The sequence below is a fragment of the Shewanella sp. SM21 genome (genome assembly GCF_025654335.1).
Classification (GTDB): domain Bacteria; phylum Pseudomonadota; class Gammaproteobacteria; order Enterobacterales; family Shewanellaceae; genus Shewanella; species Shewanella oncorhynchi.
Genome location: NZ_JAKKRL010000016.1, coordinates 1 through 115008, shown reverse-complemented (window position 1 = coordinate 115008; position 115008 = coordinate 1). Strand labels below are relative to the sequence as shown.

Here is a 115008-nt window from a genome sequence, read left to right as displayed (position 1 = left end):
CTGTTATTCCAAGGCGCCGCTATAAGAATACACCTCAAGAAAGAGTCGATTGGTGCTTATATCGGTATCGACATTTAGTGGAGAATGCTTTTGGAAGAATTAAGCACTATCGAGCAATATCAACAAGATATGACAAGCTAGCAAGAAATTACGCCAGTATGGTGTCACTGGCGTTTATGTTAATGTGGCTGCCGATGTATTGCTGAACAACATTTGTACAGCAAAGATCAACAGACCCTAGTCAAAGTCATTTTTTATGTTGGAGTGCACAAACTCTGTACATCTGATTTGATTGCGTTATAGTTTGCGCTGTTAGGCTATGGGCTTAACTTTCATTAAGCAGTGAGGCATAAAATGACTAAGCAAAAACCGCAAAATATGCCCTTAGAACACGAAAGTGGTCGAGGCACCATTACCGACAACGCACTTAAAGCGTTAGTGACGAGTCCCTTGTTTAGGACCCGCACCGAGAAAGCGAAAAAGGGCAAAGGGTCATACGACCGTAAGGCACAAAACCGAAAGGGGCATCAGCACAAGGGCGATGCCCCTTTTGACTTTCTAGGTCTGCGCTTTTTTTAATCTGCTTTAGTTCGCTGCTTTAGTCTGCTGTGTTAGTGCCTCGTTAATTCTGCCAATTCATGCTCCTCCACCTGCCTTTACGCCAATCTTTACGCTTAAATCAGCCTTATTATTGATACTCCTTGTTGGAGGTTAATTGTACTTTCGCCCTGAGCGAGTATGGTGAACGCTTAGAGCGTTTTAGCGAAGGAGATGCACATGGCACAGCAATATCGAGTTGAACACGACACTATGGGTAAGGTGAAAGTCCCCGCCGATTGTTATTGGGGCGCACAAACCGAGCGTTCGCGGCAGCACTTTCGTATTGGTGCTGAGGCATCTATGCCTGTCGAAGTGATCCACGCTTTTGGCTATTTAAAGAAAGCCGCCGCTATCACCAATCAACAACTTGGCGTCTTGCACCAAGATAAAGCTCAACTGATTGCCCAAGTGTGCGATGAGCTGATTGCAGGCGAACTTGATGCGCAATTTCCTTTAGTGATTTGGCAAACGGGCTCGGGCACGCAAACCAATATGAACGTCAATGAGGTGATTGCCTATCGCGGCCATGTGCTCTCGGGTGGTCAACTTATCGATGCGGTTAAATGCTTGCACCCCAATGATGATGTTAACCGCTCGCAATCCTCCAACGATACTTTTCCCACCGCCATGCACATTGCCGCTTATCGCCAAGCGGTTGAGCTCGTTTTGCCCTGCATGAGGTTATTGCAGCAGAGCTTGCAGGATAAGGCCGATGAGTTTGTGCACCTAGTCAAAATCGGTCGCACACATTTTATGGATGCAACACCGTTAACGTTAGGCCAAGAGTTTTCGGGTTATGCCGCGCAGTTAAGTCATGCCATCGAAGGCATTGAGCATAGTCTCAAGCGGGTGGCCGAGTTAGCTTTAGGTGCGACCGCCGTCGGCACTGGGCTGAATACACACAAGGATTACGCCGTTAAGGTGGCGGACAATATCGCAAAACTCACGGGTTTGCCCTTTGTGACGGCGCCGAATAAGTTTGCTGCCCTTGCTGCCCACGATGAATTAGTCGCCCTATCGGCGGCCTATAAAGTGGCGGCGGTTAGTTTAATGAAGATCGCAAATGATATTAGGATGTTAGGTTCTGGCCCGCGCTGCGGCATTGGTGAGTTATTACTGCCTGAAAATGAACCCGGTTCGTCGATCATGCCGGGAAAAGTGAACCCTACTCAGGTCGAGGCTATGACTATGGTGTGCGCGCAAATCATGGGTAATGATGTCGCCGTTGGGATTGGCGGCAGCAATGGTCAGTTTGAGCTCAATGTGTTTAAGCCGATGATTATCGCCAATGTGCTGCAATCTGGGCGCTTATTGGGGGATGCTTGCCAATCGTTTCGCGATCATTGCGTGGTCGGCATAGTGGCGAACGAGCCACAAATCGCGCTGCATGTGGAAAATTCACTCATGTTAGTGACGGCGCTGAATCAACATATCGGTTATGAAAAGGCCGCTAAGATAGCCAAAAAAGCCCATAGCGAGCATAAGACACTGTGCCAAGCGGCATTAGAACTTGAGTTTGTCACGGCAGAAGAATTCGAGCTTTGGGTCGATGCCAATAAGATGTTGGGACCCGATGCTTAATGCTTAATTCAAAACGTCTCATCCTAGCTGCTGATAAATCAGCGAAATTGAGGCAGGCAATGAATCAAGATAGTGAGCCAATATAATGAAAAAGAAACAGTGTGATGAGATAGTGAGGCCAAACAGTGGAGTAAGGATGGTGAAGCATTCGCAGTGTTAATGCTTACGAAATGATAAAAACAAAAAGCGAACCAGAGGTTCGCTTTTTGAGTCATAGCCTGTCCTATATCAGAACGGCTTAGTCTTGGGTGTCAGCGTCGACTATTTCGGCCCACAGATCGTGTTCGTCTGAATGGGTGATGCGGGCACGAACCAACATACCTGGCTCAAGTTCAGTTTCACCATTGATAAACACCATGCCGTCGATTTCTGGTGCATCGGCGAAGCTGCGGCCAATGGCGCCTTCTTCGTCGACATCGTCAATCAGAATATCTAAAGTACGGCCAACGAAACGGGCCAAACGCTCGGCGCTGATCTCGGCTTGGAGTTCCATAAATCTGTGGTATCTGTCTTCTTTCACTTCTTCGCTGATAAGCTCGGCGATAGTGTTGGCGACAGCGCCATCGACTTCAGAATACTTAAAGCAACCTACGCGGTCGAGACGAGCTTCTTTCAAGAAATCGAGCAGGATTTGGAAATCCTCTTCGGTTTCACCTGGGAAGCCGACGATGAAGGTTGAGCGGATCACCAGATCTGGGCAGATTTCACGCCAGCGTTGAATCGCTTCTAACTGACGGTCAACACGGCCTGGACGCTTCATCATCTTGAGGATGCGCGGGCTTGCATGCTGCATTGGAATATCCAAATACGGCAGAATCAAACCTTCGGCCATCAAGGGGATCAAATCGTCAACCCATGGGTAGGGATAGATATAATGCAGACGCACCCAAGCGCCCATTTTACCCAGTTGGCGCGCTAGGCTAGTAATGTCTTGCTTGACTGGCATACCGTTCCAAAAATCGGTACGACCGCCTTTGTCTTTGCCGTAGGCCGAGGTGTCTTGGCTCACAACTAGAATTTCTTGTACGCCTGATTCCACTAAACGCTTAGCTTCATCTAAGATGCTGCCCGCTGGGCGGCTGTCGAGATCGCCACGTAGCGAAGGGATGATGCAGAAAGTACAACGGTTGTCGCAACCTTCTGAAATCTTTAAATAAGCGTAATGCTTAGGCGTTAACTTAACCCCAGTTTGTGGGATTAATGAGGTGAAAGGGTTGTGCTCTGGCTTAGGCACGTATTTGTGAACATGCTTCAACACCGCTTCGTAGCTGTGTGGGCCAGTGATTTCTAACACATCAGGGTGCACTTCGCGGATTTGGTTTTCTTTAGCGCCAAGGCAGCCAGTGACGATCACTTTGCCGTTTTCTTCTAAGGCTTCACGCACAGCATCCAGAGACTCTTCCACCGCAGCATCGATAAAGCCGCAGGTATTGACGATAACTAAGTCGGCATTGTCGTAGCTGTTAGTGACTTCGTAGCCGTCGATGCGTAACTGAGTCAGAATACGCTCTGAATCCACGAGGTTTTTTGGGCAGCCCAAAGACACGAAACCGATGCGATTCCCAGTGGTAACAGCATTAGTGCTTGCTGCTTCTAATGTTTTGACTGGGATATCAAGCGTGGTCGTTTGCTTGGGTTTAAAAGTTTCAACTGTCATGGTTTCTCGCTGAGGTATAAGCCGCCTTAAAAAAGTTGGCGGATTATACCTGAAGTGATTAAAAGGTACAGTAGCTTTGGCTGAAAAGTGTACAACTGGGGCGCTGAATATGCCAGTTAACCCTAAGGCCTATTTTGGGTGTGGATATAGGAAGATAAGCCAAAGATCCAAGGTCGAACTTATCTGGATAAAAAGCGCTAAACATTTTTCAGAAAAATTAACCCTTTTTAAAATTGGCCGCGTTTATAGGGGCAAGAGACAATTTCTTGATGCTGTTACATATTGGCACAAGTATTGGCACTTTTTACTGATAGCCTAAGCGCTAAATAAGCGACACAGTCGTTTTAGCCGTCTCGTTTTGAATATGCGTTCTATTTGAAGTGGTTTAGGTATAAGCACATTATTTTGGAGTAAGTTATGAAAAAATCTCTTTTAGCGGTATTGGTGGCGGGTGGTCTTTTTTCTAGCGTGTTTATGGCGCCAGCAGTGCTCGCCGCTGAGGTCGATTTCCCGCATATTGAAACCATGGGTGTGAGTCAAATCCAAGTCGAGCCCGATATGGCGGATGTGAATGTGGAAGTGGCCGTGACCGAAAAAACCGCTAAAGCCGCCAAGGATAATTCCGATGCCGCCGTGGCTAAGTTTATCGCCCGTCTCACCGCAGCGGGTGTGACTAAAGATCAGATCCAGAGCGCGAATTTAAATCTTCAACCGCAATACGTCTATGTGCAGGATAAAGCGCCAGAGCTGACGGGTTATACTGCCAGTCGCCAAATTACCGTGACGGTAACAGACTTAAGCCGCTTGAATGCTATTTTAGATTCTGCCTTAGAAGAGGGCATGAATCGGGTCAATAACATCGCCCTTAAGTCGAGCAAAGAAGCTGAATACGTCGCCAAAGCACGTCAAGCCGCGATTGTGGATGCCAAACAAAAAGCCGAATCTTTGGCTAAAGGCTTTGGTGAAAATCTCGGTAAGATTTGGCAGATCCGTTATTACGATCAACGCCCTGTGCAACCGGTCATGTTACGCATGAGCGCTAAAGCCGATGCCATGGGCGCCGCCGAGAGCTATCAGTACGGCCAAGTGAGCATAGAAGATAGAGTTGAAGTGGTTTATAAACTGAAGTAAATCAGTCTGAGGTATATGGTGATGGATGAAGCTCCTATTGGGATTCATCCATTTTTTTATGCCGTTTACAATCGTTTTATATTTTTGGAAATAGCATTCTTCACTCTAATATGTGATGGATTTTATTAGGATGATGAACAGTAAAAACTGGCAAATTTAAGTATTTATCCTCACACTAGTAAGGTTAATGTTTAGGAGGCCGTTTATGGATTTTCCCGCTCGAATAAAGCAACAAACTTGCATGGATTGCTTAAGTGGTAAGTCATTAGGATTTGAAATTCGAATGGCATTTCAACCTATTATCCATTGGCCTAGTCGTGAGATTAGCGGTTATGAAGCCCTGGTCAGAGGCCCTGATGGTGAAGGGGCTGCGTGGGTGTTTGAGCGGATTAATGAAAATAATAAATACTATTTTGATCAGGCTTGCCGTGTTAAAGCGATAGAAACCGCTTCAAAGCTGGGACTCGATAAGATGCTCAGTATCAACTTTTTACCTAATGCCGTATATAATCCTGAGACCTGTATCCGCGCGACGATTGAAGCCGCCGACATGTATGGGTTTGATATTCACAAAATTATGTTCGAAGTGACTGAGGGCGAGCAAATTGTCGATCGGGCAAAATTAGTCCGTATCTTCGAGAGCTATGCTAAGCGTGGTTTTATCACGGCAATCGATGATTTTGGCAGTGGTTTTGCTGATTTAAGCTGGCTCGAAGCCCTGCGCCCTCAAGTATTAAAACTTGATATGACCTTGATCCGTGATATCGATCTTGATAGAGAAAAGCAGTTAGCCGTGGATGAAATACTGCGTATTTGTTTAGAGCTTAATACAAGAGTTTTGGCCGAAGGCATTGAGACTGAAGCCGAACTTAATTATCTCGCTGGAATAGGGATTGAGTATTTTCAGGGGTATTATTTTGCCAAACCACAACTCGAATATTTAAGTTCCTATGAAGAGCTGAGCTTTCACGCCCCAAAGTAAATGGTGAGGTGGATTGATATCGTTGCACGATTAGAGTGATAACACGTGCTAAGACTCGATGGATAATTCGTTGTTTCTGATATCGGCTAACTGATATATCATGCGCCACCTAAAATTGCCCTTGTTACCTATTCGCTACTATGTCTTCCAACGCGCTCTATACCGATTTATCCGGTTATTACGATTTAATGTGTTCCGATATCAACTACCATCAACAGAGCGCGAGTATCCATCGTCTGCATCAGTTCCTCGGTAATAATGGTAAGCAACATCTTGATTTAGCCTGTGGCACCGGTCCGCATGTGCGGCATTTTATCGACCTTGGTTATCAGTGCAGTGGCCTAGATATCAATCAGCCTATGCTAGACATGGCCATGCGTCGTTGTCCAGAAGCTCAGTTTAACCTCCAAGATATGACGGCTTTTTATTTAGAAGAGCGCGTCGATTTGATTACCTGTTTTTTATACTCCATCCATTACAGTGCTTGCATCGAACGCCTTAAAAGCTGTATCGCCAGTGTGCATAGCGCACTTAATGACGGTGGGCTATTTTGTTTTAATACTGTCGATAAGCACAGAATCGATAACACAAGTTCGGTTAAGCATTTTGCTGAGTTTGATGGTAGCCATTTCGCCTTCGAATCCGGCTGGCATTACAGTGGGCAAGGTGAGAAACAGTCATTAAAGTTGAGTATTGCCAAAAGCAGTCAGCCGTTTGCTGAGGTCTCGCCTTTACCTGTCTCTGATATGAAAGGCTTAGGCTCGCTGGAAGCTGGGTTACACGCCGCAGGTTTGCAAGAAGTGGGTTTACAAGAAGTCCACAGTATTGAGCAATGGCAAGACCAACATGCTATGGTCGCTACCAGCTTCACTGAGCTGCAGGAACTGTTAGCACCTTATTTTGAAGTGCATGTTTTCGAACACGATTATGAAAGAATTGTCCCGTGGGATTTAGCATCAGGTAATGCGCTGTTTGTTTGTGTGAAGATTTGACCTTCTGTTGAAGTTTGATAACAGAAGGTCTGCTCATAATGTCAGTGTGACTTGTTAAATCTCGCTTCTCTTTCAGTCTGTTTTTATTTAAAGCCAAATTAAAGTTGTAGGCTTCACTCTTGATTTTTCATCAAGAGTCGACCAAAGGGGAAAGTACCAGTTCCCCTTTTGGATATTCCTTGCCAAATAACGTCCATGCTTAATAATCAGTTCGTCATCCATGACTCTTATTCATAACGCTGCGGCACAGTATTCCTGTTAAAGCTTGCTTTAATAAACTTGCTTTAATAAATAAGTCGCACAATAGAAATGATAATGAAATTAATTAAATGTAATGATTTTGTATGTTTATTTTGTTGCCTATGAAATAGTTACAATTTCACAGGCAATAAATACATTAAGACAGAATTAGCACGGCTTTAGTGTAAGTATGAAAAAAGTTTCATGTGTTTTATAAAAATAGTTAACTCGAATTTAAAATATTAAAATAAATCTATGGTATTGATAAGTAAGGTTATTGTTTTAATTGTGTATTGATCTGAGTGTGGTTTTGCGAGGTTGGCATTATTTTTGTAGTGTCCTTAGTGTATTTAAATAATTAACTAGGAGTACTTTATGAAAAACCCCATTCTTACTTTAGCTGCCATTATTTCTTTAGCCTCTTTTAGTGCATATTCTCATGCAGATAACATGAGCAACAGTGATGCCGCAGAAAACGGAATCTATGTCGGCGCTAACTACGGTTATTTAAAAGTCGATGGCGATGATGATTTTGATGATAATAGTGATGTAATGCAGGGCCTTGTTGGTTATAAGTTCAATAAATACCTTGCTCTTGAAGGTAGTTATATTAACTTTGGTGATTATGGTAATGGTTTAGCAAATGCCGAAACCGATGGTTATACGGCAGCCCTTAAAGTCATGCTTCCCATTGCAGACCGAGTTGAGCTATATGCTAAAGGTGGTCAGTTATGGTATTCGACAGATTATGACGTCGTCGGTTTTTCTGGCAATGACGATGGTGAAGGTGTATTCGCCGGCGCCGGTGTGGCATTTAAAGTCACAGATCGATTTTTAATTAATGCTGAGTACACTTGGTATGATGCAGATATTAATGTCGATAGCGTCGCCAATGGCGGAAAAACAGATACAGACTTTAATCAAGCCAGTATTGGTGTTGAATATCGCTTCTAATTAGTAATCTCATCAACAAATCATAATTATTAAGGCGTGATACTTTAAGTGTCACGCCTTTTTTACTTTATCTTGATGGTAGATGTTATTGGATTTAATAAGAAGTATTGGCAGCCATTTATAAACAACAATATAATTCACTTTCCATTTTTTGCCTACAATTTGTTATGGCGAAAATTGCTTGAACGAGTACCATTAAAAATGATGGGGCGATATATGGGACAAAAGTCAAACTAATTCATTAAAAAAGGCGTTTTTAAACATGCAAACCCCACCGATTTTAGGCATGGGAGGATTGCCTATCGTCATTAGGACGATGACAATCAGTACATTTATATCGAAAGCCTTGTTCTAAAAGAGCAGAAATCTGGTATCGTCTTACTATGGTCAAATACAGATAATTCATGGTGATAGTCTCTTATATCTATGGTTAACATAAGTATGCTTTTGAGTAAACTATGGTTGAAAATAGAACTGATAGATTGAGATTTGCACTCTTGGGCGTTAATCTTGCTTCTATTCTCCGATTAGAGTATCGCACTTCGGAGTTGAATTTTAGTTATCTTAATTATGGTATAGCAAAATGAGTAAAAAAATATTTACAGGGAAAGTAACAGGTCATTATAAAAATGGTCAACTAAGGATTGAGGAAAATTATGAAGATGGAAAGTTAGATGGTATTCGTAATAGTTATTATGAAAACGGTCTGCTAGAAAAAGAAGAAAATTATAAAGATGGAGTGTTAGATGGTATTTGTAATAGTTATTATAAAGACGGTCAGTTAGAAAAAGAGGGAACTTATAGAAAAGGCAATAGAGAAGGCATTTATAAGCATTATTGGTCTAATGGAAAACTAATGGAGGAAAAGTTTTATGTAAATGGGAAAGAAGATGGTATTTGTAAAAGCTATTATAGAAACGGTCAGTTAGAGTCGGAATTGACTTATGAAAATGGGACTTTAGAAGGTGTTTGGAAATATTATAATGAAAATGGTCAAGTAACAGTGCAAATTTTTAAAAATGGGAAAGAAGACGGTTTTTATCGAACTTATCATTGTAATGGTGAACTAGAGAATGAAGCGTTGTATATAAATGGAAAATTAGAAGGTGTTTGGAGGTGTTATAATGAAAATGGTAGATTAACAGTGGAAAAAAACTATGTTAATGGTATTAGAAATGGTCTGTTTAAATATTATAATGAATACGGTAAATTAGAGGCGGAAGGCGTTTATAAAAATGATCAATTAGATGGTCTTTATAAAGCCTATGATGAGGAAGGAATATTGCAAGCTGAGGAATATTATAAAAATGGAGAGCGAGAGGGGCTTTTTAAGAGTTATCATAAAAATGGTATAATAGAAGTAGAAGGAACTTATGAAAATGGTAAGAAAGAAGGTATTTGGAAAAGCTATAATGAAGATAGTCATTTAATTCAAGAAACGACTTATAATAATGATTAGTTAGATGGAATCTTTAAAAAAATTGCAGCAATTGACAATTAGTGTTGGAAGAAATAAATCTTGTCCTCCATTTGTAGCGAAGATATAAATCAGGCAGATATAAATCAGGCCACCCAATATAAAACAAGAACATAATGTACTTTCAGTTAGCATCCAAGTGACTAAAAGTCACTTAGCGGCTAAAAAGCTTGCGAGGTATTGCTCCAGAGGATGAGGACTAACTCAATTAGCCTATTTTGCTGAAAAACTTAGATTTTTAGTAAAAAATACCTAAGCCATTCTCTTGTTGGCTGTTGTGAAAGGCATGGTTAATGATGCAGGATTGAAATCAGCCAGCGTTGAGGTGCTGACAGCATTTGGCAAAGTGCCGTCGTCGCTTTTCTAAGTGTTCGCAGTAATCAGTCAGTTCTTGCAAGGTTCCCACAGGGCCATGAAATAGCTTACCAAACTCGGTGGTAAGCTTAAGCCAATTGTCATGGTGGATATTTAATCTTGTCAGTAACTTGGCGCTATTTTCAGTGATTGCACCTAGTTTATCATTTCGAATAATTCGACCGGTATCATCCACCAATTGAAGGTAATCTATTAATGAAAACGTAATGCCAATGGGTTGGTTATCGCGTTCATTGCCGATAAAAGGCAATAGATTTTTGGGCTGCTCATCTTTCAATGCCGCCTGAATTCGAAGCTGAATACTGGCATGAGCTGATCGCTCCAGTGTATCGGCCATTTGGGCTCTGATGGGATTCAAATCCACATAAGTCATACAGGCTAAAACGGCAGCTTCATCAAGTAGAGCTTGATTCTCTATAAAAGAAATAGGTAAATCGACCTTCCCAAAAACGCCCAGTACAGTTATCTTCTTGATTTGCTTGTCTTGCTATCGGCTCGTTTAAGCAACGCATGAACCAACTGATATCACATAAGCGGCTGCGATAAATGGCGATTGAATGCCTTAATCTGTTGACCTCGTCCGCTTCAACCAACCCACCTTTGGCGAATTTTTGCGTTAATTCATCGCCTTTAAATAGCTTATGCCATTGCTCAAGCACCTCCCTGTCGCTCCTGCGGTTTGCTGTCTCTACATCAATGCGTAAAACCACATGTAGATGATTGGACATCACCGCAAAGGCCGCCACATCTATTGCAAAAACGGCTTCGAGTTCAAACAATAGCGACTCTACCCAAGCGCGGCGATGGTCATGGTTTTTACCTGAGTAACGATCATCGCCACACAAAAAAGCACGTCGAACGACACGACTGCAACAGTGATAAAAAGGGGTGTCTTCAAGACTAATCTGAGTTCTGCGAGGGCGCGGCCTACAAACCTCCTTGTTTAATGCTTAACCAAAGCATATTCGGAGGTTAACTACCTCGCCATTAACGATGGATGTCCATTTAGTATTTTGGATGTCCATTTAGTATTTCCATTTAGTATTCTTTAGTATTCTCATGCACAAGTCAGAGGGTATGAACAAGCGGATATTGAACATTACAAAACGTTAGATACTTCTCAGCGTGGAGTCTACACAGAAGACGGTAAATTTAATGCTGGAGCAGGCAACCGTGCTCGCTCTTACGACCCCAGCAGATTGAGTGATCCTAATGATAAGAGTGCCAAAGCGTTTGATGAAAACTATAGAAATAGAATGTCAACACATTCATCTTCGAAGAAAAAATGCTAACTTCGTGGGGGCGTATGAAAAAGATTGATGTAGGTACTTGTTTTTACATTCCGCTTGAAAGCGGTGAGTTTGGTTTCGGATACATTGTTTATGATGATCGGTTTCTCGTTGCGAATATATTTGATTTTAAATCAATAGGTTGTAAGGAAGTTGCCTCTGCTTTTGATCGGCCACTTTTGATTGAAGGGTGGCTAATTGATGTGGTTGTTTTCGCTAAAATAAAAAATGCAATGTACCCAAAGTGGGAGTTACTACGTAAAGTTATATATGACAACCCTAAGTTCCCTGTAAACCCTATAGTAATATATGGGCTGCCAAGCAGGCTCAAATGCCTAAATTATGTAACTGGCGACACGTTTGACGCTGCGGATAATGATATAAATATTTATCCTAGATTTATCACGAGGCATAGTGACTATTACTCTGCTTTCGTGAGGTTAAAGTATTCTGGTGTTCAGTTTGATAATCTGCGGTTTGATGAAAAGCTTGATTGCTATATACCAGTTCTCAATGGTCTGTAATTTTTTACTATTAGCAGAGGTTGTATCAATACTACATAGTTAGACATGTTGGCTGTACAGATCTAGTTATCACCTTACACCGAAACAATTTAACGAGCCGCCCATTGTTAAATTTGTAAAGTGTATGCTTGTGAAAAGGCATACAGATTACTGAAGAGTTGGTTGAATTAAGCATTGGCATGTAAGTTACCGTTGACGGCATGGATGCCGTCGTCGAGCCCTCATGGATGAGTTTATGGCGTGTCACTGGAATGACAATGCTTAATTATCAGCGGTGTATTGGTTAAGTTTGTGAATGACTTAAACAAAAAGGCGCCTAAGCGCCTTTTCTACTATTCAGTTATGGGTAAACCACCCAAAACCTCAGATTTGATTACAACTTTCTATTACACAATCAGATCATACTCATCTTTGAGTATCTTAATAATATCTGCCTTTGGATTGGCTGGCAGCGGAATTGCCGCGCCAGTCACTTTCTCGGCAACGCCGGTGTAAGTGCGTGACACTTGCATCATGGCCTCAAGTGGGAGGTCATTGTCGCGGGCGAGGGCTTCACGCTCTGGCATTCTGTCTTTGTTGAGCAGCACATCAGGATCAGGGAAATGATTTAGCAGGAATTGGCGGAAACCCTCTTTGGAGTTTTCCAAAATCTTGCCATCGCGGTAGGCTGCGCCGTCCCAAATACGTGATGAGTCTGGAGTGCCGACTTCATCCATGTAAATCAGTTTTGAATTGCCATCTTTATCGGTGACATAGCCAAACTCAAATTTAGTGTCGACAAACACTTGATCAATGTCGGCCAGTGCTTTTGAAATCACTTTAAAGCCATCTTTTAACAGCTTCTCGTACAGGTCGATATCTTCTAACTTTTCAAAGCCAAAGGCTTGGTAGTTGGCTTGGATATCGCTGCGGCTGATGTTCACGTCATCTTGAGCGGGCACGCCTGGGATGCCGGTTAAAATACCCTTAGTCGATGGGGTGATTAACAGCTCAGGGAGCTTTTGATCTTTCTCTAAGCCTTCTGGCAATGTGATGCCACAGAATACTCGCTCACCCTTAGAGTAAGCGCGCCACATTGAGCCTGTGATGTACTGGCGGCAAATGGCTTCGACTTTAATGGGGCGGGCTTTTTGGACTATCCATACGAACGGGTGTGGAATATCTAAAATATGGCTGTCGGCTAAACCGTTTTCGGCAAATAGCTTAAACCAATGATTAGAGATGGCATTTAATGCCGCGCCTTTACCGGGAATGCCTTTGAGGCCGCCTTCACCGTGGAAGATGCAGTCGAAGGCCGAGATACGGTCGCTGATCACCATGATGGCGAGCGGGGTATCTTCGGGGACGTTATAACCCTTGGTTTTGATTAAACGGCGGCTGTCGGCATCGGTTAGCCAGTAAACGCTGCGAACCTTGCCGCTGTGGACTGGGCTGTCGGTGCGGATTGGCAAATCGTTATTTACGGCTAATACGGAATCAGCAAGACTCATGACGAGTATTCCTTAGGATAGAGAGTGTAGGGATAAGGTTTTTATAAGTGTCGGTTTGCAGATGGACTATGGCGTTAGCAACAGCCAGATTCATTGCAACCGCTTTATTATTCGCGCTTGGCTTAGGGCGTAAAGCGTTCAGCCAGTTTGCGGGATTTGATGTTAAATCTTGAACAGCAAAAATTGTATTTTCGGGCGGTGTTTGAATTGTGTTGGGTGGAGATAATGCAAGGGAGGGAACAAACGCAGGGCAAGGTTGGCACCACAGTGAAAGTGGTCTGCGAAAGCGGGCTGGGCCCGTGCCATTTTGCTCGAAAATGCTAACCATTAATCCGAGAGAACCTTGTTCTAGACTGCCGCGAAAAAGTGGCGACATTCTACCTTTTTTGACAAAATTTGCCACGGCTATTTGCATCGCTCTTTGCACAGATCTTTACACAGCCCTTTACACTGCTCTTTATATAGTTCTGTGGCTTGAATCTAGCGGGCATAAGGATTTGCAAGGGAATCACGCGCTAACACTCAGTGCTGAGCATGATGGAGGGTTGGTGTTCTGCGGACGAGCTAATATTGAAGGGCTGTATTTTAGCGCGCTGATGTGCGAGCTTATAACGTAGCTGCAGCCGACAAGACCATCAAGCCAAATATCCAATGGAGGGAATATGAGCACAAGTCAGCATGTACATAATGATAATCAACGAGAGCTAGTATTAGAGCGGATTATCGATGCGCCGCCAGAAAAGCTGTTCCGCGCGTGGACCGAGCCAGAACTCCTCAAAATTTGGTTTACGCCAAGGCCGTGGACTGTGGCTAGCGCGAGCTTAGATGTGCGTGCCGGTGGTTCAAATGTGATCGTGATGCGTAGCCCTGAGGGACAGGATTTCCCGAATCGTGGCGTGTATCTCGAGGTGGTTGAGAATGAGCGCATTGTATTTACCGATGCCTTTACTGAGGCTTGGGTGCCGTCCGATAAAGCCTTTATGACGGCAACTATTACTTTTGAACCTGTGGACGGCAAGACCAAGTACACTGCGCGGGTGCTGCATTGGAATAGCGAAGATAGGCAGAATCATGAGGATATGGGGTTTCATCAGGGTTGGTCTAAGGCGACCGATCAGCTTGAGGAACTCGTCGCGAGCATTTAGCCGGTGAGTCTCAAGCCTCGTATCAGAGAGTCAATAATAAGCAGTATCTAGCCCAATTGCCCTGCATATTTTATTGCTGGGGATTGGGCAGGATTAGAGGTGTTATGTCGTCACAGAAAGAAGTGCCTGTACTTAAACAATCAGTGCTTGCGCCATCCCAACTCGCGCAAAGCGCGGCTTTGCAGGGCAATAGTTTTTTATCAAAACAGTTCAATGGCTTGTCGGAATTAGCCCAAGATCTACAGGGCATCGAGTTCGAGGATTGTTGCTTTCAAGATTGCCATTTTAGCGAGAGCACTTTCCGTAAATGCAAGTTTATCGATTGCCGCTTTGTGCGTTGCAACTTAAGTTTAGTGAAAGTGCCCCAGTGTCAGTTCAGCGGGGTGGAGTTTGAAGAATGTAAGTTAGTCGGTATCGATTGGACCCGCGCCGCGTGGTCGCGTTTATCCTTTGCCGCGCCCTTTTCCTTTAAGCAATGCATCCTAAATGACTGCTCATTTTTAGGCTTGTCCCTCGATGAAATCATCATCGAAGAGTGCAAGGCCCACGATGTCGATTTTCGCGAGGGCAGTTTTAATCAAGCCAATTTCACCTACACGGATTTTAGTCATAGTCTGTTTGGCCGAACTCAATTATTGGAGGCGGATTTCAGCGAGGCATCCAATTACGATATCGACATTTTTAACAATAAAATCAAAGGCGCTAAGTTTAGCCGCGATGAAGCGATTCGGCTGCTCAACTGCCTCGATATAGAATTAATGGATTAAGGATTGTGGTAGGTTTTTACTCAGCTTTTTCACTCAGCATAGTGATGATCATCCCACGAGTGTTATCGCAATTTACTGAAATATCTGTTTGTTTTTGAAGCCGCCATTTGTCCCATCTGGCGGCTTTTTCTGTCCGTTTTTTAAGACCTATTGATCTTATTCACGTATTTCAAGGTCAGTCTTAGGTTTTAGTTGCGATAGATCACACCGAGCTTCCCCATGTGGTTTACCACAATATCCGCCTACCTCTTTCGGGATAACAATCTCTGTGGATGAGCAGTGTATTCAGCGGATGCTGGTATTTTGAAGATATGGCGGCGCTGTTTTTACGCTTTTATAACTAAAAAAGTAATCAAATCAGTGAGCAAATCTCTGCTCGATGGCGCCATAAATGGCGACTGACGGGTGGGATGAGCGTGATGGAGGTAACCATGATTGAGCTTAATAGGCGAACCTTTTTAAAGGGAGCAGGAGCGAGCAGCGCCACGTGTGCGCTGGCCAGTCTGCTGCCGGGCAGCTTAGCGGCATTAGAGAATAAGCAGCTAAAGGGCATGGGCAAAGACATTGCCAGTATTTGTGAAATGTGTTCGACTCGCTGCCCGATTTCGGCGCGGGTGATTGAAGGCAAAAACGTCTTCATTAGTGGCAATAAGGCCGCTAAATCCTTTGGCGGTAAAGTGTGTGCCCGTGGCGGCGCAGGCCATAGTTTATTGTACGATCCACAGCGTATCGTTAAACCGTTAAAGCGGGTCGGTGAGCGCGGCGAAGGCAAATGGGCTGAGATCAGTTGGGATGAGGCTTATAAATTAATCGCTGAAAACCTCAATAAAATCAAAAAAGAACATGGCCCAGAAGCCGTGGCATTCTCGTCAAAATCTGGCTCACAAGAAAAGCATTTGTTTCACCTTGCGACCGCCTTTGGTAGTCCAAATACCTTTACCCACGCGTCGACTTGCCCAGGTGGTTATGAAATTGCCGCTAAGGCTATTTTTGGCACTAAGGTCAAACGTGATTTAAGTAATTCTAAATACATCATTAACTTCGGCCATAACCTGTACGAAGGCATCAATATGTCCGAAACCCGCGGCATGATGGCGGCGCAAATGGATAAAGGTGCCAAGCTGGTGGTGTTCGAGCCAAGATTCTCCATTGTGGCCGACAAGGCCGATGAATGGTATGCCATTCGCCCCGGTACCGACGTGGCCGTCGCCTTGGCGTTATGCCATGTATTGATTGAAGATAATCTTTACGACAAGGCATTTGTCGCGCGTTATGTGGAAGGTTTCGAAGCCTTTGCCGCCGAAGTGAAAGCCTATACCCCTGAATGGGCTGAAACCATCTCCGATGTGCCTGCCAAAGACATCCGTCGTATCGCCCACGAATATGCCGCTAAAGCACCCCATGCTGTGGTCGATTTTGGTCACAGAGCCACCTTTACCACCGAAGAGTTTGAGATGCGCCGCGCCCTTTACGCCGCTAACGTCTTGATTGGTAACATCGAGCGTAAGGGCGGGATTTATATCGGCCAGAAACCCGGTGATTACAACAAGCTTGCCGGTGAAGCGGTTGCGCCCGTATTGGCAAAACCTGGCGTGAAAGACATGCCAAAACCAGCAGCGAAACGTATCGATCAGGTGGAAGAACAGTACGCCATGATGTGGACATCGGGCGGCGTTTACCAAACTATTCTCGATGCCACCTTAAGCGCTGTTCCTTACCAGTTACACGGCTGGGTGATGTCACGCACTAACCCAATGCAAACCATGACAGACAGAGCGCGCGTTGTTGAAGCGATGAAAAAGCTCGACTTTATCGCCGTGTGTGATGTGTATATCAGCGAAACCGCCGCCTATGCGGACGTGATTTTACCTGAGTCAACTTATCTTGAACGTGATGAAGAAATTGCTGATAAGTCAGGTAAAAATCCGGCCTATTATGTGCGCCAACGGGTCGTTGAAACCTTAGGTGATACTAAGCCTTCTTGGCAGATCTTTAAGGATGTGGGTGTGGCTATGGGCCTTGGCGAGTTCTATCCATGGGAAAACATGGAAACCCTGCAAATGCTGCAGGTGAACCGCGACACTGACCTGCTGCGCCGGATCAAAGACGAAGGTTTTGTGAGCTTCGGTAAGCCAATTATGTTGTGCGAGCCTAAGATGGTTGCCGAGTTTATTAAGGCATACCCCAATGCGCGACCTGCCGATGAAGACGGCACTTACGCCAGCGCACTGACCTTTAAAACCCCGAGTGGCAAGATTGAACTCACTTCCGCGAAAGTCGAAGCCATGGCACCGGGCCGTGGGGTGATCAAGTTCCGCGAAGTGAATCTTAAAAAAGCAGATGAGCTGTACTTTATCCAAGGCAAAGTGGCGGTGCACACCAATGGCGCCACCCACAATGTGCCTATGCTCGCTAACCTGATGTCGGATAACGCTGTGTGGGTTCACCCCGTTACTGCGGGCAAGTTAGGGATCAGCAATGGCGACCCAATCCGCCTAACCAGCAGTGTTGGCACAGAAGAAGGCCATGCCTTAGTCACGCCGGGTATTCGCCAAGATACTGTGTTTGCTTACATGGGCTTTGGTTCTAAAAACAAAGAGTTGGTCAGAGCAACGGGCAAAGGTATCCACTGCGGTAACTTACTGCCGCACGTTACTGCTCCTGTGTGTGGCATGACAGTGCACACCACGGGCGTCACGCTGGCAAAGCGCTAATCGGAGGCTTAAATGAATAAACGATATGTAATGGTGCACGACGAGAATAAGTGCATCGGCTGCCAAGCTTGTAACGTGGCGTGTCGCAGTGAAAATGGCGTACCCGAAGGCGTAACTCGTCTGCAAGTGCGTGTGGAAGGCCCCTTTGGTGAGATGCCCAATCTGCATTTCAAATATCACAGGGTATCTTGCCAGCAATGTGAAGATGCACCCTGCGTTAAAGTGTGCCCAACAGGCGCGGCCTATGTGGGTGAAGATGGCATTATCTCTATCCATACCGAGAAGTGTGTCGGTTGTATGTACTGTGTGGCAGCGTGCCCTTATAAAGTGCGCTTTATGAACCCAGAAACCAAGGCCGCGGATAAGTGTAACTTCTGTAAAGACAGTCGTTTAGCACGGGGCGAAGAGCCAGCGTGTGTGACTGTGTGTCCAACCGATGCCTTAGTGTTTGGTGATGCCAATGATCCAAGCAGTGAAGTGGCCATCATGCTCAACACTAAAATCACTTACCAAGATAAAACCCATTTGGGTACTAAACCTAGGGTATATCGCGTTCCTACCAAAAGAGGGGGGATTTGATTATGAACAATACTTGGGGCGACATGGCGCAATATGATCCTGTCACTTGGCACTGGGTCATCGCCGTTTACCTGTTTATGGCGGGGTTATCCGCGGGCAGTTTACTGATTGGCATTGGTTTGCGCTGGGCGAATAAGGAACTCAGCGCGGGAGCTGAAAGCAGCATTCTTAAGGCGGCAGCCATTATTGGGCCTGTAGCAATTAGCTTAGGTCTAGCTTGCTTAGTGTTTGACTTAACCAAACCATTCCACTTCTGGTTGATCTTAATTCACTATAACTTCCAGTCTGTGATGGCAATCGGGGTACTGGCGCTGCTGGCGTATTCTCCCTTAGCTTTTGCGTACGCCATTATTGTGCTGCGGGATGACTTACCAAAATGGGGGTTGGGTTTCCTAACACCTATCGCTAAGTTACTTATGCCATTTCGAAAGCTGATTGAAGTATTGTTGTTTGTCCTCGCCATTGGCGTAGGGGCTTACACTGGCTTCTTAATTTCGGCGATGAATGCTTATCCTATGCTCAACACTGCGGTACTGCCTGCGCTGTTTTTAGTGTCAGGTCTATCGGCGGGCGCTGCGGCAAATGCGGTACTGGCTTTGCTGATGTTTAAGACTGACAGCCACGACAAAACTTTAGTGAAGATGCACGGTTTAGAATTGCCTGTGATGGCGATTGAAATTCTGTTCCTGTTCATGTTGTTCTGCGCCTTGTACTTCAAGGGCGGCGCGGCGGCTGCGGCCTTAGCATCGTTAACGTCTGGGCTATGGGCAAGCGTGTTCTGGATAGGTGTTGTCGGAATTGGCTTTGGTATTCCATTGCTGTTTATGCTGTTACCCGCCGCGACTCGCCACACTAAGGGGGCGATGATCATGGTGGCTTGTGCGAGCTTAACGGGCGTACTCGCCTTAAGACACTTTATTGTGTACGCAGGGCAAAGCTATTTAAGCTGAGTGTAAGCTGGCTTTACATATTGATAGATAAAGAAAAAGCACTGGCAATGTCAGTGCTTTTTTATTGTTTGAATCGTGAGAAGGTTTGCCAGTATAAGCAGGACGCTTATTGGGGTAATAACTCGATAACCGACTTCACCGTTAGCACTAAAGCGCTGATACTGCACAGGACTAATGTCGCCATCTTTGTCTTCTCTTTATCGACACGGCCCACTAATCGTCCTGCGACTAAGTAACCTAAAATCACAGAGGGGAGCAGCATCAACGACAGCCACAGATGTTTTAATTCTAATAAGCCAGTGATCGCTAAAATGATCAATGCAATCATGGAGCTAAAAATGAAGAAGGCCGACAGGGCTGCGCGAAACTGCGAGGCATCTTTGCCTGCCAACAAAATCGCCATCGGCGGGCCACCAATCGCGGCGATATTGCCGAAGATCCCTGAAACCACGCCTGCACCGAAGAGGGTTTTCTTATTCACTGGCAGGCTGAATTTATACAGGCTGAGGATCACTGCGACAGTCACAATGGCGGCGATGGATAAACCGAGTATAGGTTGAGGCGCAAACAGCAATAAACTCGCGCCGATAAAACCGCCGGGCACGCGACCTATGAGCGCATATTGCAAGCCATTGAATTCTAAGTGACCGCGTTCACGCACTAAGGTCAGCAGGGCGATGGAGAAACCCATAGCAATAACAGGCGCAGGTACAAGTTGTGGATCGACGATATACAGCAAAGGACTGGCGACAACCGCAAGCCCAAACCCAATCAGACTTTGGGTTAATGCGCCCAGAAACACGACCAGCGAGGCTAAGGCGAGTGTCTGTGGATCTATCATAGAAAACATAGGATTTCCTATATCCCAAACCAACTCAAGATGGTGAAATTTAAAGTTTGAAGTCGCTTGGGTATAAACAAAAAGGGATCGTTAACGATCCCTATTGATGAGCACTGTGATATGACTTGGAAAGCGACGAGTCGCTATTCCATGTCTTCCCACTCGATTCCCATTTGATCCATCAACAACTTGGCTTCGGCGGGAATGCTGTCTGGGTTATCTTTTGACAGATCGTCATCGTTGGGCAATGGCTGGCCAGTGTAGGCGTGCAAAAATGCCTCACACAACAGCTCGCTGTTGGTGGCGTGACGCAAATTATTGACCTGACGACGAGTACGTTCGTCCGTGAGGACCTTAAGCACTTTGAGCGGAATAGACACAGTAATTTTTTTTACTTGTTCATTCTTCTTGCCATGTTCAGCATAGGGGCTGATGTATTCCCCATTCCATTCAGTCATTGACTCACCTGTTATAACGCTAAATTCGGGGCAGATTTTAAACCCTTACAAAGAACAGTCAAATTATTGCTACTATTTCTTTGTGATTGCAAACAGATTTCTTTATGTTCAGACGTCTAAACGTCTTCACGCCTATTGACGATGGCGTTGGGCTTAGGTACATTTAGACGTCCAGACATCTCTATCAGTCTATCGAATTTAGGAGTCCACCCATGGCAGAGCGTCAATTAGCCACACTGGCAGTGCGTCAGGGTATCGAAAGCGATACTCAATATGGCGCAGTTGTGCCACCGATTTATTTGTCGACTAATTACGCCTTCGATGGTCATAAAAATCCCCGCGAATTCGATTACAGTCGTTCAGGCAACCCAACTCGCTGCATTTTAGGTGAAGCATTAGCCCAATTAGAAAAGGGCGCCACTGGCATAGTGACGTGCACTGGCATGGCGGCCATCACCTTAGTGACCACTTTGCTCGGCCCTGATGACCTATTAGTTGTGCCCCATGATTGCTATGGTGGTTCCTACCGTTTATTTACCAACTTGGCGAAGAAAGGCCAGTTTAAGCTCATTGTGGTCGACCAAACCGACAGCCAAGCGTTAGCCGCCGCTATTGCGCAGAATCCCAAGATGGTGTGGCTCGAAACCCCATCGAACCCGTTATTGCGTGTGGTAGATATCGAAGCCATTGCTAAGGCGAGCCATGGGGTCGGCGCGCTGGTGGTGGTCGATAACACTTTTTTATCGCCAATATTGCAACAACCCCTATTGTTAGGCGCGGATATCGTTATCCACTCCACCACTAAATATATCAATGGTCACAGCGATGTGGTCGGCGGCGCTGTGGTCGCCAAAGACGCGCAAATCGGCGAAAGCTTACATTGGTGGTCGAACACTCTAGGCTTAACGGGCTCAGCCTTCGACAGTTATCTGACCCTGCGTGGCCTGCGTACCTTAGCGGTGCGTATTCGCGAGCATCAAGCCAATGCCCAGCGTATTATTGAGGTATTAACCCAAAGCCCTGTGGTGAGCAAAGTCTATTACCCCGGTCTTGCGGATCACCCTGGTCACGCCATTGCGGCCAAGCAACAACAGGGCTTTGGCGCTATGCTGAGCTTTGAGCTCAAAGGCGGCGAGGCCGAAGTGGTGGCCTTTTTAGGTGCACTCAGCTTATTTAGCGTGGCGGAAAGTTTAGGTGGCGTTGAAAGTTTAGTGGCAGTGCCCGCCACTATGACCCACAGAGCCATGGAGCCGCAGGCGCGTTTCGAGGCTGGTATTAAGGACACCCTATTGCGTCTATCGGTGGGTATTGAAGATGCCGCCGATTTAGTTGCAGATATTCAAGCAGGATTAGCCGCCGTTGCGGCTTGTCAGTAGAGGAATAATAGATGGCACGTTGTCACTTACATAAATTTGGTGGCTCCAGTTTAGCGGATGCCGATTGTTATCGTCGAGTCGCCCATATCCTGTTAACCCACGGTCATAGTGATGATCTCGTGGTGGTCTCTGCGGCGGGTAAGAGCACGAATTTCCTGTATAAATTATTAGCGCTGCGTGATGCGGGTCAGCTATGGCAAGAAGAATTACAAGTGCTGATCAGTTACCAACAGGGGTTGATTGAGCAGTTGTTGTCGAATGAACAAGCCCGCGATCTGCGTGAGCGTTTGGCCACTGATAAAGCGCAACTGATCAGCTTGTTGTCCTTAGATGAGCGCAACGAATACCAAATTAACCATGTGGTGAGCTTTGGCGAACGTTGGTCGGCACGTTTAATGGCGGCGCTGCTGCGCGAATCTGGCGTGGCGGCAAGCCATGTGGATGCCTGTTCAATTTTAGTGGCCGATGAAGCCGCTGTGCCACAAATTCGGGTACAAGAATCCCGCGCTAAAGTACAAGCCCTATTAGCCGCGCATCCCAATGAACGCTTAGTGATCACAGGTTTTATCTGCGCTAACGAGCGTGGCGATACCTTGTTACTTGGCCGTAATGGTTCAGATTTTAGCGCTAGCCTGATTGCTAGTCTCGCCGATATCGAGCGCGTGACCATTTGGACCGATGTGGAAGGGGTGTTCAACGCCGATCCTAATAAAATCAACGATGCCAAGTTACTGAAAAGCATGTCACTTGCCGAAGCCGATCGCCTAGCGCGTTTAGGCTCGCCAGTATTACATTCGCGCACTCTGCAGCCTTTGTTTAATACCGAAGTGAGTTTAGCGGTACGCTCAAGTTATGCATCCCACACCGACTTTACCTTAATCGCACCCCACAGTTCGTCGGCGAGCGCGCCTGTGGTGACTAACCTCAATGCAGTTGTCCTGTTCGGCTTTAAACTCACAGGGGAGTTAACTCGTTTATTAGATTTATTGATTGCCGCGGGTTTAACGCCATTGGCCCATTGGACCTCTGCCCATCAAAGGGTTGAACTTGCCTATACCGCTGAGAATCAAAAACAAGTTCAAAGATTACTCGATGCTGAGGCAGAAGCATTAGGGATCAGCGAGCAGCAGATCAACACAGATTTTGGTTTAGTCGCATTAGTAAGTGCCGACGCCGAACATTATCGCCGCAGCTTCGCGCGTTTACTGAGCCGTGATGCTAAACCTTTGTTCAGTGGCGATTTAAGTTTAGTGACGTTAGTGCCCCAGTCACAGGTGAATCTGTTAACCCAAAAAGTTCACCGTCGCTGCGCTGGCCCGCGTAAACGCATTGGCGTCCTGCTGCTCGGTGTGGGTAATATCGGTGAGGCTTGGATCGATCTGTTTAAGTCGGTTTCACCCTCACTAGACCATGAACTCGAAGCCAGTGTTGAGTTAGTCGGTTTAGTCAGTTCGAGTAAAGCCTTGATTAAATCCACTGGGATTAATCTTGCCGCGTGGCAAACAGAGTTTAATACTGAAGCAACGCCTTGGCAGTATGAACATTTATTCGAGCAATTAGAGCAAGTTAATTGCGATGAGCTGGTGGCCTTAGATATCAGTGCCAGCGCCAGTTTGACGCTGCAATATCCAGAACTGTTCGAGCGTGGCATCCATGTGGTGAGCGCGAATAAACTTGCGGGCTCGGGTCCACTGCCTTTCTATCGAGAGTTAAAGCAGCAACTGGGTAATCGTCGTTTGTTTTGGCGCTATAACGCCAGCTGTGGCGCTGGTTTACCTATCCAACATGCGCTAAATGATCTGCGTAACAGCGGTGATAGCGTTGAAGCGGTGGGCGGGATTTTCTCCGGCACCTTGTGTTGGTTGTTTGAGAAATACGATACTAGTAAGCCATTTTCAGAATTAGTGATTGAAGCCAGAGGCTTAGGTATTACTGAACCCGATCCTCGCGACGATCTCTCCGGCCGCGATATGCAGCGTAAACTGCTTATCTTAGCCCGTGAGATTGGCCTTGAAATCGAGCTTGAAGATATTGAACTGCGTTCACTCGTGCCAGCCGCTTTGGCGGATATTCCCTTAGATCAATTTCTCACCCGCATTGCCGAGTTAGATGCCGATCTGCTGCAACAGTATGGTGCGGCGGCGGAGCAAAATAAGGTGCTCAGATATGTGGCATCCTTAGACAACAGCGGCCCAGAGCTCAAGGCCGAGGTGGGTTTGCAGTGGATTGATACCCATCACCCTTACGCCAACTTAACCCCTGGTGATAATGTGTTTGTGATCCGCAGTGTCTTCTACCAAGGTAATCCGCTGATCATCCGTGGACCGGGCGCTGGACGCGAAGTGACCGCGGCGGCAGTGCAGTCGGATCTGACTCAGATCTGTCGCGATCTGCTGCAGGAATAACGCAATATCAAGCCTCTTAAAGGACTCATTCGAGTCCTTTTTTATTGGCTAGAATAAATCTATCGAATTAACCGAGATTAAATGCGGTTTAGGGACATTTTTGGGCTTGACTTACATCTCAGTTTCTCTAGTATATGGACATATAGACGTCCAAACGTCCATTTGAACTAATTCATACTAGCAAAGAGTAGCGCCAAGGGCGGTTGAGGAAATACACATGGCTTTTCATCACGCACAACATTCACAATCGCTGAACCAGAGCTTGTCTGAGCTTAATGGCGATATTAATGTTTCTTTTGAGTTTTTCCCGCCATCGACCCCCGAAATGGAACAGATACTGTGGAACTCTATCCGTCGTTTAGAGCCGCTGAATCCTAAGTTTGTGTCTGTGACTTACGGTGCTAACTCTGGTGTTCGCGACCGCACCCATGGCGTGATTGAACGTATCCAACAGGAAACCGACCTCGTTGCCGCGCCGCACTTAACCTTAGTGGATGCCAGCGATGAAGAGTTATTAGAACTGGCTAAGCATTACTGGAAGTCGGGCATTCGTGACATAGTGGCACTGCGGGGTGATTTACCTGCGGGCAGCCCAAAGCCAACCCGTTTTGCGGTCGATTTAGTGCGTTTACTGCGCTCTGTGGCTGACTTTGATATTTCAGTTGCGGCCTATCCAGAAGTGCATCCCGATGCGAGTAATGCACAGGCGGATTTGATCAACCTCAAGCGCAAGATTGATGCGGGCGCCAGCCGTGCTATTACCCAATTTTTCTTCGATGTGGAATCTTACCTGCGTTTTCGTGATCGCTGCGTTGCCGCCGGTATCGACGTTGAAATTGTGCCGGGCATTTTACCTGTGACTAACTTTACCCAGCTAAAACGTTTCGCGGGCATGACCAATGTGTCGTTACCGAATTGGTTACATAAGCAATTCGACGGCCTAGAAAACGATGCGGGTACACGCCAATTGGTGGGGGCAAACGTGGCCATCGACATGGTGAAAGTGCTGTCCCGCGAAGGCGTGAAGGATTTCCATTTTTACACCTTAAATCGCGCCGAATTGACCTACGCGATTTGCCACACTTTAGGCGTGCGTCCTAAATAAAACCTTATAAAATAAGCTAATAAAAACGCCGCAGAGAATGCGGCGTTTTGTTTTGTTTAAATTCTAAATTGAGCTAATAAAGTTGTTAAACGGGCTGCGAGTTGGGCAAGTTCATCGCCAGCGCGTGCAGTTTGTACCGCACTATCTGTCGCATTGGTCGCAATATCATTGATGTTATTAACATTTTTATTAATTTCTGCCGAAACCGCACATTGCTCATTTGCAGCGCTGGCGATCTGGATATTCATCTGGCTAATGGTGGAAACCGCATGGGTAATGGCTTCGAGTGCTTCACCCGCTTGGTGAACTTGGGATACACAGCTTTGGGTGGTGCGGGTGCTGGTTTCCATCGCATTGACTGTAGACTTAGCTTTATGCTGAAGCGCTTCGATCATCTGCTGAATTTCCGTCGTAGATGCTTGAGTGCGGCTCGCCAGAGTGCGTACTTCATCGGCAACGACCGCAAATCCTCGACCTTGTTCTCCCGCCCTTGCGGCTTCAATTGCCGCATTGAGTGCGAGTAAATTAGTTTGGTCGGCAATATTACGGATAACCACAAGTACAGAATCGATTTCAGCGGTATTACGCTCTAATTCATTGATTTCACTCGCTGCTGTGGCTATTTCCTCGGCCAGTATGGCGATAGTGCTTACCACTTTTTGTACAACCAATTTGCCTTGTTCGGTTGAGTCATTGGCATGATTGGCGGCATCGGCCGCATCGGTAGCGTTATGGGCAACTTCTTGTACTGTTGCGGCCATTTCATTCATTGCGGTGGCAACTTGCTCAGTTTCGAGGTGCTGACGACTCGCCATCTTCTGGGTTTCCCGCGTAATGCTCGACATTTCTTCAGCAGAGGTGGCGAGCAGGCTTGTTGAGTCGGCTACGTGAGAAACTGTGTTGTGGATTTTTTCTACAAAGCGGTTGAATGCCATTGATAATTCAGCAATTTCATCCTTACCTTTTATCGCGATTCTGCGGGTTAAATCGCCTTCACCTTCAGCGATATCATTCATGGCTTGGGTGGTTTCAGCGATAGGGCGAGTAATCCCTTTGGCAATAAACCAAGCAATGGCAGTTCCAATGACCAGAGCCACTAAACCGATAAGGATCAACTTAAGGCGAATATCCGCTATCGCTTGTTCTGAATGGGTTCTATCTATCGCAATATCGAGTACGCCAAACACGTTTCCTGAGTAATCTTTTATGGCGTGGCGATACAGGGCGTAGGTTTTGTTATTTAAGGAAATAGTGCGTATGACTTCATGGCCTTGCATGACGTTATTGAGTTCATCTGTCGCTTGGGTATCAGGCGTGAATGTAGCGCCAAATAACTTGTACCCTGAACCATCTGGCAAGATGAGGGCAATTTCTGCTTGATAGGCTTGTTTAAAATTATCAAAAAAGGGTTGACCGAAGGACATGCCAAACTCAACTGAGCCAGTGTGTTGTCCGTTGTAAGTCATTGGAACTAAACCACGAATACCTAATCCTTCCACTCCATATTCCAAGCCATAAAGAGGGCGCTTTTGGCTATTTGTTTCAACTATGGTCTTGCGTATGCTGGTGAGATCATCGCCAAATTTTTCGGGACGATGCAAGCGTAGAAAAGAAGTGGCAGGTGGCCTATGAAATTGGAATTGCTGAACCGCAAAATCGCGCTTTAGTTGAGTAAATATAGGTAAGGTACGGGCGGTGAGTTCATCACGTTCACCTGTTGCAAAGGTGCTTTGAACTTCTGGCGTGAGTGAGATGATGGTTGCCATTGCTTCGGCTAATTTGCCCGATGAGGCTATCTCGGCAACAGCGGTTTCATAGATCTTATGGAGTTCTCTTTGCTCGGATTCTGCAACTTGGCGACTGAATTCAGAGAGAACGAGCGGCATGATAAAGCTCATTACTGTTAACAGTAATAGACAGATCCCAATAACGATCCTCGTACTAATTTTTAGATTTATCAAAACAGCCTCCAATTCATGTGCAAATCAACTCAATTTATCCGTTTGATATTATAGAGATACAACTTGATAAGATTTGAGAGGGCGCGAACCTTTTTAAGTTATTTATTCCCTCTTACGCTCGTTTCGTGCCCTTGGACACAGATCTATTTGTGACCTAAATATTTACTTAGCCTGCTAACTAAGTATAATGATTAGCACGCTAACTAAGTGGGTGAGCAAGATGCAAAAAGAATTAGAGCGACTAAAAGAGTTATCACTGGCGGAGCATTTAGGTCGTCTGCATCGACTGTGGCGTACCGTGGCCGATGTTGAGCTAGCACCTTTAGGATTAACTCATCCCCGTTGGACTGCCCTATGGAAACTGTTGCGTTTAGGCGACAGTGTTAGCCAAAAAGTGTTGGCCGATGCCTTAGAAATTGAATTGGCTTCGCTAATGCGCACCTTAGGGCAATTAGAAGAGCAAGGTCTAGTCGAGCGTCATTGTTGTGACAAAGATAAGCGAGCAAGAATTGTGAGCCTGACGCCAGCGGGATTAGATGTTTTAAAGCAAATGGAAGCGCGGATTATTCAAGTGCGCCGTGAGTTATTAGGCGGGATCAGTGCCGAAGAGTTGAGCGAATTTGAACGCATTATTAGCCTGATCAGCGACAACGCCAGCGCCAAATTAACCAAGGTTACAGACACCCTTTTGTGAGAAAGAAGATGACACCGGATCAACAGTTTGCCCGTTTAGTAAAATTTGCCATGTTTGGCTTTGTGATGGTTTTTGGCTATTTCATGCTGGCCGACACTATGATGCCATTGACGCCTCAAGCCATGGCGACCCGTGTAGTGACTAAAGTGACACCGCAGATCAGCGGTAAAATCCAGACCATAGCCGTGACCAATAACCAAACGGTTGCCAAGGGCGATTTGTTGTTCCAAGTTGATCCCGCACCCTATGAGTTAGCGGTATCGCAAGCTAAATTGGCCTTAGAGCAAGCCCGTCAAGATAATGCTGAGTTAGATGCCTCGCTACTGGCCGCTAAGGCCGAGGTCAATGCCAATAAAACCACCTCACAACAAAAACGCAGCGAGGCTAAACGTCTCGATGCCTTGTATGCCACCCATGGCGTATCGCAGCAGCAAAAGGAGCTAGCCGATAGCGATGCCGCAGCTGCTGAAGCCAATTTGCTTGCCGCCAATGCGCGTTTAGAAAAACTCAAAGTGAGTCGTGGCAGTTATGGCGAAGAGAATCTTAAAGTGCGTCAGGCGCAAAACCATTTAGCTCAAGCCGAGCTTAATCTGTCTTATACCCAAATACGTGCTGATCAAGATGGGATAGTGACTAACCTGCAGTTAGAAGTCGGTAGTTTTGCGACCGTGGGGCAACCTCTGTTAGCCGTGGTATCGGATAAAGTGGATATTATTGCTGATTTTCGTGAAAAGAGTCTGCGTGGAGTCAATGCTTCTTCGACCGCTTTGATCGCGTTCGATGGCGAACCTGGGCGTTTATATTGGGCGACGGTGAGCAGTGTCGATGCGGGCGTGAGTGCTGGGCAATTCGATGCCAATGGCCGTTTAGCCGCGCCGCAGGAATCGGACCGTTGGGTACGTGATGCCCAAAGATTGAGATTACATCTAGTGTTAGATGGTATGGCAATGAACAGCTTACCTGCGGGTGCGCGCGCGACCGTGCAACTGCTGCCCGAGAATAGCCTGTTTAGCTTGCTCGCTAAGGTGCAGATTAAAGCAATCAGCCTGCTGCACTATATTTACTAGCCTATTTACTAGCCTATTTACTAGCCTATTTACTAGCCTATTTACTAGAATGTTTACTAGCGTATTTACCAGCATATTTATCGGCATATCCATTAGTACTTATCTGTGTTGACGAGCACAAGTGACTCGCGGTGGTTTGTATTTGCCACTAGTCGCTTGAGTGAAAGCTTCAAAGCAACATAAGTGTGAACGCAGCATAAGCCAGCTAAACATCCTCATTTAATGTATCGATAGAACAAGGCGACGAGCATGTTACTACGCCATAGCCCATTGACGGCCAACGATTTACGCCAGTGTTTACGGATTGCGACTGGCGCGACCTTAGGTTTTACCCTGTGTAAAATTTTTGGTTGGAGCAATGGAGTCTTCTTCACTGTGACACCTATGCTACTACTCGGATTAGTGCCAGTGATGAATGGTCATGCTATGCGCCAATTATTAGCTTCATCTGCCATGGCTGGGTTAGAGGTTGGGTTACTCGGCGGTTTCTTTGGCAGCCATCCCGGTATGATGACTCCCATCGTTTTCCTATTATTTTTATACCGCTTTGCGGCCATGTCCCGCGGCAGTTTGTTTCTCTTTGGTGCCAACGGTGTGCTGAGTCTCAGTATCATGCTGCACTTTGCCAGCTATCCAGGGGTTGACTTAAACGACTTAGTTTTCAGTAACTTTTGGGCGACAGCACTTTCAGTTGTTATCGCCTACGCTATGACGGCACTCTGGCCCGATGTTGAACCAAGAGCGGCTTACAAACCTGGGCCTAAGGCGCCGCATCGAATGCGCCACGAAGCCTTGCTCGGCGCGACCATAGCGACGGCATCGTTTCTGGTGTTCCAAATATTTGATCTGCGGGATTCGATGTCGGCTCAAGCGACCACTCTTTTGCTATTGTTTCCCATGCATTGGAATGGTGCACTCGACTATGCCCGTAAGCGCGCCATAGGCACCCTGTTGGGTGTGTCGTTTGGGATACTCGTGCAGTTGCTGCTCTATGATTGGTCTGGGTTATTGATGTTAGTTGTCCCCTTGTTGTGGATTGGACTGATGATTTTTAGCCAAGCCCATGTGCGCGAGGCGAATGGCTCTGGCGTGGGTTTTGGTGCTATGACCACGTTAGGGATTTTGTTTGGGCAGTATTTGACCCCAGGTAACGACTTAATCTTCAGTGCCTTATACCGAGTGAGTAGTATTTTAATCGCTATCGTTGGCACGTTACTTTTATGCTATTTGATACATAAGTTATTGAATCGTTTCGAATCGACGCGATTTGGTTATTGAGCAGGCCATTAAGTCTTGAAGGCTTGCAGCTTAACCTTGTACAGAGTAAGGTAAATTTATCCCGTTTGAATTGAACAATAAATGACTCTTAATGAATGTTAAGGCTCATTTATTGGCTGTTTTAAAAATGAGCGGCTGATTTTAAAATGGGTTTAGTGTGTGAGCACAAACATAAATAACAATAACCCCTATGCTTTAGAGCTTAATTCTCTTCAAGGATAGAACATGAAGATTAAAACATTAGTCATAGGTTTAACGCTATGTAGCGGCTATGCCGCTGCCGCCGAGCCTTCTGACAAACAATCGATGAACGTTATGCCACAAGCTGCGCAGTTATGTGTGTCTTGCCATGGGGCAGGGGGTGAGGGTATTGAACCACTCGGCCCTCGATTAGCGGGATTATCTAAAGAATATATCTCAACACAATTGCAGCATTTCCAAGCGGGCGTTCGCCAAAACGCGACCATGATGCCGATGGCAATGACGCTCCAAGGTGATGGTATTGAGCAAGTGTCGAGCTATTTTTCAGCAAAGCCTGCCAATGACGTCAAGCCTGTTATCCGCGGTGAACAAGTTGTTTTTAATGACGATACCGCCCGTTTAGCCTATCAAGGTGATTGGTCCCGTGGTTTACCAGCCTGCGTGACCTGCCATGGTCCTTCTGCATTAGGTGGTGGCTTATTTCCCCGCTTAGCAGGTCAACAGGCGAGTTATATCAAAACGCAATTATTGGCGTGGCAGTCGGGAACACGTAAAGGTGACGTCGATGGCATGATGGGGAGCGTCGCGAATAAGCTCACCGTCGCCGAGATTGATGCGTTAGCCAACTACTTTGCGAATTTAAAATAAGGAGCCGGCCATGAAATATTCCGCAATGTTATTACTGGCCGCGATGGGGTCATTAACCGTTCAGGCGCAAGCTGAAACTGAGCCAGTACAAGAACGCCCAGATAAGCAAGCTCCGCTGCCTTCTTTCCCTAAGGTAGCAGATCAAACCTATCTTACCCCTAGACCTTTGAGTGCGATTCCCGAAGGCGCCTTTGGTGACAAAGTGCGTTTAGGTTATCAACTGTTTGTGAATACCCAACAGCTGCGTGATAAGTATGTGGGTAATGAGCTTAACTGTACCAATTGCCATATGGATGCAGGCCGTAAAGCCAATGCATCACCCCTTTGGGGTGCGTATTTTGCTTATCCGGCGTATCGTAAAAAAGACAATAAAGTCAGTAGCTTTGAAGAACGCATCCAAGGCTGTTTTAACTATTCGATGAATGGTAAAGCCCCTGCATCAGGTAGCCCTGAATTAGTGGCGCTTTCTGCCTACGCCTATTGGTTAGGCATGGGCGGCTTGATGGATGAGGCTAATATCAGTGGCCCTGTTCCTGAGATCAGTGATGCTGAGTTAGTCAAAGGTGCCAAGCGGGATGACTTCCCACTACCAGAGGCATTAGCTAAGGCGATGACAGTTGAGCAACGTGCTAACTTGCCGGGTCGAGCTTATCCTGAGATCCCAAAACCCGAACAAGCCTATTCACCTGAACGAGGTAAAGCCGTGTATGTCGCCCATTGCCAAACTTGTCATGGTGTTGATGGGCAAGGTCAAGCCATTGCGGGTGTGTATGCACTGCCGCCGCTGTGGGGACCTCAAAGTTATAACTGGGGAGCGGGAATGCACAGGGTCAATACTGCCGCATTTTTTATCTATGAAAACATGCCCTTCGGTAAGAGTATGCAGCTAACTAACCAGCAGGCTTGGGACGTTGCCGCTTATATCAACTCCCACGAGCGTCCACAGGACCCACGTAGCAAGGGTGATGTAAAGCAAGCGCAGGAGAAATACCATAATGACAGCGATTACTATGGTCTCGCTGTTGATGGCAAAGTATTAGGCACTGAGTCCTATCCTATTTTCCCTAAGAAGTCATAGTTGAGCCGCTGAGATTAAGCGCTCGTGTGATGTTATAAAGCGAGTGAATAAGTTAGACAGAAAAGCCAGCAAGCATTTAGCTTTGCTGGCTTTTTTATTGGTCAAATATGTGTTGGTCAATTCTACTGAGCGCTCTGTGATTTCAGGGTATTAATACTTAGTGGTTTAGCCCGCTAGTATCGGCTTGTCATGGCATTCGCTCGTCGACTCGCAGCCAGTCCATCCTTGGATGCTCGACCGCCCCGTCCATGGGGCGGACGGTCGTCTCGCAAATCACCATGACTCACCTTTCGGACATCAGTGTTAACTGTCGCTTTAAAAGCATACGGAGATTTTCGCTATAAGTGGCTTATTCACTATCTCGAATGTGCAAAACGTATTGAGGGAGTCGAACCCTTTCTACGTTTTCTAAGAAGCTGATTTACGATGGTTTTTTGTCAAATGAAATAAAATATTGTTACACCTTACTGTATCAAATTTTTATTTGAAACAAACTTCAGTAAAGCTCACCCCAAATCACTACCTTGGTTAAGTACATCTAAAATATAAAACAGTCGATAAGCTGACTACCTCACTGTACAATCTAATGGGTAACACACTAATATCATTATGATTACCATATATCATACATACAGAACGATGGTAATTGACGTCAAATATAAGGAAATAACTGTGAACTTGAAGATTCTATTTGGTATGTGTATTGCTGCTGTAAATTTTTCAGCATTGGCTCAACCCACATGTGACGTACTTAGTGACGCTGTTGAGCTTGAGATCAAGAAATCAGCGGCAGTATTTGCCGAAGGCTTTACTGATGACAGCGCACCAAGAGCAACTCTCCGAGAAATGCGCATCGCAAATAGCCTATCACTTGCTCAAATCAATCTTAACATCATGGCACAGAACAAGTGCCCTCCTCGCCAACAGCCGGTAAATCCAATGGACTATCTAACGGATGCTCTTAGTTGTGAGCTTGCACAACAAAAAGGTGAAAAGGACTCACCAGCCTGTGATAAAGGTAATTGGAAGCGCTTAGACGATAAAGCTAGTAGCGTTAAAGAGTAAGATATGTTTAGCCGACGCCGCTTCGCGGCTCGGCTTATTAGGTTCTAATGTTACACAAGCCATTCGGGTCATTCATGTATACGGTCATTTCATTGATTCGAGCGAATGGAGCAAATGAGTTTCTAAGTAAGGCTATTGCAGGCCATAGATCCTCTAAACGAGGAGATGAAATTCATGATAGGTATTCTCATATTTATCTGATTTCAGTTGATAAGTTAAAGCCGTTGTTAGACTCTCTAGATTATGAGACTGATTACTGAGACTTAGAGCAAAATTACTAGGTAAGATTGTTACAAACAAGCACCTAACTGAAAATTTTATCCAAACTCGATTTCTTTGTAAGGATGTTATTGCTGTATTAATATTGTTTTTCGATCTTGCTTGGTAGAAGTTAAGATTGCTGATCCGCCATTTGTTTATCAATGAAACAATATGTTGCCTTTATCACAGTAAAAATAGGAACCAAGTTGTGCAAAATTTGTCAAACACAGTAGACTTACCATTATGGTAAGCGATAGAATCGTCAGCCGACATTTTGGGCCTATCCCTACTAAGGAAACGGGACGTCAGATTAAAGGGCTACGAGGTCCTTTGTATCCAGTTAAAGATGTATTGGATATTCTGACTAAAACGTCTGCGCGTGCATGGTCTATTGGTTGCATTAAAGATTTGCAGAAGTGGGAAATGGATGGAAGTGATGTTGATGATTTGGTTCGTTTAGCTGTCCAATCTGGTAGATATATTGGATCAGAGTGGTGCCAGTCTAAACAAGATGGTCCATGGGCGGCATGTGATGCATATAGCGTCACACTTAAAGAGTGGTCAGAGCATGCTCATAAGGATTTGAGTATTGAGTACTATGTCAAGTTGGCTATCAATAAAATCGGTCAATTAATCCTATTAGCATCTTGTCATCCGTCGGAAAATTGAGAAAGGCGAAATTATGAGTAATCAAGTATGTTCTATTTGTGGCGAAGGCCAAGTAGAAGAGCGTATTGGCGAAAATACTATTGAATACAAAGGTCAATCACATAAGCTACCCTTTTATTACAGCGAATGTGATTGCTGTGGTTCCGAGTTCTCTACTCCAGTACAATTGCGCTTAAATAAGCGATTGATTGTTGAAATTAAAAAAGAGTTTGATGGATTATTGTCTGGTACGGAAGTCCGAGAAATTCGCACTTTATTAGGATTGAATAAAGCTGAAGCTGCAAGAATTTTCGGTGGTGGACCTGTTGCATTTTCAAAGTATGAAGTTGGTGATGTTGCTCAATCAGAAGCGATGGATAATCTGCTACGAGTAGCTAAAAATGTTCCAGAAGCATTTAAGTTTCTTGTCAGCAGATTTACTAGTGAGCATGTAGAGGCTACTTTCGAAGTTAGAAATCAAGCGCCATTCTATTCTAATACTTGGAGAGATACGCCAAATAATGTTCTTGTTATGCAAGAGTTGAAACCCCAAGTTCGTCCGACAAAAGTAAGTACATATGTTCAACCCACTCAGAATACTTGGGTGAATCCATCACAGGCAATGGCCGTATGAATAACGAGAAGTTGCAAAAAGCTATTGATGGCTTAGCTATTTTTGATCTTTATTTAGTTGATAGTGCAGCAAATTCAACAGAGGGGTTCAACCCTAAATATGCTAATTTTGACGAATTAGTTTTACAAACAAAACATATAGTTACTAAGTCAGAAGTGTTTGACAGTACAGATGATAAGAAACTCTTTAGAGTTTTTGTCGAGTTTGGAGGACGGTGGGTCGATGAATCTAATCCGGATAGTAGAACTGATGAATCTGTCGCACAAATTGAAGCTGAATTTGTAGCAGAATACTTGTTGACAACAGAGCTAGACCAAGACTGTTTAGATGCATTTGCTTTGAGAAACGCTAGTTATCATCTTTGGCCGTATTGGAGGGAGTTTTTTGCTTCCCAATGTGAGCGTATGAGATTACCAAGAATTATTTTCCCGACAGTTCAGGTTGCCTCTAATCGTGATGAGAATCTCATAGTCGATTGATACTGATTCAATTGATGGGAAAGCCTCTAATATTAAGGGGCTTTTTTTGTGCTGAATTTAATGTCACTTAATAAATGGCGTGGTCATTAAGTATGCATCTGTGAACACACTTGCTATAGCACAGGAATGCGGTTCACTGAGCCAAATGAATACATCCAAATATCATTTAAGTTAGATAACTTGATGAATACAACCAATTGAACTTTATTGAAACATCCATTGTTAAATTTAGCGACAGGTATACTTGGGAATTAACGAGATTAAGTACTTGCATGGAAGTGACCGTTGGCGGCAAGGATACCGCCGTCGAGCCCTCAGGGATGACTCATTTCTAAATCAAAGTTGGCGTGTCACTGGAGTGCAAGTGCTTAATCTTTTGGAAAATCAGAAAAGGACGCTTTACAGTATCTGACCGATAGAGGCATAGAGAATATCAACATAATGTGTCGAGCCTAGGGTAAACAATGACAATTGATACCAACGCAACTGATGATACAGTTATCTTGCTTTGTGGCAAAGCAACTCAACTTGAGTGGCTAAAAACCGTTATGATCGCCATCTCTAAGAATAAATAACCTATGTTATTTACGAGGATATTGATGTCCAAGTCGTTACAAGATTTAAGTGTTACGGAATCACAAATTTGCCCTCTGTGCCAAGGCGCGAATCAATGTGCTGTGATTGTTGGTAAGGGTATTGAGGACTGTTGGTGCGCTCTGCAAACATTTCCACCTTTGGCCGCCTTGCAAGTGCAAGCATCAGATTCGCCGCTAGGGGTCATCAACCATATTTTACCGTCTGCCGATGCGTGTATTTGCCAAGCTTGTTTAATCCAACTTAAGCAGGGGTTAAGTCTGGGTCAGCTTGCAGAGCAGGATGAAAAAAGCCCATCGAGTGTGAGCGATGGGCTAGGTTATGAGGTGAAATAGCGGGCTGAAGTAATGAGCTATCGATTTATGGTGTAATCCAGTTGCACAGTGGTTTGTGCCTCAACGGCTATACCATTTTCAAACTTGGGTGCGTAACGCCATTTATCTATCATTTTTAGCGTTTCTTTCTCAAAGAGAGCACCACCCTTAGAGGCTAAAATTTCAGGATTTTTCACGAACCCATGTTCATCGACAGTAAATTTAAGCTGAACCCAGCCACTTTTACGTTGCTTAGCATAGGACATTGGATAGTCTGGTACGATACGGAAAATAGGTTGTTGTTCCTGTGCGTCGGCCCAAGGACGCATTTTGCCGATAGCAATACAGTGGGCGGTGGACTCGTCACGCTTTCCTTGGCGCTCATAGAGTTCGACTAAATAAGCGTGGGCACTTAAGGCATAGGGATGGCTAAAGTTAAGGGCTTCAAACTGCTTCACGACTTCTAAAAGCAATGGCATCGCCTTGTCGTCATGCTTTTCTGCATACTCAACGGCACCCACCACATAGGTTGCCTTAACTCTGTCTATGGCGTTCTCTGGTAAAACCTCTTTATAAATATCATAGGCATCGAAGGCATAGCGTCTTACGCTTTTGGTGTATAGCTCTGTATTGGATAAGCGGTTGAAGGCGGCCATTTTTACATCGGCGAGCAGTTTCTTTTTATCGGATTTTTCAGCAATTGCGATAGCAGTAAGCAAATCATTTTTCGCATCTTTGGCTTCAACGGCGGTTTGTGCAGCACCCAGTAAGGGATCGATAAGCTCAAGCGCTTCTTTGCCATAATGAACTTTATAGTTTGCCAGAGCGAGCTGATACAACTCATTTGCCTTCGCCGTTTTTGGCAGATTCTTTTCTGCAAATGGGTAAGGTGCAACTTGCTTTTCTATCGCGCTGGCCCAGTTCATGGCGAGGTTAGCTAAGTCGACACTGTCTTTGGCATATTGGGCTTCGCCGAGTTGATAAGCGGCTTTTGCGCTCGCTTCAATATTTGCAGCATCGCCTTTTTCTACGGCGGCTTTATAGTCACTATAGGCTTTGGTAAAGCTATTTTCTGAGGCATGCACGCTAAGAGAAGTGCCTAAAGTGAGGGCAAGAAGACAGGCGATTGGCAGCGTTTTTCCGTGCGACATTCTATATATCCTTATTATTTATGAATTTAGATGATACATAGGTGTACATTTTGAGGCAAGTTAGTTTGGCTTTTGTTAATGATGCTTGTGGGGAATGCAGATAACTGAGCACTGAGAACTGATAACTAAGAGCTGAGATTGAAAATAAGCGAGCCCAGCTGAAACTGAGTTCGCTTATTTATCAGTGAGTTGTCGTTTTACTCGCCGCAATCACTTAGCCGTGAAAGTCACGGCGAACTGCCCAAGCGCGCCGTATTCAAATTTGCAGATCTGTGCCAATGGCAGATCGAGGACGCCAGCGTAAGAGCCTGTGATCACATATTGCCCTTGAGTTAAGCCAATGCCTTGGGCGGATAAAAAGTTAACTAACCAGTAGAGTCCCGCCTTAGGGAAACCGTTAGGATGAATGGCGGATTTTTGCAGTGTGTCACTTTGCTGGTGCTCGTCATTGGCTATATCAACGCTGAGTTCAAAACAGCTCATTTCTAAACCTTCTTGCGGATTAAGCACTGGCCCTAACCACAGTCCTTGATTGACTAAGCCATCGGCGAGGGCATCAAAATGCGTCGCTTCACAGGGTGTGTGGTAGCGGCTTTTGATCAATTCTAGCGCTAAACGAATGTCACCTAAGGCCTCGTCGATTTCAGTCTCTGTGTAAGGCGTGCTTCTTGGCGGTAAATCGCGAGCAATCTCGAAGGCGAGTTCGGGTTCGACTCGGGCGAGGCCTTTAGTCGATGGATAGAGTGGGCAAGTGGTCGATTGTTGATACACATCATCTTGATAAATAGGCGCTACGACGGTTTTTTCCGCCGTGGGTAATAGGCATTTCCACGCCGCGATAGGATTGTTATCGCTTGCCTTAAATATTTCTGCCACTGTTTGCTGAATCGCGAAGGCCTGTTCGAAGCTGGTTGGCCTTAGTTCTGGGATCAGTACATCGCCGCTCGTGCCTGCTGCGCGGCGCTTGGCTAATTCTTTGGCTGCGGTATTAATATGCGTTTTAACTTGTTCGATCGTGGCGGTAGATAACATTAACTTTCCTATTTAAAGCGTTAGCTTAAAAAGAAGTGGCCTAGAGAGAGTGTGGCAGAAGCCATTTTTATGGGCCAAATATACTCGGTTATTGGCAACGCGGGAAATGCCAATGTTGGCTTTCGGGGTAAATCTGCTGCAGTTGAATCAAGAGTGCGGCCAATATTCCAATTATCGTAAGATGCTGAAACTTGCCTCACATAAGTGTCAGCTAAAGTATCCAATCTAACGCGAATGTTTCCATGATGATTGGCTAGATATTGTGTTGGCTCAGTGCCAGAATGGCTGTCCATTTTGCGGTTTCTACTGGACTCCTCCGTGAACCTTAGCCATAACGCCCCTCAGGCAAATAATCATGCTCAACTCGGGCTCCTGTTCATCTCAGTTGCGGTTTTATTTTGGGGCATGTTACCTATAGCATTAAAGCTCTCGGCGGCCTTTATCGATCCCGTGACTCTTACTTGGTTTCGTTTTCTGGTCGCGCTTTTAGTCAGCATAGTGATCCAATGGAGCGCAGGTAGTCTTAAGCAATTTGCAGCACTCGATGCCAAAGTTTGGTTAAGGTTAGTGCTTGCTGGCATCTTCTTGATGCTCAATTATGTGTCTTTTGTTTATTCACTCGATTACCTCGCACCGGGCGCCGCTCAATTGAATTTCCAGACTTCGCCCTTTTTCCTCGCGTTTGGTGGTGTGTTGTTTTTTAAGGAACGGCTTAATGCGGTGCAACTCAGCTGTTTTGCAACCTTAGCTTTAGGTATGTTGATGTTTTTCCATCCTAATTTAAATTTTTCTGGGGCTAATAATCATCAGGTTTGGATTGGGGTGATGATCATCCAGTTCTCAGCACTGTCGTGGACTAGCTATGCCTTATTGCAAAAATCCTTACTGAATCGTTTGTCGCCCGCGAACGTGCTCTTAGTGATCTATGGCTTAGGTATTTTCGTAATGGCTCCCTTTAGCGACTTTAGTCAGTTTGTCCGTATGGACAGCTTCGATTGGCAGATAGCACTGTTTTGCGCCGCCAATACCTTGATCGCCTATGGCTGTTTTGGCCAGTCGATGAAGTATTGGCCGACGGCGCAGGTCAGTGCCATGTTGGCACTCACGCCAGTATTTAGCTTTAGTGCCACGGCGTTAGTGGTGAGTCTTGGCTGGTGGCCAGAAGTATTTCGCGCTGATGAATTAGATGGTTTATCTCTGCTGGGGATTGGCGTGATTATTGTGTCTGTGATGGTGGTGCAATTGCTGCCTATGTACCGTAATCGTCAGGCGAAGCGTTTGCAGGCTGTCTAACGCATACATTTTATCCATGGGAAAGGCCAGTGATCACTAGACTCAGCGAGTTAAAACTTCAGGATATCCGTGGTGTCATCTTCGATCTCGACGGCACCTTAGCACATTCTAATCCCGATTTTGCTGGGTTGCGGCGGGAGTTGGGGATTCATTCTGGTACGGATATCTTGGCCCATGTCGAGAGTCTGAGTACGGATGAAGCACGGGCTAAGGCGTTAGACATTGTCCATGAGTACGAGAGACAAAGTTCACTCAAGGCCAGTTGGATTGATGGCGCGAGGGAGCTTATCGAATGCCTACGGGCCAAGTCACTGCCCTTGGCTATTTTGACTCGCAATATGCCAGAAGCGGCGCAAATCACTATCGATAAACTCGGCATAGATATCGCACTGGTATTAACGCGCTATGATGCTGAGCCTAAGCCGCATCCCGAAGGTATTCATCTTATTTGCCAGCAGTGGCAACTCGCGCCCGCAGAGATCTTGTATGTGGGGGATTATCTGTTTGATCTGCAAACTGCGCGTAATGCGGGTAGTCACTGTGCCCTCTATTGCCCTGAAACCATTCCCGATTATGCCCACGACGCCGATATGCTCGTTACTTGCTACCATAGCTTTATTGAAGCATGGACAGTTGGCGACTAGGCATTTTTTTGGGCCGTGACTGCATCTTGCTTATCTTGTTTCAGTCCCAAGCGCATGCTATCTAATAAGGCAATTAGCCAGCAGAGGATAAATCCATACATCAGCTTGTCCGCACCATCACGAATGGTTGCCGTGGTTTGCTTGGTCACTTCGGCTGTAATCACGCCTATATCTAGCGGTAAAACACCAGTTTGAATATCAAGTGAGATAAGCTGTGCTACTTGCATGACTTGTTGCAGCATCAGGCCAAGACTCAGTATTGCCAGCACAAAAAACACTAGGGCGCTGCGTTTATGTTGCAGATAGAAATGGCCGCTGCCGGGGGCGACGAAGGCGGATAATAGTCCAGCGGTAAGGGCTTTTTTCATGGGAGTCGATTACTTATACCATTAAACTCTTTGGAGATTAGACACTAAGCTTTATCTTTGCTAAAGGCAAACTAAGACAAAATCAAGCCAACAAAAAAGGAGCCTAGGCTCCTTTTTTAGTCTCTAGCTTAAGCTAGATTAGTCTTCACGTGGTTTACGTGGCTTACGCTCACCGGCAGGTTTGTCTGCACGTGGTTTGCGGTCAGCAAATGGCTTGTCACCAGTAGACGCAGCGCGAGGCTTACGATCACCCGCTGGGCGGTCACCTGTTGGACGATCGCCACGTGGTTTACGGTCACCCGCAGGACGGTCTGAACGAGCACTGCGGCCTGAATCAACAAATACTTGATCACCAGCTTCGCGGATGTTCAATGGCTTGCCACAAACACGTACTTTACGTAGGTGCTGTAACACGTCTTTTGGCATACCGTCTGGCAGGTCAACAGTGGTCACTGCATCATAAAGTTGGATTGCGCCAATGTAACGGCTGTCGATGTTAGCTTCGTTCGCAATAGCGCCAACGATGTTACCCACACCTACACCATTCTCACGACCTACGTCGATCACGTAACGGCACATTTTCAAATCTGGGTTGTCTTTCAACGCTTCAGCTGAGCCTAAGCTGGCTGGCATTGGACGCGGTTCGCGACTTCTGCGTTCACCACGCTCACCACCACGGTCATTACGATCACTTCCGCGGTCGCTACGTTCAGTGCGCTCACTGCGTTCATCACGAACACGTTCTTGAATGGCTGGCAATTGCAAAGGACGTTCTTGCTGAACTTGCTGTAATAATGCAGCGGCTAGCAGATCGGTATCGACTTCTAACTGTTGGCATAATTGAGCAACAGCTTCTTTCATGAAATCTAAATCGCCGTTGATTGTTTCAGCCAATTGCTCACCTAAGCGAGACAGACGACGTTCTGCAACTGTCTCTGGGCTTGGGATTTTCATTGGTGAAATGCGGCTGTTAGTTGAGCGTTCGATAGTGCGCAGCATGCGCATTTCACGGCTCGTTACAAACAGGATCGCCATACCAGTACGGCCAGCACGGCCTGTACGGCCAATACGGTGTACATAAGCTTCGGCATCATACGGAATATCGTAGTTCACAACGTGACCGATACGCTCAACGTCAAGACCACGGGCCGCAACGTCAGTCGCGATCAGAATGTCTAACTTGCCACGTTTCAATTGATCAACCGCACGCTCACGGGCTTGCTGGTTCATGTCACCGTGTAGTGGTGATGAAGCATAACCGCGGGCTTCTAACTTCTCAGCTAACTCAACACATGAGTTACGAGTACGGACGAATATGATTACACCTTCAGTGTTTTCAACTTCTAATACACGTACTAAGGCTTCAAGTTTGTTGTGTTGTGATACTTGTACGAAACGCTGTTCGATTGACTCAACCGTAGTTTGGCTTGATTCGATACGAACATGTACAGGATTACGTAAGTGCTGGTTAGCAACACGCTTAATTTGCTCTGGCATAGTGGCAGAGAATAGTGCCAGTTGGCGTTCGCTTGGCGTGTGCTCAAGGATCCATTCGATATCATCGATGAAGCCCATTTTTAACATTTCATCGGCTTCATCGAGCACTAAGGCTTGTAATGAATCGAGTTTCAAGGTGCCGCGACGCATATGGTCCATAACACGACCTGGCGTACCAACGATAACTTGTGGGCCGCGTTTCAGGGCATTCAACTGTTGTTGCATGCTTTGGCCGCCGTAAATTGGAAGAACGTGGAAATTCTTCATAAATTTGGCATAGCTACTGAACGCTTCAGCAACCTGCACGGCTAATTCACGTGTTGGTGCTAAGACTAAAATTTGCGGTGTAGTTTGGCTGGTAACTTTGTTTAATAGTGGTAACGCGAAGGCGCCAGTTTTACCTGTACCTGTTTGCGCTTGACCTAAAATATCTTTGCCAGCCATAAGTGGATCGATACTGGCTGATTGGATTGGCGTTGGTTTTTCATAACCTAGCTCGTCAAGAGCACGCAACAAATTCTCGGATAGGCCGAGTTCACGGAAAGTTCTTTCATCGGATGACATTGGGTTGTAGCCTTGTGGATGCGCGCGCGAAATGGCGCTAAAGTTTCACAGACAGAAAATCAACCCCGTGTCGATTTCCCGCGAACGACGGATTATAGCAGCATGGCGGCCACTTTACCAATCAGAGTCACGCTATTTAACCTGTTTTCTGCATTTTTTTCGCTAAAACTGAGCAAGAAACGCGCCACTTCCCATTAATTCTTTAAATATTCAACATTTAATTGAAGTAACTCGAATGCTGACTCTGTCACTGCCGCAAGAAAAGTGATGTCGATTGTCGCGACGGTATCCTCTGGTGTGTGATATTGGGGATGGGTCGGCACACCAAAATACAGCCAAGGGATATTCGCTTTGTGGAAGGGGTAATGATCCGACGCCCGCAGCCAATCGGTACTTTGTATGCTTCGACCAACGGGTTTAGGGTGCGTGAGTTTAATGCAAAGTCGGTTCTGTTGATTCAGTAGGGGTTTAAATTGATTGAACTGAGTGAAGTTTCGACTGCCTTCGAGGTAAATCCCATAGGGCCTGCCGGGGTGACTCACCATATCTAAATTCAACATCAGCTCAAAAGTCGCTTCTGGCAGGCGGGTCTTGAGTTGCTCTACCAAGGCGATACTGCCATAGAGCCCTGGTTCTTCGGCATCGGTTGCCACAAACATCAGGTTTACCTTAGGCAAGGTATTGGGTTGTAGAGCAAATTGCTGTTGCCAATGTTTGGCAATGGCGAGCATAGCGGCGACGCCCGAGGCGTTATCATCGGCGCCGTGGTAAATCTTGCTGCCGCTCAATCCTAAGTGATCATAGTGGGCGACGATAATGCGCCATCGATTCGTCGGTTCTGCCGCCATCGCGGTGGCGACCACGTTGGCGCCGTTTTCTTGGGTGAAGAAGGTTTGATATTCAAAGGGCACGATAAAGTCCGCTCCCCAAGGCTGTAAACCTAGCCCCTGAAATTGCTGCTTTATATAGTCACGACTTTTTGCCGCACCTTGGGTTTGGGTTTTGCGGCCTTCAAATTCATCCGAACTTAATACTGTGACTGTCGCTTGTAACTCTGTGGGCTCGGCCCAAGTGAGTTTTAGCTCAGTGCGTGCACAGGTTTCGGTTGAGTTAGCGCAGCCAGTGAGGGTAGTCGCAACAACGCAGGCCAGTGCAAATAAGCCAAGTCTTTGGGATTGATGTCTTATAAGGTGCGTGATCTTGAACTTGGCGAGCAGCTGACCGATACGACTGTGGTTGAATAGAGTCGATGCGCTTAGGTTTATGTCGCTTAGATTTTTACTTAAAAGTGATTGATACTGCCTCGGTAATATAGGGTGAGTCACTGGGGACTGAGTGCTATCACGCATGGACATTCCTTATCGCTGAAGCCTTCGCCAGAAGATGAATATCATCTTTGCCTAAATCCGATTCTAATTCAATGAGATCTATATGTATGCGATAGCTTAAGCATATTGGATTGCTGAGCGAAAAAAAGCGCAGTGCTTAGGGCGACTGCGCTTTTATTATTCAGACCAACGGTGGCGTGAGCTGAATGTTAAGCCTTAGCTTTATTGGCCTTTGCCAGCTCGATATCCCGTTTTAGCAGTGGCTTTAAGAAGCGTGCCGTGTGGGAGGTTGGATGCTCGGCGACTTCTTCCGGCGTGCCTGTGGCTAAAATCATACCACCACCACCGCCACCTTCTGGGCCTAAGTCGATAATCCAGTCTGCGGTTTTGATTACATCCAGATTATGCTCAATCACCACAATCGTGTTGCCGTGGGATTTGAGACGATGCAATACGTCGAGCAGCAATTGGATATCGGCAAAATGTAAGCCCGTGGTCGGTTCATCCAAGATATACAAGGTTTGGCCCGTGTCACGTTTAGATAACTCTTTGGCAAGTTTCACCCTTTGGGCTTCGCCGCCTGAAAGAGTGGTCGCACTTTGGCCGAGACGCACATAGGACAAACCTACATCCATCAAGGTCTGTAGCTTACGGGCAATGGCAGGTACGGCATCGAAGAACTGACGCGCATCTTCCACTGTCATCTGCAGTACTTCGTGAATATTCTTGCCTTTATAGCGTACTTCTAAGGTTTCGCGGTTGTAGCGCTTACCTTTACAAGAATCACAGGGCACATACACATCGGGTAGGAAGTGCATTTCTACCTTGATCAAGCCATCGCCTTGGCAGGCCTCGCAGCGTCCACCTTTTACGTTAAAGGAGAAACGGCCGACTTGATAACCGCGAGTACGTGACTCTTGGGTTCCGGCAAAAATCTCGCGGATCGGGGTGAAGATGCCCGTATAAGTGGCAGGGTTAGAGCGCGGTGTGCGGCCAATTGGGCTTTGGTCGATATCGACCACTTTGTCGCACAGTTCCATCCCTTCGATACGATCATAGGGTGATGGCTCATCCACCGTCGCCCCGTTGAGCATTCTATGGGCGATTTTGAAGAAAGTATCGTTGATTAAGGTCGATTTACCCGAACCCGATACGCCCGTCACACAAGTGAAGAGGCCAATGGGAATGGTTAAATCCACATTACGCAAGTTGTTGCCGCGTGCGCCAAACAATTGAATGACTTGGTTTTTGTCGAAGGGAATGCGCGGCGTATCGATATGAATGCTGCGCTTACCAGAAATATATTGTCCGGTAACTGACTCTTCACAGGCGATGATCTTCTCAATCGGACCGTCGCAAATGACTTCGCCGCCGTGTACACCTGCGCCTGGACCGATATCGATCACGTGATCCGCCATACGGATCGCATCTTCGTCATGTTCGACCACAATCACAGTGTTGCCCAAATCCCGTAGGTGGATCAGGGTTTGCAGCAGACGTTCGTTATCCCTTTGATGCAGGCCGATTGAGGGTTCGTCGAGCACATACATCACGCCGACGAGTCCGGCGCCAATTTGGCTGGCGAGTCGAATACGTTGGGCTTCACCGCCGGAGAGGGTTTCTGCCGAGCGCGATAGGCTCAAATAATTGAGACCCACGTTGACGAGGAAGCCTAAGCGATCGCGGATTTCCTTTAAAATCTTCTCGGCAATCTGCGCCTTTTGGCCGCTAAATTCGACTTTCTCGAAGTAGTCCAAGGCTTCGCCAATCGACCAAGTGGTGAGTTGTGGCAGGTTGATATCACCTAAAAACACGTTACGTGCTTCTTCGCGTAAGCGCGAGCCACCACAGCTTTGACAAGCTTGGGTATTGATAAACTTGGCTAATTCGTCACGTACCGAGTTACTTTCGGTTTCGCGATAGCGCCTGTCCATGTTGTTTAGAATGCCTTCGAAGGGGTGATTACGCACCACCACATCACCGCGGTCATTAATGTATTTAAAGGCAATACTTTCTTTACCTGAGCCGTAAAGTACGATTTTGCGGACTTTTTCGCTAAGCTGCTCGTAGGGCACTTCGACATCGAACTTATAATGTTCGGCGAGTGAGCTGAGCATTTGGAAGTAATAGAAGTTGCGCCTATCCCAGCCGCGAATCGCACCGCCCGCCAGTGACAGCTCGGTATTGGTGATCACTCGTTCAGGATCGAAAAATTGTTGTACCCCTAAACCATCACAGGTTTGGCACGCGCCGGCGGGATTGTTAAAGGAGAAGATCCTTGGCTCTAATTCCGCCATCGAATAACCGCAGTGCGGGCAGGCAAAGTTGGCCGAGAAGATCAGTTCTTCGCCTTTGGATTTACCAGTACCCGTGTCGTCTTCCATGCTGGCAACGGTCGCTATGCCGCCGGAGAGTTCCAGCGCGGTTTCAAAGGATTCCGCTAAGCGTTGCTTGATATCGTCACGCACTTTAAAACGGTCGACGACCACTTCAATCGTGTGTTTAACGTGTAAGTCTAAGGTTGGCGGATCGGTTAAGTCACACACTTCACCGTCGATACGCGCGCGGATATAACCCTGTGCCGATAGACCTTCGAGCAATTTAACGTGTTCACCCTTACGGGCGTTGACCACAGGTGCGAGCAGCATCAAGCGGCTGTCTTGGGGCATTTCCAACACTTTATCGACCATCTGGCTGACGGTTTGTGCCGCCAAGGGTTGATTATGTGTCGGACAACGCGGCTCACCCACGCGGGCAAACATCAAGCGCAGGTAATCATAAATTTCGGTAATCGTGCCCACGGTCGAACGTGGGTTATGGGAGGTGGATTTTTGCTCTATGGATATCGCCGGGCTTAAGCCTTCGATATGGTCCACATCGGGCTTTTCCATTAAACTCAAAAATTGGCGAGCATAGGCAGATAGGGACTCGACATAACGTCGCTGGCCCTCGGCATATAAAGTATCGAAAGCGAGGGAGGATTTGCCAGATCCCGATAAGCCCGTGATGACAATCAGTTTATCCCTTGGGATAGTCAGGTTGATATTCTTGAGATTGTGGGTGCGTGCGCCGCGTATTTCAATCTTATCCATCTATCGCTCTAATGCCATATGCTTAAAAAAATGAGCACAAGTATCGCACAGTTCCGCCGCTGAGTTTAGTTGATTCTGTGATCTGCACCAATCCTAGGGCTGGCACTGGCTTTAAGTCGGCCTGCTTTGCGGGATGTTGTGGATGGAATGGATTAACTAAGATTAATACTGTTGTTGCGCACTGACTCACAGGACAATTGTGAACACTATGTTAGACTCATTCCCCTGTGTCTGAGCGTTAAAAATAAAGATGTTAACTCAGACACAGTCAATATAGGTCCGTGATAAACGAGATAAAAGCTAAGTGTATAGTCAGTGGTTTAGGCCACTATTTCCTTTTGAGCAAATCCTTTTGGGTGTGGTAACATGCGCCCCTTAAAAGACTTCAATCCAGGGCAAAATCATGGGTAACAACGGACTTTCGGGTACTGAGAAAAAAGTCGCGTTTTCTTTAGCCAGTGTATTTGGTTTGCGCATGATGGGCTTGTTTATGATCATGCCCGTCTTTGCACTTTATGGTCAGCATCTCGAAGGCTTTTCGCCTCTGTGGGTGGGTATTGCTATCGGCGCCTATGGCCTGACTCAAGCCGTGCTGCAAATCCCTATGGGGATTTTATCTGACAAATATGGTCGCAAGCCGATTATTCTCGGTGGCTTAGTGTTGTTTGCTATTGGTAGTGTTATCGCTGCTAACGCAGATACGATTTATGGCGTTGTCTTTGGTCGAGCTGTACAGGGTATGGGCGCGATTGCCGCTGCCGTGCTGGCGCTTGCCGCGGATTTAACCCGCGACGAGCAGCGCACTAAGGTGATGGCGATTATTGGCATGTGTATCGGGTTATCTTTTGCCCTGTCTTTGCTAATGGGGCCGATAGTCGCGCAACATCTTGGGTTGACTGGATTGTTTTGGTTAACGGCGGTATTTGCTATTGTCGGTATGCTGTTGATCCAGTTTTTAGTGCCTAATCCCATCACTCAGGCACCCAAAGGAGACACTTTAGCAACGCCCGCTAAGCTCAAACGTATGTTCCTCGAGCCGCAATTATTTAGGCTTAACGCTGGGATTTTTATCCTGCATTTAGTGCTCACCGCAGTATTTGTGGCATTACCGCTGGATCTGGTGGATGCGGGTCTAGTGAAAGAAAAACATTGGATGCTGTATTTCCCCGCTTTTGTGGGCGCATTTATTTTGATGGTGCCGTTAATCATCATAGGGGTTAAGCGCAAAAATACTAAGGCGATGTTCCAAATTGCCCTCGTGATAATGATAGTGGCATTGCTGGCGATGGCCGCATTTGCGAGCAATCTTTGGGTATTGAGTTTTGCCGTGGTGCTCTTTTTTACTGGGTTTAACTATTTAGAAGCCTCACTGCCAAGTTTGATTGCCAAATTTTGCCCCGTCGGCGAAAAAGGTTCGGCTATGGGCGTGTATTCAACTAGCCAGTTTTTAGGGGCTTTTTGTGGTGGTATGCTCGGTGGCGGTGCTTTCCAGCTCGTGGGCGCAGTCGGGGTATTTGTTGTTGCCGTGATCTTAATGTCTATTTGGTTATTCCTGACATTAGGCATGCAAAATCCTGTGTTGTTAAAGAGTTACACCTTAGAAGCTGAAGTGAAAGACAAGGCGCAAGCGCGCGATATGGCAACCCAGTTATCCCAATTAATGGGCGTTGTTGAAGCCATAGTCGTGCTGGACGAGAAAGTGGCTTATCTCAAGGTAGACGAGCATTTCGATTTAAGAGAAGCACGAGCTGTGTTAGGCTCTGCTCAATAATATCTGGTCTGCCGTGTGGTATTTGGGGAAGCTGATTTCCTCTATGGCAATAAAGATAAACAACATACTGAATTAATAGATTATTTAAAGAATCGCAGGAGATTTCAATGGCCAGTCGTGGTGTTAACAAGGTAATTTTGGTTGGCAATTTGGGACAAGATCCAGAAGTGCGTTATATGCCAAACGGTAATGCAGTCGCAAACATCACAGTAGCGACTAGCGAATCGTGGAAAGACCAACAGGGTCAACAGCAAGAGCGTACTGAATGGCACCGTGTGGTTCTGTTCGGCAAATTAGCTGAAATTACCGGTGAATACCTGCGTAAAGGTTCACAGGTTTATCTTGAAGGTAAACTGCAAACTCGTAAGTGGAAAGACCAAAGTGGTCAAGACCGCTACAGCACTGAAGTGGTTATCGACCAAAGCGGTAGCATGCAAATGCTAGGTAGCCGTGGTCAAGGTGGACAAGCACAAGGCGCGCCAATGGGCGGCATGCCACAAAACGCAGGTTATCAATCTGCACCACAACAAGCCGCGCCTGCGCAAAATCAATATGCGCCAGCGCCTCAAGCTGCACCTGCTTACCAAGCGCCAGCTCAGCAACAATATGCTCCGCCAGCTCCTGCCCAGCAGCAAGGTTATGGTCAGCCACAGGCTCAACAACCACAACAAGGTGGTTATGCGCCTAAGCAACAAGCCGCTCCAGCGCCAGCTTATCAAGCGCCTGCAGCACCAGCACAGCGTCCAGCGCCACAACCACAGCAAAACTTCACTCCAGATTTGGATGATGGCTGGGATGACGATATTCCATTCTAATTTGGAACGTATCGAAGCATAAAGACGGTATCGTCTTAAATAAGCAAAGCCACGCGAGTCGTGGCTTTGTTGTTTCTTGTTTTTAAGTTTTTGCCGTGAAGCGTGGGTTAGGTCGTTCAACCCTTTACCTCGCTTGTTCACATGATGATACGCTTGAGATAAAACTTAGAACGTATAATCGAAGTTATAACGCATGCCTAGCATGATCTGGTCATTGGTTTCGCGGTATTCAAAATCTGTTTTTTGATATTCGATGAAGGTGCTGAATTTCGGTGTTTTATGCCATTCCAGCGTAGTGTTATAGGCATTGTATTTCGCGGAGGTGATGTCATTGTCGCCATCGTCATATTTGGACACGCCTAGCTTGATTTTATAGCTGTCAGTGATGGGATAGCTTGCAACTACATCCAGTGTTGAACCATCCAATGTTGTGCCATCGACGCTGTCTTTTTCAATGTTTTGGTAGGCTGCGGCGAGGAACAGAGAATTGAAATTTTTTGCTAGTGTTACACCGAATGTATTTTCATCCTTGTTGTCCTCTAACTCTTTATTATAAAAAGCTGCGGCAATGTAGATGAAGTCGGTTTTATAACGGATGCCCGTGTTAACGAAGTCACTGCCACCACTGCCTTTATTGCCGTCGAATTGCGCATCGGCCGAAAATAACAGGTCGCCAAACTCTTTACGATAGGTCACGAGATTATTGAGCCTGAATGGGCTCGCACTGTCATAGGCCAGAGGCGTTCCTGAGCGGTTAAAGATATCAACGGGATCGGAAATCATTTCCTGCGTGACGGCTTGTTTACCTATGGCAACGCTACCAAAAAATCCCTTTAATCCGACATAGGCTTTACGTGCATCGCCAAAGTCGCCGTCATCTTTGATATCGACCTTAAATTCCCCCTTCGCAAACCCGACTAAGCCATTGCCAAGCTGGTGTTCTGCGGCAAAGCCAATTCGCGAGTTCGCATCGCCTACATCCCACACATCGTCCGAGTTAGTGTGGGTCAGGCCGAAGGTTGGGCGTAAAGAACCATAAAAATTAAACTGGGTATCCGATGGCACTGATTGTTCATTTTCTTGCGCTTCGAGCATGGCGAGTCTCTGCTGAATTTGTTGTAATTCAGTGCGTAATTCGTCATTGGTTTCTGCTGTATTATTGGCTTGAACGGCAAAAATAGGTGTGGCAAAGCTCAGCACAAGTATGGCTGATGTAAGTTTAGACGGTTTCATTTATGTTTCCTTACATAACAACTACTCGCGTTACGCTAATGGATTTTGTTGCCTATTGAGCTGTATCGCTAGTAGTAAGGAGCTGCACTTGTGATAGTGCTGGGGAGGCGCCTAACTAAGAAAATTAGGCTTCGTAACTCAGCAGCTGACAGATAAAACCTGTCAGCTGGTTTTGGAAAGATGCAATCCTATCCATCCCGCCAAAACAGCGGGATGTTAGAGGGAGGATTAGAGTATGGTCGCGGCCATTTTGCGGCGCAGGTAAGCGATTTGCTGCATGTGCGGCAAATCTTTGGGGCAGTTATCTTGGCAGCCGAGTAGCGTCATACAGCCGAAGACGCCATCTTGATTGCCAATCACATGGTAGAAATCATCCGCGCTGCGGCTGTCTCTGCTATCCATTTCGAAGCGGGCAATTTTCATCATGCCAACCGCGCCGACAAAGGTGTCACGCATTTGTTTGGTGGCGCAGGCCGACACGCAAACGCCACATTCGACGCAGCGTTCTAGCTCATAGATCCGCGCGGCTTCTTCGGGTGGCATTGGGTTTTCGAGGCGATGAATGTCCTGATCATCGGGTCTAGGATGCAGCCACAGTTTTAAGCGTTCGGCTAATTCGCGCATAAATTTACCCGTGTTCACCGATAAGTCGCCAATCAGCTCGAAGCCAGGTAGCGGCATGAGGGTGATTTCACCATTGGGATAATTTGCCGTTAACGTGCGACAGGCAAGCGTGGGGAAACCATTGATCACCATGGCGCAACTGCCACAGATGCCCGCGCGGCAGACAAAGTCGAACTGCAGTGAAGGGTCTTGTAGCTCACGTAGTTGATTTAAGGCGATAAACACTGTCATGCCCGGTGTTTCAGTCAACTGATAACGTTCCATCTTTGGCTTGTCTTGGCCATCTTGCGGATCGTAGCGAAAGATATTAAAGCTGATTTGACGGCTCATAGTGGTTTGTTTCCTACCGGTTGGGCTGGAGTGATCGCTAAGGTATCGCTGAGGCGTTCATTAGGAGCCTGCAGGTGGCTTGGCAGCTCGTATGGCATCAGGGCTCGCTGCAGTGTGTTTCTATCGGGATCATCACCTAAGCTCGCGAGCACTTGATTGATTTCTTGTACGCGTTTTTCGGTATCTGGATGGGCGATAGTATTATCGTTACCGTAGCCACGGTATCCCGGTGGTAGCTCCATTTTCATCACATCTAGCGCTTCATAACGCAGTACTGGTTCCAGTGATTCGGCATCTGGCCAAGTTGCCAGCGTGCGGTTGAGCCAATCTTTATCGTTGCGTTGTGGGTAATCTTCCCGTGAATGGGCGCCGCGGCTTTCAGTGCGAGCCTCTGCGCCACAGGCGACGGTTAGGGCCACTTTCAACATACGGGTGACGTGTAGCGCTTCGACTAACTCAGGATTGGAGTGACGTTTTTTACATTTAAGGCCAAGATTTTTTGCCCGCAGCAGTAAGTCTTTCAAGCCTTTGATGGCTTTATCTAACTCGGGTCCATTACGGAAGATCCCGACGTAGTTCATCATGATGCGTTGCATTTCTTTCTTTATTTGGAAGGGGTTTTCTGTGCCGTTGCCTTCGACCAGTCCATCGATTTCTTGCTGCAATTTATCAATGAATTTTTGGGTCAGTGCGGTATCAATTTCTAAGTCGTTATTCTCACAAAAATCAGCGACATATTTGCCGATGATCATGCCGCCGACTACAGTTTCCGCCACCGAATTACCGCCTAAACGGTTAAAACCATGCATGTCCCAACAGGCCGCTTCTCCGACACTGAACAGCCCTTTGAGTTGTGGACTCTCGCCTGTGGCATTGGTGCGCACGCCGCCCATGGAATAATGCTGGGTAGGCCTGACGGGGATCCAATCTTTGCAAGGATCGATACCGAGGAAGTAATCACAAATCTCTTTCACTTCGCGCAGGTTGGTTTCGATATGCTCACGGCCCAGCTGCGTAATATCCAGCCACAGATGCGGGCCGTAAGGGCTTTCGACACCATTGCCTTTGCGCATGTGTTCTGTCATGCGGCGAGAAACCACATCGCGGGAGGCGAGTTCTTTTTTCTCTGGCTCGTAATCTGGCATAAAGCGATGACCGTCTTTATCGCGCAGAATACCGCCATCACCACGACAACCTTCAGTGGTAAGGATCCCCGCGGGCACTATGGCGGTAGGGTGAAACTGCACCGCTTCCATATTGCCTAAGGTGGCGACACCAGTATCGAGTGCTAACGCTTGGCCTATGCCTTCGCAGATGGTGGCATTGGTCGATATTTCATAAATCTTGCCATAACCGCCAGTGGCGATGGTGGTGGATTTGGCCACATAAGCGCACAATTCACCTGTGACTAAACAGCGGGCAATGACTCCATGGCAACGCTTACCGTCATGGATCAGCGACAGTGCTTCAATCCGTTCATGTACTGGAATGCCCATGGAGATAGCTTGGTTATCGACCGCGTACAGTAAAGAGTGGCCAGTGCCGTCTGCGGTGTAACAAGTACGCCATTTTTTAGTGCCACCAAAATCGCGGGCATTGATCAGGCCGTGAGCTTCTTCGGCCTCATTGAGCGTTACCCTTTGCGCGTTCATGATGACTTCGCGCGGGCCGGCGGAAATCCTTGACCAAGGCACGCCCCAGTTGGTGAGTTCTCGGATCGCTTTAGGTGCAACGTGGGCAAACATGCGTGCGACGTCTTGATCGCAGCCCCAGTCAGAACCTTTGACTGTGTCTTGAAAGTGAATGTCTTCGTTATCACCCATGCCTTTAACAGTATTGCCTAGGCTGGCTTGCATTCCGCCCTGTGCGGCGGCCGAATGTGAACGTTTTGCGGGAATTAACGATAGCACTAAGGTATCTAGGCCTCGTTCTTTGGTGGCAATCGCGACTCTAAGGCCTGCCAATCCTGCGCCAATGACTAATGAGTCTGTATAAATGATTTTCAAATCAGATCCTTATCTAATAATTTAGATAACATTTCATGGATTTATCATTGCGCTCCTCGGGCATAGATGCGCTGCAACTATGTATCAGAGGAGGATCCGTATGTTGTTTGTCTTGCTATACAGGCTAGGTGCGCCGATAGCGTCATGCCCATTACTGAGGAATAAACGGTTGTACTGGCAAAACTAATTCGATACCAATATTGATATAGGTCACTAGGCTTAATGTGCCTAAACACAATAAATAGACGATCAATACTTGCGCTATAGTGCGGATAAGTGGACGGTTACTACTCACACCCCACTTTAATATCACTCGGTATAAACCAACGATGCCGTGGAATAACACGATAGGTAAAAACACCACGTATAAGAGCCAAGCGTTATCGTGGTAAACCCGTTCGGCCGAAAGGTGAGGGCCAATATCAGGGTTTAAAATCATAGTGGCAAGATGGGCCGACACTAAGAAAAACAGTAAGAAACCGGTGATCATCTGCCAGAACCATGCTTGGGTATCTCTATGCTTGATAGTCGACATAAAGCCACGCATCGCTCGCCATTGACCTAATTGCACCGGAAAACGACGTAATGCGGTGGCGGCATGTATTGCAACAATCACGAGCATAATGACTGAAATGATCTGGGTCACGATGGGGAAGCCATGACCCGTCGAGCTAAACATACTGCCTTCTAAGAATTGCACCATGTGAAAGAAGGTTTCTTTACCAAATAAAATGCTCGCCTCGAAATGCATATGAAATAAGAGGAAAATACCTAATATAAGTCCTGTCACACTTTGTAAGCAGTCTGCTTTAGCCGACCAAGCTTGGCCAAATGGTCCGCCGTTAATGGCGGTAGGAACACGCGTTTTTGCTGACATTAATTCACCTCTTACTCGATTTGCTATGGCGTGAATGTACCTGCATCACGCCAAAACAAAGTCTATAGATACAGATTAAAAGAAGAGGGTTAATCCATTTGTAGGCATTAGCCCTGAGAGCACTTAGGGTAAAATTGAGCTACAGCATCATGCCGCCAAACAGGAAGGCCAATGCCACACTGGTGGCAATCGTCACAACGCCAGGGACCAGGAACGGATGGTTAAATACCGCCTTACCAATCCGAGTCGAGCCGGTATCATCCATCTCGACCGCAGCCAGTAGCGTGGGGTAAGTCGGTAATACAAACAGCGCGCTGACGGCGGCGAAAGAGGCTACGGCAGTTAAAGGACTTACGCCAATCGCTAAGGCTGCGGGCATCAGCGCCTTCGTTGTCGCGCCTTGGGAGTAGAGCAGCATGGAGGCAAAGAATAAGGTTACCGATAATAACCAAGGCTGACTTTGCAGTAAGGTGCCGGCAAGATCTTTGATTTCCTCGATATGATTCGACACTAAGGTATCGCCTAACCAAGCCACACCTAATACACAGACACAGGCTGACATGCCTGACTTGAAGGTGGCCGCGTTAGAGATTTCGCTTGCGTCTAACTTACAGAAAATCGTAATAGCGGCAGCTGCCGTAAGCATCAGCACCATAATTGCTGCGTCGCGTGGCAATACAGGGTCAACAATCAAACCGACTTTGTCAGATATCGCAGTGGCATAGGCCATGACAGCCGCAATCGCCAGTAAGAAAATCATCACAGATCGTTTCGCGCCGGCTTTAATTTCGATTTGAGTTGTACCGCGTGTTTTGACTAAACCTTTGGCTAAGCGTTCTTGATAGACAGGATCATCGGCCAGTTCTTTGCCCATTAAGTTGGCAACAACGGCTCCGACCATGCAGGCGAGGAAAGTTGAGGGAATACAAACGGCTAACAGTACTAAATAATCTACGCCAAACGGCTCTAAGATGCCTGAGAAGAACACGACAGCCGCTGAAATCGGTGAGGCGGTAATGGCGACTTGAGATGCGACAACGGCAATAGATAAGGGACGAGAGGGGCGAATGCCTTGCTCTTTTGCGACTTCGGCAATAACAGGTAAGGTGGAGAATGCTGTGTGGCCTGTACCCGCAAAAAGTGTCATGAAATAGGTGACGACAGGGGCCAGAAAGGTGATTTGTTTGGGATGCTTACGTAATAATTTTTCTGCCAGTGAGACTAAATAATCCATCCCTCCAGACACTTGCATGGCCGCAATCGCGGTGATAACTGACATAATGATGAGGATCACGTCAATCGGGATATTGCCCGGTTTGAGTCCCATCCCCGCGGTCAGTATCAGTACCCCGACACCGCCAGCGAAGCCGACTCCCATGCTACCCATCCTTGCACCAAGGTAAATAGCCCCGAGGACGATAATTATCTCTAATATAATCATAGTGTTAACTCTATTTTATTTTTAATTTCAATAGCCTGCGCATATTCACTCTGCGCAGGCTTATTCTTGAATCATCGAGTTGTGGGCTGGGGAAGCCTCCCCAGCCCCACTGAGTTACACTTTGGCTTTGCTGGTGTTGCGTTTAGCCTGATATTTAGGATTCATCAGGTTTTCAACTGAGAGAATGTCATCGAGTTCTTCAACCGTTAACAAACCGCGTTCGAGTACCACTTCACGGACATTTTTACCCGTTTGGGCGCAAATCTTGCCTATGATGTCACCTTCATGGTGGCCGATGATTGGGTTAAGGTAGGTCACGATCCCGATAGAGTTCATCACATGGGCCATGCAGATCTCTGGATTGGCTGTGATACCTTCAACGCATTTTTCACGCAGGGAGATACAGGCATTGCCCATCAAACTGAGCGACTCAAACATCGCCTGTCCAATCACAGGTTCCATTACGTTAAGCTGTAATTGGCCAGCTTCGGCAGCCATAGTGATAGTGATATCGTTGCCGACAATCTTAAAGGCAACCTGATTGACGACCTCAGGGATCACAGGGTTAACCTTGGCTGGCATGATGGAGGAACCCGCTTGCAGCTCAGGAAGATTAATCTCCTTCAGACCTGTACGTGGACCCGATGAAAGTAAGCGTAGGTCGTTACAAATCTTGGACATTTTAATCGCCATACGCTTAATTGCACTGTGCAGCATAACGTAGGCACCACAATCGGATGTCGCTTCGATTAAATCTTCCGCTGGCACATAGGCGCGGCCAGTAATGTCTGCCAGATACTTAATGGCTAATGCGGAATAACCGACAGGCGTATTGAGCCCTGTACCAATGGCGGTTGCGCCTAAGTTCACTTCTAACAACAGCTCTTGGCAACGCTTGATGGACTTAATTTCTTCTCGCAATGTAACAGCAAAGGCATGAAACTCTTGGCCTAAGGTCATAGGCACGGCATCTTGCAATTGAGTGCGGCCCATTTTTAAGACGGTTTTAAACTCTGTGGCTTTAGTGTCGAAAGCGCTGATAAGGTCGGTTAATGCATCTAACAGAATATCGGTACTGTTGATGACCGCAATACGGAAACCTGTTGGATAGGCATCGTTAGTCGATTGGCATTTATTGACATGGTCATTAGGATTGATGACATCGTAACGGCCTTTTTCTAGCCCCATGATCTCCAGTGCAACGTTGGCTAATACCTCATTGGTATTCATGTTGACTGAAGTGCCTGCGCCTCCTTGATAAACATCGACCGGAAATTGATCAACAAATCGACCCGTTGTGAGTATTAGATCGCACGCTTCAATAATTTTGTCAGCGATTTCAGGACTTACAGCGCCTAATTCACTGTTAGCCATGGCAGCGGCTTTTTTTGTTAGCATCATGCCACGGACTAATTCAGGTACATCGGAAATTTTTTGATTACTCAGCTTAAAGTTTTCGATGGCACGCAATGTATGTATGCCATAATAAAATTCATTGGAAACTTCTTTCGTGCCCAATAAATCTTCTTCGATCCGTACGCTATTAGTATCTTTCATTTCGATCCTATTAAATCCAATTAATAGTAAGATATATCTCCGAGTATTGAGTTGTGGATGTGTACAATAAGTATACGTAACACATCAAGAATAACTCATCGAAAACATGAAGGAGAATCGTCTCCTTGACTATCGAAGTAGATCTTAACGCTTTGGCAATAACAGGATTAGGATGGTGATCACTTAACTGTTTGAAATAGTGTATTTCTTTTGTTTCTTAGATAAGTCTCTCAACTCGGATCACTAGTGTGAGCCATTACTTTTTGATGCAAATTAGCTATAGATTTGTTATTCGTTAACCAATCGGCGACATATTTATTCAAGTGTTTTTAAATTTAAATAAACCATACGATATTTAATTGTCACTGCGTCAATAGCGAATAATCATTGATTAGTTAAATCTACTCAATAATAAATGCATGGTGCTTTCCTTAAAGTTTAAATAATCAATTAGATAACGCTAAATCTGTTATTTCATTTTAGTGAGAGCTATCACAGTGAGGCTTAGACAATAGTGCACACTGTGGGCGTTTATTATTAATCAAAGGATGTAAGCATGAATTTTCCAATGCGTAAGCTTTTGCTCTCGGTCACTTTAGGGTTATTTCTCTCCTCCGCGGCGCAGGCGCTTCCACTGGTACGTATTATTGCTACGGGTGGCACTATTGCGGGAGTCGGACAATCGGCTACTGAGTCTAACTATCAGGCTGGTGAAGTGGGCATTAGTAGCTTAATTGCGGCCGTGCCTGAAATGAAACAACTTGCCGATATTCAAGGTGAGCAACTGGTTAAAATCGGTTCGCAGGACATGAACGATAAAGTTTGGCTAGCCTTAGCCAAGCGCATCAATCTGCTATTGGCTGATAAAGATGTCGACGGTATCGTCATTACCCATGGTACTGATACCTTAGAGGAAACGGCGTATTTTTTAAATCTCACCATCAAGAGCGATAAGCCTGTAGTACTGGTTGGGGCAATGCGTCCATCAACTGCCATGAGTGCCGATGGCCCGATGAATTTGTTTAACGCAGTCGCGACCGCCGCTAACCTCGAATCTAAAGGTCGAGGCGTGTTGGTGGTGATGAACGATACCGTATTGAATGCCCGCGATGTGACTAAGACTAACACTACAGGTGTACACACTTTTGCCGCGCCTAACTTTGGCCCGCTTGGCGTTATCCATAACAGCAAGATTGAATACATGGGCAAAACTGAGCGTCAACATACAAGGCAAACGCCTTTTGATGTTAGCAAACTCGACAAGTTGCCACAGGTAGGGATTGTCTACAACTATGCTAATGCCAGCGATTTACCTGTTAAAGCTATGGTTGAAGCGGGTTTTGATGGCATAGTCAGCGCCGGTGTAGGTAATGGTAATATTTACCACTCAATATTTGACACCTTAGCTAAGGCGAGTCAAAAAGGCACCATAGTCGTTCGCTCTAGCCGAGTGCCCACAGGCGCAACCACGCTTGATGCCGAGATAGACGATGCTAAATATGGCTTTATCGCCGCAGGTAATCTTAACCCGCAAAAAGCCCGCATTTTACTGATGCTGTCCTTAACGCAAAGCAAAGATCCACAACAGATCCAACGTTGGTTTCAACAGTTTTAAGATTCAACTGCGTGATAAAACAAAAGCCCTGCGAATATTCGTAGGGCTTTTGCATTAATGGCTTACCTGTGAAGTGGTTTTTTCACGAGGCCATGAGCCGAAATATCTAAACTTTGGTGTGATTTTTAAAGCCAAAATTGTGAGGGTTCAACTCAGATTTTCAATCAAGATATTGCTCTATTACTAGATTGGCGAAAAGGCTTCGCCAATTAAGCACTCAATATCTCGCAAATATATGCATACCATTCCACAGTAACCATTAAATCCACAGCTGTTTCAGCTTCCTTCCTCGCTCATTATTTTTCGGCATATTCTGACTATATATCAAGGCGATAAACTATTTTTAGTACGGCATAAGGTATTGATTTTGTGACTTAAAGTGCTTTAGGTACTATAGTGAAAGCTTATTTTATCTGAAACATAGGTGAGCGCTTCCTAGGTTTCTTGTTTGATTTTGGGGGCAAAGTGCGAATTTTAATGAACAATTTCAAGGTAATTAGTTTTGTGCGTCAGTGGTTACTGCTGGCGCTTTTGAGTATGGCGTTGCCACTGCAGGCGAGTGAAGATCCGCTGTGGATGGGAACGACAGGCTTGCCTATGAGTGAGCGGATCCATACCGGTGAACTTGCCAATGGTATGCGTTATTTATTGGTTAGCAATAAGACGCCGGAGCAGGCGGTCATAGTGCGGATGCGGGTGGATGTAGGCTCTTTGGTCGAGTCTGATGCCGAGCAAGGATTAGTGCACTTTCTTGAGCATATGGCCTTTAATGGCTCGACCGGATTGGCGGCGGGGGAGATGATGCCGACATTGCAGCGCCTTGGCCTGAGTTTTGGCGCCGATACCAATGCTGTGACTGAGTTTCAGCAGACGGTTTATCAATTCAACTTGCCAAGTAATAGCCAAGATAAAATCGATACGGCTTTGTTTTTAATGCGAGAAATTGGCAGTAATCTATTACTTGACCCAGCGCTAATTGAACGTGAAAAAGCGGTGGTGTTGTCTGAGCTGCGTGAACGTAGCGGTGCGGATCTTGAGAATTACCGTAACCAATTACAGTTTTTAATGCCAAACACATTGTTGTCAAAGCGCTTCCCTGTGGGGGAGGCGAACAGTATCAGTAATGCCAATCGCGAGGCGTTGCTGTCTTTATATCAGCGTTTTTATACGCCCTCACGCACCACTTTAATTGTGGTGGGTGATATCGAGGTCGCCGCGGTAGAACAAAAGATAAAACAACAGTTTGCCAGTTGGAAGGCCGCGCCTTTGGCCGCTAAAACCAAGGAACAAGCTATTGGTACTGTCGCAGAGCGCCAAAGTGTCGATGCGGCGGCATTTTTTGATCCAAGTCTGTCAACGTCAGTTTCCCTTGGCATGCTAAAACCCATCTCAGCGATTACCGATAGCCCTGCTGTGCGGGAGCAGGAAATGTTGCTCGAGCTTGCCCACGGCATCTTGTATCGCCGTATGGAGTCGCAATTACTGCATAGCCAAGGTTTATATGGTGTAAACCTGCAGGTTGGACCGCAGTTTGATATTGCCTATGGCACACAAATGAGCCTAGGTACGCAGGAAAATAACTGGCAAGAGGGAATCGCACTCTTGGAGAAAACCCTGCGTCAAGCAAAAGAGTTTGGTTTTAGCCAACAGGAAATTGACCAGCAAATCAAACGTATGCATAAGGGATATCAGCTAAGTGTCGCGGGTAGCAGTACCATTCACAGTGTGAATATTGCCGAGAGTCTAGTGTATTCGGTGGCGGGCAATCGCGTCCCTGTCGAACCCGATTGGCAGCTCGCATTTTTTGAAAAAATAATGCCAACAGTGACACCGCAAAAGCTAAGCCAAGTGTTTAATCAAACATGGAACGCCACGCCGTATTTGTATCTGACCAGCAATAAGCCCATTGAAAATGCTGAAAAACAGCTTATCGCCAGCTACGAGAAAAGCCGTAAACAAGCGGTGAGCGCACCAGCAATCAAGGCGATTGATGAGTTTGCTTATACTCAGTTTGGTGAGCAAGGCAAGTTAGTGGCTGACAGTCGCGATAAGGAAACGGGGATTCGTCAACTGCAATTTGCCAATGGCGTGCGCCTTAATCTTAAGCCTACCAACTTTAACAAAGGCACCACATTGGTCAGCCTAAACATTGGCTTTGGTGAAGTGCCATTCCCTGAGTTGGATGGTTTGTCTTATCTGTTTAACAGTGCGTTTGTGCAGGGTGGGCTCAAGGCCCATGATTATGACAGTCTGCAGGATATTTTTGCTGGGCAAGATATTTCCATCAACTTAGGTCTGCGTGAGCAAAGTTTTGGCGGCGAGATTAGCACTAATGCCGCAGAGCTTCGTACGCAGCTTGGCTTAATGACGGCTTATTTAATTGAGCCGGGTATGGATAAGCAGGCTGAGCAATTGTTTCGAGAACAAGTGATTGCCGAGCAACAAAGTATTCATAGCAACCCACAATCTGAGTTTTCTAATCAGTTTGCCCGTATCTCCCATAATGGTGATAAACGCTATGGTTATGGTGAGCCTGAAGAAATTCTCAAACGTCACTTTGGAGAATTAGCGCCGAGTTTCCATTCGGCCGTCGAGCAAGGGGCGATTGAACTCGCTATTGTGGGCGATTTTGATGAAGCGAGTGCCATTGCTGCTGTGGCTGAAACGCTTGGCGCCATTAAGCGTAGCCCTATTGCTATTGCTAATGCTCAGTCGATAGTACCTGTGTTTCCGAAAGTGCCCGTTCAGAAAACATTAACGCATTATGGTCAACTGGATATGGCGGCACTTGCCATGGTGTGGCCTACAACGGACATGACTCACTTGAGTCAACACGCGGGATTGGGTCTGCTGGAGCAAGTGCTAAGCATTCTATTAACGGAAAACGTGAGGGAGAAAGCGGGTGCGAGTTATTCGCCATCGGCCTTTTCTTATAACGATTTCAATGCCAGCGGTTATGGTTACTTAGGTTTGTTTAGCGTGACGACTCAAGCCATGTTGCCAACGGTTGCCGAGTATTTCACCGCCGCAGTTAAGCAAGTTAAAGCGCCTTCGGGGATCAGTGAGGACTTACTTAATCGAGCCCGCCAACCTGTGCTTGAGTGGATGCAAGCTGCGCCGCAAACCAATGGTTTTTGGTTAGATCTCACCTCAACTGCCCAGAGTCATCCTGGTCGTTTTGCTGCCTTTAAACAAAGGCAAGCGTTAGCGCAGCAGATGACAGTTGCAGAACTTAATAAATTGGCGCAGCAATATCTACAAGACGATAGCAGTTTAATGATCCAAGTTCTGCCTGCACCGCCAGAACCTCAGCAATGAGTGTTGGGCTCATAGAATAGTAGACTGATCATTCACCGACATATCCCCTGTGGTCGCAAACCGCAGGGGATATTTTTCTACCTCTTTCCTCCTCTATCTTCTTTTACCAACTTTTCTTCCACGTTCGTGGTGTTATGTCCTCCCATAGGTCGTCAATGGAAATACCTGTTGTCGAAAATACCACTCACAGATCTGCGCGAGTGAAACTAGGCTAGGCGCAACTTATGTGTGAGATGGCTAACGGGGTGAGTTATATGTTTCGATATCTATTGTGCAGTTTTTGTCTAGTGCTTTTGTACCCGACAGGGATAGATATGTACTTGGTCGGTTTGCCGCAAATTGCGCAGGATTTAGGGGCGAGTGAGGCGCAGCTGCATATTGCTTTTTCTGTGTATCTTGCGGGAATGGCAACCACTATGCTGTTTGCGGGGAGCTTAGCCGATAGGATTGGGCGTAAACCCATTACCTTGTTTGGCGCATTGCTGTTTGCTATTGCCTCTTACTTTGCCGGTAGTGCGCAAACCAGTGATCTCTTTTTAATGGCACGCTTTGCACAAGGCATTGGTGCGGGTTCTTGCTATGTTGTGGCTTTTGCGATTTTGCGTGATGTATTAGACGATAAGCGCCGAGCAAAAGTGCTCTCTATGGTCAATGGCGTGACTTGCATTATCCCAGTGATAGCACCTGTGATAGGCCATTTAATTATGCTTAAATTCCCATGGCCTAGCCTATTTAACACTATGGCGGGGATGGGATTAATGGTATTAACCCTGTGTATTTTTGTATTGCGCGAAACCTATCCTAAACCGCAATTTCACACCACAGTTGAGTCGGGTGGATATAAAGAATCCTTTAAACAGCGGTTTTTTCTCAGTCGCGTGGTGATAACGACTTTAGGTGTTACCACGATTTTAAGCTATGTAAATGTCTCTCCCATGTTGATCATGGGGCAGATGGGGTTTGACCGTGGGCAATATTCCAATACCATGGCAATGATGGCATTGGTGAGTATGTTAGCCTCATTTTCGACGCCCTTTTTGCTTAACCTGTTTAAAGAAAAATCGTTAATCTTGTTCTCTCAGACATTATTTGTCGCAGCGGCATTGGTGTTTATCTTGACTCAATTGGGCGGGGTTAGTCAGTCATTCAACCTGTTAGGTTTTGCTTTTGTTTGTTCCGGCTTTTCGATTGGATTTGGGGTCACCATGAGTCAGGCGCTGAGTCCATTTGTTACTCGTGCTGGAGTTGCCAGCTCGTTACTGGGAATTGCCCAAGTGTGTACTTCAGCTTTATATATTTGGGTGATGGGTCTGCTCGAAGTGAGTGCGATTAATATATTATTAGTGATCCTCGCTGTCGGTGCGCTGGTGAGCATTACACTGATCTTAGCGGTTCCTAAATTGCCGGAAATTGTACTTAATGACCAAATCCCTGAGTCGGCTCGATCTTAACTTATTGTTTATTTTGCAGCTTTTATTACAGGAGCGGAGTGTCTCTAAGACTGCCAAAAAGCTCAATGTCACGCCATCCACTGTGAGTAAGTCGCTGGCCAAATTACGGGATTGGTTTGACGATCCCTTATTTGTCAAAACGCCGCAGGGATTTCAGTTAACGCCATTGGCTCACGGTATGGAGCAGGAGTTATCCGAATGGTTGCAAATGGGTAAGCAACTGATGGCTAAGCGCGGTGACGAGATGACCAAAGGGCTCACCTTCGAGTTAATGCTTGAGTCGCCTTTGTTGCTTATCATGCTTAATGAGCTGACTCAGGCCATTTATACTCAATACCCTGATGCAAAGGTGAAGGTACGAAATTGGGATTACGATTCACTCGAAGCGATTGTGCGTGGTGAAGCTGATATGGGGTTTACCGGCCGAGAAAGTCATCCACGTTCCAAGGAATCCCTTGATTTATTACCCTATTTTATCGATTTTGAGGTTTTATTTACCGATCTTCCTCAGGTGTATTTGCGCCGCGATCATCCCGCCTTGCAGGAAGAGTGGAATATAGACACTTTCTTAAAATACTCGCATATCAATATCTTGTGGGAAAAGAGCGAAACCTGGGCCTTAGATGATGTGCTTATCGAGCTTGGTCTGAGTCGTAATATTGTGCTGACCTTGGCCAGTTTTGAGCAGTCACTGTTTGTCGCGGCAGAGCCTCACCACAACATGATGGCAATTGCGCCACAATATTGCGAACAATATGCTTGCCAATTACACCCTGACTTAGTCAGTCGCCCCATCCCGTTAAGCGACGAATATCTTGATAAACTCGCCATTCCTTTTACCTTGATTTGGCATAAGAGAAACAGCCACAACCCCAAAATCACTTGGCTGCGAAACAAGATAAAAGCCATTTATCAACAGCATGATTAAGGCTGTTATTTACTGCATTAACTTGTTTGGGTAATACCCAATTGCTGACAAATATGTTGGATACAAAGTTCTCGTTGTTGGCACCATAGCCCGTAGCTGACGGGGATAAGTTTAATGCCCGCGCGCTGTAAGAGTTTATACAGTTCAATATCGAAAAAGTCCGCCCAAGGTCCTGGGTAACCGATTAAATCTATTGCTAAATATTGGTTACCATAGCGACATAAAATATCCAGTTCTAGCCCCGCCATATGGTAGGCGCGCCAGACTGTTATGCCTTTTGCTTCAATCGCCTGCGCCACCGACTGGCCGAAGCTATCGAGGGCATCGACATAATTGTGCGCCGCTTGAAATTGGCCCGCCGATGCTAAGTAAGTTGCCAGTAAATTATTGTTGGGGAGCTCATGCGCTTGTACCGATAAAAATAGCCACTGCATTTGTTTAGCGCGGGTGATCGCGACATTGAACATATCGGCTCGATTTAAATACACAGCGGCGCGGCTGTCGTTGGCCGTAATGCTAAACGACAGCAGCATAATATCGCGCTCTTCCCCTTGAAAACCAAAGGGCGTGGCAATCCGTAATTGGTGACGCTCGAGCTGTTGTGCGCTAAAGCGTGCGAGGATCTGCTGGGATAAATACTCCGTCTGATTGCGAAAACAGGAGAGTACACCAATACTGGAAGGCACTAATACATTCTCTTGTTCATCAATCAGTTGAGCTAACTTTTGAATTAATGCCTCAGCTTCTATGGCGTTAATTCCCTTACTATCACGGCTGCCAGTAACGTGGACTCGGTGTAAGTGCCCTGAACTTGTGCAAGGTCTGTGCTGCATAATCTTCAGCATGCCTTGATAAAACTGCTGATTACTAAATTGGATCAGCTCAGGTTTACTCCGAAAATGCTCATTTAAAAATACCACTTGGGATTGGCTCGCGAGGGATTGTGATACTAAGTCGAGGATACTGGCATCACGGTAGCTCATTAGGCCGCGGCAATCTGGGGCAAGTCCGAGTTGAGTCTGGATTTGGGTTTGTTTTGCGCGGGATAAAAACGAGAAATGGCGCAGTTGTTTACTATCGCCCACCACCAATGCCGCCTTTGCTCGCTGCAAGGCGGGTAAACATGCGGCAATATTGGCTTGGGTGGCTTCATCAATAATTACTAAATCAAACATTTGCTGCTCCATAGGGAGCACTTTATGTAAGCTGGCAAGGCTAGATAACCAAATGGGAAAGGTTTGTTTTAAGGCATCAAAATCCGTCTTGTAGAAGCCGTCGAGTTGCTTAGCGGACTGCCGAGCGCGTAACGCACTGGCAAAACTCACCAATGTACTGCGCTTATTTTTGAGTAATTGGTTTAATCGATAGTGAGTGGCCAATTGTAAGTATTTGAGGCTTAAGTCTTCTTTTTGCGCGATGAGGGCCGTTAATTTATCGAGTTCATTCCATTGCTGGGCAAACCTTTTTATACTTGCATGGTAAGCCCAGTTGTAAAATCCTAAGCGCCAACGGGATTGTCCTTGTTGTAAGGTCGCCAGTTTTTGGCCGCGACGTATGGCATGGCGACAATGACGTATAAAGCCCGCTTCCATCTTGACTTGCTGACGAGTCACAGTATTAAGTTGTTGTTTTGCATTGAGTAGCAACCTATCCGAGACGGCTTCATCAGATGCAGGGTGCTGACCATGGAGCATTTCATCAATCTGGTTTTTAAGGACTTTTATAAACTGCGGCGAGCCTGCTCGAATAAGACTGCTCCCAAGCTGGAACTGTTGCTGTAACTTGTCGGCAATCACATCAACAGCAACATCGGTATGGGCGACGATAAGTACCGATTTACCCCTTAATACCTGCTCCGCCGCCACAGTGGCTATGGTGTAACTCTTACCTGTTCCCGGTGGGCCTGAGATCTGCCCCAAAGTATGATTGGCCGCAATCTTTAAGGCCTGAATTTGCGCGCGGCTTAACAGCCCTGGAAGATAAGCCTCTTGCGTGTTTACACTGGCGCTTATTGATGTTGTTTGTTGTGTTTCTGCGAATAGCGCTTTAAGCGGTGCTGATGGTTCAGGCGCTGTCATTAGTTTGTCGAGTTCGTGCAAAATGCCGCGGCTTGCGATCGAACGTTCTGCCAAAATGATTTGGCTTCGACTGACAAGAAACTGCCCACGTTTACGGCATAAGCTAGTGAATTCAGCCTCATCGATCAGCTTGGGAAAATGCAATAAATGACTGGTATCGACATCGGCTTGGCCCGCCCGCAGCCAAGATATCCAGCCACTGACATCCGTTGGATTATCGCGTAAATCTTGGCTTAGGCTATGTCCTTCAACGACTAATTTTTCTAATAGAGCTTCATTGATAGTGAATGGTCCGCTGCCAGCTAGAGTGTTATTGCTCTCTAGGTAGAGATTATCGCCGTCAGCCTGTAATTGGCATTCGCGATAAAGGAGTGGTGTCACGACTTTTCGTTTTTCGCCATTAAGGTCGACTGTGCCGCAGAAAAACAGACAGCAGTGCAATAATACCTTTTCGCGTAAATACAAAGCGCTACGTGCTAGTAATGCACTGGCGGGAGCAAATGGCACTGGCAAGCGGGGTAGGAAGCCACTGCTTAACTCGTCTTCATGTTGGAGTAATAGCTGATCTTGCTCGGCAAGCTTGTGGCTAGACCAGAGATTGATTTCAGCACTATCGTGTTGAAAACATTGTTTGTAGTAGTTGAGAATCCCTTGCAAATCCTATCCATCCCAAAGGCTTAATTGGCGATGCGAGAGTAACCTAATCGCATTAGTCGAACAAGGTTTGTACCGTCTGAAGATAGTTTATCCATAGTCGCTTTAAGCCTAAAAGAGAGGTGTTCGATAGAACAGTCATTTTCCACTGGAGCAGAATTTTTGAGAGTCGAGCAAAAGTATCAGCAGCCGCATTTGTATCAATTAAGGGCCTGAAAAGTGTGGTTTGTATCACTTTTTGGTGTGTTATTGAAATGTTTGTTAAGTGTTTGAGTTTGTAAAATATTTGTTTTTGTTTTTAGTGGAAATTGCCATTGTTGTCATTGTATAACTGCGTAGATTGAACTGAATTTTTGTCTGCTAATGAGGGAAACAATGATAAAAAGTAAGCTAAAGGGATTCGCTGCGGTGGCTGTTGCCTGTTTAGCGGTAACGGCATGTGGCTCAGATGATAATAATGAAGAGGGCACAGATCAAAATGCCACCTATGTGCAATTCTATAATGCTTCAGCTGGAAGCACTGCTACTGCACTCAAAGTTGCCGATAAAACCTATGAAAGTGTGATCTATGGGGACACTATGCCGCGATTTACGTCGACGGCTGGCGTAACTGCGATTGAAGTGATGGCTAAGGATGCCTCTGATAAAGATATCTCTATTTATAAAGAAAATATCGATTTGAAAGTTGCAACGGACCATTTCTTTGTATTACATGGTGATTTTACCGAACCTAAATTACTTAATATCAACTATTCTCGCACTGAACTCGATAAGCTCAACGAAGTGGCTGAAAACAGTAAAATGCAGCTCTTGATTGCCAATACTGCTGTACATGCCCAAGCCTTTGACGCTTATGTTTCTAAGTCGACCCAAACCTTTGCCGATGCCGTGATGTTAGGCAGTGTGGCCTACGGTGAAGTGTCGCAGCCACAAGTGATGGATACGGGTGAATATAAGGTTTACCTCGCACCAGCGGGAACAACCAATGTTTCTTATACAACTGCGAACATTAAATTCAGTTCTAAGGTGCCTTATAAGCTGATCATCCGTGAAGGTTTTGGTGCTTCGGATTCAAAAATCACCTTGGACAGTGTCGATTCAACCACCAATGTTCGCAATCATGTAGCATTAGAAGCGAGTGTCGATTATCGCGTCTTTAACGGTTTAGGTTCGCACATTATCGATGTGAAAGTGGCTAGCAGTAAGCAAGATACTCTGTTTAGCGAAGTGCCATCTTTTGGGGTGACTAGCTATCAAGGTGCTGAGTTTAATGATTTTGGTGTGAGTGTGTTCGACCACAGTACGCAAAATAAATTGCTCGATAACGTGTTGATCACCCTTAACCAAGATGAGATTAAAACCATCTTCATCTATGAGCAAACGACCGAGCAGGGCAGCCAAGTGAAGGCGATGGAGATGAAGCAAACTAAGACGCCAAGTCCCTATAGCTTTAAGTTCGACATTGTGAGTTTTGCCGATAAAAGCAATCTAACCGTGTATTTCTTAAAGGCAAATGACACGATTGAAACGGCTGTAAATAAGATCACCGCAGTCAATCCTGCGAGCCCTCAGTCAGTGACTGTGCCAGCTGGCGAATATTCTATTAAGGTTATCGCTGTGGAAAACGGTACTAAAACCGTTGTCTATGCATCCGATTTAATGGATTTCAGCAATGAAGATAATGTGACTATGGTGCTGAATAAAGATCCTTCTACTAGCTTTGGTTATAACTTGATTAAGATCTAACCGCTAAGGTGAGTGAACGGCTCTAATAAAACAGCGCTACTTAGGTAGCGCTTTTTTTTGGCTGTTTTTTTGTGCTCGTTTTAGTGGGCTTAGTAGATTGAGCATTATTGTCTTAGCATTCACTTTTTATTGATTGTGGCTGCGGGGTTAATGTAGGCTGATCGGCAAAAATTAAGCCGAGCATTGCTGTGGTGTGAATAAGCTGTGATGTGAATAACGCGAGCAATATAGGAAAAGGAGTTCACTGTGATGAGTAAAGGATTTAAAGACGGTCATTTCCAAATTGGTGAAGGCAGTATTAGCGGTACTATAGCGTGTATGTTAGCGATATTATCGTTTCTGGGCGTATTGGCGTTTCATTTTCCCGAATATCTCACCACTCCTGAATTACGTCAAAGCTATAGTGTCGATGTTATTCGCAGCTTAATATTTGTCGCCTTAGTGGTGTCGGGCAGTTTAGGTTTATTGAATTTTATTCGAAATAAAAATAAGCGTTTCGGCTTTGTGGCTTGGGTATTTGTGAGTTTAGCGATTGCCTTTGGTGGTCATCAAGTTGAGGTCGAGCCTTTTGCTAATCATAAGGTCTCACTGGGTTTAGATTGGTTTATTTTAGACTTATTAGGCTCAACCTTAATTTTCATTTTTATCGAGAAATGGCTACCCCATAAACCAGAACAAGCAATATTGAGACCCGAGTGGCAAGGGGATTTAAACCATTTTTTGGTGAATCACTTAGCGATTGGATTTGTATTATTGGTGGCAAACCAATTTGTGCAGTCGACCTTTTCTTGGGCTATTTCCAGCACAGTGCAAAGCTTTATCGCGGGTCTTCCCTTTGTGTTGCAACTGTTGTTGATTTTATTGGTCGCCGATTTAATGCAATATGCGGCGCACCGTGCCTACCATGAAATTCCTTTCCTGTGGCGCTTCCATTCGGTGCACCATAGCGCGAAACATTTAGATTGGTTGGCTGGTTCAAGGCAACATATGTTTGAGTTGATTGCTACCCGTTGTTTAGTGCTCACGCCGATTTTTATCTTGGGATTCTCCAAAGACATCATCAGTATTTATGTGATTATCGTTGGGGTGCAGGCGGTCTTTAATCATGCCAATGTGCAGGTTAACTTTGGCTGGCTACGTTACTTAATTGTCAGTCCGCAATTCCACCATTGGCACCATGCTTCTGATAAGGCGGCAATCGACCGTAACTATGCTGCCCATTTTTCTTTTTTAGATTACCTATTTGGGACTGCAGTTCGAGGTCAGAAAGAGTGGCCAGAGCAATATGGTGTCGTGGGCGATTACATGCCTGTTGGCATGTTTAAGCAGCAATTGTATCCCCTTGGTTTAGCGAAGAAAGACACAAAATAATGGCGTGCAATTAGAATGGTTTGTTTTGGAATGATTGTCTGGGAGTATTGATTAGGTCAACTGAGTAGTGGCGGTTAACTCTGACACTGGATAGAAATAAGCCCAACACAGCGCTTGGGAACCGCGCTTTGTTGGGCTTATTGCCGTTCAAACTACAATCGTTATTCGGAAATTTTCAGTTCTTGGCCTGGCTTAATAATGCTTTTACCATTGAGTTGGTTCCACTTCATTAAATCGGCCAGTTTAACCTTATTCTTACGGGCGATTTTATCCAGCGAATCACCAGATTTCACCTTGTAAGTGGTCGCTTTTACTGCAGGTTTATCGGTCGATGTTGAGGTAGTCGCTTTAGCTTTGGTCGACGACTTATTGCCCACTTTTTTATCTGTCTTCGCCTTGGCTTTAGTGGGTTCAGGCTCATTATCATTGCCCGCCATTGGCGTTAACAGTGTGAGCTCTTGGCCGATTTTTAGGCGGTCAGATGTCAGATTGTTGGCCTGTTTTAATGCTTTCACTGACATATCAAACTTGGCTGCGATTGTGCCTAGGCTGTCACCAGATTTGACGATATAGCTTTGGCTGTCATAGCGTTTTTGAGCGTAGAGCTTGTCCTGATTTTCCTGATAATGACCTATGTTTTCCAGCGGTAAGGCGATTTGATATTTGCCTTTGCTGGGGATTACACCTTGGCGAAAGCCTGGGTTATAGGTTTTAAATTCTGCTTTGCTAAGTCCTGCTGCATTAGCAATCTGGCCAATATCTACGCCATTAGGTGCTGGCACTCTTTCCAAGAAAGGGCGGTTAGCAATAGGGGGGACTTTTAAACCGTAGTGGTTGGGATTTCGAATAATCTGAATAAATGCCAGCCACTTAGGGACTGTTTGTACTCGCTTAGCGGGGATGCCCAGTGACCAAAAGTCCGTAGGTTTACCCTTGGCTTTGTTTTTATCAATGGCGGCTTTGATCACTAGCTCACCGGTATTGTAGGCGGCGACGGCGTTGATCCAGTCTTTGTCTAAGGTGTCGTATAGGTGCTGTAGATAGTCAAGCACTGCATCGGTTGAGGCCAGCGCATCTTTACGACCATCGTAGGCAGAATTCACTGTTAAGCCAAAATTACGTCCAGTAGCAGGGATCATTTGCCACAGTCCTGCGGGGCCGTTAGCTTGTGCTAAAGGGTTATAGCCACTTTCGACTATGGGCAATAACGCCAATTCTAATGGCATGTTACGCGCTTCTAGCTGGCTGACTATGTAATACAAAAATGGCTCGGCGCGATCGCCAACCTGATTCATAAATTTTTGTTTATCATCGAAAAAGTTACGCTGTTTACGTACTTCGGCATCATCATGGACGTCAATGGTATTGGCGTGTTGGATCTTTTCCCATACATCGCTGTACTGCTCAACCACTTCGGGTGGTGTTTGATGCTGTTGTGGCGAGTGGTGGTTATCATTACTGACATCACTTGCTGTGGCATTGAATTCAGTGGTTGATGGGCTTGCTGATGTCGTAGCGCAACCGCTCAGTAGGGCCATTAGCATGGCAAGCATAAGCACTGTAAAAGAGTGCGTTTGGCGAAAATGTGTCCGCATGATTGTCCTGTGATGAGTTGACTGGGCATTCCATATTGGTGCACATGCTAATCTGTTTTCGAGTTTCTGGATAGCTCCCCCAAGTTTTACCTATCGTATCAAAGTTGTCTTAAGGCCGATTGTGCCGCCCTTTGATTGCAGATCCTGCGTTTAGCTTTGTCGATTTATACGCTACCATAGCCGCGATTTTTCATTAACTTGGGTAGCAAAGTGCAGACGTTAGCGCAGTTAAGGGCAGGGCAGTTACAAGGGATCACACGTTTACAATTGGTTGAGGATTTAACCGAGTTCCCGCGGGAGATTTTTGATTTAGCCGATACCCTCGAAATCCTCGATTTATCGAATAATCAACTGAGCACTTTGCCCGAGGATTTACACCGCTTATCGCATTTAAAGATAATTTTCGCCTCGAATAATCGCTTTGAACATTTGCCTGAGGCATTAGGGCGCTGCACAAATTTAGAGATGATTGGCTTTAAGGCCAATCAAATCAAAACAGTGACTGCTGCGGCATTACCGCTGCAAACCCGCTGGCTCATCCTAACCGATAACCTCATTGAGACATTGCCTGCGGCCATGGGCGATTTACATCGTCTGCAAAAATTAGCTTTAGCGGGTAACCGTTTAACAACCTTGCCCGAGTCGATGGCCAATTGCCGCAACTTAGAGTTAGTGCGTTTATCGGCCAATCAACTCCACGCACTGCCAGCTTGGTTACTCAGTTTGCCCAAACTGACTTGGCTCGCCTTTGCGGGAAATCCATTCAGCCATACCTTAGTCGATCCCCATGCCGATGTGGCCACAGTGGCGAATGTGACTCTGGGTGATATCAAGTTGGCTGAAAAGCTTGGCGAAGGGGCTTCAGGGGTCATTTATCGAGGCCATTGGTTGAATCAAGCCATGATAGCCGCGACGGGGTCGGCGCAGATTGCGGTAAAACTCTTTAAGGGTGAAGTGACGAGCGATGGTTATCCCGCTGACGAGTTAGATTGCTGTCTCACAACGGGTGATCATCCCTGCCTTATTAAGGTCGTGGCGCATATTAGCCAAAAAGATCAATTGGGTTTAGTAATGGAACTAATTCCGCCAGGGTTTAGTAACTTAGGGCTACCACCAAGTCTTGTCACCTGCACTCGCGATACCTTTAAAGACGGTAGCCAATTTCGCCTTGATAAAGTCGCCAAAATCACACACCAGTTGGCCGATGCGATGGCGCACATGCATGCCAAACAAGTAAGCCATGGTGATGTCTACGCCCATAATATTATGGTTAATCAACAGATGAGCTTATTGTTTGGGGATTTTGGTGCGGCATCAAACTTACGCAATCTATCGACAGCAGAACGCTTAGCGATAGAAGCTATTGAAGTGCGGGCGCTTGGTTGCTTGATTGAAGATCTATTGGCCTATGTGGATGCATCTGCCTATATGAGTGCCTCGATTGGCCCTCTGTACTACACACAGTTGAGTGCGATTAAAGACGAGTGCATGCAGTTAGATGTGGCTCAGCGCCCCTGTTTTGCAGACGTGAAAAAGGCCATCGGAGCCCTGCTAAAAGGTAAATAGTGGCTTGCTAACCGGCTGGCTCTAAACTTGTTTCAAGTTTGCTGTGTTTTATGGTTGTTTGTGTGATTTAAGTGCTCACTATTAAGTTTATCGTTAAGTTATTGTTTTGTTTGGTTGTGTAACCGAGTTTTTACTGGCACTGACTGGGATTAAGCCTATAGGCTGTATACCCAAATAACCTCAAATTGCTGAAACAGGCACTTTGGGGGGACTTGGTATTAGTTTTGGGTTCAATCCGGTTTGCTGTTGTCGGATAGGATGTCCGTTGAATAGTAAGAACGATAGGTTTGCATACTATGTTTACACGAACGCTGTTTACACAAAGAGTAACTGAACGAGCACGCAGTGCATGCGATATTTCATTAAAAAGCCATCCCCATCATCTCCCAAAGGCGCCCTTATTCGCGCCTTTGCCGTTTCTACTGGCGAGTGTTTTCGCTTTAGCCCCTATGGCCGTGATGTCGGCGGACAAGGTCGACATCATCCCTGTGACGGTCGAGGCCGTTAAAGAAACGTCCTTTGCCGATGTAGTGAATGAAGTCGGTAAAATCAACGCTATCGATTCAGCCACGCTGAACTTTAATGCTAGCGAAAAAATTAGCGCGATTCATTTTAGTAACGGCGACAAAGTGACTAAAGATCAAGTGATTGCCGAGCAGGACAACATTAAAGCCAAGGCTGATTTAGACAAAGCCAAGAGCACCTTAGCACTGGCTAAAACTAAGCTGGAGCGTATCGAAGATTTACTGATTAAAGAACCCTTCGCGCTTGCTAAGCAAGATGTGGATGAGCTACGGGAAAATGTGAATCTGGCCGATGCGGATTTTCGCCAGAAACAAGCCACCATGAACGATTACCTGATCAAGGCACCCTTCGATGGTCAGTTGACCAGCTTTAGTCAGTCTATCGGCAGTCAAATTGGTGCTGGTACGGCCTTAGTCACCCTCTATAGTTTAAATCCGGTCGAAGTGCGCTATGCCATCAGTCAGAAGGATTTAGGCAAGGCGCAAAAGGGCCAAAAGGTGAATGTGACTGTTGAGGCCTATGGTAATAAGGTATTCAAAGGGTTAGTTAACTATGTTGCCCCTGCGGTAGATGAAAGCTCAGGTCGGGTTGAAGTGCATGCCGCCCTTGAAAACCCTGAGTTTAAGCTTGCTCCTGGCATGTTCGCCAACATCAAGCAGTTCTATAGTCTAGGGATTAAACGTCTGTTAGTGCCGCAAAATTCGATTATTGCCAATAACGATGAACGTTTTGTCTGGCTAGTGCAGGGCGATAGCGTAGTAAAACAAGTAGTTAAACTCGCTCAAAATACGAATGACGGTTATGCCGTCGTGACTGAAGGTTTAGCCGAAGGCGATTTAGTCGTTAAAACGGGTATGCAAAACCTCAAGTCCGATAGCAAGATCAAAGTCGTGCAGGATAGAAACACTGCAGATAAAGCGGCAACATCAAGCGCTGACAAAGGTGCTGATTCAGGCGCTACTCCAAATATTGAGGTGGCTGAATAATGCGTTTACCCGAAGTCTGTATTCGTCATCCTATCTTCGCCTCCGTACTCAGTATTATGGCTGTGTTACTGGGCTTGATTGCCTTTCAAAAACTCGATATCCAATACTTCCCTGAGCATACCACCCACTCGGCATCTGTGAATGCGTCGATTGCAGGGGCGAGCGCCGATTTTATGTCGAGTAACGTGGCCGATAAGTTGATTGCTGCGGCTTCGGGCATAGATAAAGTCGATACCATGTCGACCGACTGTAGCGAGGGGCGTTGCTCATTAACGATTAAATTCAATGATGACACCAGCGATATTGAATACACCAACTTAATGAACAAGTTGCGTAGCAGCGTCGAAGGGATTAACGATTTCCCCCAGAGCATGATAGATAAGCCCACAGTCACTGACGATACTTCGGCCACAGATTCTGCCAGTAATATCATCACCTTTGTGAACGCGGGAGGCATGGAAAAGCAGGCTATGTATGACTACATTAGCCAGCAGTTAGTACCGCAACTCAAACAAGTTCAAGGCGTTGGTGCTGTTTGGGGGCCCTATGGCGGCTCACAAAAGGCGGTCAGAGTCTGGCTCAATCCTGAACAAATGAAGGCGTTGAATATTAAAGCTGCCGATGTGGTGGGCACGTTAGGCTCTTACAATGCCAGTTTTACCTCGGGTGCGATCAAAGGTAAGTCGCGGGATTTCTCGATTAACCCTTTGAATCAAGTTGAAACGCTTGAAGACGTGAAGGATCTGGTGATTAAGGTCAGCGAGGGTAAGATCATCCGCGTGTCCGATGTTGCCGATGTGGTGATGGGCGAGGAAAGTCTGTCGCCGAGTATGTTGTCTATCGGTGGACATAGTGCAATGTCATTGCAGATTTTACCGCTGAGCAACGCTAACCCAGTGACAGTGGCTTCGAACATTAAAGCCGAAATTGCACGCATGCAAAAACATTTACCCCAAGGCTTAGAAATGAACTTGGCCTACAACCAAGCTGATTTTATTGAAGCCTCCATCGACGAAGGGTTTTCTGCGTTGATTGAAGCAGTGATCTTAGTTTCGCTGATTGTGGTGTTATTTTTGGGTAGCCTGCGGGCGGCATCGATCCCCATTATTACCATTCCCGTGTGCGTGATTGGGGTGTTTGCTGTGATGTCGGCGCTCGGATTTAGTATCAATGTGTTGACTATTCTGGCGATTATTTTGGCCATTGGCCTGGTGGTGGACGATGCCATTGTGGTGGTCGAGAACTGCTATCGCCATATTGAAAACGGTGAAACGCCTTTCAATGCGGCGATTAAAGGCTGTCAGGAGATCATTTTCCCTATCATTGCGATGACGTTAACGCTCGCCGCCGTGTATCTGCCGATCGGATTAATGTCGGGCTTAACCGCCGATCTGTTTCGGCAATTCTCCTTTACCTTAGCAGCGGCCGTGATGATCTCTGGCGTGGTGGCGTTGACTTTGTCGCCTATGATGAGTGCCTATCTTATCAATACTACTGAGCAACACCCTAAATGGTTTAGTCGAGTCGAGAATGCGCTGCAGCAGTTAAATCATTTGTATATCAATGAGCTGAATAAGTGGTTTGTCCGCAAGCGTTTGATGTTTGGCGCGGCTGTGGTTTTGGTGGGTCTTGCGGGTATTGCTTACTGGCAATTACCCAAAATACTCTTGCCTGCGGAGGACTCTGGCTTTATCGATGTGGCGTCTAATGGCCCTACCGGTGTCGGTCGGCAGTATCATCTCAATCACAATGCTGAGCTTAATGGTGTGATGGACGAGCATCCTGCGGTAGGGGCTAACTTGTCCTATATCGAGGGAGAGCCAGTGAACCATGTGCTACTCAAACCTTGGGGTGAGCGCAGTGAGGGTATAGATGATGTGATCAGCGATTTGATTACAACATCAAAGGAAAACGTTTCTGCCTATAACATGTCGTTTAGCATTCGCTCAGCGAATAATCTCAATATTGCCAATAATTTGCGTTTAGAGCTGACGACCTTAGATCGGAATAAGGACGAACTCAGCGAAACCGCCGCCAAAGTGCAAAAATTACTCGAGGATTATCCTGGCCTGAATAACGTGGGCAACTCAGTGCTTAGGGACCAACTACGCTACGATCTGTCTATCGATCGCAACGCCATTATCCTCTCAGGTGTGAGTTATGGTGATGTCACTAATGCACTTTCTACCTTTCTTGGCTCAGTGAAGGCGGCGGACTTACATGCTACCGATGGTTTTACTTATCCTATTCAAGTGCAAGTAAACTTAGACAAACTGAGTGATTTTAAAGTGTTGAATAAGCTGTATGTCACTTCAGAATCAGGGCAAGCACTGCCATTGTCGCAATTTGTGTCGATTAAACAGACCACGGCAGAATCTAACATTAAGACGTTTATGGGTCTTGATAGCGCTGAATTGACGGCAGATATTATGCCCGGTTATTCAACTGATGAAATCAAAACCTACTTAGATGAACAATTGCCGACATTGCTTAATGATGCCCAAGGCTTTAAATACAATGGTGTGGTGAAGGATCTTATGGGTTCGCAGGCGGGCACTCAGTCGCTATTCTTGCTGGCATTGGTGTTTATCTATTTGATTTTGGCTGCGCAGTTCGAAAGTTTTGTCGATCCCTTAATTATCTTACTGACAGTGCCCTTGTGTATTGTCGGTGCGTTATTGACCTTAGCCTTGTTTGGCCAGAGTGTGAATATCTATTCGCAGATTGGTTTATTAACCTTAGTGGGGCTAGTGACTAAACACGGTATCTTGCTGGTGGAGTTTGCCAATAAGCAACAAGACCAAGGTTTGAGTGCGATTGAGGCGGCGCGAAGCAGTGCCAAATCTCGTTTAAGACCGATTCTAATGACGTCTTTAACCATGATTTTAAGTGCGATTCCTTTAGCCTTGGCATCGGGACCGGGCTCGTTAGGATTAGCTAACATAGGTTTAGTCTTAGTCGGAGGTCTGTTAGCGGGCACTTTCTTCTCGTTATTTGTAGTGCCTGTGGCCTATGTCGCTATGGCGGAATTGAAGGCCAAGGATGTGCTTGCTAGACTGCGAAGTGCTTAAGTTGAGTTTTATGTGCTGGGTTTATCGCCCCTAGGCTGACAGGCATGGGTTCAACTTGCCTGTAAATACGTTATGATTTAAGCCAACGGCTAAACGCGTTGGCTTAATGATCTTTGTTGTATTTAAGCGAGTGTTTAAGTGCGAGTGGATTTGCCTCATCAGCAACGGAGAGCTGGCATTATGAGTTTGTTACATTGCTTTCATAGGGCTTTTTTATATTTGGCTTGCTCGGCTGGATTGATGTTTGCCTCTCCCGTCATGGCCTCTTTTTGGGATTCTTTATTTCGTAGTGAGTTGCCCGTCGATCAAGTGACTGCACCTGTAGACAGTTCGCGTTTCGAGTTCGTTGGTGTATTACCTGCTAATACGCAATTAGAACTTGTCGGTTATTACGTCTCATCTGTTTGTACTCGAAAGGAAATCCGTTTTCCCAGTGGTGATATTGCTAATCCCTACCGCGCGACATTCGAAGAAACCTCAGTGCTGCGGCAAGTGATTAGCAGTGGTAGCAAAGCGAGTGAGTTTTCGCTGCCCTTAGCTTTGAATGGTGGCGGCGATTGTCTGTGGCGGCTTGAGGATTTAATGCTCGATGTGACAATACTGCCGAACCATCCGTTGTGGCAAAGGGCTAAAGCACTTAAACAACAATATCTTGCTAAGTTGCAGCGCACTTCTGTTGTGGATGCGGCACAAGTTGCTAGCCAAACTACGTTGCCGACTCAAGTGTCACCCCACGATGATTTTTATTTAAGTCATGAACTTAATATCGATCCTATTTATGCGGGTAGCGAGGCGGATAATTCGTTGCTTGCGACTACGCCTTTATCTTTAGCGCCAGTTTACTATCCAGTATTTATTCATTCTCCTAAGGAAGACAAACCCTTCGAGGCTAGGCTGAAAAGTAGTTTGCAGCAAATTTCTAGCCTATGGGCTAGTCCTTATACTCAAGCGGTTCGTCGCGGTGATGAGACTGTGATGCGGGTGAATTTTAATCCACAGATTGCCGAACAGTATGAGGTCAATGTTTGGTATCAGCCTGATACGGTTGAGGTGAATTATCCCGATGGTACTCAATATACTTATGCTAACGGTGATGTGAAATTGTATGCCTATGGTAAACCTGAATCACAAATCAATACCTTAGCTCAGAGTTCAAAGGCTGCTGATAAACGATTGTTAGCACGTATCTATGAGCTTGGGCACGCCTTACCCAAGGATAAAATTAAGGCACAGAAATATTACCGTGAAGCCGCTGAAGCTGGCGATATTGAGGCGCTGCATTGGCTGCGAGATCAAGCGGGTTACGCGGGGCGTGCCGATGAAAAGATCTATTGGCTGGAGCGCGCCGCAAGCTTTGGCGATAATGCGGCAAAGCTTGAGTTAATCCGTTTACCTTTATCGGTTATTGAGCGTGGCTTGGTTAATACAGGTGCGGATAAGGTTCGTGAAACGCAAGCATGGCAGCAGTTAAATCAGCTAGTTGACCAAGGGTTGCCTGAGGCAAGAAGTCTGATGGCGTTTTATCAAGTGTTATCTTGTTCGCCCTATTTTAATGCTACAACGGCATTGGAAAATTATCGCCAAAGCGTTAAAGCTCAACCTGATTTAGCGCGAGATGCCGCCGAAACCTATTACTACTTTAAAGAGGACTTTGAGCAGAGCGAGGAGTTTTGGAACATTGCCGCCGAGCGAGATCTTTACTCCGCCGCTGAACTTGCCAATATCCTGTTATTGGAACCCTATCGAGATACGGTTAACGCGAGATACTGGTTAGAAAAAGTGACAACCTTGGGTGCCAAACAAGGCTTGCAAGCGGATATTCTAGGCAATGCTTACTTCCAGTTCGCAACCCTGTTAGATAAAGGCGAGGGTGGACCGGCCGATGCAAAAGCAGCGTTAACGCTTTATCAGCAGAGCATTGAAATGGCAGAGCGGTTTTCAAACGACTATGCAGCAAGGGCCAAGGAGAGAGTGCAATTGCTCGAAGGGATGCGCTAATAACGTATTGCCGCTAAAGACTCTATGACGTCAGTGTCGCTTATTCAGCTTATCTTCAATAAAAATCCCTGCAGAAGCAGGGATTTTGCTATTTATTCAAATGCTTGATTTATGCGTAATGGCTAAAACTGCTTACTTAAGCGATGCAAGTCATCAAACTAGCGTAAATCAACCTGCAGTGCGACTCCCGCACTCTGGGGCTCACTCTGCACTGTGATGTAATACCAACCCACGTTTGGTGCATTGACTGTGATACTTTCCCGCGTGTTGGCGGGTGTCACAGAGGCTGCATCGAAGTGTTGAGCATTCGCCCAAGTCGTCCCCGAAAACAGGCTAACATCACCACTGCCGTGGGCGGAGTTGATGCTTAGCTGATTAGTTCCCTCTGGTACCCAAAGGTAATAATCGTTGCGCCCATCGGCGGTGCAAATGGCTTTGCCAGCACTGAGCTCACCATAACTTAAGGGTGATTGCGTCGCGCAGGCGTTGGCAATGAGCACCGGATCGGGTGTGTTACTCGTGCCTGTGCTTAAGGTCAGTGTTACGCCGCTAAACTCAGTGGCAGTATCAATCGTGATATAACGCCAGCCACGATTGGCGCTGAAGCTAAGCGATTCTTGATTTCCTGCTTGAGAGCTCTTTGCATCGGCATTATCTGCGTCGGCCCACTGACTGGCATTGAAGTAAATATTGGCATCCCCAGAGCCGCCCTTAGTGGTGATAGTGAACTGGGTATCATCTTCCTCAACCCAGAAGTAGAAGCTGTTACGCCCGCCACTGATGCACTCATTTTTGCCTAGGGTGAGCTTACCGTAATCTAAGGTCGCTGCGCCGCAATTGGCTGGTGGCTCAGGATCCACGCCGCCATCCCCCAGATCGGGGTCGATATCAGCAAATAGCTCAGTGGTGCTGACTTGCATATCGACGCCGCCAAAGTCCCCCGATAAGGTAATGTAGTGCCAATACTCGTTAGGGTTTAACTGCACCTTAATCACTTGATAATTACCATTACCGATACCAGCGCCTTGGTTTTGCTCAGGGCTTGCCCAGCCTCTAGAATCGAAATAAATGTCGGCATCCCCCCAACCACCGCCAATCTTGATCCAAAGCTCTTGGGCTGTGCGATCGGTATTGGTGAAGCTGAAACTGGCGCGGCCGAGTTTTGAATCGATACATTCCATCGGCACATCAATTTTCAGGCTGGCCGATTCTGTGTAACGGTAGGCTTCGTTAGTCACTTGGCAAGGCGAGTAATCCTTACTGATAGTGCCTGCTGGTCCTGTCCAGTTGCCTTCGCGGCCACTAGGCTCAGCGTCGACATCACTCGGGCCCTTATCGACTATGCCATCGTCAGCCGTGCTTAAACCACTGGCGAGCCAACCCTGCCATTCGTTATCGTAACGTGTGCCGATATTATCCATAAAGGCTTGATATTCTGCATATTGATCGTTGCGTAGGTAGGCCAGAATCTGTCTCACATCGTCCCTGTGGTGTTCAAACATGAAACGCACCGCCAGATAGCCCCAGCGATAGATGCGGTCTTGGCCAGATTCATAGTTGTTTTTGAAGATGGTCGATAACATAAACTCACCGGTTTCGCCCATGGCAATTGCCGCAGGGTTTGCGTCACGGTAAGAGATGTATTCCGCGAGGCCTTCAATCCACCAAATGGTATTGGCCGAAGTGCCACGACTAAAGTCACCAAACAGGTTATAGCGTCCATCGAGGTAGTGTACGTATTCGTGTTGCAGGTTCCAGACGTGGAAATCCGGCGTGCGCCATTCGGCTTCATAGGCGATGAAACGTGCCTGATTTTTGAGTCCGGCGGGTGAGCCTTCTAAATACATGCCGCCATTGTCGGTACTGATACCAAATATACTGTTGGCTAAGGATTTATACTCAGACGAACTGCCGAAGATCACTAGCTCTAAGTCATCGTTGTTATCCTGCCCCACGGGTTGCATGCCCGTTTCGAGTTTACTGTGGAAATAACTTTCTTGGCTGGTTAGCACATCACAGGCCCACTTGGCTTGATCTTGATAGAGATCTTGGGCGCGGATCTTGAGACTGTCGGAGCATTTCCAATTAAAAGGTAAAGCATCGGCTTCTAACTGCGCCTTAAAACCACAGATATTGTAATCGTTACAATGGCTGCGATCGTAATAGTCTGCCATTTCTGCCGCCGCGTACCAAAGCACTTTGCTCGGTTCGGTTTTGCTGGTGCTGCTGAGGATGTTTTTGACCAGCTGGGTCACTCGCGGGCGCATGGCATCAATGTAATACAGCCTAGATAACTCTTTAACTGAGTTGACCAAAAGGTACTCTGCATTGGTGCCTAACAAGTTGCGATGTTCGAGTTGGAAGTTATTCAGTGCATCTAAAATCCCTTGATCACGCGCGAACAGCGCCTGCATGTCATCATTCCATTGGGCGCGGAATAAGGTGGTAAACACTGAGTTTGCTGCGGCGTTCATGGCGAAACTGGCTTGCCAGTAAGCGTCGTAGTCCGTAAGCACTTTGATAGTGACATGATTAAACTCGGCGCCGAGCTCGGCTGAGTCAATCAGGATTAAGGCTTCTTTCAACACGCCAGCATTGTCATCGGAGACAGTCCAAATCGCAGCGTTCGCAAATAACGCATTAAGGGCAGATTTTAAGCTGACCTTAGCAGCATTGCTGTAAGCGGGCACATCATTTGGGCTGTAAAACTGCACATAAAGGGCCGCGCGGACAAAGTAAATATGGGACTCAAGATGCTGAACATCGACCCCAGTGTAGTCCTTGGCTTTAGCGGCAATGGCATTAGCCACACTGATCACATTGGCCTCGCTAAATAGCGCGGTCGCAGCACTGCCTTTGAGGCTATAGAGCTTACCGACGCATTCGGGTGTCGATTGGCTCAGTTCATTGACTAGTGCCTGACCTGATTTCCCAACAAAGTCACTGCAGTCGCTGACTTGCATCGCGGCGCTACGATTCTGCAACTTAAGTGGGGGTTGCTCCGAGACCTCTATCTGACGTTTTTGGCGCGAATGAATCTTAGGCTGCTCTGTCATCGTCGGATCATTGGGGGATGCCATCAATGGCGTCTCCCGTAGCAGTGGTCTATGTGATTCAATTAAGCTAATTGGTGCAGAGGGCGGTGGCGGGACGGGTTGAGCTGGTGAACTGTTTGGTGTGTTGTTGCCTAATGGGGGGCTTGCATGAGTGTTATGGGCAAGAACGGGAGTTGCAATCGCTAAGCTAATTGCTGCGAAGAGTAGTGTGTTTTTCATTGTGTATCCGTAGTTATCTAGTCTGCAAAGCAGATCTTCCTTGGGCGTTATTTGATGCATTTAACACAGACTTGCATCAAACCTCATTGGATTATTTGCGTGATAACAATAGCGCGACAAACATCGCAGCCAGCAAATAATGCCTCAGAATAATGGCTGTAAGTTTTTAATATATCTAGTATTTGTCATAATATTTTTTTGACACATCTTTTCTGTTCAGCTTAGGTTCAGCTTTCAGTTCAAATGGTTAACGTCAGCCGCTTGATTTAGTGCGATGGAATATAGAATGGAATAACTGTGGCTATTTGGCTTGAAATTGCGCTAGCTTAGCCGCATTAAGGTTTAGCAAACGAACCGTTTAAGCATAGCAATCTGCTATTAGGTTGGTGCCATTCTCACAGGAGCTTTTATGTCAGCTTTACCAAGCGAGTACACCCATATTCATGTTGAGCAACCTGGGGCGCCCGAGGTGATGCGGCTATCGCGCTCGCCTTTGCCTGTCCCTGCGGCGGGGCAAGTGTTGATCCGCGTACATGCAGCAGGAGTGAATGGCCCAGATGTTAAACAAAGGGTGGGCGCGTATCCACCGCCACCGGGTGCATCACCGATTATTGGTCTTGAGGTTGCTGGGGATATTTGTGCCCTCGGTGACGGCGTGAGCCAATGGCAAGTTGGCGATAAGGTATGCGCCTTAGTGCCGGGCGGTGGTTATGGCGAGTATGCGCTTACCTATGCGGCCCATTGTTTGCCTATTCCAACGGGCTTTAGCTATGTGCAGGCAGCTGCGCTGCCAGAAACCTTCTTCACCGTATGGGGTAACCTGTTTATGCGTGCGGGACTGAAAGCGGGCGAGACGGTACTGATCCACGGTGGCTCAGGTGGCATTGGTAGTACGGCTATTCAGTTGGCCAGTGCGCTGGGTTCAAAAGTGATAGCGACTACGGGACAGGATGAGAAACGCGATTATTGCTTGAGTCTTGGCGCCGCTGAAGTCATCAACTATCGTACTCAAAACTTTGTTGAACCTGTGATGGCACTCACTCAAGATAAGGGCGTAAACGTGGTATTTGATATTGCGGGTGGCGATTTTATCAATCTCGACTTACAAGCCTTAGCGATGGACGGGCGTATGGTGTCGGTAGCCATGCAACGGGGGCCTAAAGCCGAGGTTGAGATTTTCCGCCTGATGGCAAAACGTATCATGTGGACAGGGTCGACCCTAAGACCGCAGAGCGTGGAGGCCAAAGCCGCCATTGCCGTTGAATTATTGGAGAAAGTTTGGCCGTTGTTAAACGCCCATAAAATTGTCCCCAACATTTTTGCAACCTTTCCATTCGCACAGGCCGCTAAAGCCCATGCTTTGATGGAGTCGGGTGAGCACAGGGGCAAAGTAATACTGACTGTCATTTGAGCTAGGCATACTTGGTTTTGCAGCGACATATTTGCTTTAAGTCGCTGCCATTCGAGTCAATCTAGAAGACATTCTGACATCATAGTGGCTTAGTCATTGTTCGGTAAATATGAGTTTGTAGCGCTGTAATTAAATCCTCATGGATAACCTTGATGGTTAACTTTACAGCAACCTCGAATTGTTAACGTTGATGACTCATCAAACACCATAGATATGATTGCTTTTTCTTGGGAATAAAACTTGCCGCGTCGATTTTTTAGACTAAAGTCGTTAATGATTAAACTTTTTGGGTACTTTGGCAGAAATTAATACGTAATTAGTGAAAATTTCATGGTATGAGGCATTGATTATCGGAAATATTCTGTAAAAATACCCAGTTGAAAACGTCAGAGACTTTCAGGCGCTATTCGTGGATCAAAGCAAGCGATGCTTCGCTTATTCAGGCTAAAAAACTCATGGTGTATGTGTTGATTTAAGGGTATTAGCATATATGTATAACACAGCAAAGAAACAGGTTTGGTATGGTGAGCTGAGAACATCGAAAGGCAACGCGATTGTCGTCCATGACAACCAGCTGCCCGATGCCTCCCCAGGACGTATCTACCTATACAATACCGATCGCGATGCGATCATTGAGTATGTGGAAGATATAGTCAAAGTGAACCTATACGACTTAGATGAGGCTGCGTTAAAAGCTGCTGAGGCTAAGTTTGGTGGTGCATGGAAGGCGGCAAGATCTCAATTTATGAGTAAACATCAAGCTCGCATTGACTTGAACAACGTGAAGGAAACTGCGCCTGTACGTAAGGCGAAGCCTGAAGTTGAACCAGAAGTCGAATCTGATGCCGTTGGCGTGGATTTTGACGATGATTGGGGCGATGATTTTGATGATTAACACAGTGTCGGCCTAAGGGCTAACACTGTGAGTGTAAGGAATAAAGTAGTGTTTATTTTATTCCTTATCGCTTTATTTATTCCCTTCTGCTAAACCGCGCTTTTCCTCGTTTTCTCAATTTTTATTGCGAATTGCTACGCATCGGTATCGAACTGATAACGACTGATGTGGTGATAAACCTTGCCTGGCATTAACCAAACGTCATCACCAAAGCGCTCGCCTTGGTTCGGTGAGTCTGGCAGCATCTGCGGCTCTAAACACACAGCATGATGTTGATTTAATACCTGTTGATTGCGACCTACTGTGCCATTTAAAAAATTAGCACAGTACAGCTGCACACTCGGTTGATTAGTATAAACCGTCATAGCACGACCGCTAATGGGGCTGCTTAAACAGCCAAAACGGGCGAGTGAGCCATCGGGATTATTCATCATATAACAGTGATCATAACCGCGAGTGCTTGCGAGTTCAGCGGCATGCAGCTTGTCACCTAAGCGTATTGGTTGACTTAAATCGAAAATCGACCCAGTTGTATCGGCAATCCCAGTGGGAACACTGACATCATTCATGGTGAGATAGCGCTTGGCATCGATTTGCATCAGATGCTCGTGATTGGTCTCTGAGCCATCGAGGTTGAAATAACTGTGCTGGGTGAGGCTTACGGGACAGGCTTTATCGACCGAGGCTAAGATTTCTACGTACAAATTATTGCCTGCGAGACGGTAATCCAGCTGAACTGTGCAATTACCGGGGAAGCCCATGTCGCCATCTGGGCTCATTAAGGTCAAACGCACACCATCGGGGAGTTGACCTAGTTGCCAGTTTTTACGATTAAACCCTTCACGGCCGCCGTGTAAACAGTTAGTCGCTTGGTTGACATCTAACTGATAATCATGACCTTGATAGTGCATTTTGCCGTTAGCGATGCGATTTGCAAAGCGGCCTGCAATGGCACCTAAATGAGCCGATTGGGTCAAGTAATCTTCGGCGCTATCACAACCTAAAACGATATTGGCACGTTCGCCGTGTTTATCAGGGGTCCACAGAGCGCGGATAATACCGCCTAAGCTGATGACTTCTAATGCGAGTATGCCATTGTCGATCCGAACCCGTTCGATTTCACCGCCGCGGGGATCGGTCCAAGGATCCAAAACACTGAAACGTACCATTTAGCTTCCCTCTGTGTTGAATATGCTCACTGCTTATTGTGTTAAATGAGTATGTTAACCCTATTATTTGCCATCAACAGCATAAAGTTCAGTGATGAATTCGTATGTTATCGACGGTGTAGTCATTCTATTAGGTTTTTTTTGATTTAAGTGCGGCTAAGTGCTTGTTCTAGCAAATTGCCTGTTCTGGCTAGTTATCTATGCGCCCTGCGCCAGCGCTGGCGGAACATAAATACACTGTGGCATCGATGGCGGTTTTTTCGAAGAATTCATGTTCAACGGCGGCAACAACAGCGTCAGTCAGTTCATGGTCGACCAAGGCGACCACGCAGCCGTCGGTCATGCGGATGCCACCACGTTCGCCGATCACTTGGCTTACAATTTCAACTAAAGTATCAAATTCGGGCAGTGTGACTTCAAAATCATCACGCAGTGAAGCATGGGATTCAGCCATTAAACGACTGAATTTTTGGATGTTATTTTGCTCTAGGGCGCGGGCAGCATTTTGAGTTCTTTGGTTCTCAGTGACTACGTGTTTCGCTCGGCGGTATAGCACTTCATCTAAATCGGCCTTTGCACTTTCTAGTTGGCGTAAATCGAGGTGACGCAGTGCATCTAAGCCAAAGTACTCTGCCGCTTGTGCACACTCAGTGCGACGTTGCTCATTGGTCGCGGCTAAGCGTTGTTTCTCGATATGGGCATCTATGATGATAAGGCTTAGGTTTTCTGGAATGGGAATAGCTTCGCTATCGAGATCTAAGCAGTCAATCAGGAGTGCATGGTCTTGCTCACCCATGGCGCTGCACATTTGATCCATGATGCCACAGGCCGACTCAACATACCTGTGTTCGCCGCGCTGTGCGAGTTGCGCCACTGCCATTGGGGATAAATGCAGTTGGCTGGTATCACTAATGGCTGTACCGAAGGCGACAACGAGTGCGCCCGAAGATGAAAGACCTGCGGCAAGTGGCACATCGCCCACAATGGCTAAGTCTAAGCCCTTGGCTAATAAGCCCGTTTGCGCCATAGCCGCGGTAAAACCTTTGAGGTAATTCACCCAGCCATCTTGCGGGTCCATGTCGTTTTCTTGGCCGAAAACCCACTCTTTAATTTGTCCGGGAAACGCATCGGCGACGGCTCGAAACTTAGTGTCGTCACGGCGTTTTACCGCAATGACTGTATGAAAATTAATGGCTGCCGGGAGTACAAAACCGTCGTTGTAATCTGTGTATTCACCGATCAGATTGACGCGCCCAGGGGCTTGATATAAATCATCGGCTTTAGTGCCAAAGGTTTGGACAAATAACTTAGTGGCGCGTTGCGCAGGGTTTGACATGCTGTAAAAAATTCCAAAAAAGCTGAGCTAATTTCGTTACCGTCATCGATTTATATCACGACTGAGTCAGTGATGTAACTGAGATTTTTTGCTGAAATGGCGATAGGCTGCAATGAGTAAATCGATACTGGGATGAGGAGGCAAAATAGCGTATTGAGTGTTTTATCTAGTTAATTGATTTGTAAAGATTAGTCAGCATTTAGTTGGATGCCGCACAAACTAGCAGAGGATGTTACTGCTCGTTTGTGCGACCTGTTATGGCGTGATTTTAATTTAATGCAGCATTAGCAGGCACTTAACTACGTGGCTCCGCATTAAGTTTAGGATCAGGCACTTGTACAGTATCTTCCGCTTGAACTGTGTTTTTCTCCGAGTTTTGCAATAGCTCGTAAATCACATGATCCACAAAACCGGCACCTGCGGCTTCGTACAGGTTGTACACACTGTGTACACCCGATTCTCGAAGCGCCGCAGCATCGTCACTGTACTGCACAATTGCACTGATTTTGCCTTGATAATTCAGTTTTTTGAGTTGCTCAACTGCAAACATATTTCCCGCGTGGTGCGGCATGGCTAGCAGTACCAGTTCAAGATTAGGTGCTCTGTCGAGTTTCTCCCAAAAGTCGGTATCTGAGGCGTCACCTTGCACTACATTGCGACCCTTTGTTTTATGTAAGTCGACTAAGTCTTGCTTGTGTTCAATACCGAGAATTTCCCCATCAAATTGTTCCCTGAGTTCATCATAGGCACCGCTACCAATACGGCCCATGCCTAAGATTAAAAAGCGTGGATTGCCAATGGCGATGGGTCTGTCTTCTGGGTGTAACGGGCGTTTTTCGAGCTTGATTAAACGCTGCTGGAATCGCTGGTAGATATTACCGACGGTGGCGTTAAGTGGCGCGGCGAGTAAAAAACTAAAGCTCAATGCCATGGCGATGATTACTAGCCACTCGGGAGGTAACCAACCTTTATAGGTGGCTACTGCGGCGACTATTAAACCGAATTCACTGAAGTTACCTAGGTTAAATGAGCCCAACATAGAGGTACGTGAACGCAGTTTAAAGCGAGTCAGAATGTAAACAAATAGCAGGATTTTAAGTGGCACTAACAACACCAATAGCGCCGCGAGGACGATATCCGATACCGTAGGTAAGCCGTTGAGCCCTATGGTTAAGAAGAAGGCAACGAGGAAGAGTTCTTTAAAATAGAATAAGGATTTTGCCAGCTCGGAGGATTTTTTGTGGCCCGCCAACAAGATGCCGATAATCAGTGCGCCGAGATCGGGTTTTAAGCCAACAGATTCAAATAACCAAGCGCCAACCACGAGTGCCATAACTAGGCCAAAGAGCACTAAGAGTTCACCGTGGCCGACACGGTCGAAAGCTTTATAGATGAGCGGTTTAGCCAGTGGCAGTAAGAGTAATGCAAAGGCCCATACCGAAGGTACATCGCCTTTAGAAATAGTTAAAAACAGTACGGCGAAGATATCCTGCATAATCAAGATACCAATAGCGACCCGGCCGTAGAGGGATTGCACGTCTCCTTTATCTTCTAACACTTTGACCGCAAATACGGTGCTGGAGAAGCTTAACGCGAAGGCAATTAACGTCAGTTGTTCTAGGTTCAGACTCGTGAGTTGGCTTAAGCCCAGTAAGCCGAAGAGTTTTAGAATCGGCACAAAAATCACGATTGATAGCACTAAGTGCACACTCGACCCCGCCCACACTTCGGCCTTGAACAGGCTACGAATATCGAGTTTTAACCCTATGGCGAATAACAGTAAAGTGACGCCTAGGCTGGCGAGTTCTTGCAGTAATGGCAGACTTTCTTTATCTATTCCTAAGATGAACAGTACAAAGCCTGCCACTAAGTAGCCGATGAGCGGAGGGAGTCCTATACGGCTGACGAGCATGCCGCAGATGAGTGTAATAATGAGGATGCCTGGTTCCACGATGCTCCAATCTAAAAAGTCTAAAATTGTAAGTGATTGTATAAGAAATCTATGACACTTGGATAAAAAAGCGGACTTTTAATGAAAAAAGTCCGCTTTTTATTGGTGTTGCGGTAAATACACTTGGCCGTTAAAATACGCGCGAACTAAATCACTCCGCTGGTCTAAGCCTAAATCGTCACTATTTCACGAGATGATCTAAATGGGTTGCAAAATCTTTGGGGCCCATAAAACCAGTCACGCGTAAATCTTCCCTTTGCTCACCTTGTTCGTTAAACATCAACAGCGTAGGCAAACCAAGCACATTGTATTTTTCGAGTAAGGCCACATCGACCTTGTCACTCTTAGTCACATCCGCTTGTAGCAGTACGATTTTATTCATGCGGGCTAACACGTCGGCATCTTTAAAGGTGATGGCTTCGAACTCTTTACAGGCAACACACCAATCGGCGTACAGATCGAGCATCACAGGCTTACCTTGGGCGGTAGCGGCTGCAATTTCTTGCTCAAGATCTTCAATCGATTTAATGCGTTTAAAGCCATGGACTTCTTCGGTCGTCGCCGCAGTGCCTACGGAATTGTTATTAAAACCAAAGTGTCCCATCACAGCTTGGAATCCGTAGGAGAAGCTCGCCAGTAGTGCCAGCGTTAATAGCACTGAACGTACAGTTTGTTTCCAGTTAAATTCACTGAGTTTGTTCTGATGCATCAAGTAGCCAGTGAAGCTTACGCCCCACAGTGACCAAAGCACATCGGATGTTACGCCTGTCCAAATGCGGCCAAGCATCACGATAGATACAGCGATCAGCAGGAATCCGAAGATAGTCTTGATGATGTCCATCCAAGCGCCGGCTCTCGGTAATAATTTACCGCCTGAGGTGCCGATAATCAGTAGTGGTAATCCCATACCCATGCTGAGTACATACAGGGCTAAGAAACCTTGGAGTAGGTCGCCGGTTTGCGCCACATAAACGAGTGCACCCGACAGCGGCGCGGTAGTACAAGGTGATGCGACAAGGCCAGAAATCACGCCCATCAAGAACACGCCAACTAAGTTGCCGCCTTTTTGATTATTCGAGACTGAGTTCATCTTCTCCTGCCAGCTCGATGGCAGTTTCAAATCGTATAGGCCAAACATAGATAAGCTGAGCACAAAGAACAAAATCGCGAGTACGACTAATACGGCAGGATGTTGTAATGCCGCTTGGTATTTTAGTCCCGCCGATGCAACCACTAACCCTAAGATAGAGTAAGTGATTGCCATGCCTTGGACGTAAGCCATGGACAGGGTAAAGGCTTTTGCGGTTGAGAGCTTTTGCCCTTGGCCGACAATAATACCCGACAAAATCGGATACATAGGGAATACGCAGGGCGTTAATGCCAGACCGACACCTAGACCAAAGAAAATCACTAAAGTCCAAATTAAGCTGTCGTTCGACAGCATTTGGCTCAGGGTATCTTGCTGAGTAATGGGTTGCGTATTGGCTTTATCGGCAGTGCTTGGCTCAGTGCTGGTTTGCTCAGTCGTCGTGGTTGATTCGGCGCCTGCAATTAAACCATCGTTGGCTGCAATCGCCTTTAAAACGACTTCATGCTTGGTCGGTGGATAACACAATTTACCCTCGGCACAACCCATAAAGGTCACTGTGAGCGTGGCATTTTCATCGGCCTGTTTTAAGCCAACGGGAATATCGACATAGGTATAATAGACTTCTTGCTTACCAAAATACTCATCTTCATGGGGCTTTCCCTTTGGTAGAGCGACCGTGCCTAACTCGGCACCATTGACGCTAAATTTAAGCTTGTCGCGGTACATATAGTAACCGTCGGCAATCACCCAATTGAGTTTGACCTGATTACCTTCTTGCTTGGAATCGAAGGCAAATGCTTGATCGACAGGCATCAATTCAGGCTCACCCTTCATGAAGTCGAATTTGTTACCGAAAACCCCTTCACTATGAGCTAAGGGCGCAAGAAGCAATAAAGAAGTGAAAATAAGGCTGAGTAGTTTTTTCATGGCTGAGTGTTGTCTTTTATCCAATCTAAGTAGGCTGGTAGCCCGTGGGTCACAGGCACGGCAATAATTTCGGGTACTTGATAAGGGTGAAGCCTAAGCACAAGTTGTTCTAACTCTGTATATCGACTTTGTAAACATTTAATCTGTAAGCTAAATTCTTGCTCTTCACAGATTTTTCCTTCCCAAGCATAAATTGAACGTATCGGGGCGGAAATCTGAACACAAGCGGCAATACGCGACTCAATTAAAGCTCGGGCCAAGGTATTGGCTTGTACTTCATCGGGGCAGGTAGTGCTAACCACTAAATACTGATGCTGCATGGTGTTAGGTATCGTCTCTTAAGAATCTTAAAGTTCGCTTAAGCCAACTCCGTTAGGCTACTTTACGTGTTTTAATGGTCTCATACATTAGCGGGTTAACAAAAGGGTGAGCTAAATATCAGTGTTTTGCTCCCTTACTTGGTCCTAATGGTTATCCTGACTTGAATTAAGACCGGATAACCCCCATTTAGTTTACAGAGATAGTCAGATAAACCTGAGGTCGGTATGTTTTTCATTATTTTTTTACTCTTTGTGCCGATCCCAGTAATAGAGCTGTCGGTGCTGATCCGTGTGGGTGAAGTGCTTGGCACTTGGACTACCATAGGTTTAGTGCTGTTTACCGCCGTGCTCGGGGTCTCTCTGGTTCGCAGCCAAGGCTTAAACACCTTAATGCAAGTACAACAAAAACTCGCTCGCGGTGAAGCACCGGGGCAAGAAATCGTTGAAGGTATGATGTTAGCTATGGCGGGCATCTTGCTCGTGATTCCCGGTTTTGTGACCGATGCTATTGGCCTATTATTCTTGACGCCATTAACCCGTCGCCCCATTGCTGCCTTGTTGTTCAAACGCATGCAGTTACGGGTTGTTGCCGGTTTACAGGGCACAATGCACGGTGGCTTTCAAGCAGGCCAAGGTCCCTTTGGGCCTAAACCACAGGACCCATTTGGCCAAGCGCCATTTGATGATAGTGTGAAAAAAGACGGTAATGTGTTTGAGGGAGACTTTGAACATAAAGTCGATCCAAGTGATATCAAACCCGCTAGCCATCAACTCTCTGATAAAGCGCAGGACAAAGAACAGGATAAAGATCTTAAGCCTTAGTCTTGTATTGTCTTAGTCGCTTGTTGCGTTAGTTTGTTATTGGATTAACTCAGTTGATTATCGCGTTTATTCGCTTGAGTTTTCTCCCTAATATCCCTATCAATCTGACCTGTGCCGCTGGTTCACCTCCCCCGTAATAGCCATTTCACTCTTAAAAAACTCCAATCCTAATAACCCGCCCACTCAGGTATAAGAGTTAACATGATATTAGATAAAAGCTTTTGGATCGCATTCATGCGATAAAGTAAGGTATTTTTAAATCATGACTCTGTATCCAAGAGAAAAAGCAATATCAGTGCTGTTGTCCATGTTGAGTAGGTTTTCGACGATAGTGAATTCAATTGCACTGTTATTCAGATAATACCTATAGCCTAGAAATACTTCGTGAGAAGGTTTTGAAAAGTCATTATCTGTTTTGAGTAAACCTTCATAATGATGTAATTCAATAAGCCAACCATGACGTCCTATTAAATACTCATAACCTAAAGATAACATTACTGCATGATCTTTATAGTCTATTCCAGATAGACTTTCATCATTTTGTCTAAAGCTTATACCTGTTGTGGAGTAAAAATGATGCATTCCAGATGTATAGCTATAATTCAGCTGTAATGCTTGTTCAAAACGGTTATCTACAAATGGGCCAGAATTAACATGGTTGTAATATAAGCTGCCACCTAGTGATAGACCATAATTATCCTCACTAAGTAATTGATATTCTAAATAGAAATTTAGGGCATTCGTTAGCGTATCGCCAGAAAGATCAGGTTGATTGATACCATTCTTTGAAAATATTTGGTTTTTGTCTTTGATTGTATTGTCGCGGCCATTTTGACCCACACCAAATGCATCATGAAACCAGATAGTGACCGAGTCAAGATGGTTATCCCCACTAAAACTCCACTTATAATTAGTATCAAACATCCATTTTTCAGTGAGTTGCCACTTTATTCCGCCATTAAGAGAATTATGATAATAGTCAGCATAGTAATCGTCAGTTTCAGCCCATACACTTGCTACTGTTGCAGATCCGTATATTTCTTTTTTCCCTTCAGGCAGTGCAAATCCTGAACGAAGTAGAGGCGTTAAGCTACCCGCATGTGTAGGTGATTGGGCATGCACACGAAGTGGCCCATAATGACTATAATTGATATTTTCTGCGAAAGTACTCGGTAAAAATATTACCGTATAAATTAGATGTGCTCTAATAGTCACAAATAAAATTTTCTTTGCATATTTCATCGAAAACTCTTTTTTATCTAATCTCTATTAAAAGCAATGTTTTGTAGTGAGGCTGATGTTATGTATAAATGACTGAAAATTTTCTGTTTGAAGCAATAAAGTTTTTGATTAGACAGATTTCTAATTAATTTTAGAATTAAAAACTACAAAAAACATACCATAATAGTACAAGTGCGAGCCAGAATGACCTACAGATAAACGGGATTGTAGTGAGTATTAGTAAAGTGCTAATAACTGCCAGTAATATTGTCTGTTTACTCATTGTCTGGACGCTATCAAAGCGTAATTTCATGATGTTTCTCAAACATAAATTATTATGCTAACAAAGTAATAACATTGTTTATGTTGTTAGTTATAGGTAGTGGTATTTCAGATGGCATTGTAAATGAATAATCAGCACTAAATATACCGCTGCTATTTACTCGTGTAAATGTGTGTAACAGGTAATTGTCCCGTATTAGCGGTGAAAATATGGAACTGATAGTTCATGTTTTTTAATTAATATATTTATTTATCAGTCATATTAGTTATCGTAATTAAAGACCAATCTCAGTTTGCCAAACTTGTTTATCTAATGGATGTGCTTGTTTAAATTGTCCCTCAAACCGTAATAGATCAAAAATGAAATGGCCAGCCAGCCACGAATGACTGACCGGCCGCGCCGGGAAGCGTTTTTGGATAAAATGCGGAGCAGGTTAGCTGGGTGATTGACCTCCTGTTGCCGTCGCTTTGATATTGAATACTAGGCTGTACATCACTGGCAGTACGATGAGCGTCAGCAGAGAAGCGAAGCCTAGACCGAAAATAATTGTAATCGCCATAGAACCGAAAAACGCGTCGGGGATCAGCGGTATCATCCCGAGCATAGTGGTTATCGCGGCCATCATCACTGGACGAACACGGCTGACACAGGAGTCGATTAAGGCAAAATAGGCTGGTTTACCTTCACTGAGCTCGAGGTTGATCTGATCGACCAAGACAATACCGTTTTTAATCACCATGCCCGACAAACTCAGTAATCCGAGTAGTGCCATAAAGCTGAAGGGCGCATCGAACAACAAGAGTCCCGCTGAAACCCCAATCAATGCCAGTGGCACAGTAAACCAGATCACTAAGGGCTGACGCACTGAGTTGAACAAGAATACGGTAATCAAAAACATCGCCAGATAACCTAAGGGAATTGAGCTAAATACCGACGCTTGTGCTTCACCTGCGGTTTCAAATTCACCGCCCCATTCCAAGCGGTAACCCGCGGGCAAGCTGATCGCTTCGACATGGTCTTTGATTTTGCGCAGTACAGAATCGGCAGTTTCATTGCTACCAAGCTTAGGATCGGCCATTACTGCGAGCATGCGCATGCGATCGCGGCGCATCACCAGCGGATTTTCCCACTCAGTGTTGAAGCTACTGACTACTTGGGTGGCGGGCACAAAGGTATTGTGTTCGCTGCTCCAAATTTGCAGCTTCCATAGGCTGTCGGCCTGCAAACGTTCTTCGGCGGGCGCTCTGGCGACGATGGGCAGCAAGTGGCTGGTTTCTCGGTATAAACCAATTTGCTTACCGCTAAAGTTAACCAATAGGGCATTGTCGAGATCTTGCTTACTGATCCCTGTTTCGCGCGCTTGGGCATTTTCCAGTTGCGGACGGATCAGGGGCACCTGATTACGCCAGTTGTGACGTATGCCATCCATGCTTGGTTCGGCGTGGAAAATCGCCTCGGCTTGAGCACCTAAAGCGCGCAGCACTTCTGGGTTATCACCGTAAAAGCGTGCCTCAATTTTGGCGGCGGGCGAAGGGCCGTTCTCCATGTTTTTTAAACGATATTGTGCCTGTGGGAAACGTTGATTTAACAAGGTTTCTAATTCTGGCATATAGGCTTTAACTGCGTCTAAATCCTGCATTTCTACAATCAACTGGGCAAAGGCGGGATAGCCTTTTTCTGGCTGATAGGGCAGTACGAAGCGCTGCGAACCTTGGCCAATAACGGTTGTTAAGTGTTTTAGCCCAACGTCTTTTTGCTCGTTCAGCGTAAGCATTAACTTCTCGATATCAGCGGTAAAACGCTCGGTCGCCTTGATGTCAGTCCCCTCTAGCATCCAGATATCCACAAAGAAAATCGGCGTGTTAGAAGCAGGAAAGAACACATTCTTGATATGACCAAAGCCCACCACAGCGCTGAAAAGCATAGTGATAACCAGCAGTATGCTCACCAGTCTAAAGCGCAGCGCTACAATTAAGCTTGTGCGATATAAGCTGAAGAACCAGCCCTTGTAGGGGTCTTGGGCTTCTTCATCGCTCGGCGCATCTTTAAATAACAGATGACAGAAAAACGGCGTGAGTGTGATGGCGGTGATCCAGCTGATAAACAGTGAAATCATCAACACTTGGAATAAAGAACGGCAGAACTCACCGGCGGCATTTTGCGATAAGCCAATGGGGGCAAAGGCAATAATGGCAATCACAGTCGCGCCCAATAACGGCCACTGGGTTTGGGACACTATCTGTTTGGCCGCTTCCAAACGGGTCTTACCGCGACGGATACCAATTAAAATGCCTTCAGTAACGACAATGGCGTTATCGACCAACATACCAAGGGCAATAATGAGTGCGCCGAGGGAGATGAGCTGTAGCTCAATCCCGAGCACTTTCATCACGATAAAAGTACCTAGAATCGTCAGCAGTAAGATCAGGCCCATCAACAGGCCTGAGCGCAATCCCATAAACAGCAGAAGCACGGCGATCACTATGGCAATGGATTCCATTAGGTTGATTAAGAAGCCGTTAACTGTCTCATCTACCGCCTGGCTTTGATTATAAACCGTCGCTAAATTCATGCCGATTGGGCGTTGCGATTCAAGCTCGGCTAAACGGTCACTGACCTTTTGCCCGATTTCGACTACATTCACACCACTAGAGAAAGAAATCCCCAGCGATAACGCTGCTTCGCCTTTATTGTGATAAAGCACGTTAGGGGTTTCGTCATAATCCCTTTCAATATTGGCAATGTCGCCAAGGTAAATCAGCTCAGAGCTACCCGGAGGGCTGACGATCAAACGCGCGAGATCCTGCACATTGCTAAATTCGCCCGTGGGATGAATGCGGATACGGTTATCGCCAATCACTAAGCTGCCCGCGTTAGAGACGACGTTTTGATTGTTCACTAAGCCATAGATATAGCTCTGATCTAACCCCAGTGCCGACAGCTTTTGCTGGGAGATTTCAATCACGACTTGCTCAGTGACGTTGCCAGCAACAGAAACCTTTTTCACTCCAGGTACTAGCACTAGCTCGCGGCGCAGATAGTCGGCGTAATTGCTCAACTCGCGGTTGCTGTAATCAGGTCCCGAAAGGTTAAATAAAATGCCATACACATCGCCAAAGTCGTCCATCACCTGTGGCGTTGCTGTGCCCGGCGGCAAGTTTCCCGCAGCATCATTGACTTTACGACGCACTTCATCCCATACCTGCGGTAGGCTGGTTTTATCGTAGCTTTCTTTAATCTCGATTTGGATTTGTGATAAACCCGCACTATTAATTGAAGTCACATGCTTAATGGCGTCGAGTTGCTGCAGGGCATCTTCGAGCGGTAATGTCACTTCTTCTTCAACTTGCTCAGGTGATGCACCGGGATAAGCCGTGATCACTAAAGCTTCTTTAATGGTAAATTCGGGGAATTCTAGTTGCCCCAAACCGGTAAAACTGACGCTACCACCCACGAGTAGTAGCAACACAAACATCCAACTGATGACTTTGTGGCGTATCGAATACTCTGCAATGTTCATCAATTACACCCCACGCTGCCAGCGTAGTGGTTTGACTTTCATGCCATCGGATAATTGAGACACTCCAGCGCTGACGATGAGATCGCCCTTGTTGACGCCCGTTAAAATCTCAACACCTTGATTACTCACGCGTCCTAGCGTCACCATCGTCGGTTTTACTTCACCCGATTGCGCTTGATAAATCCACACTTGCACTTGGCCATCTTGGTCGCGCTTATCGATAGCGGTCACTGGCACTACCGTTGACGCGAGGGCACTAGGATCTTTGACTAAGGCTAAGGTCAACTCGGCACTCATTCCTGGAAGTAGCTGAATATCTTGAGGTTGAGGTAACGAAAATACCACTTCATAGGCTTGGGTGCCCGGCGTGACTTGAGTCGAATATTCTTTAAATTTGGCATCGAAACTTTGCTCAGGGAAGGCACTAAAACGCACCTTAGCTGTAAAGTGAGCTTGATCGGTATATTGCTTCAAACCCGCCGCCATCGACTCGGGAACTTGAATGATAATATCGAGCAAGTTATTGTTTTGTAATGTTAATACACCTTGATTTGCTTGCACTATTTGGTGGTTATCCACTAAACGTTTGGCGACCGTACCGCTAAAAGGCGCCGTTAAACGGGTGTAACTCAGTTGATCGCGTGCAGCGGCTAAGGCGGCGGTGGCCGATTTGAGCTGCGCTTGAGTGCTATCAAACTCAGATTGTGAAATCAGCTTGCGATTGAGTAGCTCGACTTTACGTTTAAAGTCAGCGGCTAATAGTTCATGCTCCGCCTCGCGGGTCATTAAATTATTGTGGGCGTCCCTGTCATCAAGTTTTGCGAGTAAGCTACCTTGAGTGACTCTTTGCCCTTCAACTAATGCCAATTCTGTTAATTGTCCTGAAATGCGGAACGATAATTCTGCGCGACTATTGGCGGCAACGCGGGCTGGAAATGTTCTGAAATCTCCGTCTTCTACATTGAGTACTTCAAACAGTTTAACTGGACGAATTGTTGCCACTTGCACTGAACTTTCCGCAGGCGAACAACCACTGATCAGGGCTGGAAGCAGCATTGTCAGCGGCAAGAGTCGATATGATTTCATGGTGGAGATTTCCTAGTTAACAAATTGTCAGCATTTCTGGGCGCGAAGATACCAGCTAAATTAGTTGCAATAAACGGGATACTTTGGGATTATCAGTCCCACATAATGAGATTGAACTTAAGGTCAAAATGAAGACAGAGGACTTAGCGTTATTCCACCGAATTGCTGAAACCGGTAGTTTGATTGAAGCGGCGGATTTACTTAACTTACCTAAATCGACTGTGAGTCGGCGTTTGCAAGCCTTGGAAGATGAGCTGAACATTAAATTGTTCCACCGTCAGAGCCGCTCTATGACGCTCACTTCTGCGGGCAGTCATTTTTACCAGCGCTCGCAGAATATTTTGGCTCAGCTCGACGAAACCCTATTCGAAATGACCAATGACGATGCTGAGATCAGCGGGCATTTGCGCATTCAAATGTTCCCCATCCACAGCATGAAAATCTTGATGCAGGCCATTTTCCGCTTTATGGATATGCACCCTAAACTCACCTTAGAAGTCATCAGCAGTTCAGAATCCGTTGATATGGTGAAACATAATCTCGATGTGGCCTTTGTGGTCGAGCCTGCGTTGGATACCTTAGATTTAGTAGTGCGGCCGATTTTTACTACTGACTTACGTTTTTACGCGAGCCCTCAATATTTAGCGGCACACGGTACACCTAAAACACCGAAAGAGATTGAAGCACATAATGTGTCTATGTTCCGTTTATCCAACGGCAAAATCTTTAATGAGTTATTTATCGGTTCAGAACAAGAGGTGAGAGTCAGAGGTAATTTCTGCTCCAACAGTATTGAAGTGGCGGTTGAGTTTGGATTGCAAGGACGCGGCATAGTGTATGCGCCTGCTGAAGTCGTGGATGAATATGTACAAAGCGGTGAGTTAGTGACTTTGCTACCTGAAATCCAGCCTCACCAAGGCGAGTGTTTCTTAGCTTATCCATCAAGACGTTACGTGAGTTTAGCCTGTCGACGCTTTATCGACTATATCATGCAAGAGTTAGTGCCAAATGGCGTGCCGATCAACATGAGTGAGCAAGGCCCACGTCGATCCTGCAAAGCCTCTACGGGAGCGTTTTCAGACGATGTGTTGCGCTTTCCCGTTAAAAAATCAAGCTAGTTTACCCCTCGCTAATGGCGTTTGCGGTCGTGATCTTTGTGGGCTCACAGATCCGCTGCGCCAGCCAATAACAGGCAATTCCCATCAAAATATTGGTCACAGGTAACGCGAGCAGCAGGCCTTTAACGTCACCTATATACGATCCCAAGGCTGCTAGCGGCAGCATGAGCAGCACTAAGCGGCACAGATTGATGACTAATGAACTCATAGGCCTGTGGTAGGCATTGAGCGAGGTCGCGACAATAATCACTATACCCAAAGGCCCGTAGGCACAGGGCAGCACTAAGATATAAAAACTCAGCCATTCGATAACCTGCGGATCGGTACTGAATAAATGCGCGATAGGCTCGGCTAAAAAGATCAGGGGGATATAGAGTAAGGTTTGGAAAATAAAGATAAATTTTATCGATAACAGCAGGGCTTCTTTCGCTCTGTGTGGCTGTCCTGCCCCTAAGTTTTGCGCAATAAAGGGCATTAAACTCGACGACAGTGCCATCACCACTATTAATAGCACTGACTCTAACCGAGTACCGGCACCAAAGGCTGCTACGGCGCTGTGATCGATATGCGCCAACATGGCCATAATAATGGCATTGGCTAGTGGATTGATTAAATTCATCAAGGCGGCGGGTTGTGCTATATGGGCTAGTTTGCTCCAGTTCGCGCGCATTCTGTCTATGTCAAAGGCGGCCCATTCGAGCATTTTGCGCCTGACAATCAACAAATATCCCGACAAAGATAAGGCAATCAACCAAGCGAACAGGGTTGCAATTGCGGCGCCTTGGATTTCTAAACGTGGAAATGGCCCAATACCAAAAATCAGTAACGGATCGAGGATAAGATTGATGATTGCCGCCAGTGCCATGATCATCGCCGGCGAGCGAGTATCGCCAGTGGAACGTAAGCCTTGATTGCCTACCATCAACAATACCAGCAGCGGTGCGCTGACATACCAGTAAATCATATAGTCGTGGATCAGTGGCAAGCTGTCATCGTTTGCCCCGAGTAAGCGAAACAGTGGCTCGATAAAAATGCTACCCAGTGCGGCTAAACTGGCGATCAAGACAAAGGTGAGCAATAAGGCATCATGCAAGAACACTTTGGCCTTGTGGGCATTACCCGAACCGATAAGTCGACCTAAATTGGTCGAGACTCCAGCGCCAATACCAATGGCGATGCTAGAGATCACTAAGGTCACCGGGAAGGTAAAACTGATGGCGGCTAAGGCTTCGGTGCCCAATTGGCTGATAAAAAAAGTGTCAGCGAGGCTGAAACCTAGAATGGTCATAATGCCAATTAAGTTGGGGAGGCTCATGTTGAGCAGTACACGACCAATTGGCGCGGTGAGCAGCCCGTGTCTGTCTTTCATGGAAAAATAGTGCCTTGTTAGCGAGCGGAGGCGAGATTCTAGCAGGATTGTGCGGACTTGAAAAAACCGACATCAAAAAATTGAAGTTTTTTTTGTAAATGCCCTTGGATCTCGACACTGTCAGCCCCATATCTCAGACAGCAAAAGAGCAGACTAAGGTGTCTGTTTTTTTAATCACAAATAGGCTCGATTGTAGGGCATCAAATCATTAGGAGAGTTCATAGATGAATATTCGTCCATTACATGACCGCGTAATCGTTAAGCGTCTAGAAGTTGAATCTACATCAGCGGGTGGCATAGTACTGACCGGTAGCGCCGCTGAAAAATCAACTCGCGGTGAAATCCTTGCTGTGGGCAATGGCCGTATTTTAGAAAATGGCACAGTTAAGCCACTGGATGTCAAAGTGGGTGACGTGGTGATCTTCAACGAAGGTTACGGCGTTAAGAAAGAAAAAATCGACGGTCAAGAAGTCTTGATCCTGTCGGAAGCTGACCTGATGGCAGTAGTGGGTTAATCCTCAGCATCAATTCGACATTCCAATTAATCATTAAAAATTTAAAGGATAATCAAGATGGCAGCTAAAGAAGTTGTATTTGGTAATGACGCTCGCGTAAGAATGCTGGCTGGCGTAAACATTCTCGCAAACGCAGTTAAAGTGACCTTAGGCCCTAAAGGCCGTAACGTGGTATTAGACAAGAGCTTCGGCTCACCACTGATCACTAAAGACGGTGTTTCTGTTGCCAAAGAAATCGAGTTAGAAGATAAATTCGAAAACATGGGCGCGCAAATGGTTAAAGAAGTTGCTTCTAAAGCCAACGATGCCGCCGGTGATGGTACTACTACTGCAACTGTACTGGCTCAAGCCATTGTAGTTGAAGGCTTAAAAGCCGTTGCAGCCGGTATGAACCCAATGGATCTGAAGCGCGGTATCGACAAAGCCGTTATCGCTGCTGTGGCTGAATTAAAAGCCTTATCACAACCTTGTGCAGATTCAAAAGCGATTGCGCAAGTTGCGACTATCTCTGCAAACTCTGACGAATCTATCGGCGAAATCATCGCAACTGCGATGGAAAAAGTTGGCAAAGAAGGCGTGATCACAGTTGAAGAAGGCCAAGCGTTAGAAAACGAATTGGACGTAGTAGAAGGTATGCAGTTTGACCGTGGCTACCTATCTCCATACTTCATCAACAAGCCAGAAACGGGCAGTGTTGAATTAGATCACCCATTCGTACTGTTAGTAGACAAAAAAATCTCTAACATTCGCGAACTGTTACCTATCCTTGAAGGTCTGGCAAAAACCGGTAAGCCATTACTTATCGTTGCTGAAGACGTTGAAGGCGAAGCATTAGCAACATTAGTTGTGAACAACATGCGCGGTATCGTGAAAGTGGCTGCCGTTAAAGCACCTGGCTTTGGCGATCGTCGTAAGGCAATGCTGCAAGACGTAGCAATCCTGACTGGCGGTACTGTTATTGCTGAAGAAATCGGCCTAGAGCTTGAAAAAGCAACCCTGGAAGATTTAGGTACAGCTAAGCGTGTTGTGATCACTAAAGACAACACTACCATAATCGATGGTAACGGTGAGCAAACACAAATTGCTGCTCGTGTAAGCCAAATCAAACAACAAGTTGAAGAATCAACTTCTGACTACGACAAAGAAAAACTGCAAGAGCGTATGGCTAAACTAGCTGGCGGCGTAGCAGTAATCAAAGTTGGCGCAGCGACTGAAGTTGAAATGAAAGAGAAAAAAGCCCGCGTTGAAGATGCTCTGCATGCAACTCGCGCTGCGGTAGAAGAAGGCGTGGTTCCTGGCGGCGGTGTTGCTCTGGTTCGCGTAGCTTCTAAGATCGCTGAAGTAGAAGTATTAAACGAAGATCAAAAACACGGTGTGGTTATCGCACTGCGTGCAATGGAAGCGCCACTACGTCAAATCGCCACTAACGCGGGTGAAGAAGCGTCAGTTGTTGCTAACACAGTGAAGAACGGCAGCGGTAACTTCGGTTACAACGCCGGTAATGATACTTACGGTGATATGTTAGAAATGGGTATCCTTGACCCAACTAAAGTGACCCGTTGTGCATTGCAATTCGCTGCGTCAATCGCAGGTCTGATGATCACTACAGAAGCTATGGTTGCTGAGATCCCACAAAATGCTGGCCAAGATATGGGCGGTATGGGTGGGATGGGCGGAATGGGCGGCATGATGTAATTTTTGCTGGTCTAAAACGTTGATTACGGCGTTGCTGCTCGCTCACATACACACAACGTATGCTACGCTCACAGCGCCTTGTACTGAACGTTTTATCCTGCGCAAAAACGTCTACGGTCTTTAGCTTAATCGCTTAAACCTAAATTGTTGTAAGAGAAAAATGAAAACCCCGACTCGGGTAACTGAGTCGGGGTTTTGTTTTTGGTCTGGTGACTTGGGAGTATGAGGTGTACTTACCTACACTTTTTGGGATTTAAGCACTGAAATGGCTATAAAGGTGTAACATTGTACACTTTTGGTTGACTTGTCATTTTCAACAATCCAAAAGTGTAGTTCTGTACACTTTTATATTGAATGGGGCTAGTTTTAGGGCTAAGGTGTATGAAGTTACACTTTTGGAGATGATGATGGTATCACCGCTAAATCAACAATCCCTCGGCTTGTTAATTAAAGAGCGAAGGAAAAGTGCTGCTCTTACTCAAGACGTGGCAGCCATGCTGTGCGGCGTAACCAAAAAAACGCTGATCCGAGTTGAAAAAGGTGAGGATGTTTATATCTCAACCGTATTCAAAATTCTTGATGGTCTGGGGATTGATATCGTTTCGGTTCAAACCAGCGACACCGAAACTAACGGCTGGTATTAACCTATGAGTACTTCCAAAAAGCTCACGTTAGAGATGCACCTCGGTGATTTAATTATCGGGGAATTATCCTTTGATACGACGACCGACACCTTTGCCGTACATTACACCAAAGACTGGCAACAAAGTGGATTCCCACTATCCCCAACAATTCCCTTAGATGGCACAGGAAGTAGCAGTCAGATATCGATGTTTTTGGTTAACTTATTACCGGAAAACAAAGGATTAGATTATCTAATTGAATCGCTTGGCGTCTCCAAGGGAAATACCTTTGCCTTGATCCGTGCAATTGGCCTCGATACCGCAGGTGCTGTTGCATTTGTTCCTAAAGGGACTTTGCTGCCTGAAACACAATTACGGCCAATTAAGGCTGAAGAAGTTATTCAGCGAATTGAAGATCCCACAATGTGGCCGATGGAAATTTGGGACGGCAAACCTCGACTGTCGGTAGCGGGTGTACAACCTAAATTAAACCTGTTTTATAACGGTGAAGAATTTGCATTTGCCGAAGGCGCGCTTTCATCAACCCATATTGTTAAATTCGAAAAATATCGCCATTTAGTGCTCAATGAATTTATGACGATGCGCCTAGCTAAGGCGATTGGAATGAATGTTGCTAATGTTGATATCGTTCATTTTGGAGATTACAAAGTACTCTGTGTCGAACGCTTTGACAGACGTTATATGCCAAATGAGCAAAGGGTATTAAGAAGGCATATTGTCGATAGCTGCCAAGCACTTGGTTTTAGTGTTAGCAAAAAATATGAACGTAATTTTGGTTCAGGGCGTGATGTTAAAGATATCCGTGAAGGGGTAAGTTTTAACAGGCTCTTTAGTCTCGCAGCAAAATGCCGTAATCCAGTGGCCGCTAAACAGGATATGTTGCAATGGGCGCTATTCAATTTACTGACCGGTAATGCTGATGCACACGGTAAAAACTACTCATTTTTTATGACGCCAAGCGGAATGGAGCCAACTCCTTGGTACGATTTGGTCAGCGTGGCTATGTATGAGGATTTTGAACAACAGCTTGCGATGGCAATCGATGACGAATTTGATCCAAACAGCATTTACGCGTATCAATTGGCCGCATTTATTGATGGCTTAGGTTTACCAAGAAATTTATTAATCAGTAACTTAACGACAATAGCGCGAAGAATACCGCAGGCAATAGCTGAGGTGGTTTCAATGCTCCCGGCCCTCGATGAGAGTGAAACATCATTTGTGGCTCATTACAAAGCGCAGTTACTGGCGAGATGTGAGCGTTACCTTAGTTTTGCTGACGAGGTCAGGGATGTGGAAGTGTAGCTCTAGCTATATCTTATCACCCAGCGGTAATTTCGTAGGGAAGGGGGCACTCCTGTCACCTTCGCTTTATTTGTTAATCTATAGAGTTGGGCATATCCCATAATTCTTGATTGCTTTTAAAAGCAAAATCAAAGTCGTGGGGCTTCACCCCACACCCGACCAAAAGGGGAAAAGCGCCTGTTCCCCTTTTGGAAATCCCCCGGCGTCCCTAGCGAAGTTACATGCATTGGTTAGTAGCTTCGTGCTTATTCGAAAATCGCTAACGCTTCCGATGGTACATCCTGTACCCCGAAAGCTACGCAGACGTCCTGTCTGCGTCACACGCCATTCTTTCAATAAAGAGTCTTCAACGCCCCGCGGCAACTTCGCAGGGGAGGGTGAACTTCTGTAGTCTCGGTGTCTGTTGTTAGATCCAAAAGAGTTATGCCTGCCCCATCTTTGTCGCAGGTATTTTTTAAGCATGTTATTCCCCTTGGGATGCATTGCCTCACGGCAGAATTGAGCGCCTCACGGCGGGTTAAAGTGCCCACGCTTCACAGCGTTTGCGGGCTTGCGGTTTATAGGTATACGGGGATTTTAGGCGGGAGAAAAGCGTACCCGTTAACGGGTACTTATTATAAAGATTTCAATTCATCTGGTATATCAACATTAAAGTATGAAAAACTAAAAAGTAAACGTTCTTTAATAATGTGAGTATCATCTTTATCAGTAAATTCTTTTATCTCGGAGATCACTTGCTTTAGTATTAAGTTGAAATAATCTTCATCGAAAGCTTCTACCTTTATCTCTTTTCTTGTTAAGTTTTCTACCTCGAAAAAGCCAAAGTGCTTAAGAGCACAATATGCCATATAAGCGAAATCTAACGATATAGCAAGTCTCAGGGATTTTAAATTCTCTTGGTTTAAAATCACCCCAGCCTTGAAGCTTAAATACATTACTAATAAAGTAACGTTACATGGCAATATTGCCCCTTTTACAATAACTTCTTTTAAATCAACTTCATTGAGTTCATCCAAAGCAACGTTTTCATTGTTTTTATCAGAAAAGTGTCTTTGAGAATTCAAAATAGTACCAATTTTATCGAAACCCTGATTAACTGAGTGAGGAATGATTTTTACGTCATCAGAGAAATCATTAATTTTTGAACTTAACTCTTTAGTTATTATTAAAAGTGCATTACTTGCGGATTCAACATCCTTTGCTGATAAGTTAATTGTTGTTGCAGTTCCCTTGATATCGTTAAAAGACTTTGCTAAATCACTATTTGAATGAACAGCATAGAAAATGGCAAAGACCGCCAAAATTAATGAAGAAATTGTCGCCGCAAATGATACATAAGCAACTACCTGTACGTTTTCAGCAAAATTTGCACTAGATAAATATACTATCAAGCCAACTAGAATTAGCACTATGTAAAAAAAATGAATGCCACTTTTTTCAACAAACTGTATATAAATAAGTTTTTTAAAGCTGTAATTTTCTTCTACTTCACTGTTAGATGTTTTTTTCACTTTTTATCTCCAGCAACTTTTATTTCAGCACATTACTGTCATCGACTCCTAAAATCAATATGTTACTCTGTTAACTCCTTGTTTGAATGATCAAAGTTTTGTTTGATAAAATATTCCCCTTAACTACCTCATTCATATCCTTCATCACATAATCCAGCGGCACCAGCTTTGCCAGTACGATGGGGCTGATATCCATTTCGGCGGCCACAACGAATGATAGTCGCATTACCTAATGCGGGCACAGCCACATTTTGTAACGTGTTTGACGTTGTGGCTATCCTTCTGCTTTATTTATTGGCTTTTTTAACGCTGATTACAATTCATATTGATTGATGGGACTTGGCTTTTAATAGCATTAACATAAAGCCTGAATTTAACGAGCCATCCATTGTTAAATTTGCAGAGTGTATGCTTGTAAAAAGGCATACAGATAACTGGATAGTTGGTTGGATTAAGCATTGGCATGTAAGTGACCGTTGACGGCATGGCCGCTCTTTCATATCTGACCCATAGGGATATGGGAAATGTCACTATGATGTCTGGAACATCATTGACCATGTGATCGCGGCATTTGCACTTCCGTATGCAGCAGATGCCGTCGTCGAGGCCTCATGGATACTTCTTGTGAAATAAAAGGGGTGGCGCGTCACTGGAATGACAGTGCTTAATAATCAGCTTCCGCTGTTAAGCCGCAAACGAGCAGCAAAAGAATTTAACGAGCCATCTATTGTTAAATTTGCAGAGTGTATGCTTATGAAAAGGCATACAGATAACTGGAAAATTGGTTGAATACTAATATATTGGCAGACATTTAAGCTGAACAAAAATAGTGGGTTAAGCTCTTATTCTCAATTACAATGCACTATTTTTATTCGCTAAATGCGGCATTAAACGAGCAGGAAACCCAGTATGAATATCCCAATGATTACCGCGCTTCAGAGTGCTATTACCGAAGCGCTCGCGAGTATACCAACCTCTGAGGCGGAGCAGATCTATGCATTGTCTTTCTATATCAACAACGAATATGACGATCCCCGTCTACCTACGCTGACAGTCGGCTATAACACAGTCGATGAGTGGCATGCCTCGATTCCAAATGCTTCTAGCTCTGACGAAGCAAAATGGAACTATGCCTTCTGGCTTCAAAACGAACTCCTCGTCTTTGGGGATTCTGACTCTCAGACTGCGGATATCTTAGCTCGCTGGGTGGCCGATCTAGGTCTCGGGTACAGTGATGCGGAGGAAGATGTCGATTTTGATCGCTGCCTTGAGCTCGGTCAGGAGATAACCGAGCAATTTGTTGCCGCAGTATGCGTTGTCGCTTCTACACTCCATTCCAACTTAACCGTTAGTCGCGTTTTCGGTCGTTCGGTACCCATCATAGTTCACGAGCTCGAGTACTATAACGAGATCGCAGATCAGACAGAGGCCTGTAACCCTCCCAGACTCGCCGAAGAGTTCGTTTCTTGGGTGCGCTCAATCTAACGTTGGTTATCAGTTATAGGTGGTAAGGATATAGGGCAGATTGGTTGGCGGTTTCAATAAGTCTAATCACAGAGTTTAATCACATAGCTTAATCACATATGAAAAAGGATGCATCGATGAACGATGAGCAATACGAGAAGGGGCTTGAGGTGCGTCGTGCTGTGATGGGCGATAGTTATGTGGATAAGGCGCTCAATAGTGCGACGGATTTTACGCAACCGCTGCAAGATTTAGTTACGGCCAATTGCTGGGGTGAGGTTTGGGTACGTGATGCCATCTCAAGGCAAACGCGCAGTTTGATTACCATAGCGACGCTGGCGGCATTAAAGGCGCCGACTGAGTTAAAGGGCCATGTGCGGGGCGCGCTAAACAATGGCTGCTCGGTTGAAGAGATCCAAGAAGTCTTACTGCATTGCACCGTTTACTGCGGTATGCCTGCGGGGATTGAAGCTTTTCGAGCTGCAAAAGAGGCGATTGAGGAGTGGCAGGCGCAACACAGTTAGCTCACTTGGTATTAATCATTTTGAGCGTCAATGGCTTGGAGGTTTAGTTGCTGTGAGATTTAATTACTTTGCGGTTTAGTGGTTTTAACATTCGCTAGGGGAACTGAGTTACGCGCATTCCCCTAGCGCATGATGGCTACAAACTTGAACAGTCTGCGCTTATTTTTGCAGTTGGGCTTTTGCGGCTTCTACTTTTGAGAAATCCAAACCGAGTTCGAGCACGGCTTCTTTGATCAAAGCCGGTTTCTGCATCACTAGCCCCAGCAGTTGTTGTAGTTTTTCGGCTGGGATGCCTAATTGACCGAGCGTACCCATCGCCATTAATGGATTTTCGGTTAATGTTTGAAACAGTTCTTGAATTTTAGCGTCACTGACGTTGTGTTCTTTTAAGATGGCAATAATGGGATTCATTGCATTACCTTGTTGATATGAAAGTTAAACAGGTGCCGATTTTATCACAGTTCTGCCAGAGTGGTTGCCTCACACATGCTGTACCCGTTGGATGTTGCCACGCTTTACCTATGCCATTAAGCGCATTAGATTTTATTCCCAATAAGCTTTACTCTGGTGACGTATTCCCCAAAATCTGCCGATAAAACCTGAGCGACTGTCGTGCATCGTGAGCCGTTGCATTGGATATTGTGGCTCTAGATATCATGACTCTAAGATATCATGACTCTAAGATATTGTGGCTCTAGATATGATTGCCTTAGATATCATGGAGCAATGCGATTGGGTAATCGCTGGCTTTTATCATCCCTTAAAAAAGAAAGGAACTGTGGTTATGCTTGATGTTGTCGCGAACCAAGACAAAAGTATTGTGGTTAAACAGTTACGATACGGGCGTGATAATGAGATGTTAGTCGTCGATGAGTGGCAACTGCATCCTGCTGAACATTGGGCGATTTTCGCGACTGACAGTTATTGTGGTTCCTTGCTCGGGCGAATATTAACGGGTGATATTCTGCCCGATGAAGGAACGATTTCTGGCTTGCCGCAACGTATCGGCTGGGTGTCACTTGGGTTGCAACAAGCATTGCTGGAGCGCGAGTTAGAAAAAGACGAACTGGATTACGGTTCGAGTGTCGAATCCTTAGTGTTGGAATGCTGCCAAGATGCCAAGCAACTCCCAGCATTATTACAAAAGGTTGGGCTTGAGCCGCTGCGTCGGCGCGGTTTTCGGCAATTATCCACGGGCGAAACGCGCAGAGTCATGCTGGCACGTGCACTGGCAATGTTACCGCAATTGCTGATTTTAGATGACCCTTATGCAGGGCTTGATGCTGAACATCAGGCGAGCTTATCTGAGCTGCTGAGTGAAGTGGCCGAGCATAGCCAGTTGCTGATCATTACCTCTCGCCAAGAAGAATTGCCGCCGTGCATCAGCCATGTGGCGCTGTTTAATGGTGAGATGCTCAAATCGGGGCAGAGTGTGCACAAACTCAGCCCGTCGATGTCGATTGAGCAATGGCACAATCATCCAGTGATGGCGCAGCTGAATGCGTTATCGGCGCAACGTAGCGATGAACTCTTGGCCTTGATGGAGCGGCAAAGGCACAACGCCGAGGCGTTTGATCCTCTGGTCGAGATTAAAAATGGCAAAGTGGAATATGTCAGTGGGCTGATTTTCAGCGGCGTGAATTGGCGCATCGAGGCAGGGCAACATTGGCAAGTTCGTGGCCCAAATGGCTGCGGTAAAAGCACTTTGCTGGGGTTGATTTTAGGCGACCATCCTCAATGCTATAGCAATGACATCACGCTCTTTGGCCGACCTCGCGGAAGCGGCGAGAGTATTTGGCAGATTAAACAACGGATTGGCATAGTATCGTCGGCGCTACACTTGCAATATCGCGTCAGTTGCTCGGCATTAGATGTGCTGCTTTCGGGCTTTTTTGACTCTATTGGCCTGTACCATAAACCCACTAAACCTCAGCTAGATTTGGCGAAGGAATGGTTAGCTATTCTGCACATGACAGGGCTGGCAAGCACGAGTTTTAAGAAGCTCGATTATGGTCAGCAGCGGTTATTGCTGATAGGTCGTGCCTTGATTAAACAGCCACTGTTACTGATTTTAGATGAGCCGTATCAGGGCTTAGATTTTATCAATCGCACCTTAGTGATGCGGGCGCTGGAGATGATAGCCGAGCATCATCTGAGCCAATTGCTGTACGTGTCGCACCATAGGGAAGATGCCTTACCTGCGATTAAAAACTTTGTCGATTTTATCAAGCAAGATGACGACTATTCGGTACAGGTGAACTACTGTGAGTCTGAGGATTTAACCCGTTTAAATCAGTAAATGCCACCTATCACAGCAGCTTAACGGCTGCTTACTTGTTTGCAGAGTTTGTCATTATCCCTCGGCACTCCAATGCAGGTTAAGATTGACCTTACAGGGCGCTAGCCATTGAGTGTGTTAGTCACGCTCAATGGCAATATACCTGTGGCGCGAAAGATTTTCGTATTCCAGTGAAAACTGAGATGCACCACATATCGATAATGATGGCATCGCCCTAGTGTTTAATCCCCCATTCGTCAGACAGCAGTTCTGTTAATTAGCCATGCTTGATATAGGTAACTGTGAGCCGTCTTACAGTTTTGAATGTCGTTGGCGCGAATAATAGTTTCTGGCCTAGGCCGGAAACTCGTGACAGTTTTATGGTTCATCCACTGAACTTATTCATCAAGTCAGTTATCACGCTTGAGAATCCAGAACTATGGACTCCCTTAGCGAGATGAGCCCGAGTGTCACTCGTAGTACCGAAGATGTGCACTAAGACCTAAAACCCGATTTCAAGACATATAAGACGACTTAAAGATAAAAACATTTATGCCAAGACCCAAAAAATGCCGTCAATTATCGAGCTGTGTGCCCTGTAGCCTATTTAAGCCTAATGGGATCCCTGCGGTTAAATTAACTCATATTCAATTAGAGGCCGATGAGTTTGAGGCCCTCGAACTGGGTGACGTCAAAAGATTAAGCCAGATCGAAGCCGCGGCCTTGATGGGGATCTCTCGGCAAACCTTTGGATACCTTCTCGCCAATGCCCGTAAAAAGGTGGCGACGGCTATCACTCAAGGTCAAGCCTTGAGGCTGCCAACCCAAACAGACAAGGATTTATCATGATTATTGCCATGCCGATGAGCCGCGAACGCCTCGCCAGTCACTTTACGAAAGCCCTACAAATTGGCTTTTATAACGAACAATTTCAGATGATCAAGCTGGTCGATAACCCGGCAATTGAAGGTGACTGTAGTGCCAAAAAAGCCTTATTAGAGCTGATTATTCAACAAGGTACCGACATTGTACTTGTGCAGAATATCGGTGAGCGCATGTTAGGAAAGTTGCTCGATGCGGGGATTAGTGTGAGCAAAGGTAGTGCGAGTCAAACAGTGGCGACTTTGCTTGCACAAACGGCGGATCTTAATCTTAGGTTGACGGATGCATCCCAAGGTCGCGCTTCACTCAAACATGCAGCCAAGGGTGGATGTTGTCATTCTACAGGTGACGGCTGCGGTTGCAGCGGTAAAGCTAAAGCTGCACCTGGTTCAACGCGTCTTATAAGCACGCCAGCAGTACAGGTTAAGCTCGATAAGTCAGTGCATTACGCTGGGTTTAGACCCTTGGTAAATAAATAATATCAGTGTTTAATTTGAATTATTCCGCCACAGTTAAAGCGTAGGGGCGGGCAAGCGCCCCTCGAATATCCGCTAACGAAAACACCTTGGAAAACCGTCCAAAGGTTTTGCCATAAAACACACATTCCACCACAGGCAAGGCAAATACATTGCGGCTCGCCGCTATCTCACCTTGGGCTTGGCAATCAATATAGGCCATCCGCATCTGCGGGAACGCTTGCGCCAACATCTCAGCAATTCTCGGTTTGAGCGTTTGACACACACCGCAGTCCGGCGCGCCAAATAACAACAGCACCGCCGCATGCTCAGTTAACATGGACTCAAGCATCTCAGGTGAATCAATGTGCGTGATGATATCGGTGTGCATGCGTTGCCATTTGGAAGTTGTGATGAGTATGAATTCATGGGCTAGTTTGCGTATTTCTAGGGTTAAAGCCAGCCCATTGTTACCACGCTACTACCGATAAATTGACCAAGGTAGAATAAGCCAAGCATGAGAAGCCCGATACTGGCAGCAATCACTCCGATTTGCTGTATGCCTGTCAGGCTATCTCGCCATTGTTTTAGATTATTTATCATTTCACTACTAGGGTCTGTTGATCTTTGCTGTACAAATGTTGTTCAGCAATACATCGGCAGCCACATTAACATAAACGCCAGTGACACCATACTGGCGTAATTTCTTGCTAGCTTGTCATATCTTGTTGATATTGCTCGATAGTGCTTAATTCTTCCAAAAGCATTCTCCACTAAATGTCGATACCGATATAAGCACCAATCGACTCTTTCTTGAGGTGTATTCTTATAGCGGCGCCTTGGAATAACAGATTTCCCTTCCC

Annotated in this window: 88 protein-coding genes and 2 pseudogenes; 54 read left to right on the top strand and 36 right to left on the bottom strand. The window is 46.0% G+C overall.

Translation table 11 applies throughout. The annotated features are described in order from the left end of the window. The 3 genes from L5L94_RS18845 to fumC all read left to right on the top strand — a co-directional run. Positions 1–206: transposase (locus tag L5L94_RS18845; protein ID WP_259574827.1), on the top strand; the 206-nt coding region annotated here is incomplete at its 5' end. 148 nt (positions 207–354) lie between these two features. Beyond that, a complete protein-coding gene (locus L5L94_RS18840) occupies positions 355–579 on the top strand; it encodes a ribosome alternative rescue factor ArfA (RefSeq protein ID WP_263164541.1) in 225 nt (74 codons plus the stop codon). A gap of 198 nt (positions 580–777) precedes the next feature. Beyond that, positions 778–2181 carry a class II fumarate hydratase gene (gene fumC / locus L5L94_RS18835; RefSeq protein ID WP_263164539.1) on the top strand — a complete coding sequence of 468 codons (1404 nt, stop codon included), beginning with the start codon at positions 778–780 and terminating at the stop codon, positions 2179–2181. 238 nt (positions 2182–2419) lie between these two features. Here the strand turns inward: fumC and rimO are convergent, their stop codons facing one another. Next, complete coding sequence (rimO, locus tag L5L94_RS18830; protein WP_105251304.1) at positions 2420–3838, bottom strand: 30S ribosomal protein S12 methylthiotransferase RimO; 1419 nt, start codon at positions 3836–3838, stop codon at positions 2420–2422. Positions 3839–4255: 417 nt separating this feature from the next. Here rimO and L5L94_RS18825 point away from each other — a divergent pair, with 417 nt between their 5' ends. The 4 genes from L5L94_RS18825 (at position 4256) to L5L94_RS18810 (ending at position 8137) form a co-directional block, all read left to right on the top strand. Beyond that, positions 4256–4969: an oxidative stress defense protein gene (locus L5L94_RS18825; RefSeq protein ID WP_263164537.1), complete on the top strand. Its 714-nt coding sequence runs from the start codon at positions 4256–4258 to the stop codon at positions 4967–4969. A 205-nt stretch (positions 4970–5174) separates the two neighbouring features. After that, on the top strand, positions 5175–5951 hold the full coding sequence (locus L5L94_RS18820; RefSeq protein WP_113940061.1) for an EAL domain-containing protein: 777 nt from the start codon (positions 5175–5177) through the stop codon (positions 5949–5951). 140 nt (positions 5952–6091) lie between these two features. Then, positions 6092–6943: a class I SAM-dependent DNA methyltransferase gene (locus L5L94_RS18815; RefSeq protein ID WP_198573080.1), complete on the top strand. Its 852-nt coding sequence runs from the start codon at positions 6092–6094 to the stop codon at positions 6941–6943. Between the two features lie 615 nt (positions 6944–7558). After that, the gene (locus L5L94_RS18810) at positions 7559–8137 is read left to right on the top strand and encodes a porin family protein (RefSeq protein WP_105251308.1); all 579 of its coding nucleotides are present in this window, start codon (positions 7559–7561) and stop codon (positions 8135–8137) included. A gap of 295 nt (positions 8138–8432) precedes the next feature. Here the strand turns inward: L5L94_RS18810 and L5L94_RS21890 are convergent. Then, positions 8433–8543, bottom strand: a pseudogene (locus L5L94_RS21890) (IS30 family transposase); the annotation flags it as partial. Positions 8544–8720: 177 nt separating this feature from the next. Between L5L94_RS21890 and L5L94_RS18805 the strand changes: the two are divergent. After that, a complete protein-coding gene (locus L5L94_RS18805) occupies positions 8721–9596 on the top strand; it encodes a toxin-antitoxin system YwqK family antitoxin (protein WP_263164534.1) in 876 nt (291 codons plus the stop codon). Positions 9597–9924: 328 nt separating this feature from the next. Here L5L94_RS18805 and L5L94_RS18800 read toward each other — a convergent pair. Further along, a pseudogene (locus L5L94_RS18800) lies at positions 9925–10894 on the bottom strand (transposase). Positions 10895–11295: 401 nt separating this feature from the next. On the opposite strand from L5L94_RS18800, the gene L5L94_RS18795 reads away from it, so the two are divergent. Then, a complete protein-coding gene (locus L5L94_RS18795) occupies positions 11296–11802 on the top strand; it encodes a hypothetical protein (protein WP_263164533.1) in 507 nt (168 codons plus the stop codon). Between the two features lie 386 nt (positions 11803–12188). Here L5L94_RS18795 and L5L94_RS18790 read toward each other — a convergent pair whose 3' ends face one another. Next, the gene (locus L5L94_RS18790) at positions 12189–13292 is read right to left on the bottom strand and encodes a phosphoribosylaminoimidazolesuccinocarboxamide synthase (protein WP_173496464.1); all 1104 of its coding nucleotides are present in this window, start codon (positions 13290–13292) and stop codon (positions 12189–12191) included. Then, on the bottom strand, positions 13279–13707 hold the full coding sequence (locus L5L94_RS18785; RefSeq protein WP_113940056.1) for a hypothetical protein: 429 nt from the start codon (positions 13705–13707) through the stop codon (positions 13279–13281). The genes L5L94_RS18790 and L5L94_RS18785 overlap by 14 nt, the downstream gene beginning before the upstream one ends. A 247-nt stretch (positions 13708–13954) precedes the next feature. Here L5L94_RS18785 and L5L94_RS18780 point away from each other — a divergent pair, with 247 nt between their 5' ends. From L5L94_RS18780 to nrfD, 5 genes are all read left to right on the top strand, one after another. Beyond that, positions 13955–14437, top strand: a complete 483-nt coding sequence (locus L5L94_RS18780) for an SRPBCC family protein (RefSeq protein ID WP_263142125.1) — start codon at positions 13955–13957, stop codon at positions 14435–14437. 104 nt (positions 14438–14541) lie between these two features. Further along, positions 14542–15204, top strand: coding sequence for a pentapeptide repeat-containing protein (locus L5L94_RS18775; protein ID WP_168825635.1), 663 nt, complete (start codon positions 14542–14544; stop codon positions 15202–15204). A 431-nt stretch (positions 15205–15635) separates the two neighbouring features. Then, positions 15636–17918, top strand: a complete 2283-nt coding sequence (phsA, locus tag L5L94_RS18770) for a thiosulfate reductase PhsA (protein ID WP_105251315.1) — start codon at positions 15636–15638, stop codon at positions 17916–17918. 12 nt (positions 17919–17930) lie between these two features. Next, positions 17931–18497 carry a 4Fe-4S dicluster domain-containing protein gene (locus L5L94_RS18765; protein WP_198573398.1) on the top strand — a complete coding sequence of 189 codons (567 nt, stop codon included), beginning with the start codon at positions 17931–17933 and terminating at the stop codon, positions 18495–18497. A 2-nt stretch (positions 18498–18499) separates the two neighbouring features. After that, entirely contained in the window at positions 18500–19447 is a 948-nt protein-coding gene (gene nrfD / locus L5L94_RS18760; protein WP_105251317.1) for an NrfD/PsrC family molybdoenzyme membrane anchor subunit, read from the top strand. A gap of 106 nt (positions 19448–19553) precedes the next feature. Here the strand turns inward: nrfD and L5L94_RS18755 are convergent, their stop codons facing one another. Both L5L94_RS18755 and metJ read right to left on the bottom strand, forming a co-directional pair. Continuing rightward, a complete protein-coding gene (locus L5L94_RS18755) occupies positions 19554–20297 on the bottom strand; it encodes a sulfite exporter TauE/SafE family protein (protein ID WP_131524361.1) in 744 nt (247 codons plus the stop codon). A gap of 134 nt (positions 20298–20431) precedes the next feature. Continuing rightward, positions 20432–20746, bottom strand: a complete 315-nt coding sequence (gene metJ / locus L5L94_RS18750) for a met regulon transcriptional regulator MetJ (RefSeq protein ID WP_259582805.1) — start codon at positions 20744–20746, stop codon at positions 20432–20434. A gap of 212 nt (positions 20747–20958) precedes the next feature. On the opposite strand from metJ, the gene metB reads away from it, so the two are divergent. The 3 genes from metB to metF all read left to right on the top strand — a co-directional run bounded on the left by metB (position 20959) and on the right by metF (position 25632). After that, positions 20959–22122 carry a cystathionine gamma-synthase gene (gene metB / locus L5L94_RS18745; RefSeq protein WP_168825631.1) on the top strand — a complete coding sequence of 388 codons (1164 nt, stop codon included), beginning with the start codon at positions 20959–20961 and terminating at the stop codon, positions 22120–22122. Positions 22123–22133: 11 nt separating this feature from the next. Continuing rightward, positions 22134–24527 (top strand): bifunctional aspartate kinase/homoserine dehydrogenase II, encoded by a 2394-nt coding sequence (locus L5L94_RS18740; protein WP_105251321.1) that lies wholly within the window; start codon positions 22134–22136, stop codon positions 24525–24527. Between the two features lie 217 nt (positions 24528–24744). Beyond that, a complete protein-coding gene (gene metF / locus L5L94_RS18735) occupies positions 24745–25632 on the top strand; it encodes a methylenetetrahydrofolate reductase (RefSeq protein WP_012088154.1) in 888 nt (295 codons plus the stop codon). Positions 25633–25688: 56 nt separating this feature from the next. On the opposite strand, the gene L5L94_RS18730 is transcribed toward metF, so the two are convergent. Further along, a complete protein-coding gene (locus L5L94_RS18730; protein ID WP_263164563.1) occupies positions 25689–27590 on the bottom strand; it encodes a methyl-accepting chemotaxis protein in 1902 nt (633 codons plus the stop codon). A 223-nt stretch (positions 27591–27813) separates the two neighbouring features. Here L5L94_RS18730 and slyA point away from each other — a divergent pair, with 223 nt between their 5' ends. From slyA to L5L94_RS18680, 10 genes are all read left to right on the top strand, one after another. Next, positions 27814–28287 carry a transcriptional regulator SlyA gene (gene slyA, locus L5L94_RS18725; RefSeq protein WP_105251323.1) on the top strand — a complete coding sequence of 158 codons (474 nt, stop codon included), beginning with the start codon at positions 27814–27816 and terminating at the stop codon, positions 28285–28287. Positions 28288–28295: 8 nt separating this feature from the next. Continuing rightward, entirely contained in the window at positions 28296–29354 is a 1059-nt protein-coding gene (locus tag L5L94_RS18720) for an HlyD family secretion protein (protein WP_131524366.1), read from the top strand. A 249-nt stretch (positions 29355–29603) separates the two neighbouring features. Next, on the top strand, positions 29604–30632 hold the full coding sequence (locus tag L5L94_RS18715; RefSeq protein ID WP_113940046.1) for a DUF2955 domain-containing protein: 1029 nt from the start codon (positions 29604–29606) through the stop codon (positions 30630–30632). Between the two features lie 225 nt (positions 30633–30857). Further along, positions 30858–31481, top strand: a complete 624-nt coding sequence (locus L5L94_RS18710) for a c-type cytochrome (protein WP_263164529.1) — start codon at positions 30858–30860, stop codon at positions 31479–31481. A gap of 10 nt (positions 31482–31491) precedes the next feature. Continuing rightward, entirely contained in the window at positions 31492–32559 is a 1068-nt protein-coding gene (locus L5L94_RS18705; RefSeq protein WP_263164527.1) for a c-type cytochrome, read from the top strand. A gap of 672 nt (positions 32560–33231) precedes the next feature. Continuing rightward, a complete protein-coding gene (locus tag L5L94_RS18700; RefSeq protein WP_263164525.1) occupies positions 33232–33624 on the top strand; it encodes a hypothetical protein in 393 nt (130 codons plus the stop codon). A gap of 504 nt (positions 33625–34128) precedes the next feature. Beyond that, positions 34129–34554 carry a hypothetical protein gene (locus L5L94_RS18695; RefSeq protein WP_263164523.1) on the top strand — a complete coding sequence of 142 codons (426 nt, stop codon included), beginning with the start codon at positions 34129–34131 and terminating at the stop codon, positions 34552–34554. 13 nt (positions 34555–34567) lie between these two features. Next, on the top strand, positions 34568–35167 hold the full coding sequence (locus L5L94_RS18690; RefSeq protein WP_263164521.1) for a type II toxin-antitoxin system MqsA family antitoxin: 600 nt from the start codon (positions 34568–34570) through the stop codon (positions 35165–35167). Further along, complete coding sequence (locus tag L5L94_RS18685; protein ID WP_263164519.1) at positions 35164–35646, top strand: hypothetical protein; 483 nt, start codon at positions 35164–35166, stop codon at positions 35644–35646. Before L5L94_RS18690 ends, L5L94_RS18685 begins: the two co-directional genes overlap by 4 nt. Before the next feature lie 599 nt (positions 35647–36245). Continuing rightward, entirely contained in the window at positions 36246–36575 is a 330-nt protein-coding gene (locus L5L94_RS18680) for a cysteine-rich CWC family protein (RefSeq protein ID WP_263164517.1), read from the top strand. 17 nt (positions 36576–36592) lie between these two features. On the opposite strand, the gene L5L94_RS18675 is transcribed toward L5L94_RS18680, so the two are convergent. Both L5L94_RS18675 and L5L94_RS18670 read right to left on the bottom strand, forming a co-directional pair. Beyond that, positions 36593–37705, bottom strand: a complete 1113-nt coding sequence (locus L5L94_RS18675) for an energy transducer TonB (RefSeq protein ID WP_263164515.1) — start codon at positions 37703–37705, stop codon at positions 36593–36595. A gap of 210 nt (positions 37706–37915) precedes the next feature. Continuing rightward, positions 37916–38737 carry a hydratase gene (locus tag L5L94_RS18670; RefSeq protein ID WP_263164513.1) on the bottom strand — a complete coding sequence of 274 codons (822 nt, stop codon included), beginning with the start codon at positions 38735–38737 and terminating at the stop codon, positions 37916–37918. 318 nt (positions 38738–39055) lie between these two features. Here L5L94_RS18670 and L5L94_RS18665 point away from each other — a divergent pair, with 318 nt between their 5' ends. Next, positions 39056–40030 carry a DMT family transporter gene (locus L5L94_RS18665; RefSeq protein ID WP_113940039.1) on the top strand — a complete coding sequence of 325 codons (975 nt, stop codon included), beginning with the start codon at positions 39056–39058 and terminating at the stop codon, positions 40028–40030. Between the two features lie 29 nt (positions 40031–40059). Further along, positions 40060–40674, top strand: coding sequence for an HAD family hydrolase (locus L5L94_RS18660; protein WP_263164511.1), 615 nt, complete (start codon positions 40060–40062; stop codon positions 40672–40674). On the opposite strand, the gene L5L94_RS18655 is transcribed toward L5L94_RS18660, so the two are convergent. The 4 genes from L5L94_RS18655 to uvrA form a co-directional block, all read right to left on the bottom strand. Then, entirely contained in the window at positions 40671–41042 is a 372-nt protein-coding gene (locus L5L94_RS18655) for a DUF6677 family protein (protein ID WP_263164509.1), read from the bottom strand. The genes L5L94_RS18660 and L5L94_RS18655 overlap by 4 nt on opposite strands. Before the next feature lie 138 nt (positions 41043–41180). Then, complete coding sequence (locus L5L94_RS18650; protein ID WP_011847889.1) at positions 41181–43103, bottom strand: DEAD/DEAH box helicase; 1923 nt, start codon at positions 43101–43103, stop codon at positions 41181–41183. Between the two features lie 194 nt (positions 43104–43297). Continuing rightward, positions 43298–44452, bottom strand: coding sequence for a M28 family peptidase (locus L5L94_RS18645; protein WP_263164507.1), 1155 nt, complete (start codon positions 44450–44452; stop codon positions 43298–43300). Positions 44453–44640: 188 nt separating this feature from the next. Next, positions 44641–47523: an excinuclease ABC subunit UvrA gene (gene uvrA / locus L5L94_RS18640; RefSeq protein WP_105251335.1), complete on the bottom strand. Its 2883-nt coding sequence runs from the start codon at positions 47521–47523 to the stop codon at positions 44641–44643. Positions 47524–47926: 403 nt separating this feature from the next. On the opposite strand from uvrA, the gene L5L94_RS18635 reads away from it, so the two are divergent. Next, positions 47927–49294: an MFS transporter gene (locus tag L5L94_RS18635; RefSeq protein WP_263164505.1), complete on the top strand. Its 1368-nt coding sequence runs from the start codon at positions 47927–47929 to the stop codon at positions 49292–49294. A gap of 107 nt (positions 49295–49401) precedes the next feature. Next, on the top strand, positions 49402–50109 hold the full coding sequence (gene ssb, locus L5L94_RS18630) for a single-stranded DNA-binding protein (protein WP_168825597.1): 708 nt from the start codon (positions 49402–49404) through the stop codon (positions 50107–50109). A 165-nt stretch (positions 50110–50274) separates the two neighbouring features. Here the strand turns inward: ssb and L5L94_RS18625 are convergent, their stop codons facing one another. The 6 genes from L5L94_RS18625 to aspA form a co-directional block, all read right to left on the bottom strand. Further along, positions 50275–51342 (bottom strand): porin, encoded by a 1068-nt coding sequence (locus L5L94_RS18625; RefSeq protein ID WP_263164502.1) that lies wholly within the window; start codon positions 51340–51342, stop codon positions 50275–50277. A 228-nt stretch (positions 51343–51570) separates the two neighbouring features. Further along, entirely contained in the window at positions 51571–52296 is a 726-nt protein-coding gene (locus L5L94_RS18620) for a fumarate reductase iron-sulfur subunit (protein ID WP_263164500.1), read from the bottom strand. Further along, a complete protein-coding gene (locus tag L5L94_RS18615) occupies positions 52293–54302 on the bottom strand; it encodes a fumarate reductase flavoprotein subunit (protein WP_263164498.1) in 2010 nt (669 codons plus the stop codon). The genes L5L94_RS18620 and L5L94_RS18615 overlap by 4 nt, the downstream gene beginning before the upstream one ends. A 151-nt stretch (positions 54303–54453) precedes the next feature. Beyond that, complete coding sequence (locus tag L5L94_RS18610; protein WP_105251340.1) at positions 54454–55179, bottom strand: fumarate reductase cytochrome b subunit; 726 nt, start codon at positions 55177–55179, stop codon at positions 54454–54456. A gap of 139 nt (positions 55180–55318) precedes the next feature. Beyond that, positions 55319–56620, bottom strand: coding sequence for an anaerobic C4-dicarboxylate transporter (locus tag L5L94_RS18605; protein ID WP_113940028.1), 1302 nt, complete (start codon positions 56618–56620; stop codon positions 55319–55321). Between the two features lie 114 nt (positions 56621–56734). Continuing rightward, entirely contained in the window at positions 56735–58177 is a 1443-nt protein-coding gene (gene aspA / locus L5L94_RS18600) for an aspartate ammonia-lyase (protein ID WP_212600104.1), read from the bottom strand. Between the two features lie 556 nt (positions 58178–58733). Between aspA and ansB the strand changes: the two genes are divergently transcribed. The 4 genes from ansB to yidZ all read left to right on the top strand — a co-directional run bounded on the left by ansB (position 58734) and on the right by yidZ (position 65489). Further along, complete coding sequence (gene ansB / locus L5L94_RS18595; protein ID WP_263164495.1) at positions 58734–59792, top strand: L-asparaginase 2; 1059 nt, start codon at positions 58734–58736, stop codon at positions 59790–59792. A gap of 477 nt (positions 59793–60269) precedes the next feature. After that, entirely contained in the window at positions 60270–63110 is a 2841-nt protein-coding gene (locus tag L5L94_RS18590) for a M16 family metallopeptidase (protein ID WP_263164493.1), read from the top strand. 254 nt (positions 63111–63364) lie between these two features. Then, positions 63365–64561, top strand: a complete 1197-nt coding sequence (locus tag L5L94_RS18585; RefSeq protein WP_263164492.1) for an MFS transporter — start codon at positions 63365–63367, stop codon at positions 64559–64561. Beyond that, on the top strand, positions 64530–65489 hold the full coding sequence (yidZ, locus tag L5L94_RS18580) for an HTH-type transcriptional regulator YidZ (protein WP_263164491.1): 960 nt from the start codon (positions 64530–64532) through the stop codon (positions 65487–65489). Before L5L94_RS18585 ends, yidZ begins: the two co-directional genes overlap by 32 nt. Positions 65490–65506: 17 nt before the next feature. Here the strand turns inward: yidZ and L5L94_RS18575 are convergent, their stop codons facing one another. Then, a complete protein-coding gene (locus L5L94_RS18575; protein WP_263164489.1) occupies positions 65507–68224 on the bottom strand; it encodes a DEAD/DEAH box helicase in 2718 nt (905 codons plus the stop codon). Positions 68225–68596: 372 nt separating this feature from the next. On the opposite strand from L5L94_RS18575, the gene L5L94_RS18570 reads away from it, so the two are divergent. Beyond that, positions 68597–69967: a DUF4397 domain-containing protein gene (locus tag L5L94_RS18570; RefSeq protein ID WP_113940022.1), complete on the top strand. Its 1371-nt coding sequence runs from the start codon at positions 68597–68599 to the stop codon at positions 69965–69967. 249 nt (positions 69968–70216) lie between these two features. Next, complete coding sequence (locus tag L5L94_RS18565) at positions 70217–71338, top strand: sterol desaturase family protein (RefSeq protein WP_263164487.1); 1122 nt, start codon at positions 70217–70219, stop codon at positions 71336–71338. Positions 71339–71499: 161 nt separating this feature from the next. Here the strand turns inward: L5L94_RS18565 and L5L94_RS18560 are convergent, their stop codons facing one another. Further along, positions 71500–72933: a LysM peptidoglycan-binding domain-containing protein gene (locus L5L94_RS18560; RefSeq protein ID WP_263164484.1), complete on the bottom strand. Its 1434-nt coding sequence runs from the start codon at positions 72931–72933 to the stop codon at positions 71500–71502. 210 nt (positions 72934–73143) lie between these two features. Between L5L94_RS18560 and L5L94_RS18555 the strand changes: the two genes are divergently transcribed. The 4 genes from L5L94_RS18555 (at position 73144) to L5L94_RS18540 (ending at position 81079) form a co-directional block, all read left to right on the top strand. Beyond that, positions 73144–74499, top strand: coding sequence for a leucine-rich repeat-containing protein kinase family protein (locus tag L5L94_RS18555; RefSeq protein ID WP_173497149.1), 1356 nt, complete (start codon positions 73144–73146; stop codon positions 74497–74499). Positions 74500–74795: 296 nt separating this feature from the next. After that, complete coding sequence (locus tag L5L94_RS18550) at positions 74796–76010, top strand: efflux RND transporter periplasmic adaptor subunit (protein ID WP_173497150.1); 1215 nt, start codon at positions 74796–74798, stop codon at positions 76008–76010. After that, positions 76010–79081: an efflux RND transporter permease subunit gene (locus L5L94_RS18545; RefSeq protein ID WP_263164481.1), complete on the top strand. Its 3072-nt coding sequence runs from the start codon at positions 76010–76012 to the stop codon at positions 79079–79081. Before L5L94_RS18550 ends, L5L94_RS18545 begins: the two co-directional genes overlap by 1 nt. Positions 79082–79261: 180 nt before the next feature. Then, a complete protein-coding gene (locus L5L94_RS18540) occupies positions 79262–81079 on the top strand; it encodes a sel1 repeat family protein (RefSeq protein WP_317629652.1) in 1818 nt (605 codons plus the stop codon). A 158-nt stretch (positions 81080–81237) separates the two neighbouring features. Here L5L94_RS18540 and L5L94_RS18535 read toward each other — a convergent pair whose 3' ends face one another. Beyond that, on the bottom strand, positions 81238–84354 hold the full coding sequence (locus tag L5L94_RS18535; RefSeq protein WP_173246999.1) for a M9 family metallopeptidase: 3117 nt from the start codon (positions 84352–84354) through the stop codon (positions 81238–81240). A gap of 409 nt (positions 84355–84763) precedes the next feature. Here L5L94_RS18535 and L5L94_RS18530 point away from each other — a divergent pair, with 409 nt between their 5' ends. Both L5L94_RS18530 and L5L94_RS18525 read left to right on the top strand, forming a co-directional pair. Beyond that, complete coding sequence (locus L5L94_RS18530; protein WP_173246996.1) at positions 84764–85765, top strand: NAD(P)H-quinone oxidoreductase; 1002 nt, start codon at positions 84764–84766, stop codon at positions 85763–85765. Between the two features lie 490 nt (positions 85766–86255). After that, complete coding sequence (locus L5L94_RS18525) at positions 86256–86660, top strand: hypothetical protein (RefSeq protein WP_105251357.1); 405 nt, start codon at positions 86256–86258, stop codon at positions 86658–86660. A 134-nt stretch (positions 86661–86794) separates the two neighbouring features. On the opposite strand, the gene L5L94_RS18520 is transcribed toward L5L94_RS18525, so the two are convergent. From L5L94_RS18520 to cutA, 5 genes are all read right to left on the bottom strand, one after another. Next, positions 86795–87829, bottom strand: coding sequence for an aldose epimerase family protein (locus L5L94_RS18520; RefSeq protein ID WP_173246993.1), 1035 nt, complete (start codon positions 87827–87829; stop codon positions 86795–86797). A gap of 190 nt (positions 87830–88019) precedes the next feature. Next, positions 88020–89165 carry a galactokinase gene (gene galK / locus L5L94_RS18515; RefSeq protein WP_028761840.1) on the bottom strand — a complete coding sequence of 382 codons (1146 nt, stop codon included), beginning with the start codon at positions 89163–89165 and terminating at the stop codon, positions 88020–88022. Between the two features lie 295 nt (positions 89166–89460). Beyond that, entirely contained in the window at positions 89461–91116 is a 1656-nt protein-coding gene (locus L5L94_RS18510) for a cation:proton antiporter family protein (RefSeq protein WP_263164477.1), read from the bottom strand. Positions 91117–91297: 181 nt separating this feature from the next. Continuing rightward, the gene (locus L5L94_RS18505; protein WP_263164475.1) at positions 91298–93133 is read right to left on the bottom strand and encodes a protein-disulfide reductase DsbD; all 1836 of its coding nucleotides are present in this window, start codon (positions 93131–93133) and stop codon (positions 91298–91300) included. After that, on the bottom strand, positions 93130–93453 hold the full coding sequence (cutA, locus tag L5L94_RS18500; RefSeq protein WP_113940010.1) for a divalent-cation tolerance protein CutA: 324 nt from the start codon (positions 93451–93453) through the stop codon (positions 93130–93132). The genes L5L94_RS18505 and cutA overlap by 4 nt, the downstream gene beginning before the upstream one ends. A gap of 225 nt (positions 93454–93678) precedes the next feature. Between cutA and L5L94_RS18495 the strand changes: the two genes are divergently transcribed. Next, positions 93679–94275, top strand: a complete 597-nt coding sequence (locus tag L5L94_RS18495; protein WP_263164473.1) for an FxsA family protein — start codon at positions 93679–93681, stop codon at positions 94273–94275. Positions 94276–94530: 255 nt separating this feature from the next. Here the strand turns inward: L5L94_RS18495 and L5L94_RS18490 are convergent, their stop codons facing one another. The 3 genes from L5L94_RS18490 to L5L94_RS18480 form a co-directional block, all read right to left on the bottom strand. Then, positions 94531–95517, bottom strand: coding sequence for a DUF3187 family protein (locus L5L94_RS18490; protein ID WP_263146623.1), 987 nt, complete (start codon positions 95515–95517; stop codon positions 94531–94533). A 695-nt stretch (positions 95518–96212) separates the two neighbouring features. After that, complete coding sequence (locus L5L94_RS18485; protein WP_263164471.1) at positions 96213–99299, bottom strand: efflux RND transporter permease subunit; 3087 nt, start codon at positions 99297–99299, stop codon at positions 96213–96215. A 3-nt stretch (positions 99300–99302) separates the two neighbouring features. Further along, the gene (locus L5L94_RS18480; RefSeq protein WP_263164469.1) at positions 99303–100385 is read right to left on the bottom strand and encodes an efflux RND transporter periplasmic adaptor subunit; all 1083 of its coding nucleotides are present in this window, start codon (positions 100383–100385) and stop codon (positions 99303–99305) included. A gap of 128 nt (positions 100386–100513) precedes the next feature. Here L5L94_RS18480 and L5L94_RS18475 point away from each other — a divergent pair, with 128 nt between their 5' ends. Then, positions 100514–101503: a LysR family transcriptional regulator gene (locus tag L5L94_RS18475; RefSeq protein WP_113940006.1), complete on the top strand. Its 990-nt coding sequence runs from the start codon at positions 100514–100516 to the stop codon at positions 101501–101503. A gap of 1 nt (position 101504) precedes the next feature. Here L5L94_RS18475 and L5L94_RS18470 read toward each other — a convergent pair whose 3' ends face one another. After that, a complete protein-coding gene (locus tag L5L94_RS18470) occupies positions 101505–102872 on the bottom strand; it encodes an MATE family efflux transporter (RefSeq protein WP_263146631.1) in 1368 nt (455 codons plus the stop codon). 224 nt (positions 102873–103096) lie between these two features. Here L5L94_RS18470 and L5L94_RS18465 point away from each other — a divergent pair, with 224 nt between their 5' ends. The 4 genes from L5L94_RS18465 (at position 103097) to L5L94_RS18450 (ending at position 107031) form a co-directional block, all read left to right on the top strand. Continuing rightward, positions 103097–103387: a co-chaperone GroES gene (locus L5L94_RS18465; RefSeq protein WP_006086113.1), complete on the top strand. Its 291-nt coding sequence runs from the start codon at positions 103097–103099 to the stop codon at positions 103385–103387. 57 nt (positions 103388–103444) lie between these two features. Next, a complete protein-coding gene (gene groL / locus L5L94_RS18460; protein ID WP_071938647.1) occupies positions 103445–105082 on the top strand; it encodes a chaperonin GroEL in 1638 nt (545 codons plus the stop codon). A gap of 407 nt (positions 105083–105489) precedes the next feature. After that, positions 105490–105726: a type II toxin-antitoxin system antitoxin HipB gene (gene hipB / locus L5L94_RS18455; RefSeq protein WP_259523426.1), complete on the top strand. Its 237-nt coding sequence runs from the start codon at positions 105490–105492 to the stop codon at positions 105724–105726. Positions 105727–105729: 3 nt separating this feature from the next. Beyond that, positions 105730–107031 carry a HipA domain-containing protein gene (locus L5L94_RS18450; RefSeq protein WP_263164466.1) on the top strand — a complete coding sequence of 434 codons (1302 nt, stop codon included), beginning with the start codon at positions 105730–105732 and terminating at the stop codon, positions 107029–107031. A 614-nt stretch (positions 107032–107645) separates the two neighbouring features. Here L5L94_RS18450 and L5L94_RS18445 read toward each other — a convergent pair. After that, a complete protein-coding gene (locus L5L94_RS18445) occupies positions 107646–108542 on the bottom strand; it encodes a hypothetical protein (protein ID WP_263164464.1) in 897 nt (298 codons plus the stop codon). Between the two features lie 909 nt (positions 108543–109451). Between L5L94_RS18445 and L5L94_RS18440 the strand changes: the two genes are divergently transcribed. After that, positions 109452–110027: a hypothetical protein gene (locus L5L94_RS18440; RefSeq protein ID WP_263164462.1), complete on the top strand. Its 576-nt coding sequence runs from the start codon at positions 109452–109454 to the stop codon at positions 110025–110027. Between the two features lie 116 nt (positions 110028–110143). Then, positions 110144–110530, top strand: a complete 387-nt coding sequence (locus L5L94_RS18435) for a carboxymuconolactone decarboxylase family protein (RefSeq protein WP_131524148.1) — start codon at positions 110144–110146, stop codon at positions 110528–110530. A 159-nt stretch (positions 110531–110689) separates the two neighbouring features. Here L5L94_RS18435 and L5L94_RS18430 read toward each other — a convergent pair whose 3' ends face one another. Continuing rightward, complete coding sequence (locus L5L94_RS18430; RefSeq protein ID WP_006083102.1) at positions 110690–110941, bottom strand: DUF2999 family protein; 252 nt, start codon at positions 110939–110941, stop codon at positions 110690–110692. Between the two features lie 373 nt (positions 110942–111314). On the opposite strand from L5L94_RS18430, the gene L5L94_RS18425 reads away from it, so the two are divergent. The 3 genes from L5L94_RS18425 (at position 111315) to L5L94_RS18415 (ending at position 114169) form a co-directional block, all read left to right on the top strand. Then, positions 111315–112829 carry an ATP-binding cassette domain-containing protein gene (locus L5L94_RS18425; protein WP_263164560.1) on the top strand — a complete coding sequence of 505 codons (1515 nt, stop codon included), beginning with the start codon at positions 111315–111317 and terminating at the stop codon, positions 112827–112829. Between the two features lie 531 nt (positions 112830–113360). Continuing rightward, a complete protein-coding gene (locus tag L5L94_RS18420; RefSeq protein ID WP_012088215.1) occupies positions 113361–113657 on the top strand; it encodes a DUF134 domain-containing protein in 297 nt (98 codons plus the stop codon). Further along, positions 113654–114169 carry a NifB/NifX family molybdenum-iron cluster-binding protein gene (locus L5L94_RS18415; protein WP_263164460.1) on the top strand — a complete coding sequence of 172 codons (516 nt, stop codon included), beginning with the start codon at positions 113654–113656 and terminating at the stop codon, positions 114167–114169. Before L5L94_RS18420 ends, L5L94_RS18415 begins: the two co-directional genes overlap by 4 nt. A 19-nt stretch (positions 114170–114188) precedes the next feature. Here the strand turns inward: L5L94_RS18415 and L5L94_RS18410 are convergent, their stop codons facing one another. Together L5L94_RS18410 and L5L94_RS18405 are read right to left on the bottom strand one after the other, a co-directional pair. Next, a complete protein-coding gene (locus L5L94_RS18410) occupies positions 114189–114536 on the bottom strand; it encodes a thioredoxin family protein (RefSeq protein ID WP_263164459.1) in 348 nt (115 codons plus the stop codon). Between the two features lie 254 nt (positions 114537–114790). Then, the coding region (locus L5L94_RS18405) for a transposase (protein ID WP_263164458.1) at positions 114791–115008 on the bottom strand (218 nt) is incomplete at its 5' end.

Bases quoted from the DNA above. Each gene is read 5' to 3' on its own strand.
- L5L94_RS18840 (WP_263164541.1), top strand. From the start codon at position 355: ATGACTAAGCAAAAACCGCAAAATATGCCCTTAGAACACGAAAGTGGT.
- fumC (WP_263164539.1), top strand. From the start codon at position 778: ATGGCACAGCAATATCGAGTTGAACACGACACTATGGGTAAGGTGAAA.
- rimO (WP_105251304.1), bottom strand. From the start codon at position 3,838: ATGACAGTTGAAACTTTTAAACCCAAGCAAACGACCACGCTTGATATC.
- L5L94_RS18825 (WP_263164537.1), top strand. From the start codon at position 4,256: ATGAAAAAATCTCTTTTAGCGGTATTGGTGGCGGGTGGTCTTTTTTCT.
- L5L94_RS18820 (WP_113940061.1), top strand. From the start codon at position 5,175: ATGGATTTTCCCGCTCGAATAAAGCAACAAACTTGCATGGATTGCTTA.
- L5L94_RS18815 (WP_198573080.1), top strand. From the start codon at position 6,092: ATGTCTTCCAACGCGCTCTATACCGATTTATCCGGTTATTACGATTTA.
- L5L94_RS18810 (WP_105251308.1), top strand. From the start codon at position 7,559: ATGAAAAACCCCATTCTTACTTTAGCTGCCATTATTTCTTTAGCCTCT.
- L5L94_RS18805 (WP_263164534.1), top strand. From the start codon at position 8,721: ATGAGTAAAAAAATATTTACAGGGAAAGTAACAGGTCATTATAAAAAT.
- L5L94_RS18795 (WP_263164533.1), top strand. From the start codon at position 11,296: ATGAAAAAGATTGATGTAGGTACTTGTTTTTACATTCCGCTTGAAAGC.
- L5L94_RS18790 (WP_173496464.1), bottom strand. From the start codon at position 13,292: ATGAGTCTTGCTGATTCCGTATTAGCCGTAAATAACGATTTGCCAATC.
- L5L94_RS18785 (WP_113940056.1), bottom strand. From the start codon at position 13,707: ATGCAAATAGCCGTGGCAAATTTTGTCAAAAAAGGTAGAATGTCGCCA.
- L5L94_RS18780 (WP_263142125.1), top strand. From the start codon at position 13,955: ATGAGCACAAGTCAGCATGTACATAATGATAATCAACGAGAGCTAGTA.
- L5L94_RS18775 (WP_168825635.1), top strand. From the start codon at position 14,542: ATGTCGTCACAGAAAGAAGTGCCTGTACTTAAACAATCAGTGCTTGCG.
- phsA (WP_105251315.1), top strand. From the start codon at position 15,636: ATGATTGAGCTTAATAGGCGAACCTTTTTAAAGGGAGCAGGAGCGAGC.
- L5L94_RS18765 (WP_198573398.1), top strand. From the start codon at position 17,931: ATGAATAAACGATATGTAATGGTGCACGACGAGAATAAGTGCATCGGC.
- nrfD (WP_105251317.1), top strand. From the start codon at position 18,500: ATGAACAATACTTGGGGCGACATGGCGCAATATGATCCTGTCACTTGG.
- L5L94_RS18755 (WP_131524361.1), bottom strand. From the start codon at position 20,297: ATGTTTTCTATGATAGATCCACAGACACTCGCCTTAGCCTCGCTGGTC.
- metJ (WP_259582805.1), bottom strand. From the start codon at position 20,746: ATGACTGAATGGAATGGGGAATACATCAGCCCCTATGCTGAACATGGC.
- metB (WP_168825631.1), top strand. From the start codon at position 20,959: ATGGCAGAGCGTCAATTAGCCACACTGGCAGTGCGTCAGGGTATCGAA.
- L5L94_RS18740 (WP_105251321.1), top strand. From the start codon at position 22,134: ATGGCACGTTGTCACTTACATAAATTTGGTGGCTCCAGTTTAGCGGAT.
- metF (WP_012088154.1), top strand. From the start codon at position 24,745: ATGGCTTTTCATCACGCACAACATTCACAATCGCTGAACCAGAGCTTG.
- slyA (WP_105251323.1), top strand. From the start codon at position 27,814: ATGCAAAAAGAATTAGAGCGACTAAAAGAGTTATCACTGGCGGAGCAT.
- L5L94_RS18720 (WP_131524366.1), top strand. From the start codon at position 28,296: ATGACACCGGATCAACAGTTTGCCCGTTTAGTAAAATTTGCCATGTTT.
- L5L94_RS18715 (WP_113940046.1), top strand. From the start codon at position 29,604: ATGTTACTACGCCATAGCCCATTGACGGCCAACGATTTACGCCAGTGT.
- L5L94_RS18710 (WP_263164529.1), top strand. From the start codon at position 30,858: ATGAAGATTAAAACATTAGTCATAGGTTTAACGCTATGTAGCGGCTAT.
- L5L94_RS18705 (WP_263164527.1), top strand. From the start codon at position 31,492: ATGAAATATTCCGCAATGTTATTACTGGCCGCGATGGGGTCATTAACC.
- L5L94_RS18695 (WP_263164523.1), top strand. From the start codon at position 34,129: ATGGTAAGCGATAGAATCGTCAGCCGACATTTTGGGCCTATCCCTACT.
- L5L94_RS18690 (WP_263164521.1), top strand. From the start codon at position 34,568: ATGAGTAATCAAGTATGTTCTATTTGTGGCGAAGGCCAAGTAGAAGAG.
- L5L94_RS18685 (WP_263164519.1), top strand. From the start codon at position 35,164: ATGAATAACGAGAAGTTGCAAAAAGCTATTGATGGCTTAGCTATTTTT.
- L5L94_RS18680 (WP_263164517.1), top strand. From the start codon at position 36,246: ATGTCCAAGTCGTTACAAGATTTAAGTGTTACGGAATCACAAATTTGC.
- L5L94_RS18675 (WP_263164515.1), bottom strand. From the start codon at position 37,705: ATGTCGCACGGAAAAACGCTGCCAATCGCCTGTCTTCTTGCCCTCACT.
- L5L94_RS18670 (WP_263164513.1), bottom strand. From the start codon at position 38,737: ATGTTATCTACCGCCACGATCGAACAAGTTAAAACGCATATTAATACC.
- L5L94_RS18655 (WP_263164509.1), bottom strand. From the start codon at position 41,042: ATGAAAAAAGCCCTTACCGCTGGACTATTATCCGCCTTCGTCGCCCCC.
- L5L94_RS18650 (WP_011847889.1), bottom strand. From the start codon at position 43,103: ATGTCATCCGATGAAAGAACTTTCCGTGAACTCGGCCTATCCGAGAAT.
- L5L94_RS18645 (WP_263164507.1), bottom strand. From the start codon at position 44,452: ATGCGTGATAGCACTCAGTCCCCAGTGACTCACCCTATATTACCGAGG.
- uvrA (WP_105251335.1), bottom strand. From the start codon at position 47,523: ATGGATAAGATTGAAATACGCGGCGCACGCACCCACAATCTCAAGAAT.
- L5L94_RS18635 (WP_263164505.1), top strand. From the start codon at position 47,927: ATGGGTAACAACGGACTTTCGGGTACTGAGAAAAAAGTCGCGTTTTCT.
- ssb (WP_168825597.1), top strand. From the start codon at position 49,402: ATGGCCAGTCGTGGTGTTAACAAGGTAATTTTGGTTGGCAATTTGGGA.
- L5L94_RS18625 (WP_263164502.1), bottom strand. From the start codon at position 51,342: ATGAAACCGTCTAAACTTACATCAGCCATACTTGTGCTGAGCTTTGCC.
- L5L94_RS18620 (WP_263164500.1), bottom strand. From the start codon at position 52,296: ATGAGCCGTCAAATCAGCTTTAATATCTTTCGCTACGATCCGCAAGAT.
- L5L94_RS18610 (WP_105251340.1), bottom strand. From the start codon at position 55,179: ATGTCAGCAAAAACGCGTGTTCCTACCGCCATTAACGGCGGACCATTT.
- L5L94_RS18605 (WP_113940028.1), bottom strand. From the start codon at position 56,620: ATGATTATATTAGAGATAATTATCGTCCTCGGGGCTATTTACCTTGGT.
- aspA (WP_212600104.1), bottom strand. From the start codon at position 58,177: ATGAAAGATACTAATAGCGTACGGATCGAAGAAGATTTATTGGGCACG.
- ansB (WP_263164495.1), top strand. From the start codon at position 58,734: ATGAATTTTCCAATGCGTAAGCTTTTGCTCTCGGTCACTTTAGGGTTA.
- L5L94_RS18590 (WP_263164493.1), top strand. From the start codon at position 60,270: ATGAACAATTTCAAGGTAATTAGTTTTGTGCGTCAGTGGTTACTGCTG.
- L5L94_RS18585 (WP_263164492.1), top strand. From the start codon at position 63,365: ATGTTTCGATATCTATTGTGCAGTTTTTGTCTAGTGCTTTTGTACCCG.
- yidZ (WP_263164491.1), top strand. From the start codon at position 64,530: ATGACCAAATCCCTGAGTCGGCTCGATCTTAACTTATTGTTTATTTTG.
- L5L94_RS18570 (WP_113940022.1), top strand. From the start codon at position 68,597: ATGATAAAAAGTAAGCTAAAGGGATTCGCTGCGGTGGCTGTTGCCTGT.
- L5L94_RS18565 (WP_263164487.1), top strand. From the start codon at position 70,217: ATGAGTAAAGGATTTAAAGACGGTCATTTCCAAATTGGTGAAGGCAGT.
- L5L94_RS18560 (WP_263164484.1), bottom strand. From the start codon at position 72,933: ATGCGGACACATTTTCGCCAAACGCACTCTTTTACAGTGCTTATGCTT.
- L5L94_RS18550 (WP_173497150.1), top strand. From the start codon at position 74,796: ATGTTTACACGAACGCTGTTTACACAAAGAGTAACTGAACGAGCACGC.
- L5L94_RS18545 (WP_263164481.1), top strand. From the start codon at position 76,010: ATGCGTTTACCCGAAGTCTGTATTCGTCATCCTATCTTCGCCTCCGTA.
- L5L94_RS18540 (WP_317629652.1), top strand. From the start codon at position 79,262: ATGAGTTTGTTACATTGCTTTCATAGGGCTTTTTTATATTTGGCTTGC.
- L5L94_RS18535 (WP_173246999.1), bottom strand. From the start codon at position 84,354: ATGAAAAACACACTACTCTTCGCAGCAATTAGCTTAGCGATTGCAACT.
- L5L94_RS18530 (WP_173246996.1), top strand. From the start codon at position 84,764: ATGTCAGCTTTACCAAGCGAGTACACCCATATTCATGTTGAGCAACCT.
- L5L94_RS18525 (WP_105251357.1), top strand. From the start codon at position 86,256: ATGTATAACACAGCAAAGAAACAGGTTTGGTATGGTGAGCTGAGAACA.
- L5L94_RS18520 (WP_173246993.1), bottom strand. From the start codon at position 87,829: ATGGTACGTTTCAGTGTTTTGGATCCTTGGACCGATCCCCGCGGCGGT.
- galK (WP_028761840.1), bottom strand. From the start codon at position 89,165: ATGTCAAACCCTGCGCAACGCGCCACTAAGTTATTTGTCCAAACCTTT.
- L5L94_RS18505 (WP_263164475.1), bottom strand. From the start codon at position 93,133: ATGAAAAAACTACTCAGCCTTATTTTCACTTCTTTATTGCTTCTTGCG.
- cutA (WP_113940010.1), bottom strand. From the start codon at position 93,453: ATGCAGCATCAGTATTTAGTGGTTAGCACTACCTGCCCCGATGAAGTA.
- L5L94_RS18495 (WP_263164473.1), top strand. From the start codon at position 93,679: ATGTTTTTCATTATTTTTTTACTCTTTGTGCCGATCCCAGTAATAGAG.
- L5L94_RS18490 (WP_263146623.1), bottom strand. From the start codon at position 95,517: ATGAAATATGCAAAGAAAATTTTATTTGTGACTATTAGAGCACATCTA.
- L5L94_RS18485 (WP_263164471.1), bottom strand. From the start codon at position 99,299: ATGAACATTGCAGAGTATTCGATACGCCACAAAGTCATCAGTTGGATG.
- L5L94_RS18480 (WP_263164469.1), bottom strand. From the start codon at position 100,385: ATGAAATCATATCGACTCTTGCCGCTGACAATGCTGCTTCCAGCCCTG.
- L5L94_RS18475 (WP_113940006.1), top strand. From the start codon at position 100,514: ATGAAGACAGAGGACTTAGCGTTATTCCACCGAATTGCTGAAACCGGT.
- L5L94_RS18470 (WP_263146631.1), bottom strand. From the start codon at position 102,872: ATGAAAGACAGACACGGGCTGCTCACCGCGCCAATTGGTCGTGTACTG.
- L5L94_RS18465 (WP_006086113.1), top strand. From the start codon at position 103,097: ATGAATATTCGTCCATTACATGACCGCGTAATCGTTAAGCGTCTAGAA.
- groL (WP_071938647.1), top strand. From the start codon at position 103,445: ATGGCAGCTAAAGAAGTTGTATTTGGTAATGACGCTCGCGTAAGAATG.
- hipB (WP_259523426.1), top strand. From the start codon at position 105,490: ATGGTATCACCGCTAAATCAACAATCCCTCGGCTTGTTAATTAAAGAG.
- L5L94_RS18450 (WP_263164466.1), top strand. From the start codon at position 105,730: ATGAGTACTTCCAAAAAGCTCACGTTAGAGATGCACCTCGGTGATTTA.
- L5L94_RS18440 (WP_263164462.1), top strand. From the start codon at position 109,452: ATGAATATCCCAATGATTACCGCGCTTCAGAGTGCTATTACCGAAGCG.
- L5L94_RS18435 (WP_131524148.1), top strand. From the start codon at position 110,144: ATGAACGATGAGCAATACGAGAAGGGGCTTGAGGTGCGTCGTGCTGTG.
- L5L94_RS18430 (WP_006083102.1), bottom strand. From the start codon at position 110,941: ATGAATCCCATTATTGCCATCTTAAAAGAACACAACGTCAGTGACGCT.
- L5L94_RS18425 (WP_263164560.1), top strand. From the start codon at position 111,315: ATGCTTGATGTTGTCGCGAACCAAGACAAAAGTATTGTGGTTAAACAG.
- L5L94_RS18420 (WP_012088215.1), top strand. From the start codon at position 113,361: ATGCCAAGACCCAAAAAATGCCGTCAATTATCGAGCTGTGTGCCCTGT.
- L5L94_RS18415 (WP_263164460.1), top strand. From the start codon at position 113,654: ATGATTATTGCCATGCCGATGAGCCGCGAACGCCTCGCCAGTCACTTT.
- L5L94_RS18410 (WP_263164459.1), bottom strand. From the start codon at position 114,536: ATGCACACCGATATCATCACGCACATTGATTCACCTGAGATGCTTGAG.